This window comes from Veillonella parvula, from assembly GCF_002005185.1.
GTDB classification, from domain to species: Bacteria; Bacillota; Negativicutes; order Veillonellales; family Veillonellaceae; genus Veillonella; species Veillonella parvula_M.
The window spans coordinates 710001-825343 of sequence record NZ_CP019721.1 but is presented as its reverse complement, the minus strand read 5'-3'; the positions used below and the strand labels follow the sequence as shown (position 1 = coordinate 825343).

The window sequence follows — 115343 nt, the reverse complement described above, 5'->3', positions numbered from 1 at the left end:
CCCTCCATACGCTACATATATGGAGGGCCTCAGTAAAATACTATTCAAATTTATGACTTACGTCAATTATTACACTATGAAATTGTTACAGTATTAAATTGTTACATTATGCAATTGTCTATTCAGTTGTAGTGATTCAAACTGTATTAGATACAGCATGTGGTCATTACCTTATTCTTGGGTTTTATAAGCAGCGATAATTTCTTCCGCTTGCTTATGTGGAACCTCTTCATAGGTATAGAACTGACGGTTAAATACACCTTGTCCTTGTGTAATGGAGCGCAATGCAGTCACATAATCGGACATTTCAGCCAATGGTACTTGTGCTTTAACAACAGAAATACCTGTTCTTTCACTTTGTTCCATGCCTAACACACGACCTCGACGGCTATTCAAATCACCCATGATGTCGCCCATGAAAGCATCTGGCGCAAACACGTTGACTTCATAGATTGGTTCTAATAGGACTGGTTTCGCCTTAGGAATCACATCCTTGATAGCCTGTGACGTAGCTACTTTAAATGCTAACTCTGAGGAGTCTACGCTGTGGTAAGATCCATCCAAGAGTGTCACTTGCACGCCAATCATAGGATATCCTGCAATTAGGCCTTTATCTAGGGTTTCTTTGGCACCCTTTTCCACTGCTGGTATGTATTGTTTAGGTACAGCACCACCAAAAATTTTGTCTACGAATGCAAATTCGCTACCATCATATAATGGATCCACTTGAATCTTAACGTGACCATATTGACCATGACCGCCACTTTGTTTCTTATACTTAGACTCGGTTTCAGCAGAGCCTTTAATGGTTTCGCGGTATGGAATATATGGAGCCACAAGTTTAGCTTGTACGCCGTATTTACGGTCCATTTTATTGAGGATATGCTCAAGATGTACTTCACCCATACAATCAATTTGTAATTGGCGAGCTTCAGCATTTTTCACTACTACGCAAGTAGGATCTTCTTCTGCCACTTTAAGAACAGCACTAGCTAATTTTTCCTCCTCACCTTTTTTCACTGGCTCCATAGCCACAGTGTATAGAGGTTGAGGAAAACGGATAGCATCGTATGTCACTTTAAAGTCAGGAGCCGTTAATGTATCGCCGGTCTTAGCATTGGCCAATTTCGGTATCACTACGATATCGCCAGCTTTTGCAGCAGATACAGGGATTTGTTGCTTCCCGATAAGGGTAACCATCTTGCCCCATTTTTCTTCTACACCTTGGTTTACATCATAAAGGCGATCGCCTTCTTTCAGTTCACCAGAGAAGATACGTACAAAGCTTTGTTTGCCTGCGAATGGGTCTAACAATGTTTTAAATACGAATGCAGTTAATGGTTTATCTACATGTACAACACATTGTTCGCCGGTTTCCGCATCAGTTGCGGTCATCACTTTTTTAGTTGCATCCGGCATGTAACGGATCATACGATCCAATACTTGATCTAAGCCAATACGAGATGTGGCACTGCCACACATGATTGGGCACACACGGCCACTAATCATCCCTTCACGCAAGCCTTGGCGGATTTCCTCTAAGGATAATTCTTCGCCTTCTAAATATTTTTCCAACAACTCATCGCTACCTTCAGCCGCGGCTTCTACGGTCATTTCCCGAATTTCTTGAGCCTTTTCGATAAGGTGAGCTGGTACAGCGACCTCTGTTGGTTGGCCGTCCTTATAAGTAAACGCAGTCATTTTCGCTACGTCTACAACGCCTTCAAAATCGGCACCTTCACCGATAGGAATCTGCAATGGCATAATGCCTTTGCCAAATAATTCCCGCATTCTTTCAATAGTACCGAAGAAATCGGCACCATCCACATCCATTTTATTGATAAATGCCATGCGTGGCATTTGTAATTCCACTGCATAATCCCAAGCGCGAACTGTGTCAGTTTCTACACCAGATGTGGCGGATAGTACCATCAACATACCATCGCACGCACGCAAAGCGGCACGAACTTCGCCATGGAATTCATTATAGCCTGGAGTATCTACGAAGTTAACCTTATGGTCATGCCATTCACATGGAGCCATGCCCAATTGGATTGTTACGTTACGTTTAATTTCTTCAGGTTCAAAGTCCATAATATGTTTATTGTCTTGGCCTTTACCTACGAAATCAACCGCACCAGAGGTTAACAACAAGGATTCAACAAGAGCTGTTTTACCTGCACCATCGTGGGAAACAACAGCAACGTTTCTAATTTTATCACTACTGTACTCTTTCATCGGAATCGCCTCCTTAATGGCAAATTACGGCTTTTGCTAATACATTTCGACACTACAATAAAAAAATCCTCTTTTTCTGAGAAAAATTTCTTAGAAAAGGAGGATTATATACTAATACTAAATTAGCTACCTACCAAATAAGCAAATCCATCAATAAGTAATATAAAAATAACACCAATAATAAAGAGGATAATTGATGTAATAATCCCTATAAGAAATACTTCCCATCTTCCCTAAAGAAAATTTTAGTATTCCTATGTAGATCCTAAACTTAATTAAATTATTAATAAGACTTTATCGGTATATCCTATATATAGATGGGACTAGTGTCCTCACAAAGTTATAAAAAAGACGGTCTGTACTTGTGCCGCAACATCAGGAACGAGGAGCAAACAAGTATAGGCCGTCTTTTTTAATTAAGTTGTCGTTATGTAACGGGGCCCCATCTATATATAGGCAATACTAGTGGTAAATATATAATTCACTAAAAGATATAGGTAAATCATAGAATACTAAAATTTTCCCGTCCGTTTGCCGTAGTGTTTGGAGTCCCCATTTTGTTTCCAACCTACTGTATCACCGATGGACATTACGCGGCGCGTCAAGCAGTCTTTACATTGTTCTGCATTGTCGTCCACGCAAGGTTTATTATCATATAGCAAATATTTTGCACGGTGTTCAGGAATGGTGATGATAGGCATAAGGATATTTGCACCTGCGGCTAAGCCTTTTTCACGGCCTAGTTTATCTAGTGCTTGTAACGCCGTCGTAGCTGCAATGTTTACGTCTTTCAAGAATAAACGAGTTAAGGCAATCATCTTGAGGCCCAGTTGAACTCGACGCAATTTACCTGCTTCGTCATCGATGCCCATTGCCAATGCTTCTTGACCTAGTGGCGTATCATGATGCACCACATAAGGGCCCATACCGATCATGTCGATATCCATATCGCGATAGAACAAGATATCATTTACGAGATCATCTTCTGTTTGCCCAGGTAGACCAATCATAACACCTGTGCCAACTTGGAAGCCTACGCGACGCAAACGACGTAAGCATTCTACGCGCGTTTCGAAGGAGTGCAATTCATCACGAGGATGAATCTTATGGTATAAATCTGTATTGGTTGTTTCAATGCGTAATAAATAACGACTCGCACCGGCTTCACGCATGCGGCGGTACGCCTCTTCGCTTTGTTCCCCTACACACATCGTTATGCCAAGAGAACCATCACCAATGGCTTTAATATCGCGAATTAAATCCACAACATAGTCTACAAAGGCATCATCACAGCGTTCACCAGATTGGAGTGTAATGGAACCATATTCATGATCGTACGCCCACTGTGCCATCTTGATGATATCTTCACGATTCATATCAAAGCGTTCCGTCTTATCATTTTCACGACGGATACCGCAATAATTACAATTCTTAATGCATCGGTTTGAGAACTCGATTAGGCCGCGATAGTATGCTACAGGCTTTACGTATTTTGCCTTCACTTCGTAGGCCTTTTTATATATCAACTGCAACTGTTCTTCATCAGTTACAGACATGAGAAATCGCAATTCCTCCTCGGTCAGCCATTCATCGCCGACGAGGTCTTTTGCAAGAATGTCTTGCACTTGCAAACAATCACTTCCTTTCGTAACGAACCGTCATCGATTCGCTTGGTATGGTAATGGATTCAATGTCAGAGACACAAGTAAATCCATTAACTTCGCGCGGCAAGTCCCGCACATGTTTCACTTGTTGAGTTAGACATTCATGAGCCATCACACCGCGACTCATTTTGGAGGACGTACTCATCTGCTTAAACGTATCGCCCCGTAATTCCCAAAATTCAACGGTTACCACCTTTGGATGGTTCACCATTTTTGCATATTCTTTAGATGCTAGGTTTAGAATCCAATCTTCCTTGTGAAAGTATGCGTCCACCGCTTCACGCCATGTATCGTATAGATTAATGCCCACCTTATCGACCATATCGAGTCGATAGTCGCGCACCCCCATATTAGGTTCAACGATGCCATACAATGCAGACAGCACAACGAGATGGCTTTCACCAAAGGCCTTGGCTTCGTCAGATAAGTTCGACCAGTCCAAATATTTGAAAGCAATGCCATCGTAACTTTCACAGGCACGACCTACGGGATGAGCCTCAAAGGACTGATAAAAATCAAAAAGAGCCTGTGCCTTATCATCCTTAAGTTTTAATGCCTTTCCAAGAGCCGCTACATCAAGGGATTGTACATGTGTTACAATTTCTTTCGTGATGTTCGGCTGAAATTGACCGTCTCGGACTGCATGATGTACTGCCTCAGCGTTGCTAGCAACATCGGTAATCGTTTTTGTCTTACTAGGAGAGAGGACGATTTTCATGGGATAATTCCGCCTTAATAGATTCCTCTGTCAAATTGTCGATCAATTCAGGGTTCCACAACATGAGAGGCACCGCCACTACGTGGCTTGCTTTCAATTCTTTACATAATTTAATGCATTCTTTAAGGTAATTAGAATCTTCATCTACAAGGTCGCATACGATAACCACGTGACGACCTTTAAGATTTACACCTTCATAATCGATGCTTTCAGCAGATACTGTAAGCATGCCTGTTTCCAAGCGGCCTTCGCTCATATCGTTCAAACGAGACATCAACACATGCTCAAGCATAGTAGATACAGGTGTCACTACGCGGCCAATGCCGATAAGAGCCTCAGGTTGTGCATGAACGATAACTGTTTTCTTCCGTTTATCCGTTCTGAACTCAATAAGGGCTTTTTCTAAAGCACCAAAAAATACGAATAACTGCCAAGGATCAAAAGAGCCTGTTTGGAACATATCGATAACAGAACCATCCTCATCCATATTGAGGCGCGTCAATAACTCTTCAGCAATGTCGTTAACCACAACACTAAAATCAGATTGTATTGTCTCTTGTACGTTGATTTCCTTTGCCATTAGGGCCTCCTAATTTTCCATATATCACACTGCTGAGTGATACTCTCAACAGATATTATATTATTCTTAAAAATATTATTCTTAAAAATATTTTTCTTAATTATACTATCTTTAATTGTACCATATTTTATACCCCTCTTGGGTATTCAAAGATACGCGTTTCACATAATGGATACGTTAGCAACATGGCAAAAGGACCGCCATAGCGGTCCTTTGTATTCTAATCTTGTATTCTAATGTTGTACTCTAATCTTGTATTCTAATGTTGTATTCTAATTCTGTATTCTAATATTGATTTTATAATAAACCTTTTGGTAACCAACAAAGAATATTCTATTAACCTACAATCAATAAGTAGATATTCATAATTGTAACGATGATACCTATGCCCCATAAGAGAATATTTGTAAATTTACGGTTCGCGTATTCTCCCATGACCTTGCGGCTACTTGTCATGTAAAGTTGCAAGAAGATGGTGATTGGTAATTGCAAGCTCAAGAACATTTGAGAGAACAATAATGCTTGGAAGGAATCTGTAATAAACACGATCAATAATAATGCTGGAATATATGTTAGTGCCAAGCCTAATCGCGTATGGAAGTCTTTCATATCGTAAGACTCGCCAAACATTCCTGCAAAGATACTTGCCCCCGCCATACCTGCCGTAGCAGATGAGGCAAAACCTGCAAATAACAATGCTATCGCAAAAATAATACCCGCTGCGGGTCCAATGAGTGGTCGCAACAACTCCTCAGCCTGTTCAAGCTCTGTTACTTCAATTCCATGAGCAAAGAAGACAGCCGCCGCCAATATAATCATGGCGGAGTTAATCATCCACCCAATCCCCATAGATAACAAAGTATCGAGGAATTCATAGCGTAACTGCCGTTTCATTATCGCTGGATCTTGTGTATTAAACTGGCGACTTTGGATGATTTCAGAGTGCAAAAACAAGTTGTGAGGCATAATTACGGCCCCTAATATACTCAAAATAACGAGCATCGATGTATTAGGAATATTAGGATCCACCCAACCGATACCAGCCGCTGCCCAATCCACATTGACCATATTTACCTCAACAAGGTACGCCAATGCGATAAGGGATACAAAGCCAGCAATGATTCGCTCTAATTTACGATAGGAGTTCGTAATGAGCATGACCGTACAGATAAGAGCCGTCAAAATGCTGCCTATCAAGATAGGAATACCAAAGAGCATCTTCAAGGCGATAGCGGCGCCAATAAACTCAGCCAAGGCCGTCGCTGCCGCCGCAATTCCTGCCGTGCTAAGCACAAAGCGAGATGCATAACGCGGTAAAAACTCATAAGCACATTCCGACAAGCATTGCCCGCGTACAATGCCTAAATGCGCCACATTATGCTGTAATAAAATGAGCATAATCGTGGATAGTGTGACTACCCACAATAATTCGTAACCATAACTAGCACCAGCTGCCAAATTAGCGGCCCAGTTACCTGGATCGATAAATCCAACGGTTACGATTATACCAGGTCCTATATATTTAAAGACCTCACTTACCTGCTGCTTACCGTTTTGATGAACAGTAAACAACTGTTTCTTTAAAAAATCAATCATTATAACCCCTTACCAAGAGTTATAGAGTGAACGTCATCTCCGTCTGCATACGAGCATCTGTTTTGGACTTTTTATCCTTGGAGTCAGCGTAACGAATGCGCACTTCATTATTTACCTTAACGCGAGAATCATCAATTTTGAATTTCTTCATTTTTTCTTTGATTTGCTCATCTGTTAAAGCGCGTTCTTCCGGTTTTGCTACTTCATCACCAGCCTTATCAAGAGCCTCTTGTTGATCCTTGGATACTTGATACGTCTTACCAGATTTTTTAGCCTTTTCAGCACGCTTTTCATCTAGTTTTTGACGGCGCTCATCAGTAGCTTTTTTATCGCGAGCAATACGGTAATCCATTACATCACGCATATTTTCTTGGTAAATACGCAGTGCATACTCTCGATCATTATCGTTCATTTGCTCACGTTTTGTGACTACCTCATCGATAAGCGGCATAAGCTCATCCTTTGTGTAGCTAGCACCATCAAAAGTAAATCCGTGGGTATCTGTAATAGCACCATGTTTAATGAGTCTTTGTAACGCTGTATACGTCCAATCATTAGGCGTAATAACATCTGAGTTTATATGCTGTTGTCCTTTACTAGAACTACTAACAGTCTCTACATCAGCACTTACACCATCCACCATAGGACGTGCACTTGGGATGGCAATACTTTCAGCATGACTAAACCCAATAGACGCAACGAGGCATAATGTGCCAATGCCTAACGCTCGACGGATACGATTCATTTGACGTGTATGTTTTGTATTCATAAGAGTCTCCTTAAAATTACATTTTATACAATCTATTATATGAAACCCCTAGACATACGTCAACTCTATAACCTTACACACCTGTGTCATTCAATACTAATAAGGCCTTGGACTCACTCGAATCCTCACAAATTAGGCCTATATAAATAATATAATAAATTCACTATATTATACAAAAAGACCCCACATCGAGTGATGTGAGGTCTTTACATGGCGGAGGATTAGGGATTCGAACCCTAGCGACGGTAACCCGCCCTAACGATTTAGCAAACCGTCCTCTTCAGCCTCTTGAGTAATCCTCCATGCTTTACTGGGTAATCATATCATACCCAATAAGGCATTGTCAATCGTCTTATTTCAGCATAGATTCGATGAACCAGATCTGTTTTACATAGTATGCAACGTGATCTTCCATCATGCTTACGAGCAAGAAATCACCTTCTTCATCAGCTGCTGCACGAATTGCTACAGCTTGATCATTCATGTATTTAAAATCTTTAAGAAGGATATCAATTACCTTTGCTTGAGGAATGTCTTCTTGTCCCAATTCTTCGATTTTAGTCAATTTTGCGTATTCTGCAGAATTTACCAATGGAAATTGACCTTGCATTTTCACATGTTCTGCTACGGCATCAAAGTATTCAAAGGCTTCATCATAAATGGATTCCAAGTATTCATGAATAGATTTGAATTGCGGACCAGTTACATTGAAGTGTAGGTTATGTAATTTTACATTCCATACGGAAAGATCTGCTAAATATTGATTTACTTGTTGTACGTTTTTCATAATAATACTCCTTTTATCGTTTAATTCTCAATTACAGTTCATTCTAAAAGCAGAACAAACTCAGTTGGCTTATATGCCATCAATTCGTTTATTTAATTCATAATCAATATTGATTATGTTTATATTCTAACAATAATGATTTTCCATGTCAATATATGAACAAATATTTTCATATAAAATTTCGATGAAATGTATCAGTCTTGTACAAAACATAACTCACAATAACAATAAACCAAAGATCTTACAACAATAGAGCCTTTTATCAATCAAAAAACCTCTAACTACTAGTTACCTTATAGTTAGAGGTTCATATCAATCTATAGTATATATTCTTTTATAGTATTTATATTGGCCTATATTAAATATAGTATTCTATGTAATTATCAGGGATTTTCTTCTCCTCTGCTTGTGCAGCAGTTGCATTGCGACTAGGTTTACGAACATACATATTTTCTGGGTCTGTTTCAAAAATTACCATATCCTTAGGAATATCATGTTTAATAACGAGATTACAGCCAATCTTCGTGCGCGCCCCAATCGTAATGTCCCCAAGAATCTTTGTACCTGTACCGATAAGTACTTCATCTTCAATGGTCGGATGACGTTTAACCTTTTTAGAGGACATACCACCTAAAGTCACTTGATGGAACAAGGTTACATTATCCCCTACAATAGCCGTTTCACCAATAACAACGCCCATACCGTGGTCGATAAATAAACCACGACCGATTGTTGCACCTGGATGGATTTCGATACCCGTCACATGACGAGAATGTAGTGCTACACGGCGAGCCAAGGTCGGCCACCCCGTCTTATAAAGGCGATGGGCAAAAAAATGCCAGAACAGCGCCGTAATATGCGGATATGTCCATATAACCATCCACACACTTGTGGCAGCTGGGTCAGAATCCATTACGCGCTTAATATTATATTGAATTTTGCCCCATAATTCACGCAAACCTTGCATCATAGTGACTCCATCTCAAATTACTCTACTCTCATTCTACTCATATAATAGATATATATAGTATACAACATGTTTGGTCTATATTCCTATATATAAGGCATTTTATCGATATAAAACTATTAGTTCATCTATTCGAAATCGATTACTTCACGTATTCATTATTGCCGAAGTCCAAGAGGGATAAATATTTCTCTACTCCATCAGGTGCAATAACAACGATATTTGCCTTAGGTTCTTCCCGAGCAATGCGTTTTGCCACTACAATGGCCGCCCCTGCGGAAAGACCGATAGAGATACCGTTTTCACGCATAAAGGTTTGCACCTCACTAAAGGCTTCTTCATCGCTCACAGTTTGTACGCCGTCCATCAAGCTTTGGTCAAAGTTTTCAGGAATGAAACCAGCCCCAATGCCTTGAATTTTGTGAGGACCGCCCTTGCCTTCGGTGATGGCAGGAGATCCAGTTGGCTCTACAGCAATAGCCTTTACATCAGGATTATGTTCTTTCAATCGTCTTGTAACACCTGTGAAAGTACCACCCGTGCCGATACCCGCTACAAATACATCGACGTTCGGCACTTGTTCTACGATTTCAGCACCCGTTGTACGGTAATGCATATCTGGGTTTTCAGGGTTTACAAATTGGCCCAAGGTGAAAGCACTTGGATACTTCTCTAAAATTTCGTTTGCTCGTTCAAGAGCCCCCTTCATGCCAGTTTCTTTTGGAGTTAAGATGAGTTGTGCCCCGTAAGCCTTAATAAGTTCACGACGTTCTTTACTCATGCTTTCAGGCATGATAATCACTGTTTTAATATGTAGAATAGCGCCTACCATAGCAAGAGCAATCCCCGTATTTCCACTCGTCGCTTCTACGATAATACTATTTTCGTGAATGCGACCTTGCGCCTTTGCAGCCTGCAACATGCCGAGTACGGCACGGTCTTTTACAGATCCACCTACATTATATTTCTCAAGTTTTACATAGATATTAGTATTTGGTAATTGATATACCGGTGTTTTACCGATAAGTTCAGTTGTTTGGTTTGTTACTATGCTCATCTAATCCTCCATCTAGCGATAGATGATAAAAATCGCCCTTAGGAAAATCCCAAGGACGATATTATATTTCACCTTGTTATTCACTATACACGGGATATAACCGTTTATGTATTCTAATTAATACAACCATACTCTATCATCTGTATTAATCCATTGTCAAGAGAATGAGAATAGCTTTTAAAACCCCCAAAATACAGGAAATAACTAGGTTCATCTATTTACTTGTAAGAATGTCCACCACGATATCCCAAGTGATAGGCACCAATATGATGGCTAGAGCCAAAGCAATAAAAAGAACGGCTCCCACCAATACACTTAGACGAGGAACTAAGGATATGGCAACGCTCTTAGCCAAACCAGATAGTTTGCTAAAATCATGATGCAACGCTACATGGCCCCATAAGAAGCCTGCTACTACATAGGAAATTATATAAGGATCTAGCAGTAGATGCGTAGACAGCTCATTATTTTCATGCATAATGCAATTGATAACGGGTGAGACTAGTACATTCACTAGCATAGCTAAAACCTTGAACCACACAACGCAGACAATATATGTCCACATGCTCCTCTTGGTCATCCAGAGCATGTATAGGAGTCCTATTATACTTGCTCCCAGCGATCCTTTCTCACCTTCCATGTATCGCTCCATCCAAGATGGCTGATCCTTGCCTGACTCTACTTGGCTGTAGTAAAAGGATAGATTTCTTTCACCATGTGCTACATCGACAAGCCCCAAAACTTGGAATAACACAAGCAAAAACATGATAGCTACAATGACTTGGAAACTTTCACTAAAGAAAATATCCATAAAATCAACATCAAGATGACCTATGTTCATAAGGTTGCCGTATATATCGTAAAAGGCTAGATATACAGCATTTGTTAGGAACAGGTCCATAACAAATAGGAGCAACACAAAAATAATATAGCCATTCCATCGAGTCCATTTGCTTTGTGATTCTATATAGGTATTTGACCCTACCATAATCGACGCAGGGTGTATAGACAAGGTCACACCGATCATAAAAAACATTATAAACGATGTGACCATTGTTAAATATTCGTATGCCATATTAACGGTATGCTACACGCTCTGGCTGCATATCGTGGAAGTGAAGGCGCTCTTTTGCAGTCTTTTCCCACTCGGTACCTGGCTTGCCATAGTTTGCGTATGGATCGATAGATAAACCACCACGAGGCGTAAACTTGCCCCAAACCTCGATATATTTTGGTTCCATCAACTTTACGAGATCTTTCATGATGATGTTGATGCAGTCCTCGTGAAAGTCCCCGTGATTGCGGAAACTAAATAGATATAACTTCAAAGACTTGGACTCTACCATTTTCTTATCTGGAACATAAGAAATATAGATTGTCGCAAAATCTGGTTGACCTGTCATAGGGCACAAGCTAGTGAACTCAGGACAATTAAATTTAACAAAATAATCGTTATCAGGATGTTTGTTATCAAACGCCTCTAACACCTGTGGTGCATAATCAGTAGGGTAATCGGTCTTGTGACCTAACATCGTTACCCCTTGTAACTCTTTTTCAGATCTGCCGGATGCCATAAGGAACCTCTTTCTATATCTTCTATAACTCTATCATTAAATATATTGAATAATTCATGTAACACTTAATTATAGCATATAAGGAATTAACTAAAGCACTACATTCTCATGCAATTCATCAAAGGTAAAAGCATATTCTTCTACACGCACAAACTCTTCCCAATCACTAACCAATACTTAGAAGCTGCTATTAATTAATAATACTTAGAATAAAAGTCCATTATACTTAAGCCACAGATATAAAACTATTGCGATAAAAGGATATAGCAACATATATCGAGCTAATTTTTTACCATTATGATATTGTGGAGAAGATTTTTTTGTATTGTAATAATCATCCCTGATAAGTAAATTAAAATTACACCTAAAATCGTGCTACTCATAATTATCATAAAATCATCTATAAACCAAAATACATATCCTAATAGCCCAACATAAAAATAAGAAATGACAATAAATGTTTTAAATAGCTTTGGAAAACACATATTTAAAGACATCTCTTTATAGCCTCTATTATTTGTCCAAGCTAATATATAAATCTTTGTATATATACATAAAGTTATAATAAACCAACATAAAAATAACCCTTTATATCCCCACATGCTTATCTCTTTCTTCTTTTTCCTTCACCAATTTATATTTCTGATACTCAACAAAAAGACCATAGGTTATATTAACACCTACACTAGCAGTATACGATAAAGGCGCACCCGTCCCTAACGTTCCAGCTGTGACTCCATCACCACCTAGTAGAGCACTTAATGATTGAGCTACATCAGGTTTTTCTTTTGCAAATAATTTAGATAATTCTTGATAGACCATAACGTCCTATTGGGTTTAAATGATCATAATCTTAAAATCACTTCAAATATAATCATTTTTTTAAGAGCTTATATATAAAGTACCATCCCAACATAAATACTCCACTAATAATATAAGCACTACCATAGAAGTATATCCAAAACTCGTCACTTATAACCTCAGGATCCATAACAAGCATTAATGTAATGCCTACTAAGAAAAAAATCATTCCACCCCAAAAGATTAAATTAAATATTTTTAAAAACATTTTCACCTCAATACTATACTAACGCTTATCAAGCGCTTCTCATACTTTTTATATCTTCATTTTCTTAAATATCATTTGTCTGTATCCTTTTTCAAATCATATTTAATTCTATCATCTATATTCCTTACTAAGCTTCTTTTGAGAATCAACAGAATATTGCTTTATTTTCCCGCCAAAGGATCTGCTTTTCTTAAAAAGTAAAAAAATGAACAAAGATTTTTCATCATATAATTCATTAGCAAAAATATCGCTTATTGTATGCCCCTCTAAACAGAGAATTGTAAAAAAAACATCTAAATCCGACTCTTTAATAACGCATTCATCATTAATCCAATATTCCCAAACAACATTATTAATCCATATATGCTTATGTGCCAGTAGATATTTTCCACCATGAGAAAAATCATTATCTACTATTATATTAACACTATTAGTCGTAGGTTGAGATATAAAATTTATACCAGATATAGACATATACTTATATAAATTGTGTAAAATTAAAATTTATAATAAAATATTCATATACATTTGGTAACGTTAATACATTCAGAATGATATAACACCTTATGGAGGTCACTTATGAAATTAAAACAGCTTATTTTATCTAGCATTGCCGTTAGTGCATTAGCTTTCACATTTGGCACGGTACAACCTGCACAGGCGGCTATTGGCATGGAGAGTCCAGGTCCCGCTATGAATCTTGAAAAGCCAGCATCTGTTACGACTGCTCATCACATCAATGTAGATGGCAAGGTTGTTGAGCCTATTAATGGTCAGCAAAATGTAATCTATGTAGATGGTCAACCGCTCGTAGCATTGCGCCAAGTATCTGAAGCATTGGGCTATAAAGTAGCGTGGGACGAACCTACTAAAACAGCGTTGGTAGATATGAACATCGCTACATTAGCAATTCAACCAAATTCTGCAGAAGTTGTACGCCATGGCAAATTAAAGGTTATCAACCTTGATACATCTGAATCCTTCTTGCCAGCAGCACGTAAGGTAGCCGGCACTATCTTTGTAAAACCACAAGTGTTCAAATTATTATTGAACCAAGTAAATATTACAAAAGATGAAATCTTCATCGCCCCTCAACGTGCACAATTGGCATCTACTACAAATACAGAGGTATCTCACAAAAACGACCTCAGCACCTTCTTGCCGCCATCCCAAAAGGATGTAAAGAAAGTAGATCCAAAAGCGACTGAAAAACCGCTTATTAAAATCAAAAATTCGTTAGCTAAAGATACAACAACAGGCGATACAGAGTCTAATAAAAAATCCGAATACCAACGTCGAAATGGCTTAGATCGCTAATCCCTAGGCATACAACAAAAGGTCCCCAATGGACTGCTCCCCCATTAGATATAATCTTAGGGTGTACAGTCCACAAGGGACCTTTTTATTCTGTAAATGTAACTGAAATGATTATTTCAAAATCAATTATTTGCCAAAACCATAGCGGTTAAGTGCCGTATTACCATTACCATATATAGCCATGATTTTCGCCATGAAATAGTCAGCTACTGCTAGAGAGTATGCTGCAATATCATTGTAATCAGAGTATTTTGGTGCAACATTAGTCACAGTAATGTTTTCAATAGTAGTACTAGCTTTAGGAGTAGTCAATTTATTTGTAGTAGGTGCAGGATCTGTAACTGTTACAGTAGAGCCCATAGCTGGATTAACGTAACCTGTTGGAGTAGATACTGGTGGACGTTGGGAATCAGTATATTTATAGCCATAAGAAGCGTCCGCTTGTTGAGGTGCCAATGTAGCTACGCCAAACGCAAGAACAGTGGCTGCCAAAACGATAGATAATTGTTTAGATGCTTTCATAAAAACCTCCATAGTAAGTACTAAAAGAAATGCGTGATTATCAAAAAAACTGATAACGGAGATTTATTATAAACTTGTTATTTAAACTCACAATGAACTGTTGTAAACATCATTAAAATTTCATTTATCAATTAATTTTGACTCTTTCAATACTATCTTTTACGGAATCCATTTGACGTTTCAAATCTTTCATGGATCCTTTTACATCGTCAGGAACCTTGACATCTTTAAGACCTTTTGCCGATTCCGAGGCACGCTTACTATTTTCACTAGCTTGCTTCATGCCCTCTTTAATTCGGTCCATATTCTCATCCAGCTCATTTAATGAGTCTTCATCATAGAGAATAAAATTACTGCCCCCGTGGGACGTAATATTGAGTGGCCCCATCGTGAGCTGCCCATCATCAATACGCAACGCATTCGTGGAAATTGTAGTGACCCTCGTATTTACTTTCACATCACTAAAGGAGAGATGACGCCCCTTATTGTGAAAGTTCCCTGTAATGCTTTGAATAGGTATGAGCATATAGTGACCTTCACCAGACCAGAAATTACCCCACACCTCCATATCACGAGGCATGCCTTCGCTTTTAAAGTTCAAATTAGCAGATACAGGCACAAGAAACTCTGGTGTCTTAAGGGCTACACTGCTGTCTAAATCCTTTGCTACGCCAGTAATCGTATAGGCACGAGTGTCCAAATTATAAACACCTTTTGCCTCTAGCTTACCGTTGAACACATTGGCATTGACGTTAGAGAAGTTCAATATACCATCTTGGTATGTCACATCGCCTACCACATTATCAAAGGTCAATGCAGGAATTCGCAATATAGGCATCGTTACCCGACCTTTAGCAAAAGGTCTGTTAAAGTCACCCGTCACCTCTGTGAGCAAGGTCATGGCATCGTGGATATTCTCACCGAATCCAAGGGATGATGGATCTACGCCTTTCACATCAAACTGTAAATCCAGCTGAGGCATGCGATGTTTTAGCACATCTTTTAAGTCTACTCTACCTTTTAAAACAAGTCCATCACCAATAGCAGTGCCGCCAAATTTACCAGTCTCCATATCAATATGTATAGCACGATTACTATCTAGGACTATCCTAGCATTTACATCCTTCATCACATAGTGACGATTGCGATCAAAAATCTCAAGTTGGTTGTTTCGCAACTTAATTGTTAGATCTAAATGTTGGCCCTCCCAATTAAAGTTTCGCACCCGCTTACCTAACTCCTCTTGTCGCTCTTGAGTAGTCTTTCTAGGTACCTTAGGGCGTGGCGCTACCTCATTAAGAGGCTTCTTTACATCAGGCGATGGTGGAACAAAATCGATTCGGTTGTTTTCATCCAAATCGACGACGATGACCGCATCATCTAGCTCAATACCATTAATAGCGGAGGCTTTAAAGTTGTGCGTCACCACATCCCACATGTTAACTCGTATCTTACCGCTAGGAACTGTTACTAGTTTTCGCCCATCGGGATCTGTCCATACTAAATCAGTAAAGGATAGCGTTCCCCACGGCGTGGCAGATAAACTTTCTACAGTCACAGTACCGCGCATCATGGTCTGGCGGGCCATAACCTCATTAAAGATAACGCCCATCCCGCGACTAGCAATAGTGGCAAGCACAAAGAAAACGATGGCTCCTATGGCAAGAAAAGCAGCAATACCTTTAAGGCCTTTCTTATACAATTGTTTATATTTTGTCCAATAGGAACGTATATAATGTTTCATAGCCTTATTATATCATGTTGAGGATGTAAGTATTATTTTGATTGGTCTTGTTATATTACTACACTTAGATTGAAAAGGAGAGCCTATACCGTATAAGCGACTTAGCTCGCTTTGGAGCGAAGAAGGTATAGACAACGCTTTTTAATTTAAATGTCGAGTTAAAGTTGGGCCCCATCAACCTAATGCTAATAGCTTAAGAATTGACGCCCAAGTTAAGGAAATTACGCTTTTACGCCTTTGCCGTATTTTACAAGACTTTCAGCTTCAATTTCTTCTTGAGTGCGATAATCTTGAGGAATATTGGACAAGCGAATCCAGCTGCGTACTGCTTCTACCAATACGATAAGGATCATGAGGAACATGGCAGCACTGAATGCTACTAGAATCCATTTACCAGCTGGGATATAGCTATTAAATACGTTTTCAAAGTCTGCAGCAATCGCAACGATGGCCATTAAGATACACGGAATACCTGTAACCCATGCATAGCGTTTGCGGCCAAGTCGCATAATAACAGTAGTACTTACAGCCAATGTCATAGTACCTAATAATTGGTTAGATACGCCGAATAGAGGCCAGATAATACCGATGTTACCTTGTAGAACTAGGTAGCCCCACAAGATACAAATTAAAGCTGCACAACCATATACGCCAGGAGCCCAATGTTGGTCGTTGAATTTAGGATGGAAATGACCTAATAATTCTTGAAGCAAGTAACGACCTACGCGAGTACCAGCATCAATCAAAGTCATGATGAACAAGGCTTCGAACATGATACAGAAGTGATACCAGTAACCCATCAAGTGATCCATGTTAGGCAATCTGGAGAAGATATGAGCCATACCTACTGCAAGGGATACGGCGCCACCAGGACGGTGCATCAAGTCTTCCCCAACCATTGCGGACAATGCTGGCAATTCATGTACTTGAAGACCTAGTGCTTTAAAGGATTCTACTGTGGAGTTAATAGCGAAGTAATCGTCTGGATGCAATGCAGTGGCTGCAATCAACGCCATCATAGCGATGAAGCCTTCTGTTAACATCGCACCATAACCGATAGGTAAAATTTCTCGTTCATTAGTAAGCATTTTAGGTGTTGTACCTGTAGCAATAACAGTATGGAAGCCAGATAACGCACCACATGCGATAGTAATGAAGATGTAAGGGAATACGGAACCTTTCAATACAGGACCGCCGCCATAGATATAAGGAGTAATAGCCGGCATCTGAATTTCAGGCATTACGATGATAATACCAAGTGCCAATGCGCCGATTGTACCGATTTTAAGGTATGTAGACAAATAGTCACGAGGAGCAAGTAACAACCATACTGGTAATGCAGCTGCAAAGAAACCATACACAGCAAGCATAATTTCAATGGTTTGCAAGTCGTATGTGAACCAAGATGCATATTCGCTAGCCGCTATATTTGGACCATAGACGATAGCTGCGAAGATTAAGGCTACACCAATAATAGTCGCCTCTTGGATTTTACCAGGACGCAACCATTTCAAATAAATACCAATAAAAATAGCGATTGGAATGGTAGCAAATACGGAGAAGAATCCCCAAGGAGAGTTATGCAATGCGTTAGCTACTACTACGGCCATACCAGCGAGGGTAATGATCAATAGGAATAAGGTAGCAAGCATAGCACCGAAACCAGCTAGTTTACTGATTTCTTCGCGAGCAATATCCGCAATCGATTTACCATCATAACGAACAGAAGCAAACAAGATAACCATATCATGCACAGCACCGGCTAATACGGAGCCAATGAGAATCCATAAGGCACCAGGTAAATAGCCGAACTGGGCTGCGATAACAGGACCTACAAGTGGGCCTGCACCAGCAATTGCTGCAAAGTGATGACCAAAGGTTACCCATTTGTTGGTTGGCACGTAATCGTGACCATCATTGTGAACCATAGCTGGCGTTGGGCGATATTGATCCAATGTCAGTACCTTAGCCGCTATAAAAGCCCCATAAAAGCGGTACGCTAAAATTAGAATACACGCGGAGGCAATAACTAAGTAAATACCATTCATAACCATATAAACACCTCCAATAATCACGTGACATGGAGTATATGAATATTACTGATAAAACTTATGTATCCATGCCACAATGGCTTCCTAAAATGTTAGTACTTACAACATTATTGTATAACTAATCAACAAGGTGTCAATTATTAATTTCTCATTTTGAAAGTTAAGTATAACTATAAAGCATAACAAAAGGCATTCTCTACCTATCAGAAAATGCCTTTACTATTTTATTTTGATAAAAGTTATCTATTGCCTTACCACAATACCTATTTCATGAAGTACTTTTCTGATATCTTTTATAGTTATATTATTTCTTTGTCGCTCCATAAACTTCTGTAATCTTGCCAAATGTACGCAACAAATTTAGACCTACAACACCACTTTTTTCGGGATGAAATTGCATTCCATACACTCTGCCACGTTCTACAATGCCAGGTACATCGATACCATGATTTGCAGTAGATGTAATATATTCAGGATCTGTATCCACATAATAGGAATGAACGAAATATGTATATTGATCATCTACATTATTAAAAGTACTATGAGGCTGGTGTACTACATTTTTATTCCAACCCATATGAGGCACGCTAAGACCAAGGTTGCTAGGAATTTCTTTCACCATACCGGGAATAAGGCCTAAACCGGGAGTTGGGCCGTATTCTTCAGACTCTTCAAATAAAAGTTGCATTCCTAAACAAATACCTAATAAAGGAATTTCACGCTTTACTACCTCATGAATGACATCAACTAAACCATGCTCTTTTAGAACTGCCATCGCCGGCGCATATGCGCCTACACCTGGCAAGAGAACACCATCAGTGTTTAATATGGTCTCAGGCTCCGCAGTTAGCACTGCATCAAGGCCGATATAGGCTAAGGCTTTCTGGACATTGAAGGTATTCCCTGCATCATAATCTATAATGGCAATCATAATAAACTCCATTCTATAAAATGAAATCCGATATCATAAAACAAATCTTAATACTATCTGTGATATACCCTATGTGGATTAATGCATAAATTCTTTTAATATCTGGCGCATAACATCCCCATCTTGAGGCATTGGAATCGTAAGGCGTAACCATCCTTCTCGTTGACCTCGGCGCACTTGGTAACCTGATTTAAGCCAAGCATCTGCAAGACCTTCCGCATCAGGTGATGCAAAGAAGATAAAATTAGCTTTGCTCTTATAGTAGTGAATGCCTAACTCATCAAAGAGGCTTTCCCATTTTGCTCGTTCCTCTGCATTTTGAGATACCGTTCTCGCCAAGAATTCTTGATCATCGAAAGCGGCTTCTGCTGCCACTTGAGATAATGTATTCAGATTGTACGGTAAGCGAATGGTTTGCATATAATTGGCCAATTCTAAAGGAGTCATCATGTAGCCTACACGGTAGTTGGCAAGGCCATAGGCCTTCGAGAAGGTACGCATGATAGCCACATTAGGAAACTCATCCAAGAGCGCACGTGCCGTAGGAACTGCTACGGAAGTGACAAAATCGATATAAGCCTCGTCTACGATGACCAAGGTTTCCTTTGATACAGCTGCTACAAATTTGCGGATATCTTCAACAGATTCATAGGTGCCCGTTGGGTTATTAGGATTACAAATCCACACGAGGCGTGTCGTTTCATCTACAGCTTTCACGAGAGCAGAAAAATCATACTGCCCCGTTTCAAAATCAGCTGGCACCTCGCGAATCTCAGCACCTTCCACGAGGCCATTCAAGGCATATTCCGAAAAGGCTGGCACGCTTACTACGATGGAGTCACCAGCAGTAATCAATGTTTTATTGACCATGGCGATGACCTCATCTAGACCTACGCCGATGATGAGTTGCTCAGGTTGCACCTGCCAGTAACTCGCTAATTTCATACGCAAATCGGTAGCATTACCATCCGGATAATAGTTGGCATCATTATGTGTTACATAGCTAAGGATAGCCTCCCGTACCAATGGCGATGTGCCGTAAGGATTTTCATTCGCCGACAAGCGCACCAATCGCTCTACACCAAGTCGCTCTTTCACCACTTCAGCCGGCTCCTCAGGTATATAAGGTTTCAATGTGCGAATTATCTCTTTCATAGGCTATCCTTTCTAACTATTTTCTTAACGCATATAACTTATATAACACATAAAAAACACATATGAACTCCACCAAAGCTCGTATGTCAGAGCTCATAATAGAAAATTCATTATAAATTTGTAATTTCTGGGCGATCCGTAGTCTTGCTAACAACCCCTTCACGGCTCGCTAGCTCTGCTTCAATGGCTTCGTATGGAATATTTTTCTCCGCTAATAACACGAGCAAGTGATATAACACGTCTGCTGTTTCGTAAATCAGCTCTTGCGGATCTTCATTTTTTGCGGCGATTACTACCTCTGTAGTCTCTTCACCAACTTTTTTCAAGATTTTATCGAGCCCTTTGTCGAATAAATAATTCGTATAAGAACCTTCCTTTGGCTGTGCCTTGCGATTTTTAATAATTTCGTATAATTCGTTCAGTGTTTGCTGCGCCATGTTTAACTCCGTTCTACTTCATTAAAAAAACAGCTTGTGCGCCCTGTGTGACAGGCAGGACCTTTCGGCTTAACTTGTATGAGCAAGGTATCGCCATCACAATCTAGGGCCATGCTCACCACGTGCTGCACATTACCACTAGTGCTACCCTTATGCCATAACTCTTCACGAGATCGAGACCAAAACCACGTTTCCCTTGTTTCTAGTGTCTTGTGAAAGCTTTCTTCGTTCATCCACGCCACCATGAGGACATCCTTTGTCTCTGCATCCTGCACAACCGTCGGCAACAAGCCATTTCCTTTTTCAAAATCCGGTTTCATATTCTATCCTTTATTAAAAGTAATCACCAATCTGTTATCCTATATCAGCTTGTATCTCTATCTATTACTATTTCTATTTTCTGTTTATCTATGAACAAATGATTTAACTAACTCTGGACATATAAAATAGTAAAGAACTTACGAGAGATAATAATTTTTTAAATCTGTTTTAGCGTACTGTAATTCCGTGAGCTCGTAGTTCTTGTTTAAGTTCAGGAATTTTAACTTCCCCAAAGTGGAATATAGATGCCGCCAAAGCGCCGGTAACGCCGGTTTGCTCAAAAAGGTCTACAAAATCCTCAACCTTACCTGCCCCTCCAGATGCAATGATAGGTACATTTACGACGGACTCTAGAGCCTTATATAGTTCAATATCAAAGCCGGATTTTGTGCCATCTTTGTCCATACTTGTCACTAGCAACTCCCCTGCTCCACGAGCTACGGCCTCTTTAGCCCAGTCGAGAGCTTTCCACTCTGTACGCTTACGACCGCCATGAGTGTAAGCATACCATTCACCAGTTTCTTCATCGGTTTTCACATCAATAGCTACCACCATACATTGATTGCCAAATTTTTGAGCCCCTTCTGTGATGAGCTCAGGGTTAGCGAGAGCCCCGGAGTTCAAAGATACCTTGTCCGCACCAGCTTTCAATAAAGCCGTCATATCATCAACGCTTTTGATACCACCACCCACGGTGAGTGGCATAAATACTTGTGTGGAGATTTCTTGAACCACATCGCGCATAGTAGTCCGCGCATCAACGGTGGCCGTAATGTCTAAAAATACGAGCTCATCAGCTTGTTGTTGCTCATAGGAGGCCGCAATGTCTACGGGACTGCCTACGTCTATGAGATTTACAAAGTTAACCCCTTTTTTTACGCGCCCATCATCTACATCAAGACAAGGGATAATCCGTTTCGCTAACATAAAGCTCCTTTCCATCGAGTGTCACTCAATATATTCCATTGGTTGAGGTCAATAATTAATTTGAGAGCATCACAGTCATTTCTATTATTTCTGCTGATTGTACTCGGCGATTTCCTCTAGCGTAATCGTGCCCTCGTACAGAGCCTTACCCACGATGCTATCCATAACACCTTTTTGTTCAAGAGATTTAATATCTGCCAAATTACGAACACCCCCAGAGGCAACGATGCGTGCTGTAGGGAATTCTTTTTGCAAATTTCCAAGTAACTCTTCATTGGCGCCCTGCATCGTACCGTCTCGGTCTACATCGGTAACGATAAAATACTTTGCCCCACCTTCAACCATGGCACCGATTAAATCGGTCATCGGCACGTCGGATTGGTCAAGCCAGCCTTCAGCGGCGACCTTGCCATTTTTTCCATCTACACCGATAACGATGCGCTCCGCACCGTATTCAGCTATAGCCTGCTTTGTAAGTTCCGGATTTTTAAGCGCTACAGAGCCTAAGATAACGCGATTTACACCCAAGCCTAAATAGAGGTCAACGGCCGCTTTATCTCGGATGCCGCCTCCAATTTCAAGAATGCCGGTGAAAGCTGCACGCACTGCTTTTACAATATCTACATTTACAGGCTTGCCCGCCTTGGCACCATCTAAATCGACGAGGTGCAAGGCCCCCACCTTAGTTGCTTCATATTGTTTCGCTTGGTCTACGGGATCAGGATTGATGACCGTTTCCTGTGCGAAGTCACCTTTATAGAGGCGAACACTGCGCCCATCTTGTAAATCTATAGCTGGAAAAATCATAGGTTCTCCTTTATTAAATGACTGTATTAAATAACGCCCTTTGTAGAATTTACGCCTTGAATATCTGGGTTAATAGTAACTGCTTTGCGCAATGCACGGCCCGTAGCCTTAAACATGCTTTCAATAATGTGATGTGTATTGCGACCATATAAATTGCGCACATGTAAGTTCATAGCAGCGCTCATCGCAAGAGCTTGGAAGAAGTCCTCCACCAACTCTGTTTCAAAGTTGCCACCTAAAACGGGCGTACTCCATTCCCCTTGGAAAACGAGGTACGGACGACCACTTAAATCGATGACAACTTGCGTCAATGCTTCATCCATAGGAATCCAGGCGTCGCCGTAGCGCTCGATACCAGCCTTGTCGCCAAGGGCTTTCACCAAGGCCTGACCTAATGCAAGTCCAACGTCCTCAATCGTATGATGAGCGTCCACATATGTATCGCCCTTTGCCTGTACCACAAGTCCAAAACGGCCGTGCTTCGCCAATAGCGTCAACATATGGTCAAAGAAGCCTATTCCGGTCGAGATGGAGCTCGTTTGCGCCCCATCAAGGGTAATTTTTACTGTAATATCTGTTTCTTGAGTGGTGCGTTGCACCGTACCTGTGCGTATCATAGCGACCTCTATACTTCAAATCTATTTTTATAATCTATATTTCTAATCTATATTTTCACTGTATATTTTAAATATGTATATAAATATAGATGCCAAATCTATTTTCTAATATGTTTTATAAGCTATTTTTCAAATCGTACTTCGATGGCACGAGCATGTGCTTCGAGGCCTTCCGTACGAGCCAATGTAGTAATGTGTTTTGCCACTTCTTCTAAACGTTCTTTCGTAAATTGTGTGAAAGACGTGCGTTTCACGAAATCATATACGCCAAGTGGAGATGAGAATCTAGCTGTGCCACTAGTAGGCAATACGTGGTTTGTACCACCTAAATAATCGCCCAACGGCTCTGATGCATAGGCACCGAGGAATACGGAGCCTGCATTTTGCACGAGGCTCATATAATTCATTGGATCTGGCAATTGGATTTCCAAATGCTCTGGCGCCACTTCGTTCATTACCGTGAACATGTCTTCAATGCTGTTCATAATTGCAATATAACTGTTGTTTTCAATAGCTGGACGAGCGATACTTTCACGAGGTAACAGTTTAAGTTGACGTTCCACCTCATCAGATACGGCATTTGCTAAGCTTTCACTGGTAGTCACCATAATGGCGCGCGCACGAGGGTCATGTTCCGCTTGGGATAAGAGATCTGCTGCGAGATGCACTGGATTTGCGCTGTCATCGGCAATAACGCCAATTTCACTTGGTCCCGCAATCATGTCGATATCGACTTGGCCAAACACCTGGCGTTTTGCCGTTGCCACGTAAATATTGCCAGGACCTACGATTTTATCTACCTTTGGAATCGTTTCCGTACCATAAGCAAGGGCCGCCACACCTTGGGCACCGCCCACTTGATATACCGCATCAACGCCGGCAAGCTTTGCAGCACCTAATACGGCAGGATTAATACCATCCTTTTGAGGAGGCGTAACCATGACGATTTCTTTTACGCCTGCGATCTTTGCAGGCAAAGCAGTCATGATAATGGTCGAAGGGTACGCGGCTGTACCTCCAGGAACGTAGAGACCAACGCGAGCCAAGGGAATGACCTTTTGACCGCGGATGATGCCCGGTGTATCCATATCTACAAAACCTTGCTCGATTTCACGGCTGTGGAATTCTGTAATGTTTGCCTTTGCCTTTAATAATGCGGCTTTCAACTCATCAGATAAAGACTCATAGGCTACGTCGATTTCCTCTTGAGGCACCTTGAAATCTTCAATGGAAACACCGTCAAATTTTTCAGAATACGCTTTGAGCGCCGCATCACCGTTAGTGCGGACATCAGCAATGATATCGTACACGCGACGTTCAATCTCCATATCTGTGGTTTGCTGTGTGTAATTCCGTACAATGGCAAGCATCGTCTCTAATGATTCCTTATATATTTTCATCTGTCATCCTTCTTCCTATTTGAGCTATCCGTATTGCTAGTTAAATATATGATTCACTCTACATCTTATTTATTAATTTTTATTAATTGCTTCTGAAAGCTGATCTATGAACTTAAAAATGGTGTTTCGCTTTTGTTTTAATGCTAATGGATTTGCTACTAAGCGTGTAGATATGGGCTGTAGCCAATCGAAGATTTCTAGATTGTTTTCACGCAAAGTGGTACCCGTTTCCGTAATATCTACGATAGCATCTGCTAGTCCTACAAGTGGGGCTAGCTCAACGGAACCTTCAATTTTGATGATTTCCACGTCTTGAGCTCCAAAGTACTGTTTTGTAACAATTGGATATTTTGTACCAATTCGTTGACGGCGACCTTCTTTAGGATCATAACCCGCTAAGGATGCCAAGATAAATTGGCATTTACCCGTTTGTAAATCTAGCATTTCATAGCTTGTATCGTCTTGTTCATCGAGCACATCGCTACCGACGATGCCAAGATCAACAACACCATTTTTCAAATACGTCGTTACATCTGGCCCCTTTGCAAGGATGACCTCCATAGAATCACCTAAAGAGATAATGAGCTTGCGCGCCTTATTATGTAATGGCTCGCAGTCAATGCCACATGCTTCTAGGAGTGGAATAAAATCCTTTTCTACGCGCCCCTTCGTAAGAGCAATACGCAATGTATCGTTATCTTGAGCTTTGCTTTCACCCTGCAAGGTAACATCAGTCAAGACGTCGATATTAAAAGCCATCCCTACTGCCGGCATCGGCGTACCATCAAAGCTAGATAGCAAGCCATCATAGCGACCGCCACTGACGATGTATTGAGACACGCCGTCCACATAGCCTCTAAACGTAAGGCCTGTGTAATAGGATTGAAGCGGTTCCGTAGATACATCGATGCGAACCTGTTGCCCCGTTGCTTCCACTTGATTTGCCATATCTACGAGATTATCTAAAATGCGCTGCGCCGCTGCAGGCAAGATAATCTGATTTAGCTCATCCTTAATATCTTGAACCGTACCAAACAAGCGAGGCCATACAGTTAAGAATGGATATAGCGCACTATTTTTAAAGTCAGAAATCAACTCGTTATATCGTGGCAAGTATTTAGTGAATAACGCCTCTAAGAGCTCTGCTTTTTCATCATCGCTAAGTCCTAGAGCATCGGTAATAGCACGAGAAAAACGAGCATCCCCAATTTCGAGCAACAAATGATTACCCAACTGAGCTTCGTTCACCTCTTTAATAATCTTGAAGCACTCTTGCTCAGCCTCAAGCCCTTCGTAGCCTACCATCTCGATGCCACCTTGCGTCACTTGGTTAACATCACCACGGTGCTTTTTATTTTTCATAAACACATCGCCCAAATAGTAGAACGTGCGAGGCAATTCAATATTTGTTGTCGCCAAGAAACGACCGATAGGCATTGTCAAATCAGGACGAATTACGACGGGCACTTCAGAACTATCCATGAATTCGTACATATGTTGACCGCGCCCCATTGCATAGCCATTGAATACATCTTTGTACTCTACAAGAGGCGTAGAAATCTTTGTGTATTGACGATTTCGACAAAGACCGAGTACATATTGACTCACATCATCCTTACGCTCTGCTACGATCCCTATATCATCGCGGAAACCAGTAGGTAATTGCTGCTGTACCATCGTAAACATCCTTTCTATCAATTGATTCATATCATTTCTCGTGTTTTTGAAAACTATATACCTATATTAACCTTTTAAGTTATATGACGATTTAAGTCATCTAGCTATTCAGTTTACTATGAGAAAAAATTTACCTATATCGATACTTTTCTATTTTATCGCTTTACTTTACTAAAGTATGAAATCATAATATAACGGTTCTATAGAATTGTCAATAGAACCGTTAATATTTCATGTATTTACTACATATATTTATTTAATTACACCCATATGTAGAAGATCTACATCATTATAAATTAAATTTGTTATTTCAAACTTATCATTTAGAGTGAAAGAGCCTTTTAATTCATTATAAGAAAAGGCATATCCATTCATACTTTCACCACGAATAGAAATAGTAGACATAGGCTCAACGACTACATCAACAGGAACCGCATGACGACCGAGTTGATCTATGACAAACTTAGCTTGTTCATACTCGCAATTTAAGAGCTGGCCCACATTATATATACCTTGATTATATTTTTCTAGCCATATCTCATATTGGCCATTCTTCTTATGTCTACCATAAGAGTAAATGATTAATATAAGAAGGATAATACCAAGAACGAAATCCATAATTACCTTTCTATCAATTTAGCCCCAAACGTTTTCTATATCTGCCACGCTATGTGCATCAGACCCCAATACAAATGGCACACCAATGATAGCCGCCATGCCTTGAATGAAGCGGCTTGGGTACATTTCACGACAATCTGGTTTGAAGAAGCCGCTCATGTTGTAGTCTAGCTCGCGACCTTGGACGCGCATGATATGCAAAATATCGCTTACCACCTGCGCATTGCGACGATCTAAATGACGTTCAAAACCAAAGTGATGTTGGTATTTCTTGATTAAATCAAAGTGCCCAATACGTTTAGGTGTATATTCACCGAGGTCAGCACGCACGGCTTGTCGCACGGTGGAGTAATATTTGTAATATAACTCATATTGTTTTTCAATCCACGGCCCGAACCCTTTTTCAAATTCTTCAGGACTGTAGTCTAAGCAGTAAAAGGCATTATTAACGCCTTCCATAAAGTGAACGGATAAAATATTATCATCCGTCAACGGACCATAGCGATCCAAGAACTCTTGAATGTCTGATTCAAAGCCTGGAATATAATCGACTTCAAAACCGAGAGAAATATCGATATGTGTGCCATACGCACGTTGTAATTGACGACCCAACTCTAAGTAAGTATCAACTTCATTTAATTTCAAAGACGCTGTGTCATAGGCCTTTTTATCACCACCGTATTCTGCAGCAAAAGCTGTTGGCAATGGTGCATGTTCTGTGAGGCATACCTTTTCTATACGCAACTCGATGGTCTTTTCAATCATCATCGCAGTTCGGTCCCCACTACCATGTGGACACAATTCCGTATGTACATGACCGTCCACAAGACGGCTGCGATACTTACTGTATCCAACGAACTGCCTTTCGTCTTTCATATTCATTCAATCACCCCTATTCGCCCTACCCCTTGGCGAATCCTTATCTATAATCTGTACATTATTAGTATATCGTATTAATATCTATGTTTTCCTATACTAATTATTATACCAATAATGCGTATGTTTCGGTATCCTGATATTTACCATGTTTGAATCCAACTTGAGGCGTTAAACCACAATAGGTAAAGCCAAATCGCGCGTGTAACTTAGTGCTACCTTCATTGCCAGCCGTAATAACGGATACCACATTGTGCAATAACGGATCATTTTTTGCTATTTCTAAAATATGAGCCATCAGTTGTGTAGCAATCCCCCTACCGCGATAATCTTGATGGATATAGATAGATAATTCAACAGTACTTTTATAGGCCTCTTTAGGTCGATATGGTGAAAGCGATGCATAACCTGCTACAATTCCATCAATCGTACCTACCACAATAGGATGGTGCTCATCGCTATGAGACTCATACCACTCCTGCCACTCTGACAACGTGCGAGGCTCAAGATCAAGCGTGGCTACGCCGTTCACAACCTCATAGTTGTAAATATCTAAACAAGGGGCTATATCATTCCTTGTAATTGGTCGTATTACTAATTCACTCATAAGTATTCCTCAAAACTGTAGGTATCCTAAAAAATATTATTTCTATTTAACATAATATATAAAAATAGCCCACATACGCAAGAAAAAGGACGATCTATTCGTATAACATACCATTTCACTTTTCTCCATCTTTTGAGGTAAGAATTACATATTTTACATCTATATCCCCAATACAACAAAACTGAGTGGTAAAAACAACGTTTTTTACCACTCAGCATATACATTTTGAAGCATATATAAGTAAAAAGCTCTTATTTTACTTATATACTATCATCATATTTTTTATTATGACTATTAAAGCTAGTACATTTCTATAGGAGCAAAATTATACTCTTACTTGATTTATAAGAAAATTACACAATAACAAATAAAAGTACTGTAATAGCAATTAAAGCACTAATAACAGTATAGTCGATTCTTTTCAATCCTACGGATGCAGCAAAGCTGTGTGTAGGGCCACCAAAACCACGTAGTTCCAAGGATAACGCCATTGTTTCGGAGCGTCCCAAGGATTTTAATAGCAATGGTTGAATAACAGATGCATAGGATTTGATACGCTTAATGAAGTTGCCTTCTAGAGATAAGCCACGGCAAGCTTGCGCCTCTTGTACAGCATGGCTTTCAGCAATAAAGTCAGGCACGAAACGAAGAGCAGCAGTGAACATAAATGCATATTCGTAAGGAATTTTGCATTGTGTTACGAGCGCTGCCGTAAGGTCTTGCAATTTTGTAGTTGCCAATAGTCCAATGAACACAAGTGTCATAGCGAGCATACGTAAGCCAGATACAATGGCAGATGTTACATCGCCGCTGCCGAGGAATTGGATAAGACCAAGAAATACGGCAAAGCTAGTTAATGCCAACACTGCTTTGTGTTGTTTGAACAACAAACCCGCTACAAACAATACACCGAGTTCTACTACGACTAATACCAATAGAGATACCCAGTCGCGCAACAGGATGGCCCACACGGATACGGCGAGGGTCATCAAGATTTTTGTTAATGGTACTAAACGTTCCATATGTCCCTCCTATTTTCCGCTCAACTGAGCCACTAACTTAGATTTCAATTCATCCATAGATTTGCAATAGCCCAAGGATGGTACCGCTAGTGAAAGCTCTACACTTGGCGGCTTCGTAAGGCCTAAATCTTGCAATTCATCCGTAGACTTTTTAAATAATTCTTCTGGACTGCCATCAAAGGCTACGGTTTGGTTGCCCATGATGATAGCACGGCTACATTCGCTAGCCATGATTTCCATATCATGTGTAATGAGAAGAATCGTGATACCTTCCGCATTGAGCTGACGCAATAATGCTAATAGCTCTTTTGTTTCCTTACCATCTTGACCACTTGTTGGCTCATCAAGGATGAGGATTTTAGACTTCATAGCCAACGCGGAAGCAATGGCTACGCGTTGCTTTTCACCGCGGCGCAATGTCGGAGGGTATGCTTCACGCAAATGAGCAATACCTGTACGTTTCAATACTTCATCAACAATGCGTTTCACTTCGGATTTAGTACGACCCAAAGACTCAGGACCAAAGGCAACCTCAGTGGCTACAGTGGGTCTAAACATTTGACGATCTGGCTGTTGGAATACATAGCCGATAAATTGCCCCCGTTTAGACGGCGGCATGGGCGTAATATCCCTACCGTTATAATACATGCGACCTTCGCTAGCCTTCTCAAGGCCTACGAGCAAACGAGTTATGGTCGTTTTACCGCAACCATTACGACCACCGATGGCGATATATTCGCCGCCTTCAATGGTGAAAGTCACGTCTCGGAAAATATCTACGGATGGCACATAGCCAAAGCGGATGTTTTCAACCTTAAGCATGAGCGCCACCGTCCTTTCCTGGTACATCATCAACGCGTTGAACTGGTTGTCTATTTTCTACTATATTAGATTGATCAGCAAGATTATCTACTGTATTCCTTTGATTAGCTGGAGAGTTACTTTCACCATGCACCTCGGTTTGAATCGCATGAGCCATTTCAATTTGGTGCAAGCCCTTGATAGCAGACTCGATGCTGAGCCAAGGTTCATCACTGTGAAAGCCGGCTTGTTCCAATTCCATATAGGTTGTAAAAACGGATGGCAATGCATCGACATGAATATTGTGCTCGTACATGTAACGAAGCGTAGTCGGTACATCGTCATCACAGGCGATAGAACCATTTACCATGAGGGCCATGCGGTTAGCATACGGCAATACGGCATGCAAGTCATGGTCGATAACGACAACGGTGATACCGTGTTTTTGGTTCAAATCACCTACGAGGCGATATAACTCAGCGGTCCCATCTGGATCGAGAGAGCTTGTCGGTTCGTCAAGAACAAGTACGGTTGGATTCGTAGCCAATACAGAAGCAATAGCCAAACGTTGGCGTTGACCACCAGATAAACTTGTAATCTTGCGATCTTCTAAGCCTACGAGGCCAACTTGCTTAAACACCTCTTCAGAACGAGCTTTAATAGTTTCACGGTCATAACCGCGGTTTTCCATAGCAAAGGCCACTTCTTCACGAACAGTCATCGTTACGAGCTGTGTATCGTAGTCGGCTAGAACTACACCGATATGGTTCGCTAGTTCTGGGATTTCCATTTGCGTAGTCGCATGACCATCTACGAAGACCATGCCTTCTAGACGTCCACCATAGAATTTAGGTACCGCCCCTACCATCGCCATACAAAGGGTGCTTTTACCACAGCCTGCAGGGCCTGTAACAACGAGGAAATCACCTTCATTTACATCGAGATTGATATTTTCGAGGGATGGTGTAGTCGCCTTAGGATGATAGTAATTTACGTGCTCAATGGATATTTTAGCTTGGCGCTCAGGCAAAATAGTCAAGCGACTATGATCAGATGTCAATTGATCTGCATTTGGCAACATGCCACGTTTAGAGAATAAACGTTGTGCCGGAATATACAAGATTGGTGTAATGGCACCATTCAAGGCTCCTACAATGAGTACCAATGGCCACATGCCGTACATGTACACATTATTTGGCAAACCAAGCACTTGCCACAAAATGGTAACAAAGATACCGCCAGATACAACAGTTGCTAAGAAGCCAGACACGACAGGCGTTAAATCAAAACCACCAATTTTACGGAACTTCACAGACAACATAGCGCGCGTTACGAGAGCCGCCGTCAAAGCACCACCCGGCTCAGACAATAAGTTGCCATAAGGGAACGCTGACTTAGACGTCAATACATTGATGAGGGCCGCTACAAGGCCAATCCCCAAGGTTTGACTCAAACTAGGACGAGTCAATAAAATAGCTACGCAGTACGTAGCAATCGTCCAGTTCGGCGTTACCCCAGCCACACTAGGGCTCACCAAATGCAAAATTGTGCCCAATGCGAGCATCAATGTGCTAACAGTAACCCATCTAAACTGGCCACCCTGCACATGTGTGTACACAAGATCCTGAATCCGTTCCATAATAGCCTCATTTCTATAAAAATATATATGGATTTATTTTAACATTTATATGGGTATTGTGAAAGTTTAGAGCATAACAAAAAATAGCAGGGGATTAATCCTGCTATTTTTATAATATACTCTAAAGAAAATTTACGATTTATAACCATCAAGCTTATTATAAATAATAAACTCTCTAAGTATATTTTTAATTTTAATAATACATTTCCAATGAGGTTGATCTACAATTCCTAAATTTTGTTTAGCTCGCTCGATGTCTACAGTAGAAATCAACTCATTAAAGCGTCCATATTCATCAATGTTAGTTTCATTAACATGAGCATTTAACAATGCCCTCAACTTAGCTTCATCAACACCCAACAAATTAATACAATACTGTATCTTCGCGTTCCAATCGACATTCATATATTCATTGATATAATCAGTCAATGTCTTATTCTCGTCAACAACTAACCGCTTATGTTCTATATCAACCAAAATTTGTCTAGCAGCACGTTGTTCTTCTTGAGATAATTGAGCAAAGCTTTTATGAAGCATCATTCTTAATTGATCAATTAAAGTACTATCAAAGTCATCAATATTATATGCTCTTATATACTTCTCAAAATTTTTATTCATATAATCAGCATCAATCCGAATAGATTCTTGCTTATGAGCTTTGGCAGTTATATCAAAAGGAATCACTGGATTAGATTTACCATCAGGTGTACTAGAACTAAATAATTCTCCATATCGAACTGCTAATGTGTTATACGTTTCCTCATCTAAATTTAGTCCTAGTTTCTCATCAATATTCTTTTGCCACGTAAACATCTGTAGCCGAATAGCTTCCATTAAGATACGCAATTGATAGAATAAGCGTCCAAATTTATGTCTACTCGCTATATTATCCGGTAATTTTGAATAGTATTCTATGCCTTCTGATATAAATAAATCTGAAATATCCTCTACTATAACATTCATTTTGCGAATATTCTGATCTTTTTTATCTGCATATAACCCTTCAGGTACCGATCCAGAATATAACCTAAAAGCATCTTGAATATTACGAGACATAGTATGTATCTTACGATAATATCTAATGCTACCAAATGGTTTTTCTGGACCATATAAACGGTTTGTTCTAGAGAAAGCTTGTACTATTTCTTCATAAGCCATAATTTTATCAACATATAGCGTATTTACATATTTTGAGTCAAAACCTGTCAATAATTGTTTAACGACAATTACAACATCAATATATTTATCTGTATCAATTTCTACATCATTAGAACGATATTGCAGCTTATGCGCAAGTCTAGCACAAACATCACGCTTAAATGAAGCATAACTTGATACAGTAAATTTTTGATTGAAATATGTATTATAGTCCTCTAAGATTTCTTCCAATGCTTCATCTTTGATAACAGCGGTTGTAGGATCCATTTCACCATCTACAGTAGGGTCAAATAAGGCCACTACTTTTAAATTAGGTGCACTCCGTCTAAACAATCGATAGTAAGAAATCGCTTCAGATATACTATGGGTTGCTAAAATACCATGGAATAATCCTTTATAACTTTGTACCAACCATTTACCATGAATATCTGCAATTACAGCTCTACGATGGTCATCATTATCATAATGTCCATTTTCTATATAATCCTCAATACCTCTTGTATATCCATGTTCATAATCTCGAACCATAGGTACATCATTTATAAAATGGTAATAGGCTTCTCGTTTTTCAGGAGATTCCATAACATCACTAACGGTATTAGCGCCAACCTCACGTAATGCAACTGCATTACGTAAATCTTCATCACTATATGTTGGCACCGATGTAATATCAAACCCTAACACATTTTTATCTCGAATACCATCAGAAATACTATACCGATGCAATTCATCACCAAATAAATCGGCAGTCGCTAATGTTTTCTTTGCATTATCTTTAAAAATTGGCGTACCCGTAAAACCAAATAATAAAGCATGAGGGAATGTTTCCTTGATTGCTCTCAACATATCGCCAAAAGTATTGCGATGACATTCATCAAAAATAAAAACCAACCGTTTTCCTTTAACACGGTTCAACATATCATCGCGTGTATCATCTTTAGATAATTGATTCATCTTTTGAATAGAGGAAACAATAATCATATCCTTTGGTTCAATACTATCTAGTTTTTTCAGTAATACAGTACCACTTTCTGTACCTTCTACGGATGTAGCAGAGTCGGCAAACCCTTGATATGCCTGCAAAGACTGTGTTCCTAATTCAACACGGTCCACAAGAAATACGATTTTATCGGCATCTCCTACACTCGCAATAATCTGCGCCGTTTTAAACGATGTCATAGTTTTACCAGATCCTGTTGTATGCCAAATATATCCACCTAAAGGACTGCTATATCCCCAATCAGCTTTACTAACTATATCTGCAATACGACTTGCTGCATAATACTGATAGCTACGCATCACTTTGAGGACACCGTCAGAGCTATCTGGAATTGTATAAAACCCTAATAATTCATGCGCTAATGGAATTGCCAACAACGTTCCGGCAATTTGAGTCCAATCTCCTATAATTTCATTGTTTACATCAGCCCAATGAAATTGAAATTCTGACTTTAAAGGTTCTCCATTTCCAGGATTAGCAAAATATACCGTTTCTTCTGGTGTCATAGCCACAAAAATTTGTATTAAAGCAAATAATCCAGAGAACAAACCACGACGATTATATAAATCAATTTGATTAATTGCTAAATCAACCGGAATACCTGAACGTTTCAATTCAATATGAATAACAGGCATCCCATTAATTAGCAACATGACGTCTCCACGTCTATCTCTAGAAACATCATTAAGTCCTTTAAATTGTGGTTGACGTGCTATTTGATAAACACTTTGTCCAGAAGCAATTTCATTACGGTCAAAAATTTTAAGTGATACATTTTTCCCCAAATGCATCGCATCATCTTGATTATCACGTTTAATAGTAACTACTTTGCCATTTATCCAATCATTTATCATGGCGGGACTTTTCAACATCTTAATTTGCATTAAGATTTGATTCATCTCGCTATCAGTCAACGGATATTTATCTAGCTTGTCAGGAGAACAGTTATTTTTATAAATAATATCTGCCCAATTCTTTACAAGCGCCTCTTCTGTTGGATATTCAATACACTCTGCTTCCCAACCATGATTAGATAACTGCTGAATAAGGGCTAATTCAAAATCAGATTCTTTTGTAAAAATCATAATTCACCTAATCTATTAAATCTACACAAATAACTGTTGAAGTAAACCTTTTTTTATTGATATAAGGCGATCCAACTTACGCTGATGAAGCGTAATAAATTTATCGATAGCATTTAATAATGTCCCAATTTGTTTTTGCTCTGCTAAGGTAGGTACTAAAACTGTTTCTTTCAAAAAGTCTTTAGCAACTAAGTTTGTCATCATGGTAGTTTTTTTAGTGCATCTTGAAAGAATTTTTCCCATTATTGGTTCATAATTAATATAATATTTCCAAAAATAAATATCATATTTAGCAATTGGTCTAAATACTTCAAAAACATGGGATATAATCCCATCACCTATAGTGTTTTCCACAAATCTACCATAAGCAAAATCTTTACTCTTGTTTCCCTCAAAAGCAATCTCACCATATCGGAATATATTATAAGTTTTTAAATATTCTTCATTAGATACTTTTGCATCAGATTTATAATACATATTCGCTACAGAGATAATTTTATCAAGGGAATATGATAAATCATTCTTTTCAGAGATTTTCTCATATAAATCACTAAACTTACGCTGTTCCCAAGCACCAGTAAATTCCTTGAATCTAATTTCTGGAATCGTACATCCATTTTGAGGGAATAATTTTTGTAAAAGTGCACTCTTATTTAATTTCAGTTTCTCAAGCTTACACTGATGAAGGGTAATCATTTTAGTAATACTTTGAAATAAATTACCAATTTTTTCTTGTTCATCTAGATTTTTTGGATATTTAATCATTGTATCTTTCAAGGCAGATTTAGATATAGAACTAACTTTTATTCCTTGAACTAATGGCCTAATCTGTAGCCTATAAGAATTTGAATTAAAAAAATTACCTAAATAACCTTTACCAAATGGAATCAATGGCCTGCAGGGAATTGTGTGTAAACCACTTAGAATAAATGGCGCATTTACATTCTGTAACTCAATTGCTTTACCAACAGTATCATCTTCAGCTGTATCCGAAAAGATAACATCTCCATCTCGAAGTAATGATTTACTAAATTTAGATAAATCAAGATCAGGGTTAATATAAGGTATATCGTTATTAGATCCATCTAGTATCTCATTAAATTTAACAAGAATATCACCATAATGAATATTCTTTATATTAGGAATTTTATAATTTAACGAGTCTCTAGATAGAGTATTATTTTGTAGGTATTCAAATATTTCCCCTAACTTACACTGTTCCCAATCATCAGTAAAGCCTTTAAATCGTAACTTAGGAGTTTTTTTATTAGTATTCATCATTTTGCTCCTAACAATTCTAATAAGGCGGATATCCCCATATCGTCATTAGCTTCTAACTCACGCAATGATGTAATCAACTCTTGCTCTACAACTCTAATATCATTATCAATTGATTGTAGTGAAGTTCCATATTTATTGGATAAAGCACTTAAACATTGAACAAAATCATTGATGACCTTTTTTGAATACGCTTTTAGTTCATTTATTGCTGGCACAATCCAATGTTGATATAACAATTCATCTATTTGTTCATCAGTAAGATTCTCCATACAATATTTTGTAGCATCAGCTAACTCAGCTACAGCCTCTTTCTGACATTTTTTTAATTTTGTTTCTTCAGCATATAAATCTTTAACAGCCTTTAATAATGGGTATAATTCTGGTTCACCTTTATAAATCTTAACAGCGGCGTTCAATGGCGTTTTCACAAACCCAGTTCTATCATCATTCAGGAATTCCATATCTTGATAGTCCATTGGTACAGCTTCAGCAAGTTCAGCGATTCGCTCTTTAATCGCTTCAAGTTCATTCTCTATATGCGTTACATTTGAAAGTTCATTCTGCAAATATAATTCTTGTACTAATTCAAAAGGAACAATAGCCCCTTTCCACCCGTCTTGAACCTCTACTTGTTTATTATTTTTCTTTTTCATTACCATATTGGGCTCTACAGAAGCAACCAAGGCTTTACCATTATGTCCCATCTTATCGATATCTAATGTAATTTTAGACCAATTATCACTCATAATTTGATAGATATCATATGTGTCGATTAATGGTATATTAGAAAATTGTTCGAATAACTCGTTTGACAAGGTATGCCAAACAGTTTCATCCATTCCAACTTTAAAATTATCAATAACAGACTGCGAGACGTATTCTATATAATGATTAATCTTTAACCCCAAGGAGTCTGTAAATGCATTTACAGCAGGATAATCCTGTACAATCTTAGCAATATCCCCCTCTACCAATGAATAGTATCCATCTTGACCTTGTTTAAAGATTTCTTTATCAAGTCCTTCAAACACATTCCAATATAGGGATAATTTTTCTATCTCATTATATGGAATCCCCCCATGAACAATACCGTATATATCATATATTTCATCATTTTTAGATGTGTCCACATATCGAGGGATATTTAAATTGTAATCATTACCTATAATCTCATCACGAGATACAACTGTACAATATCCAGCAATCGTTTCTCTCTTACAATAAGCATCTATAATGCGACGAATATCTGATGCCTGCAACTTGTTATTCTTATTAGCTTTCACAAAATATTCTGAAGCATCAATAACTAGTACATCCTGATTTTCTCTCTTCTGACGCAATACCATAATGATTGTCGGGATGCTTGTACCAAAGAAAATATTAGCTGGCAAACCAATAATTGCATCAATATGATTATTATCAATAAGAGCCTTACGAATTTCTCCTTCACTATCCCCACGGAACAATACACCATGTGGCAATACGATTGTCATAATACCATTTGGTCTTAAATGATATAAATCATGAAGTAAAAAAGCATAGTCAGCTTTTGTAGCAGGTGCTAAACCAAATCGACTGTATCTAGGATCATTTTCTTTTCCTTTGGGATCCCAGTGTTGAGAATATGGAGGGTTTGATACAACAGCATCTAAGTATAACGGATTGTACGTTTGTTGAGGGTCTGCTTCATCAAAATAAGGCCAATCATCCTCTAATGTATCTGCGTTTCTAACCATGATGTTAGATGGTTGAATATTACGCATGATAAGGTTCATTCTCGTCAAATTATACGTTGCTTCTTTTAACTCTTGAGCATAGTATTTAATACTATTTTTATCTCTTCTATATTTTGCAATACTTTTACCAATATGAATCAATAAAGAGCCTGATCCACTTGTAGGGTCATAAATTGAAATTTCATTTCGGCCCTGTAAATGATGAGCTATAATTTCTGACATCAAAACAGAAACTTCATGAGGCGTATAGAATTCACCCGCTTTTTTACCTGCATTGGCAGCAAAATTCGAAATCAGATATTCATATACAAAGCCCAAGACATCATAATCTTGAGAGCCATCCATTGGTATTTCATCAATCAATAAGATTAATTGTTGAATAGCTTTGGATTGGGCCCCAGAGTTATCGCCTAACTTAGTTAAACCTAATTGCAATGTATCAAAGATACCTTTGTATATCCGGTTATATTGATCATTCAATAATCGTTCAAAAGAATTTAATGCATCTTGCACTCTACCTACATCAAGCTGATTACCATCCTGAATCCATGTAGAAAACAAATGTTTATATGGTATAAAATAGTACAAATCATCTCGAATAGCATCACGCAATTCTACATTTGATTCTACTAAAACAGATTTATATTCAGTTTTTACTATTTGATACTGTGTACGTAGTAACTCTTCCTCTTTTTGAGACAAAAACTTATAAAACATGAATCCTAATATATAATCTTTATACTCATTCGCCTCAATTTTAGAGCGCAATTTATTGGCTGATTCCCAAATTTTATTTGCTAATTGCTGTTTATCCATATGCCACCTCAAGTAATACAGTTGTTATGTGTATTATACCATTGCAAGCAAAAGCTCTATACCACTTTTATAGACTTCAATACAACAAAAAAGCACCCTGAGGGCGCCCATATAAAAAATAAAGCAACACCGAATTAACGATGCTGCCGCTTGAAACCAAAAGTGGTTTTTCTATGTACCTAAATATTACCTTATGTGGAACCATGTGTCAATAGCTCTAATAAGCACATCAAATGTAGCTTTTATATTATCATTCAACCTATAATCATTATCTCGGAAAAAGCGTTTCTTAAGTTCATCTAATTCTCCACATATATGTTTATGAACACCAGTACTAATACATATTCTTTGATGAGCATACATCGTAGTTAAGATTTGATAGGTAGAAATATGTCTCAAATGTCTACGTCTGCTTGATGGCGATTTTATAAATTTAGCACATTCACGTTGTAAATCAGCATTAATACGTTTATTATGTGTAGAATTTATATCGTTAATAATACAATTATTATGCGCACATGCATTCCGTAAACTTTTAACGGTATACATTAAATATAATCGTTCTGTAATCTCAGTCTTTTGCAATATATCTGCGCAATATTTATAGAAGTATAAATACTGTCCAAAGGAAATCATTTCTAGAAAGGCCCATACAGGGCAACGTTTATTTTGATCATCAATATATTTAGCATATAAATTACCACAATATAAGCTACCACTATTTTTCCATAAGTCATGCCGTAATTGTTCAAGATTAGATTCCTCTAGCTGATTCATATATTCCTCAACTACATCATAGGGATCAATATTATTCTGCTGTAAAATAGATAATAAATGAACTTTTGAAAAATGCTCAATCCCAATAGTCATCTCTAACATAATTCGTCTCAATCTATTATCAATACATGCTAAATCTATTAAATAGCTAAAGTCTAAATTTACATATTTTCCAGATTTTGTGGATTTTAAGAAGTTCTTCCTAAAGGCTCTAAGTCTAAAGTAGTTATTATTCTCTACTAAATATTGTTCTGATTCCGCTTCAGTAATATTATTAAAAGTAATACCTTTAGATATACTATGCTCTATCTGTTCTCTTGGTGTTAAAAACGGACCATCTGACATACAGTCGCTCCCTTCAAAATAACCAACCACACACAAAACAAAGGCAAAATTTATATATACAATTATACCACTTCTTAAATATATTCTACTCTATTGAAAGATCATCTTTCTTTTACATATAATATGGCTTAAACACCTACATTCTACTTAAGCAAAGTGACTTTTTGTATAACTTTTGTTGCCGCACCCGCATAGTGGATGGTTTTATAATTCGCGACTACGTCGCGAACCAGTCTAAAGGCAATAATAAATACCTCCTCTATCTTGGTATATAATTATTATAATCGCCATATATTATTTAGTATTTCACTATAATTATAATAAACTCATCATTTACCTTATCAGGGAGGTTCATAATGGCACAGGCATTAATCGTAATCGATATTCAAGAAGGCTTAGTTAAGGAAACCCCTTACAATGCGAAAAACTTTATCTCAAATACAAAAGCAATCATTCAACATTTTAGAGATCAAAATATAGAAGTCATTTTTATCAGGCATTCTGAAGATGAAGGCTTATTAGCAACGGGTAGTGATAATTGGCAAGTCTATCACGAATTAAAACCGCAAGAAAACGAAAAGATTTTCAATAAATATTACAATAGCATCTTCAAGGACACTGAATTAAAGGAATATTTAAACCGAAAAAATATTACCGATGTAACATTTGTAGGAATGCAGGTGGAATTTTGCATTGATACATCTGTGAAAGTAGGCTTTGAATATGGTTATAATATCACCATCATCGAGGATGCTATCTCAACATTTGACAATGAGTATCTACCAGCCGATACAATCCTATCCTTTTACAAAGAAAAGATTTGGCGGAATCGATTTGCACAGCTAAAAACAACAAATGAAATGTTAAGCATCAATTAAATTACGAAAATAATACAAAGATTTTTATAATTTTTTCTCACGTATTTGTCATATATGTATGTTAAAATTTCATTAAATATTTATGCCCGAACATAGGAGGTCTTTTTTATGTATAAGTATATTACGATTTTAGGAGCTGCGGGCCAAATAGCTCAAAAGTTGACTGCTACACTATTAACATATACAGATATGCACATTACATTATATGGTCGTCAGTTGAAAACACGTATACCTCCAGAGATTATCGACCATGAACGTGTTACAGTGATTGAAGGTTCGTTCCAAAATCCTGGTAAATTAGAACAAGCTGTAACAAATGCGGAGGTTGTATTTGTAGGTGCTATGGAGTCTGGCAGTGATATGGCGTCCATCGTGAAAGCATTGAGCCGCAAAAATATACGCCGTGTTATCGGTGTATCCATGGCTGGACTTTCTGGTGAATTCCCTGTAGCACTTGAAAAATGGACCTTCGACAACTTGCCGATTAGCTATGTTCAAGGTGAGCGCCAAGCACGCAACGTATTGCGCGAATCCAACTTAAATTACACCATCTTGCGCCTTACATGGCTCTACAATGATCCCGAAAAAACCGATTACGAACTCATCCCTGAAGGGGCTCAATTCAACGATGCCCAAGTTTCACGCGAAGCAGTGGTAAAAGCCATCTTTGATATCTTACACGCTGCGGATGAAACGCCTTTCCACCGCACAAGCATCGGTGTAGGTGAACCAGGTACACACTATGACAAACCAAGCTTTCACTAATATATAAATAAATATTTTGTAAAAAAGAGAAAATACTATATACCAATACAAGACTATCTTCAATACACTTGAAGATAGTCTTTTTATATATCATTTTATGATTAAAGTATCTAGTTAATCTCATTTGAATTAAATATCATATATATATATTTGTATACTGCAATTATATCGTTTAAATGATATAATTACAGTATAAGAATGATGAACAAATACTTTTAAAACTATAAGGAGATAACTATGGGAATATTACGCGAAACAATTCGTCCATCCTCTGATTTACGAAATAAGTATCCTGAAATTTCTAAAACCTTACAACTTAAAGATGAGGCTGCCATTATTACTGTAAATGGTCGTGGAGATACCGTAAGTCTCGGCTATAATACATATAATATGTTAAAGTCAAAAATAGAATTATTATCCTCTCTTGTAGAAGGACAAAACGATATCATTCAAGGTCGCACCACTACACTTGATGAAGCTTTCAACAGTATCGATAAAATGCTAGATCAAATGGGGTAACTCTATGAAATCCCAACCCTACACAATCATTCCTACTGAAAAGTTCAATAAAGAGCTACATCAACAAATACTTTATATAGCTATGCAGTTTTCAAAAGAAACAGCTATACAAGTAAAAGAAAATATTCAAAATTCAATTTCAAATCTTATGAACCATCCATATATGGGGACTACACCTAAAATTAGAGCACTTAATGACAGTGACTTTCGAATGTTGATTTTAGAAAAGCTTATTATTTTCTACACAGTTGTAGAGGAAACTAGAACTATTTATTTAATCTCTATACTTGATCAACGACAGGATTATGTAAATATACTAAACGGATTATAACATTTGAACTAAACTAGTGCTTCTTTAAAAATTAAATACCCTTCAAAGTGGTATATCCTAAATCTAATCGGTACATTTTTACTCATGTAACATAGATTTTGGGTATACCTTTTTTATTCCTACATTTTATAGATATTTATATAGATAAACTCACGTATTTACGCTATACTAATAAATGATTAATATACACTTATAGGTATGTGAAAGCAAATGCCTCTTAGATTATCAATTATATTTATATATGCAACCTATTGTATAAAACACCCTAAGTTTTATGTATAAAAATAAATGATAGTCATTTTTAGTCCCAGTTAGGGCAGAGGCTTATTAAGGAGTTATTATGAATCGCATTGTTGTTATTGGCAGTTGCAACATGGATATTGTAGTCCTCGCGGATAAACGCCCTACTGCAGGCGAAACAATTATGGGCAACGAATTGCACATCGCTCACGGTGGCAAGGGCGCAAACCAAGCGGTGGCTGCGGCTCGTCTAGGTGCAGAGGTCACGATGGTCGGCTGTATCGGTGAAGATGCATACGGCCAAATGATTTTAGATAATTTAAAAGAGAATTTCATCAATACAGATTACATCGTTACGGTACCGAACACTACAACCGGTACAGCACACATTACATTAGCTGAAGGCGATAATAGCATCATCGTGATTGCAGGCGCTAATGCTAAGGTAGACCAGTCCGTAGTAGATAACGCTTGGTCTGCTATCGAGCAAGCCGATCTTGTGATGGTGCAAAACGAGATTCCTATTCCAACTATTGAATACATCGTTCGTCGTTGTCACGAGGCTAATGTGAAAGTCCTCTTAAATCCTGCTCCAGCAGCCGACCTCGATTCGGAATGGTTAAAATTAGCAACCTATATTACGCCAAACGAACATGAGCTATCTGCTCTCTATCCTAACCAATCTACAGAGGAGACCTTACTAGCTAACGAAAACAAAATCATCGTTACCCTTGGTAGCAAGGGTGTAGGATATGCCGATAACGATGAAATTCACATTGTACCTGGCTTTAAGGTTGAACCCGTAGATACAACAGGTGCTGGCGATACATTTAACGGCGCCTTTGCAACGGCTATCGTTAATGGTAAAAGCTTAGCCGACGCTCTACACTACGGCAATGCAGCAGCTGCCCTCTCCATCCAACGCTTGGGGGCTCAAGGTGGTATGCCAACAAAGGACGAGGTCGCTGCATTCTTAGCAGAACACGTATAGATTGAACCGATCTTTCAATCCAAACTATACGTTCTTCAACCAATGAATGCAACTGTCCTCTATATAGCAGAGAGAGTTAATGACTGAGGCTTTATAGCCTCAGTCATCAGAATAGATAAGGAGTTATTTATGCAACGACACGGCATTTTAAATAGCCATATCGCTAAGGTTTTGGCAGATTTAGGTCACACAGATACAATTTGTATTTCTGATTGTGGCTTACCGGTACCTGAAGGGATTCAAAAAATCGACTTAGCCTTGGATTTTGGTGTACCTAGCTTTGAGCAGGTAGTATCCATCATCGCTAAGCATATGAAATCCGAAGCGATTCATGTGGCAACAGAAATTAAAGAAAACAATCCCAAGGCTTACGCCTTCTTAGAGTCTACCTTCCCATCCGAGCAATACGAATGGATTGAAACGAGCCACGAAGCTTTCAAAGAAGCCACAAAACAATGCAAGTGCATCATTCGAACTGGTGAAGCATCTCCGTATGCCAATATCATCTTGCGCGCCGATTGTATTTTCAGCGATCGTCCGTAGAATAATTGATTAGAGATACTTTCACCAGTCATATAGGAGTAGTTATGGAAATTGTTATGTCAGGCATTGCGAAGGCATTTGGTACAAACCAAGTTTTGCGCGATGTAAGTATTACCCTCAAGGAGGGCGAGGTTCACGCCTTGATGGGCGAAAACGGCGCCGGCAAATCTACGCTCATGAATATCCTCACCGGTATTCACAAGGCTGATGCTGGTACGATTACCATCGACGGCGTAGAGCGCACCTTCCCGAACCCGAGAGAGGCCGAGTTAAACGGTGTGGCCTTCATCCACCAAGAGCTCAACATTTGGCCAAACCTAACATTGTTAGAAAATCTATATTTAATGAGACCAAAGCGAAATAAATTTGGCATGCTCGATAAAAAGGCGATGCTCGCTGAAGCAGAAAATACATGCCGCGAACTAGGCATCGAATTGCCGCTCACGACTGAGGCAGGCCTTTGCTCCGTTGGTCACCAACAAATGACGGAAATCCTTCGTATCTTGATGTTAGATGCGAAGGTTGTCATCATGGACGAGCCGACAGCAGCCCTCACAGAGCGTGAAACGGCGACATTGTTCAACATGATGCGCAAAATGAAAGCACGCGGTGTTGCTATCGTATATATCTCTCACCGTATGGAAGAGGTATTTAGCGAATGTGACACCATAACGGTTATGCGTGATGGTCACACTATCATCACTAAACCAACCGCTGAGATTTCTGTAGACGAAGTGGTACGCCACATGGTAGGCCGTTCTATCGACGAGTTCTACCCTGCTCGCACCACAACACCAGGCGAAGTGGTTATGAGTGTGGATAACCTCAAACCAGAAGGTTTTGACAACGACATTTCCTTCTCCTTGCGCAAAGGCGAAATCCTCGGCGTAGCAGGCCTTATGGGCGCTGGCCGTACAGAAATCATGCGCGCTATCTTTGGCGTAGATAAACACAATGGCGGTACCGTAACGGTTAACGGCTCCGTTCTCAACTGTAAAAAACCGGAAGATGCCATCAAAGCTGGCATTGCTTTCATCACAGAAAATAGAAAGAGCGAAGGCTTGATCCTCGATTTCTCCATCGGTTCTAACATTACATTGCCGAACCTTGGCGAAATTTGCCCCTCTCATGTACTAGATAAGGGCAAACTTACGTCTTTTGCTGACGAATTGTCTAAAAAACTAGGCGTTAAAACACAATCTATTCACGAACCTGCATCGTCCCTATCCGGTGGTAACCAACAAAAGGTGGTTATCGCGAAATGGGTCGGTAAAAAACCATCCATTATCATCATGGATGAACCGACACGGGGTATCGATATTGGGGCGAAACGTGATATTTATGATTTAATGAACGAATTAACGAATGACGGTGTGTCCATTATCATGGTGTCCTCTGAGTTGCCGGAAGTGCTGGGCATGAGTGACCGCGTTATGGTCATTCATGAAGGTCGCGTAGCAGGTATCTTGGACCGCAGCGATGCAACACCAGAATCGATTATGACATTAGCCACAGGAGGACAATAATGGACAGCAAAGCTCTACAATATATTAAAAAATTAGGCCCCCTCATCGGCCTCATCCTATTATTTGTAATTATCTCTGTCATGAACGACAGTTTCCTTGAATTCTCTAACTTGCGTAACTTATTGCGCCAAGTATCCATCAATGCGATCATCGCCTTTGGTATGACCTTCGTCATCTTAACAGGTGGTATCGACTTATCCGTTGGTTCCATCCTCGCCCTCTCCAGTGCAGTGATGGCCAACCTCATCGTAACTGGTACTGACCCTGTATTGGCTATCGTCTTAGCCGCAGGTGCAGGCCTCGTATTGGGCGGTATTAACGGTCTCGTTATCACCTATGGTCGCGTAGCTCCATTTATCGCTACCTTGGCGACCATGACCATCTACCGTGGTGCGACGTTAGTATTCACAGACGGCAATCCAATCTCTGGCCTTACTCAAGACCCTTTATTCCACGGCTTTGGCCAAGGAGACATCGCAGGCCTTCCAGTTCCAGCTATCACAATGTTCCTAGCTTTCATCATCCTCTGGTTCGTATTGAGCCGCACCTCCTTGGGTCGTAAAACATACGCCGTAGGTGGCAGTGAAAAGGTTAGTTACATTGCTGGTATCAAGATTGACCGCGTTAAAATCTTCGTGTATGCCTTAACGGGTATGCTCTGTGGTATCGCTGGTGCAATCATCACTTCTCGTCTTAACTCTGCACAACCTACAGCAGGTGCAGGCTACGAACTGGACGCTATCGCAGCCGTAGTTCTTGGCGGTACAAGTCTTGCTGGTGGTCGTGGTCATATCGTTGGCACATTAATTGGTGCCCTCATTATCGGTACCCTCAACAACGGGTTAAATATTCTCGACGTTTCCAGTTTCTATCAACAAGTTGTAAAAGGTATTGTCATTTTATTGGCGGTTCTTGCAGACCGCAAGAAAGCCTAGGAGGTTCCTATGAAAAAACTATTGTTACTGTTGGCGATGGCTATCATGGTTATCGGTCTTGTAGCAGGCTGTGGTAAAAGCGCTGATAACGGCGGCGACAAAAAATCCGGCACAATCGGCTTCTCTGTTTCCACATTGAACAACCCATTCTTCGTAACTATGAAGGAAGGCGTTGAGGCTCAAGCTAAAGCGCTTGGTCTTAAAGTTAAAATCGTTGATGCACAAAATGACCCAGCAAAACAAGCAAACGATATTTCCGACTTGCTTGAAAGCGGCGTTTCCGTATTGATCATCAACCCTGTAGACTCTGCAGCTATCTCTACTTCCGTAGAAGCAGCAAATGCTAAAAACATTCCTGTAATCACTGTTGACCGCTCTGCTGACAAAGGCAAAGTAGTAGCTCACATCGCTTCCGATAACGTAAAAGGCGGTGAAATGGCAGCTCAACTTATCGCTGAAAAAGTAGGCAAAGCTGCAAAAGTAGCTGAAATCGAAGGTATTCCTGGTGCTTCCGCAACTCGCGAACGTGGCCAAGGTTTCCACAACGTAGCTGACAAAGACTTAACAGTAGTAGCAAAACAAAGTGCTGACTTCGACCGTACAAAAGGTTTGAACGTAGCAACAAACATTCTGCAAGCTAACCCTGATGTACAAGCTATCTTCGCTCATAACGACGAAATGGCATTAGGCGCTATCCAAGCAGCTAAATCCGCAGGCAAAACAATCTTCATCGTAGGCTTTGACGGCACTGCTGATGCAGACAAAGCTGTTAAAGACGGCACATTGGCTGCAACAATTGCTCAACAACCAGACCAAATGGGTAAAATCGCTATCGATACAGCTCAAAAAGTTATCAAAGGCGAAGCTGTAGAAGCTAAAATCCCTGTAGATCTTAAAGTTGTTACAAAATAATTGTAAATAGAAACTGGGTACAGAAAAGAGTCACATCCTGATGATGCGACTCTTTTTATTTCGGCTCTCGTTCCAAAAATTCTTTAAAAAATCCAATAAACTTTGGCAAATATGTTTGATCTAAACTTTCAATTGTCATATTACATTTGTAATTGTAAGTAGTACAGATAGTAACATCTATCGTCAAAGCACCCTTTTGATCTAACGAGAATGTAAGCGTATCTCCTTCTCCAGTTAATACATAGGCAAAGGTTTCTGTCCCTTTGCAATTCTCATACAAATTTACTAATTCTTGATAGCCTTTACGAATCCCAGACCAATCGCTAGGATCAATATAGCCAGAACAGATATTATAGCCTCGTTTAATATATACGCCAAACACACCAAATTCAGATAACTCTACATCCATATCAAAAGCTATTGTTAAATTTGGTTCATTTACGATTTCATACATACTATTCACACTCCACAGACAAGAACAATTTCATTTATTATAACGTAACTATATGTAAAAATAAAATAGCGACTAGTTGATTATCTTAACTAGTCGCTATTTGTATGGTAGGACTTTAAAATTAGAGTTCTTATTACAGTGTTTTCTTAAAGAATATGGTCGTATGTACCTTTCCAGGTAGTTGTGTTCGTTTATATTCTTTAAAGCCAAAGCCTTCATACATTTTGGCAAGCCATGGATGTTCTGCGGCTGTACCAAGGGTTACGGCTGGTGTTTTATATACGTTGCGCAATAGGTCTTCTGCTTCGGCGAGGACTTCACGAGCATAGCCCTTCCCTTTATGTTCAGGGGCCGTTACAAAGTGTGCAATGTGCGGATATACGTCTGGCGTAGCCTTTGGAATCCAAGGCATGCGGAATGAAATAGAGCATACCAAGGAACCATCTACGTAGAGACCAAATACAGGATACTTTAAGATCCACGCGCGAGACTCTTCTTGGCTAAAGTTGATGGCATCAAAGGATATAGGATAGTTCTTATTCTCTGCATAGCCTGCAATCAACACCTCATGGTATTCAGCCGCATCATCTACGGTTAATTGTCTAAATTCTTTCATCATATACCTCGTCTAAAGCGACCTAACTCTAAAGATATTAGGTCGCCATTAATGTCCATATTATTAGGATAGCACGTATTGTTATTATTCCTCTATATTATTTATTACGCTGAATTATGCATAACACTATATTACAATGCTGCGCTATCGAGAGGTTGTTCGCTATCGAGTGTAAGGTAACGGCTCAAGAATTTGCGTGTTCGTTCTTCTTTTGGATGTTCAAGAACAACCTTAGGGTCCCCTTGTTCTACGATGACGCCGCCTTCCATGAATACGACTTGGTCTGCCACTTCTTTAGCAAAACCAATTTCGTGAGTTACGATAATCATCGTTACCTTTAACTCTTTTGCAATCTTACGGATAACAGCCAATACTTCGCCTACGAGTTCTGGGTCGAGAGCAGATGTAGGTTCGTCAAAGAGGATGACCTCTGGGTCCATCGCAAGGGCACGAGCGATGCCAATACGTTGTTGTTGGCCCCCAGATAATTGTACCGGATAGTAATCATCATAGCCTTCCATGCCTACTTCCATGAGGAAGCGTTGCGCAATTTCACGAGCTTGAGATTTTTTCATCTTTTTAACCGTTACAAGGCCTTCCATAATATTTTCAATTACTGTCTTATTAGAGAACAAATTATAGGCCTGGAATACCATGGATGTGTTACGGCGTATGTTTAGAATTTCTTTGTTAGACGCTTTATGTAAGTCTACGGAAATATCATTTAATTGCATCGTCCCTGCATCGGCTTTTTCAAGGAAGTTCAATGTTCTAAGGAACGTTGTCTTACCGCTGCCAGATGGGCCAAGGATAACCGTTACAGACCCTGTCGGTACATGTAAGTCGATGCCCTTTAAAATTTCACGGTTCCCGAAGGATTTGTGAACTTGTTTAATATCTATCATAATGCATTACCTCGTTTATACTTACTTGCATAGACTTCTAAACGATGGAAGATAAATTCAAAGATAATCCCCATCACCCAGAATAGACCGGCCACCACGATGTAGGCCTCAAAATATTGTGAATTTTCCTCTGTATATAACTTTGCAGCGCCAAATAGTTCAATAACTGTGATGACAAATACGATACTCGTACTCTTCATGGTGTTAAGGAACTGATTTGTAAATAGTGGCAACGCAAAGACTGTAGCCTGTGGCAATACGATACGACAGAATGCTTGGAACCAAGTCATACCGATGGCCTGAGCCGCTTCCATTTGCCCTTTCGGTACCGATTGTAAGGCAGCCCGGAAGATTTCACTCAAATAGGCTCCTGTGTGCAAGGTTAAACCTACAACGGCTACAAAGGTAGCTGGCACCTTTTCAAAGGGCACATGCACCCCTGTTTGATCCTCTAATGCGAGGAATAGAATTGGTAAACCATAGTACACGAGGTATAAGAGAACCATGTTCGGAATACTACGGCACAATAATACATATAGGTAGCTGAGCTGACTGAGCACAGGCACTTTATTTTGTTGTAGCACGCAACTTAATAATCCTAGGATTGTACCCAAACCAACGCTGAGGAAGGTAATCATAAGGGTGACTTTCACATAAGGAATGACAGCAAAGAAGGTGCCATAAATATAGGTTGAATCAATAATATGTCCCATAAGCCCCTACTCCTCACTGATCAAAATGCGTTGCGTTTCCTTGCCCGCAACGGTAAAACGTTTTTCAAGCAATCGGCCCAAGAGGGACACGATGATAATTAAAATGCCATAAATGATAGCTGCATCGACAAATAATTCAAGATAGCGCTGGCTATTGCCACCCATGAGGTCCGCCTTACGCATCATATCCACAACGCCAACGTTAAAAATGAGCGCCGTCCCTTTCAACATGCCGATAACGAGGTTCGTCAATGGTGGAATGCTCATGGTGAAAGCCTGCGGCAAGATGATGCGCACATAGCTTTGGAACTCGGTCATACCAAGACTTTTAGCGGCTTCTTTCTCACCAGGAGAGACCGCATCGATACTGGAGCGCATGATTTCAGCGCTGTAAGCTGCAATATGTAAGGTAAACACAGCGTACACAAATACGAGGCCTGGCACATTTTTCATATTAAGCCCCATATGGGACATAATTTCTGGCACCCCAAAGTATATAAGGAAGAGCTGTACCAAGAATGGTGTGCCCCGCATAAAGGAGATAAATACGATAAATAATTGGTTTAATACTGGAACCTTCTTGAGGCGAATGATGGCTATAATAGAGCCTAAAATAACACCTAAGATGGCAGAAATAACGGTGATAAGCACCGTTACGTGCACATAATTCAAGAGCTGTGGAAACGCTTGGATCATGTAGGACACATCAAAATACTTGCCCACAGTAACACCTCGCTTCTAGACATAATAGAATAAGGCCGCCAAGGCGGCCTATCCGTTATTTTTGTGTTGGATCGAATGTGTAATCCCCACCAAGATATTGTTCAGAAAGTTTTTTCAACGTACCATCAGCACGCATTTCTTTCATAGTTTTATCAATTTTTTCGTTTACTTGTTTCATGTCATCTGTACGTTTAGACAAGAAATAAGTTGGTACTACTGCCAATACATCGCCTACGGCTTTGAGTGGCAAGCCACGGTCTTTAATAGCAGAGTTAATTACGTATTCGTACTCACCTGCTGCATCAGCACGGCCTGTAGCAACGAGGTTTAATGTTTCTGCACCTGCTTTATCTGTATAGATAACTTCGATTTGAGGATTTGCTGTTTCGTTGAATTGTTTTACTAACTCGTTGAACTCAGAGGATGTAGTAACGGCGATTTTCTTGCCTTTCAAATCATCTAGTTTAGAGATATCGTTGCGGTCATTTTTAACTACTAATTTACGTGTAGAGTAGTTGTTAACCTCATTTGTGTAGTAGTATTTTGCTTCACGAGTTGGGTTACGGCGCATTTGGTTCGCGATCATATCCACTTGGCCTGCATCCATTGCTACGAAGGCAGCATCAACGGCCATTGGCTTGAAGTTGAAATGAAGGTCTGGATTACGACGTTCAATTTCTTTCAACAATTCTACGTCAAAACCTGTAAGGTTGCCGTTATCATCTGTGTAGGAATACGGGCGAACCGTACCGCGTGTAGCTACGTTAATTACTTTCGCATCAGGATTTACCTTTGCGTCCTTAGATGTATCATCGCCGCAACCAGCCACCACAAGCACGCCTAGTGCCAAAGCGCCAATAGCAAATAATTTCGTCAATTTCTTTGTATTAAACATGTAAAACTCCTTCTCCTCGCAATGTTTTCAGGAATGACTCTACCTCATTTGTATGGGTGAAAGCCTCAATCATTCTATCTATTTGGTCCGCCTTTAATATAAGGCCTAATTTAATGCGTATATCCTCCATAGTAAGAGGATTCTTCGGCGATCCTTTAGGATTATTCACCGTTTCTGTGAAAGTATCTCCATTTTTCAATGTAATGGTTACTTTCGTAATCCGCTCTGTTTGGGATACCTTCGGTAAGTCATAGACACGCTCAATTCGTGACATATAGTCTCGTACCTTTTGGTCTATGATATCCGTCTTGAATAACTCGTCCTGTACCGCCCCATACGCGAGGACTTGGTACACAACGTACTCTATGGAAAACTGCCCTTCTCGACCTGTTGTTGGCGATGTATAGCGCAATGCCGCATCAGCACCAGGTGGAAAATGAACAGTGACTCTGTCTATATCATTCCAAAGGAATAAATCGGTGGCAGCACATAGATTGATTTTCTCTTCTTTCTCTGTATCTGCTAACACAGACCGTGAGTCGGATATAGCACTTAGTCTACGTTTATCTTGTTCATCTACATCTGGTGAATCCTTGCAGTGCTTAGACACAGACAATGAAGAAATATATATTCTATGTGCTACGATTTCTGCTGCTTCAGCTCCACAAATGGCTGCCGAGCAATAAGGGTGGACTTTCATCCACAGACCAGGATCAATGAGTTGTCCTGGTGCTAGCCAACGGCCAGCGATGTCATTTGATGTAACGGTAATATTACCGATAGTTTTAAACCAACCCCGTTCAGGGTCAAACGGTTTTGTGCTTGTTTTAAGTGATGTATGTTGTAACAGTTCGTAAGCCCATACGCCATTGCGTGCTGCCAGTCCCGCATGGAGCGGCTTACCATCTGTACCACTTTGAAAGAACATGCCCGCCGATTGTGTGGCAGCCAAAGACAGGAGCTGAGCCAAACTTTCACCATGAAGACCTCACAAAGCGCCTATAGCGGCCGCCGCCCCAATGACACCAACGGTCCCTGTAGAATGCCATCCTTGGGTTCGATGGGCAGGATTGATGAGGGAACCAATAATCCCCTCTAACTCGGCCCCGATGATATAGGCACGAAGGAAATCATGCCATGTATCATGCGGCTCGAGCACTGCCAACAAAGCAGAATATAAAACAGTACTGAAATGACCTGCCAAATTTGCCTGGGCATCATCAAAATCAAGATAATGCGAAGCAAAACCATAATACAAAGCCTTATCCGCCTTAGATACATTCTCTATTGCTAAGCCAGTATTGCCCTCTGATATAACCTTGCCATTCAAAACAGTGGAGTTCATATGACGGCCAACATCCGAGCCTATAGATGACTTAGCTCCTATGAACCGAGCCAAGTCTCGAACGGCTTGTTCGTTCTCTGCTGGTGCTAAGGATGCTAGATAATCTAGAAAGGCAATACGAGCCACTGACAGTAGGTCCTCACGGTTCGCCACATCCGTTTGTTCTATGTAGTTCACAATCGTCTGTGTTACGGAATCCATGGAGCCTTCCTTTCAGTTATCTATAATTAAATATATTGATCGATTCGTCAGTAATATATCAGATTTCATAGTAAAAGATTTACTAAATACAGCTCATCCAACATATGAATTTACTATCTATTTTATTTACCAAATTTTTCAGCACGGTCATTTGGTTCTAACCAAATGGAGTCGTCTGGACCTTTGGGAACAAGGCGTGGTAGATCTTCAAATGGCGTATGGTCTACATAGTAGAAGCGTTTGCGCATGGAGTCGAAGTCTGTTGTGCCACCGAAGGCTGGATTAGAATACAAATCCTTCGCGTAGTTCCAAAGATTTGGATAGTCTACGAGGCGTTTTTTATTCACCAAGTATTTTTGGTAGAACACGAGGTCAAAGCGCGCTAATGTTGGGAAAATACGGATATCTGGATCGGTAATAGTATCACCCATCAAGTAACGTTGCTTGCTAAGGCGTTCTTCAAGCCAATCTAAGCGAGCAAAGATACGATCATAGTAGTATTCGTAATCTTTTTGGTTTGTTACGAGAGCTGCCAAGTTTACAGCCAAGTTGAAGTCAGCGTAGATGATTACATTCAATGCATCTATGTCGGCACGCAATTCCTCAGGATAAATATCTGGCGCATCAGGGGACACAAAATCTTTAAAACCTAATGCTAATTCTGTAGTCAACGCATGGTAGTCATTATTTACAACAGCACCAGTTGTAACATCTACGATAGCCGGTACTGTGGAGCGTGCATCGTAGTTAGGGTCGCCTTTGCGGTACGCTTCACCTAAGGAGTGAATGCCCAATACAGGGTCCTTCTCATCCTTATCAAGGGTAAAGAACCAGTCTGCAATTACACCTGCAGGACGCAATGGATCAACCGTACCTTTTGAAATCACTTTATCTAGTCCGAGCAAATCGATGGCAATAGCAATACGGTGAGCCCAAGGGCAATGCTTAGACCATACAAGGCGGTAACGGTCCTTTTCTACAGGTAGAAACCCTGGTTCACTGCCAAAAGGTGTTGTGAATTGAGGCTCTTCACTATCAGAATATTTTTGACGACGGTTAAAATTCGATGCATCTTTACCTTCATACTCCTTCTGCTCCCCTTGAGAACGAGGGTTACTAGATTGAAACTCAGAAAAATCGATAGGACAAGGATTCATAGCGCGTTGAAACTCAACTTCTTTTCGAGCCGCCGCAATGGTAGGATCCTTGATTTTACTTATATCTACGTGTTCACTCATTCTATACTCCTTATAAAGGTCATCCCCATTAGCTTTATTCCACTTTTCATGGTGAAAGCTTCTGTGATATTCCTCAATTATTCCTACTAACTTAATATGAATATAAGCCTATATTATATTATTTAAAAACCTATGTCAATAGTGGGTATTTAAAATTTATAATATCTATTACAAACAAAAATCTCGAGTTATATCGTTTCTAGATATAACTCGAGCTTTATTTAAATTATGTGTATTAAACAAACACTAGTATTGGTAATATTTTTATTCGTGAGGTGTTGTATAGTTAATATCTTGTGCCTTGTAACTTTCACCATGAGCTAATACATGAACGATGGTTTCCAATGTGGCACGTACAGTTTCAACAGCCATGCTTGGTTGATTTGGTTTATCCACCACTTGGGATGGCAAGTATGGGATGTGCATAAAGCCCGCCTGAATATTGCCCTTTTGCGCGGCATAGTGACATACACCATACATCAAGTGATTGCATACAAAGGTTCCCGCTGTATTGGAGACCTTAGCAGGAATACCGTTTTGATGTAACGCATTGACGATATTTTTTATGGGCAATGTCGCAAAATAGGCACTAGGGCCATCGGCTACAACAGGCTCATCTTCCGGTTGATTGCCCCCATTATCTGGGATGCGAAAATCGTCGCAGTTAATAGCAACGCGTTCCACTGTAATATCAGGACGACCACCTGCTTGACCTACACACAGGATAAAATCTGGTTGGCACTGTTCAGCTGCTGCTTTTACAGTATCAACAGATTTATAACGAATGGTAGGAACCATTTGTGTCACTACCTTGTAATCACCATCGGTATAACCATCCATTGTTTTGACCGCTTCCCAAGCCGGATTAATAGGTTCACCGCCAAATGGATCAAAACCGGTAATCAAAATTGTTTTCATCACACTACCTCATAACGATATCTTATGGTTCATTAGAATAATCAAACATGATACATAATCTTAGAAGGATATATCATACAGTCTCATAAGAATATCGTGCTTTCACAGAAAAGGGTTAAATAAAGTAATACATTAATAGAATATTCAATACGAGCATGATCAATGCAATTGGAAGTTGTGCTTTAATAACGCCGTATTGGTCGCGCATTTCAAGGAGCGCTACCGGTACGATGTTAAAGTTGGCCGCCATAGGTGTCATCAAAGTACCGCAATAGCCAGCAAGCATTGCTATAGCACCAACAGCCGCAGGGTTCGCACCATGAGCTACAACGAGCATTGGGATACCGATGGCACTTGTAATCATCGCAAATGCAGCAAAGGCGTTACCCATGATCATTGTGAAGATAACCATACCAATGCAGTAAGCCACAACAACGAGGAATACATTATCTGCTGGTACTACACTTGCGACTGCACTGGAGATAAGTTTACCAACGCCAGCCAAATTAAATAGATACCCAAGAGCCGCTAATAACTGGGACAAAATAGCAGTCCAACTGATAGCATCGATAAGACGACGACCTTCATGGAAACCTTGGTTAAGTTCGCCCTTTGTAATAAAAAGAGCAGCACACATAGCGATGATTGCGGCAATACCTAGACCAACAAGAGCGCCTAACTTAGTAAAGAAACCAATGAAGAATGTAATAATACCAACAAGTAATGCTGGTACAAAGATAACATTGCCAATACGAACAGCTTCGCCTTTTTTGAATTCGATAGGAGATTCAAAGTAATGGCCTTTGCCGAGTTGTTTTACTAATACGATAGCTGCCATAGCAATGACAAGCCAGCCATTAATTTCCTTGGAGAGATAAGAACCAAAGATAAAGGATACGCTATATAAGAGCCAAAATAAGCCTGTACCAATACGATATTTATGTTCTTTATCTAGAAATGATTGAATAGCAAAGATAAATAGAATAATCCCTACGAGAAGATATACGTAATCTAAGGGCTGCATTTTATAGAATATTTCTAACATATTATTCAGCCTCCTTCTTCAATTCTTCTGGTGTAACAAGAATATTTAACTCATTAGGTACTAATTTACCAGCTTTCATATCCGCTTCGTCACGAGCTACAGAGGCTTGAATTGTTTTATCAAAGATAATAAAGCGAATAAAGTTAACGATATAGGCACAAACAGCCGTTGGCAATCCGTACAATACCATATCTGTTAATTCTACAGAATAACCTAATTGTTCCATAACGCCTTTGATGAGTAATAACCCACCAGCAGCAAGGAATAAGTTTTGACCGAAGAAGTTACCTATATTATCTGCAGAAGCAGCCACACCACGTACCTTATCAAGCGTACGTTGAGATACTGGACGGCCTTGAGCTACCGCAGCTTCACTCATAGGAGCAATCAATGGACGAACCATAGCAACCATACCGGACATGTTAATGCCAAAGGCTACAGTTACTTGACGCACAAATAAGTAAATCATAAAGATACGACCTGCCGTAGCAGCGTTGATCTTGCCAATCAAAATTTCTGCCCGTTCACGTAAGCCGTGACGTTCCATAAGACCGATAACAGGTAAAATCAAAATAAATAATGACATATAACGATTTTTAACAAAGGCCTCTCCAATAGCACCAACGATATCGTTAATACTGAGACCACCTGCCAGGCCCGTTACAAAGCCTGCGGCTACGACAACTAACAAGGCATTAAAGCGCAGCATCAGACCGATGACCATCACTAAAATACCAGACAAAATCAACATATGGACACATCCTTTCTACAAATCATCCATAACACATATAACCATAAAGATACGTTATATGTATATATTATATACTGAATAGTCATAATCTTACACAAAAAAATACCTTGTATCTAAATTTAGTGAATGTCCCTGATCTGCGATCAGAGCATAAAACACTCAAATAGAGTACAAGGTAATTTACGTAATTAATATAACGCTTTCTTAATTAATTTAATTCTTTCTTGAATAATATAGTTGTATGCTGTTTTCCTCTAAAATGAACCTTATCATACGCCGTAAACCCAAAGGATTCATACATTTTAGGCAACCACGGATGCTCCTTAGCCGTTCCTAATGTAACAATATGTGTTTTAAACTGTTCTTTTAAAAGCTCCTCTGCATAGCCCAAGACTTCCCGTGCATATCCTTTACCTTTGAAAGCTGGTGCCGTTACAAAATGAGCAATATGCGGATATTTATCCGGCGTTGAGTATTTCACCCAAGGCATACAAAACGTAATAGAACTAACTAATTGCCCATCAATATACAAGCCGTATACAGGATAATTTTCAATCCACTCCTTAGACTCCTCTTCCGTAAAATCAATAGCGTCGAAGCTAATGGGATAGTCTTTTATAGCTGCGTAACCATCGATTAATACCTTATGATATTCTGCTGTGTCTGCAACTGTTAATTGTCTAAATTCTTTCATGGTCTTTCCCTCATATCTATATTTTTATTCACAAACTACGAATATTAATTCACTTTGTGAAAGTAATTATACACCTATATGTATTTATTTGCAATATATTTACATAAATATTATATGAAATCATAATATCTATAAAGGAAATCTTATATGCAATAATGTAATATATAGACCAACCCTCAACCATACTAAGTATCAAATAAATAAAAGGTCCAAATTCTCAACCGAAAGAGTATTTGTATAAAAATAAGCAGAATACAATTTAAATTTCAGTCAATGATTTCATTCCGTCTAACCATAATTGACGAATTCCTATAAAATAAGCACAATACCACAAAAAAATTTAGACAAAAAAACAGGATGTATCAAAAGATACATCCTGTTTTGAGTTTTTACAAACTCTAGAAAAGTTAATTCTATTGATTATTGTATATACGGGAACCGTATACGTCACGTTCATTTTTAGGTTCGTTATTAACGCGAACACGTTCAGTTTTATGACGATCGTTATCATCACCAGAAATACGGTCAACACGGAAGTGGTTAAGACGGATATTTTGTAATTCAGGACCGAATTCATTCAATGCACGTTTCATGTTTTCGTCAATAGGAGCACCATTTTGAAGTGCACGATACAACATTGTAGCGAATTCGTAACGAGTCATCTTAACATCGCCTTTGAATGTGCCATCAGGGTAGCCAACAAGGATACCATTACCAGCCAATTGGCTAATATATTGGTAAGCCCAGTGGTTGCGAGGAACGTCTGGGAATTCAGCAGTTTTGCTTGGATCAATTGCATGTGGAGTCAAGATTTGTAACAAGTTGTTATATTTGTTTTCCATATCTTGAAGACGTGCGTTCAATTCAGCAATTTCACGCCCCATAGCTACGCGGGAACGGGATTCAGGGGAACGTTTACCAAGACGAATAGATACACCCGCGTTCAATTGAGTTTCGCCAGTACCTACAGTACCACCAACAGAGAACATTGTATCTTCGTTAGGGCGGTAGAATGCACCCAACGCAGCGGAGTTAGCATTATGGTAGTGACCATAGCCAGCAGCAATTGTCCATTTATCATCTGGGTTGAAATCCAATGGGTGCAATGCAGCCAATGCAGCGGAACCTGCACCTACTTTGTTAACGCGTCTTTCAACAGTGCCAACACGATTAGTCAAGTTCTTAATATTGTTATTAATTTGACCAGGTGTGGAATTGTTGATTTGTGTTTGTAAATCATTAGCTACGGAATATAATTGGCTACCGTTTACAGCATCTGTAGATGTAGCGGAGATTTCCCCAGCCGCAACATTTTTAATTTGACGTTCAGCACCAGCTTTACCTACGGACACGGAACCATTAGCTGCAGAGCCTACGCCAGCAAAGCCACCGAAGGTATGACCAGCGATGGTTGCACTACTTTGTGCTGTAGCTTCGCTTGTAGTGGAACCTGTACCTAAAGCGATAGAGTTTAAGTGTGTTGCATTTGCATGATCACCAATTGCAAGAGCATGGTCAGCTGCAGCATTTGCATCAGAACCAAACGCATTAGAACGCACGTTAGTTGCCTGTGCACCAGCGCCAAATGCTTGAGCATGATCACCAGATGCAAGGGCTGAGGAACCCATAGCAACAGAATGATTATTGGTTGCTTGTGCGCTAGAACCAATCGCATTAGATTTATAGCCAGATGCTAACGCTTCATAGCCAATAGCTTGTGAGCGAACTTCGGAAGCCTTTGCACGTGTACCAATAGCAGTAGACCATGTACGTTGTGCTTCAGCAGAATGACCAATAGCAATAGATTCATTCATCAACGCTTTGGAAGAATTACCCATTGCTAATGCAGAGGTGCCTGCTGCAGTGTTATTAACACCAATAGCGACAGAATTACTTTTCCAGTCACCAGTTTTCTTTGTAGCATCATCTGGCTCATTTTCGTAATCACGATCACGGAAGTTTGCATCAGATTCTTTTACAGTATTACCGCTACCATACGCAACTGCATTATTAGCACCTGTAACAACATTAGTGTTGTCCATTACAACAGAAGCAGCGTCTGCCGGATTAACATTCGCACCAACAGCAGTGACAGCAGCCAATACAGCAAACGCTAATTTTTTGGAATGTTTCATTTCTCTCATCTTACACCCTCACTAAATTAAAAAATCATCCAAATTACAATACAATTTTTCATTCTCTCTATGTTCCGTCTCTCACCTCGGTCTGAACAGGTGAATATTCTAAATTAGCATAAAGAAATACCCCTATATCAGTTTAAGAAAAATTTATATTGTCGATTACCCGCATAGCATATCAAAGTTTTACGATATACACAACCCTTTTTTCTAACACAAATTAAATTAACAAGTTTTTATACCTATCAGAATCTGCTTTATTCCTAGCTTTATAGTGAAATAAATTTTACTCATTATTTTCCCTTATGAGTTAAATTTTTCGCAACTTTGTAAACTTTTCTCATGTAACAAACTGTATAACTTATAAATAAATAACCACCTTATAAGTACGAAAAATATACCTTTTACCCTTATTACACCTCATTCACACTTAATTCATGAATTATATGTGAATTAAGCTATTTTGTATATTTAATCAAAAGCTTTTCATTTTATTATAATTTTATATTTCTATAGTAGCAGTATCTATCAATGCAAATCAATGCTCAAAAAGACAATAACGAGAATGTTATGAGAATAAACATGACAAATATGATTTATATTGACCAATATTTTATGTATATGATCAAAGAAAGAAAGCCCCTACTCTTCATGAAGATAGGGGCTTTATAACAAGAATCTTTCTTTATTATATGTAATTATACTAATAATGCACTTACAAGTGCTTCTGCTTTATTAAAGTCGGATTCTTCGGGGTTCCAGTTACATTTGATTTCAGGCTCTACTACAGAGAATCCGTATTTAGTCAACTCTCCACGGAGTACCTTTGTAGATTCACCAGACCAGCCATAGGTACCAAATACAGCAGCCTTTTTATTTTTGAATTTCAACTCACGCAAGAAATCAAGCCAACCAGCTACGGAAGATAATACGCTATTACCTACTGTTGGGGACCCTACAGCAATAGCTTTAGACTTAAAGACTTCTGTCATGATGTCATTTTTATTGGTTTTACTAATATTGAAAATCTTAACACGTGTATCAGGGGATTGTTTCGCAATTTCTTCAGCAATCTTATGTGCCAACTTCTTGGTGCCGTCCCACATAGTGTCGTATACAATTGTGATTTGATCCTCTTGGTACGCTTGCGACCATTCATAGTATTTTTCTACAATTTGCATTGGATTTTCACGCCAAATCGCGCCATGACTAGTCGCTATGATATCGATTGGCAAGTTAAGCTTTTGAATTTCTTCAACTTTAGCTTTTACCAATGGAGAAAACGGATTTAAGATATTAGCGTAATACTTCATTGCCTCTTCCCATAGACGGCATTGATCGGCCTTATCTGCCCATAATTCCTCTACAGCGAAATGTTGACCAAATGCATCGTTGGAGAACAAGATATTATCCCCTGTCATGTACGTCGCCATGGAATCAGGCCAGTGGAGCATGCGCATTTCCACAAACACCAAGGATTTACCGTTCCCAATATCTACAGAGTCCCCTGTTTTAACAGTTTTAAAATTCCATTCAGGGTGATGATATTGTCCAACCAAGGACTTAACAGCATTTTCTGTACAATAAATAGGCGTATTAGGGATTTTTTCCATCAATGCAGGCAAGGAACCGCTGTGATCCACTTCGCCGTGGTTACATACGATGAAATCAATCGTATTCAAATCAATTTCAGATTCCAAATTATCAATGAACTCAGAGGAATGAGGTTTCCATACAGTATCGATGAGGACCGTCTTCTCCTCTTCAATCAAATAGGCATTTTGGCTAGATCCATTATTAATGGTGTAATCAGAGCCGTGAAATTCTTGCAATTCCCAGTCGATTTTACCAACCCATGATACGTTGTTTTTAATGTGCTTTCTCATAATAACCTCCATGTTCTGTGAAAGTAAATATACTCACCTCATATCTTTTAATGAGTCTATAAAGGCCCACAGATGAGAGAAGCAACTTTCACCGGTATTCCCCAATATATGGCCCCATGTTGTATCAATGAATACAACATAAATCGGTCATTAGTTATGGTTTTATTATAATCATATCGCATAATTAAGTCTGTATCTGTAGGTACAGATTTGAGAATTATTATAAAAACCACTCATAGGTAATCACATGCCGTACATTAGTACACATCGATTTCCCATGAGTGGTTACGAGTATATGTAATTATATGATTATTTATTACCCGATTTAGATAGTCCAGGGATAGCTTTATAGATATATAATGCAATATATCCATCAACCAAGCTATGAACGATGGTACCGCCACCTACAAGAACAAATACAACGTAGATGAGATCAATGTTTGGCATCGTAGTGGTAGTATAGAACAATAGGCATGCTAGTACCTCACCAATAGCGTGAACGATAGCACAAGCAAGGTTAAACGCAACAAAGGATAGAGCCCCTGTTAATACGCCTGGATGATGTTTAATATAGTAAGCCCCCATCAAGGCAAAGATGATATGAGATGCAGCACGCATAACGATAACAAGTGGGAACCCTGCTACAAAGAAGCCGAGCGTAGAACCTATCACGACACAAGCTGCCATCTTTCTAGATAAGAACATAGCTAAGAATATAGGAACATGACTCGCCAATGTATACGATGCCGGTGGAATCACAACTTTCAAAGGCATCACGATAGGAATCATGATGGCTAGTGCCATCAATAAAGCAGTAATGGTTAAATTTCGATACATCGAAGAATTCATAAAGGCCTCCTTAAAGAATATTTTGCCATACATCTACCAATATAGCACTCTAATATATGAAGAACAACTACGTATACCGCTAGTGTCCTACAAAAAAAGAGAGGGCCTTACAACCTTCTCTTTTTTAATTGGACAAATATATTATAATACCTATATCTTAACGCTTATAATACGATTTTAAAAATGACGTAACTCACGTTAATACCTTTCAGGAATCTTAATTCATTACTTTTATAAACGTTCAATTACGGCTTGCGCCATTTCTGTTGTACCTACTCGTTTCAACCCTTCGCGGTAGATATCGCCAGTGCGGTAACCATCAACGAGCACTTGTTCTACAGCACTTTCAATAGCGTCAGCCACTTGAGGTAAATCAAGGGAATGACGACACATCATCGCAGCGGACAAGATTGTGCCCAATGGATTCGCCAAATTTTGGCCCATGATGTCTGGTGCGGAACCGTGGATTGGCTCATACAATGCTGTGCCTGTACCCATGGATGCAGATGGTAAAAGCCCGATAGAACCAGAGATAACCGCGCCTTCGTCGGACAAGATATCGCCGAACAAGTTTGTCGTAACGATAACGTCAAATTGTGCAGGATTTACAACGAGTTGCATCGCTGTGTTATCTACATAGAAGTAATCTGTTGCGATGTCTGGATTAGCAGCCGCCTTCTCTCGGGCGATTTTACGCCACAAACGAGAAGACGCCAATACGTTTGCTTTATCTACGGATACGACCTTTTTGTTACGTTTGCGAGCTGTTTCCATGGCGATGTCCATGATGCGCTCTACTTCGTAACGGCTGTATGTTTCTTTATCCCAAGCGAACTCGTTAGCACCTTCGCCTTGTGCCTCTTCACGTTCACCAAAGTAAATACCACCAGTCAACTCACGAACGATGACAAAATCTACATCTTGTACGAGCTCCTTTTTAAGCGGAGAATACTCTTGTAAAGATGGATAAATTTTCACAGGACGCAAGTTACAGAACAAACCAAGCTCCTTGCGAAGGCCTAGGATTGCCTTTTCAGGACGGATAGACGGATCTACATTATCCCATTTAGGACCACCTACAGCGCCAAGCAACACAGCATCAGCCGCTTTACAAGCCTCAATAGTATCCTCAGTCAAAGGCACACCATACGCATCAATAGACGCACCGCCCGCTTTCTTATCAATCCAATTAACCTTTACATTGGCTTTCTCAAAAGCCACATCACACACAGCCTTCGCTGCTGCAATAATCTCAGTACCGATACCATCACCAGGAATCAATACAATATTCTTTTCGCTCATCTTACCTCTCCATATAGTAAATGCTCATAAATGAACCACAAACTCATCAGCCTTTATTGCACTATTCAGGTCTATATAGCCTGTGCCGAGCCTTCACACTTCCGAGAGCCGAATGCTCGTCGAAAACGACTTTGGCCCTGCGGAGGCCGCAGGCCGAAGTCAGACCTGGCCAGTGGAGGCTTGAGACGAGTGTTCGGCTCGCCCCTATTTGCGGTTTTTCGCAAAGTTCACAAGACCGCCTGCCGCCGCAAGGTCTTGAATGAATTGTGGCAATTCAGTGCCTTGGTATTGTTCGTTTTTCGTCAAGTTGTACACGATACCTTTAGACAAGTCTACGCCTATAGCATCGCCTGCATCGATACGATCAACTTGTTCACCGATTTCCACAACTGGTAAACCGATGTTGATAGCATTACGGAAGAAGATACGTGCAAAGGAGTGTGCTATGATAACAGGCACGCCTTTGGCTTTAATAACGCCCGGTGCATGTTCACGAGAAGAACCACAACCAAAGTTTTTACCAGCTACCATGATTTCGCCGGCTTTCACATTAGGAGCAAATGTTGTATCAATATCTTCCATCGCATGTTCAGCCAATTCGTTCCAATCGGCAATCGCCAAGTAACGAGCCGGAATAATTACGTCTGTATCTACATCGTCGCCGTAGCGCCAGATTTTCTTGCTTTCAAAATCCATATTAAACCTCCTCAGGACCTGCAATGCGGCCTAATACAGCACTTGCTGCCGCCACGTAAGGGCTTGCCAAATATACCTCAGAATCAACGTGACCCATACGACCACGGAAGTTACGGTTTGTAGTGGAAACGGTACGTTCCCCTTCAGCCATGATACCCATGTAACCACCTAGGCATGGTCCACATGTTGGCGTGGACACAGCACAGTCAGCTTGAATGAAGATGTCCAATAAACCATCTTTCATAGCTTGATCGTATACATCTTGGGAACCAGGAATTACGATACAACGAACGAATGGAGCCACCTTGCGACCTTTGAAGATTTCCGCAGCTGCTACCAAGTCTTCGTAACGGCCATTTGTACAGGAACCGATGATAACTTGGTCGATTTTAATATCCTTGTCGATTTCGTTAATGTAATGCGTGTTGGATGGCAAATGAGGGAATGCTACAACTGGTTGCAATTTGGACAAGTCGATTGTAATCGTTTGAGCATATACCGCATCAGCATCTGGAGTGATTGGCTCAACAGGGCGATTTACGCGACCTTTGATGTATTCTTCAGTAATTGCATCGTAAGGGAATACGCCACATTTACCGCCCGCTTCGATAGCCATATTACAAATTGTAAGACGGTCAGCCATAGTCATATGCTGTACGCCTTCGCCGGCGAATTCAAGAGCCATGTAACGAGCGCCGTCTACACCGATTTGACCAATCAAGTCAAGAATTACATCTTTCCCCGTTACCCATTTGTTAGGTTTGCCAATAAGCTCAACCTTGATTGTTTCAGGCACTTTAAACCAAGTTTTACCTTCTGCCATAGCAACGCCCGCATCAGTGGAGCCTACGCCTGTGGAGAATGCATTTACCGCACCATATGTACAAGTGTGGGAGTCAGCACCGATCATCATTTCGCCAGGGCCGATAAGACCTTTTTCTGGCAAAATAACGTGCTCGATACCCATTCTACCGACTTCAAAGTAGTTTGTAATGCCATGTTCGCGCACGAAGTCGCGCATTACTTTCGCTTGTGTAGCGGATTGAATATCTTTATTTGGTGTAAAATGATCCGGCACTAAGTAGATTTTATGACGATCAAATACAGGTTTGCCAATCTTCAAAAACTCTTTACGAGCCGGTGGGAATGTGATGTCGTTCATCAATACCGCATCCAACTGACATTCGATGATTTGTCCCGGTTTAACGACATCAAGACCCGCGTGGCGAGCCATATTCTTTTCAGTAATGGTCATACCCATATTATTCTTCCTCCTGTTGTTCTAGCTCCATAGCTAGGAATACTGAGTTTACTGCATTAATATATGCATTTACACTTGATTTAACGATATCTGTGCTGATACCACGACCATGGTACAAGCGACCGTTATATTCTACCTTGAGGGTTGCTTCCCCAAGGGCATCTTTACCGGCTGTGATAGCACGGATTTGGTAGTCTTTTAAGCTGATTGGCAAGCCAACAACACGTTCAACCGCTTTAAGGGATGCGTCTACTGGACCATCACCAACGGCAGCATCCGCTCTTTCACCATCTGGAGTCATGAGACGAACGTCAGCGTATGCGTAGCCTTTTTCACCCAATTTGTAATATTGAGCCACGAGCTCGAACGCTTTTTTGTGGTGAAGATTATCTACAACAAGGGCTACGATATCATCATCGTATACTTGTTTTTTGCGGTCTGCTAACTCTTTAAACTTAGCGAAAAGATCGTTGATTTTTTCCTCAGCAAAAGATTGGAACCCAAGTTTTGCCAAGTGATCCGCAAAGGCATGACGACCGGAGTGTTTGCCCAATACGAGGTCTGTTTTTTCAGCCCCTACGGACTCAGGAGTCATGATTTCATACGTTTCAGGATTGCTCATCATGCCATGTTGATGAATACCAGACTCATGAGCAAAGGCGTTAGAACCCACGATTGGTTTATTTGGAGGAACTACAACCCCTGTTAAACGGCTCACAAGTTTAGATGCTTTCGTAAATTGTTTTGTATCGATGTTCACTTGAAGGTCATCAAAATAATCATGGCGTGTTTTAAGAGCCATTACCACTTCTTCAATCGCTACGTTACCAGCCCGTTCACCCAGACCATTAATTGTGCCTTCTACTTGGCGTGCACCTGCTTTAATAGCGGCTAACGTATTCGCATTGGCAAGGCCTAAGTCGTCATGGCAGTGAACAGAGATAATTGCATTTTCAATTCCTGATGTATGTTCTTTAATGTAGCGGATTTTATCACCGAACTCATTAGGGTTCATATAACCTACTGTATCTGGTACGTTAATAATTGTAGCGCCACCAGCAATTGCAACACCAAATACTTGGCATGCGAAATCTAAATCAGCGCGTGCCGCGTCTTCACCAGAGAACTCGATTTCATCAACCTTACCTTTTGCATATGCCAACACGGATTTAACCTTATCCAATACCTCTTGGCGAGTCATTTTTAATTTATATTCCATATGAAGTTCGGAAATAGCAATGAATACATGTAAACGGCTACGTTCCGCATCTTTCAACGCATCAATCGCTTTTTGTACGTCCTTTTCATTAGCACGAGCCAACGCACAAATTGTTGCACCTTTGACTTCGCGTGCAATCGTTTGTACCGCTTCAAAATCTCCAGGGGATGCCGCCGGGAAACCGGCCTCAATAACGTCAATGCCGAGACGTACTAGGCCTTTCGCAATTTCAATTTTTTCAGGAGTTTGTAAAGATACACCTGGTGTTTGTTCCCCATCACGAAGGGTTGTATCAAAGAAATATACGCGATTCTGTTCCATAATAGCCACCTTTTCTATCCTCATAAAACATAACACTTTATTATATCTATCCATAGTGAAAGTTTGTAAAATCGCCAATGTCGACACCATATATAATCTGTGACTTACTAGACTTTCACAAATAAAAAAGCCCCTCAGAACAACTGTCGTTGCTCAAAGGGGCGTTATATTCATAACACGGTACCACCCTAATTGGGACTCGTTTCGGGTATAACGGAACCACCGTCAATGACTACTGCTGTATTCGCCATCAAAGCTCACGGGAGAGTGTCAGCGTACAACCTCTATTGCCTCGCACCAGCCGGCAACTCTCTGAAAGCAGGATTTGTAAACCTTTATACCCGTTCATCGCTTGATTTAAGATATAAAAGTATTATACGGCATTCTATAGAACTGTGTCAACAGGATGGACATGTGAGTTTTGTGAAAGCACAGTTTTATCGTTACAATTTGACATTCCCCATGATTTCACGCATACTGAAAATAGGCAGTACCAATGATTGGAGGAATTATTATGAGTGGTTCAAGCAAATTCTTCTTTATTGTATCGGGTATTGTAAGCATTATCCTGGGGATATTCTTACTATTAAACCCCGTTATTAATCTCATGGCTTTTGCCTGGCTTTTTTCTATTATCTTTTTCGTCAATGCGGTCAGCTCCATTATAAATTATTTTATGTTACCGGCTGAATTACGTAGCGGCTGGTATCTCATCAGCGGCATTATCAATGCTCTATTCGGTATCTTTCTCGTATGCGGCGGATTTGCATTCCTACCGTTAGTATTCCCGATCACAATCGGCATCTGGATGGTATTTGAAGCCATCTTTATTTTCATTAAATCAAGAAAGTCCGACAGCATGGTATCACTCATGGGACGTAATGCAAAATGGCTTGCACTAATTCTTTTACTATTAGGCCTATTACTTATATTCGAGCCGATCGCTTTTGGTGAAGCATTTATCTATTGCATCGCTTTCGGCTTCTTATTTGACGGGATTTATTCCATCGGTGAGGCTTTTAAAAAATAGAATATAACTAAATAATTACACTATAAGATTGACCATGTACTGCCAAATAGCTGTCATAAATTACGATGTCTATTTCGTATTTGTGGCAGCTATTTTATTTGTTTTGGCTAGCCGTCATGCTAAATGTATTCGCCTACTACATTTGCAAGTGGTTAGACGCTTTTCTAGCTCTTTTATTTAGCAACTAGCCCAAAACGCTCTAACATTAGCGTAATAATGTAAAAAATCCCTCGGAGTTACAGCTCCGAGGGATTTTGTAGTTAATTGCACAACTATCAATTGTCTATCTATAATATACTACACTTAAAATAGTTTTCAATATCTACACTCTTAATCATTTCTCTAGCCCGCTCAACAGAAACTAGCTCATTAAATAAAAACACATGATTCTGTCCCTCATATTCCCAAGATGCCAAATACACAGCATCATCCACCATTCGATAGGTTACCGTCATCCCATTTACAACATCTGTTTTTTGAGGTAAGTAATCCTTATAATCGCCTGCGATATTACCTGATAGAGTCGATACACGATACTTAATATACTTTGGCATATCATCTACACGGTCAAAGTAATTCCCTTTTAAAAGCTCATGATAGGCATACACGATTTGTAGTACATCATGATCTACAATAGATACATGTACAGGGCGGAGTCCCTCTACTCCACTTGGCAACTGCGGTTTAAAGTTCAAATGTTGCTTAGCCTCATATGCAGTATCAAATACCTCTAGAGATTGACCTTTACGAGTGCTTTTATAATCGCTATCAGTTATAGTACAACTACCTAGACCGTCAGGGCATGGAAACTCATTTCTGTCACCATAGGGCTGGTCATAAATAGAATTACCATTAAGACGAAACCGCATCAAATCATCTGCGGAGGCAACATTGATGGAACCTATGAAAGCTAATGTAACAAGTACACTTAAAAATTTTATCATCGTACTATCCTTTGTACTCTAAAAAGGTATATTTAGACTAAAATAAAGTCTTTAATCCACAAACTTATTAAAATCAGCTAAAATTTGGGCTACATCTTTTCCTAATATTACAAATAGAGACATAGTATAAATCTTATCATACCAAGATTCAATCTCTTGATTAGATAATCCCGTAAGCATTTGATCCTCATTATTATGACGAATATTGAATTTATTGTACATATAAAACAACTTCTCTAAAGCTTGAATTTTATCATTATTTGCTTTTAATAAATCCTTTAATTCACTAGATTTATTAAGTGGTTTTCTCCAGGGCTCCAATAAATCTGCAATTTTCTTAAGAAGCTCTTTCTTTCTTTCAATATTACCTTTATTAGAAAAGTGATTATATTCCAAAATACTTAAAGCTTCTTTTATATCAGCAAATTCTGTTACAGCCTGTGCAGCCTCATTAGCAAATACATTATTTTCTACAATAATTTGTCTATCGTCAATAACAATAAACTTATATCCCAAAGAGGAAATAACCCTTTCAATCTGAGTTTTAATTATATTCTTTTGACTTTCTATCTCTTGATTATCTAAGTTATCTAACATAGAGATTAAATCTACATACATTTCAGCATATAAAAAATATTTATCAAACTCTGAAATATCAAAACATTCTAAATAAATAGTACTGAGTAATTCTTGAAGCGATAAAAAGTGTTCTCTTCGCTTATAATATTTGGCAAAATTTTCTGCAACCAAATCATGCAAAGAATACGACTTCCTTCGATGGAAGCAACACTCTTGTATAAATAAATTATTTAACTTTTGCAACTCAAAATTAACATCAACTTTCGAGTTTTTTAACAAGTCAAAAAAGGTTCTTCTCATATATACCATGTCTCCCCTTACAATACTAATTTTCAGCTTCCTTATCCGCTACTAGTTGCGTAGTTTCTGGTTGTTTCAAATCAAACATCCCATGCATCATCTTATCCGGCAAGCCATAATTCATGACATTATTTTCTACTCGACTATAAATAGCACTCCCAAGAGCATCACGAATGTCCTCAAATAGTTTTTTATCTTTTAACAACATCTTAAAGAACTCTTCATTATCTTTAAATCGCTTAACAGCAATACCCATAAACTCTTGGTCAAATAATATTTTAAAGGTTTTAAATCCGTTGTTATTAATATAGTCACGCCACTTAGGATCTTTTGCAATATCTTGTTCTATTTGCAATATCACTTTATCCATTTCAGTAAATTCAGTGCCATAACGTTTATTAAAGTCCTCAATAATCTCGTTAATCGTTGTAATCAAGCTATTTTTACGACCTACTTTTCCGGTAATAGGTTGCAATCCAGTTTCTTCTGGAGCCAAGTCAATCGACCCATGTGAGCCTTTTTCCAAACGATAGTATTCGAGCATTATCTTATCATCTAAATCGACATGGTCCTGATGTTCTTTTGGCAGTTGAATAGCAAGGAACTTAGCATAGATACTGAAGGTATGAAGATCTTTATCAAACAATCTACACACCTGTGTGATAAAGGAATATAAACGATTAAAATGTTGTAGAGTCCCTTTAAAAATATCTCGATCAGCCTCCTCTAACGATTCAAAGCGTTTGATAGCTGGCATAATATACGATTGAAGCTTCCCTAAATCTCCCATCGTTTGATTTTGGCTTTGATAGAATAATTCTCCAAATTGTTCTATATCATGTACATCATAAACATTGAACTTATCTAAAGTTGACTTAACATCATATAACGTATTAGGATCGGTTTCTTTATCTAACTTAGTTTCTTGATAGAATGGTGCGAAGGAGCTCAAAATATCATCTTCACTATTAACAAAGTCTAATACAAATGTATCTTGTTTGCCTTTCATAGTTCTATTAAGGCGAGATAGTGTCTGAACAGCTTTTACCCCTGAAAGCTTTTTATCCACAAACATGGTATGCAACAAAGGCTCATCAAAACCAGTCTGATATTTCTCTGCAACGATAAGCATGCCATATTCATCGTTATGGAATGTGCCTGGTAAGGCTTTTTCCTTAATGTGATTGCCTTCTTTATCTATATTCAAAGACTCTTCCGTATAGGTTCTCCCATTATCATCAATCTCACCAGAAAAGGCTACCAACACTTCCAAATCTGGACGTTCCATTTGCTCTATCTGACGACGAAACTCTTGAACATAGCGAACTGCATGTAGTCTTGATGGTGTAACAACCATGGCCTTTGCACGACCACCAATCTTATGTCTAGTTACATCCATAAAATGGCGTAACATAACCGCTGTTTTTTGTGTAATATTATGTGGATGCAAGGTTTGGAATTTACGAATAGCTTTCATTCCAGCCGCTGAATCCAATTCAATATCAACATCAACAAGACTAGCTATTTTATAGTACGTATTGTAGGTCATGTAATTCTTTAAGACATCAAGAATGAAACCTTCATCTATAGCTTGTTGCATAGAGTAAATATGGAACGGATGATATTCACCCATTTCATCACGAGTACCAAATAGTTGTAAAGTCTTCGCTTTAGGCGTTGCAGTAAACGCAAAGAAAGACAAATTATCATGCTGCCCTTGTGCGACTAACTCCTTAACAAGTTTATCCTCTTCATCTAAGGCATTTTCCTCATCTTCATAAGCCCACTCAGCATATTCTTGAAGAGCTTTCTCTGTATTTGCAAGAGCTTGTTTTAATTTACGAGCTGCAGATCCAGTTTGAGAAGAATGTGCTTCATCTACAATGACAGCAAAATTACAACTTTGTGCTTTCACCTCTTCATAAATAACAGGGAATTTTTGTAATGTAGTAATGATAATAGGCGTACCACTTTCAATAGCCTCTTTTAACTGTTTAGATGTTTTATCCACACGTTGTATAACCCCTGGAGTGTGGTCAAATTGAGAGACCGTATTCTGTAATTGACTATCTAAAACCTTTCGGTCTGTAACAATAATGGTAGACCAAAAAATCTTCTTATCATCCTTATCATGCAACCCAGACAAGCGATGTGCCAACCAAGCAATAGAATTAGACTTACCAGAGCCAGCAGAGTGTTGAATCAAGTAATTGTGCCCTGCACCATTCTCTTTTACATGTTCTAACAATTTTGTTACTACATCTAATTGGTGAAAGCGCGGGAAAATCAATATTTCATCAGTTATATTACCAGCGCTATCTTTCACAACAGATAAATGCATATATTTTTGTAAAATTTCTAACAATCTATCTCGTTGAAGAACAGATTCCCATAAATAGGAAGTATCGTACGTATCAGAATTAGGATTGCCAGCACTTCCGACATTACCAGCACCATTAGAACCTTGATTAAATGGAAGAAAATACGTGCTACTGCCATTTAATTTTGTTGTCATATGCACTTGTGTTAAATCTACTGCAAAATGAACTAACACACGGCTATTAAACTTAAAGATTTGATCTTTGTTAGATCTATCAAACTTATATTGAGAAATCGCATTTGTTGCATTCTGTCCTGTAAACTGGCATTTCAATTCCATACTAACAACAGGGATACCGTTTAAGAACAAGACAATATCTACACTGTTGTTATTTAATACAGAATAATGTAACTGCCGAGTGCAATGGAATATATTGGATTCATATTGTACTCGTGCAGTTTCATTCATGGAAGTCTCTGGTTTCCAATACACAACTCGGAAGGTAATGCCTCTATCCTTAAAGCCATGACGCAAAACAGCTAACAAGCCATCATGCTCTACAGAATCATTAAAGCGCTTTAAGAATTGCTGCTCACAAGAGTCTCCATATAACTTCGTATACCGTTCCCATTTCTTTGGTTGGCTTTGTTTTATAAAAGACAACAGTGTTTCAGTATCAAGAGCCAATTCACGATTAAATACCTTAGGATTGCCTTTTACATATCCGCCTGCAGTACATAAAAATGATGCAATATCATCTTCAAATCGCTTTTCTTTTACGTCAAATTCAGACATGAGGCACCTCCTTTTTACCAGTTACTACTTCATAAATTAAGGACTTCTTGTATTCAATAAGTTTATCAATGAGAGAATGTTTTTTTTGTATAACAGTGTCCATATTAGAACATTTATTATCAAGATATTTAACAATATTTTTTTGCGACTCTAGCGGAGGAATCAAAACCTTTATATTTCCCAGAACCTTCATACCTATATTTTGCTGTGTACCATATGACCAACCTTGCTCTACCTGTACTCTAAATATATTAGAAAGTAATTGATAGTATAAAAAGTCTTGTTCCACAGTACTCGAATCACCACGAACTAAGGCCAAAGGCGACCAAATATCAAACACTTGATCAGTAGTAACAATCCCTATATTTCCAGTTGTAGCACCTGATTTTACGATAAATATATCGCCTTTTCTAGGAGACACTTTTTTTTGAAATCTTTCATGATCTTTCAAAGAAATATATCCACGTTTATAATCAAGATTAATAATTCCACCTTTAACAGACTCAGCCGAAACAAATGGAATCCCTTCATCATATAGAGTAGGGGTCTCATGAGGTCCATCTGTAATTGGAGTTAATAATACTTTTTTTAAACTATGAATATTACAGTTTATAGGAATATTGCCCAACCATTTAAATCCACTATATTCCATATTTGTAGTAGAGTCTAATCCTTTTGTAATAGTTTCAGTAATAATAGACTGTTTATATTCCTGTAGCTTTTCAATAACAGCTTGTTCTGTAAGAATAATATTATCAATCTGAGTGCATTTAATATCGAGATAATCTGCTATATGATGCTGAACACTTAATGGTGGTAATAATGTTTTTATAATAGCCATTTCATTATTCATAATTTTATAGCCATTTGTATCTATACGTCTCTCATTATATGCAATATGCTCAAGTGCATATTTTTGATATCGTAGATCAACTAAATCTCCTATAGGATTTAAAGTACCACATACATTAGTACAGTTATAATAGCCATCACGCAAAAATATTGAACCAGCATTGGCACCATCAGTAGTCCAAGTTAATTGCGGATAATCATAATCATATGTATCAATATATCCTAAACATCCATTATCTTTTGTCTGTGAAGAATATACAGGATAGCCCGTCTCATCCAATTCAGTTTGTGCAATAACACGACCTCTCCCTATAGTGAACAATCGTTTAACACTAACTAACTCCCAATCTGCAGGCATATTGCCAATCCATGGTACACCACTATCTTTCATTTCTCGCATTATTTAAACACCTCTACTAGAGCGCCATCCAAATCATTTTCCAAAGCCTTAATCTCAGCCATAATTTCATCAGTTGAACGTGGCGCTACATATTTGTAAAAATGACGTGTAAAGGGAATTTCATAACCAATCTTATTCTTCTTTGTATCAATCCATGCATCTGGAGCAAAAGGTAATACCTCACGTTTGAAATATGTTTCTATATCCTCTTTAAGCGGTACGATTTCAGTATCGCGACGTTTGGTGTCAGCTTTTGGCTTACCTTTTACTAATACAGGCTTGCCATCTTCATCAAGTACTGGTCGTTCAACCGTAATTTTTGTATACCCAAAGTCTTCATTATCAAAAATTTTACTGATTTCCGTTTCTCTGAACTCACCATAAATCTTAGTAATCTCCTGAATAGCGTTTTCAGGAATATCATTCCGTTTATTACCTAATGACTTACGTCGTTTTTCATATAAATCATTAGCATTAATGAGTTGCACCTTACCTTCTCGAGGTGTACCAGCTTTCTTATTTGAAAGCACCCAGATATAGGTTGCAATTCCAGTGTTGTAGAAAATATCATTTGGCAAAGCAATGATAGCTTCCAATAAATCATTTTCCAGAATATATCGTCTAATTTCTGATGGGCCACTACCCGCATCACCTGTAAATAATGGTGACCCATTATGAATAATCGCAATGCGAGCACCTTGAGGGTTCATCTTTTTAATAGCATTTTCTAAAAATAGCATTTGTCCATCAGCTGTTGATGGCAAACCAGGGCCAAATCGGCCATCAAAGCCTAATTTAGCTTCGTTTTTAACAATGGCTTCTTCATTTTTCCATTCTCGGCCAAATGGCGGATTAGAAATAATATAGTCAAAGGTTTCACCTGAAAATTGATCATCAGATAGTGTATTGCCACTTTTAATACGTTCCGCATCATTGCCTTTAATGAGCATATCTGCCTTACAAATTGCAAAGGTCTGATCATTCAATTCTTGGCCAAATGAAATCAGTTTAGATGTGCTATTCAAGTTCGCAAGATATTCTTCTGCTACTGAAAGCATCCCACCAGTACCACAAGCACAATCATAAATGGTACGAGCCACATTTTGTCCACTTAGCATCGCATTATCGTCATGGAAGAGAATATTAACCATTAAACGGATCACCTCACGAGGGGTATAATGCTGACCAGCATCTTCATTGTGAGCTTCTGAAAATCGCCGGATAATCTCTTCAAATACGTAACCCATTTCAAGATTACTGATATGATTCGGATGCAAATTAGCCTTATCAGTAGTAAATTCTTTTATTACCATATACAAAATATGCTTATCGGCCATTGTTGTAATATGATTATCAAATTTGAACTTTCTAATGATATCTTGCACATTATCAGAAAAACCATTGATATAATCTCTGAAATTACTTTCAATATTATCAGGGTCATCAAGCAAGGTCTTAAACGTATACTTACTGATGTTATAAAATTTATGACCAGCTACTTCGTACAATAAACCATCTAATAAATCCAAATTCTGATCTTTTAATTTATTATATGTATCAAGTACCGCAGGTTTTGTATCAGCTAAAATACAGTCAAAACGTCTTAGAACTGTAAGGGGTAAAATTACCTCTCCATATTCGTGTGGTTTATACACACCTGTTAATTTATCTGCAATTGCCCAAATGAGGGACGCTTTTTCATTCACACGACTACTTAAACTCATGGTACCTCCGTACATATATATAACAGCATAAAAAACTACTAACGTTTATTCAGAACTTCTTAAAATGACCACTAATCATATAAAAATAAGAATAGTTTACTTAATATTTAAATTTTACCATTAAAGTTCGTAAAAATACCACCAGACCAGCCCTTTTCCTAGAAAAGCACATATGTTTGTAGTATAATACAAATAAGATATCAGCACTTTAATTAGGGATTACAACATACATTGACAACAGATTGCAATATTTGTTATAGTAACTATACAAAGAGTTAGTAATGAACCTGAGGGAACATTACGGAGGCGAAGCAATCTGCGGATTACTTCGCCTCTTTTTTTATTGGGGGATGAACTTTATGGCAAAACCATTCCAAACTCATAATCAGCAACTAAAAATGCTCCGTAAGCGTAACATTCTTATTACTAATGGCAGTAAAGCAAAGGCCATATTAATTAGAGAAAACTACTACCAATTAATTAATGGTTACAAACATATATTTTTAGATACAGTCGAAAGCAAGAAACGACAAGATGATTACTATAAAAATGGAACTACTTTTGAACAAATATATGCCCTATATGAATTCGATAGAAACTTAAGGAATATTCTCATGAAGTATATTCTTATGACAGAAAACTCTATAAAATCCAAAATTGCCTATCAATTCTCCTCAGAACATCCAAAAGAAGCATTCAGCTATTTTAATATCAATAATTATAGAGATACTAACCACCAGCAAACGACTTCACTAATTGCAACGCTATCATCGGTAACTAAGCAAAACACTGACTCCAACACTAAGTCAGGACCATTTTACCACTACTTTAATGAACATAAAGAACTTCCCCTATGGGTACTGATAACTAAGCTTACTCTGGGGCAAACATGTAACCTTTTTTATAATCTAAAAGAGCCCACCCAAATCGAAATTTTAAAATCAGTACTCTATGAATTCAAAAACAACTGCAATGTAGCAGCAACTAAAATCACTCTTCAAAATTATTTAAAAGATTTTATGAGTGCAATAAACTGTATAAAAGCATTTCGCAATGTTTGTGCACATGAAGATCGACTCTATGACTACTATGCTAAAAATAAGGATGGCAAACCCATTCAAACTAGCTTCTTTTATATAAGTATCACGACACCAGCATTCCAAGGTGGAGTTTTTGATATCATCTTACTACTCCGCTTATTCCTTTCAAAAAAAGACTATAAACAATTGCTACGTCGTATATTTGATGAACTAAACAGACTAGAAAATGAATTACCTTCGAATCTTTATTCTGAAGTTACTCGTAAAATGAAACTACCTAAAGATTGGACATCCGAGTTAAACAAATTCATTTAATATGACAGAGCCTTATCACCATATATATTAGATGAATCCCCTCGTTCAAATTATTTTATAAAAGTATAATTAATTTTTCAGCTATTCAAAGCAAGAGGACTGATATTTAAAACAGCAGTCTTCATTTATTCATAAATTATATCAAAATTTTTCACCTGGATTTATCACAAATCTATCACATTTGATAGTATCTATCCTAAATTATTCTACTGTTCAAAATTATTGTAGGTGCTATAATGAACTCATCAAAAGGAACAGGTGCTCATATAATACTAAACGCACTATTCCAAAGCTATAGTTAGTAGTTTATAAAAGGAGATCATCATGACACATACACAATTAACACAACTCGTACAAGCTTTAATAGATGCACCTACAAGCAACCCTACATTAAAAGAATTCGCTCAATCTTGGATCAATGCAGAAGGCAAACCTGAGCAAGAAGAACTTACAAAACAACTCGTATCCGTTGCAGAGCAAAACATTGCTCTTATCGACGAAACAATTGGCTTTGCCGGCTCTGAACTCGCTACACAAATCCTTGGCGCAGAAGGTGCTGCTAATCTATTGCAACACGCTAAAGACATTAAAGCAAAAGGCGCTGAATTCTGTGACTGTCCTGGATGCGTGGCATGTAAACACGTTATCGATTTGAAAGCGGAAATTGAATAATAATATATTACCTAGTGAGAGGTCATCAACACACTGTTGATGGCCTTTTTATATACAAAAACGGCCCCTCATGGAGGAGCCGATTTAATTAACAATATATTTGTGAAAGCTTTACTTTCACAGTCTACTCAGACGTTTCTTGCATCCGTTGAAGCATTTTAAAGCTCACGGCGATATTAACGAAAATAATCAACAGTGTTAGGAACGAATAGGCTAACAGCATGTAGTTCGCCGACACCGCATCATATATCTGATATGTGCAATATCCGGCTGTGATAATGCCACTGAGGACACCCGGTATATATTGTCGCAGGAATATGCTTTGAAATACATGCCCGATTACATGGTATACATAGGCTATGATTATGGTGAGATAAAAATCGAAGCTTTCAAAATATATACTTAATCCCAGTATAATCAACAAGAGTATGAATTCCTGATAGATGATTGCATTGATTCTGAAAGATGTAAACGCCCCCGATAAAAGTCGTCGTTGCAATTGCGGATTCCGATCCATAAAGCGAGGAAACAAAAGTATTTCCTCAAGTTCGTGCAGCATGAAAATGCTGGGGAACAATAAGAAAAAACTATGCAGATCCATAAGGCGCCTCCTTGATAAATCCGATTAAGTTTATTATGACGCTCTATAATTATCCCTTTTTCACTTGCACGCGCAACACGGTTTTCAATTTTGCAGGCTCCACCTTTCGCGCATCGGACAAATAGATTTCCCGATGCCACTCATTATTAGCACGTTCCAAATTATGAGCAGTACAGAACTCATCTACTTTCATAAATGATTCCGGTTCGTCATCGTAAGGCCCGACATGCAATATCTGCACACAATCTCCATCCTCTATCGATTCAAGGCGCACGTCCTTAAATCGAGGCAACGATTTTTTCTTGGACACATTAACAATGGCCGCCTCTAACACGTCAGGCGTCACAAAATCCGGTTGTCTGATCATCATCCGATATTGCAAATTATTCTTATCAAACTGCTCCGTATGCTCAATCTGCTTCCAGAGAGCCTCCAACGGATACACGGTGTAATCAAAGTACCCATCCGGCGTCACGCCCTTTTTCGGCAACATCTTTATCCCGTAGGACAACGAATATAACGCCTCGATATCATCGGCAAAGGCCGCATGATTTGGATTTCCCACGCCGTCCAAAACGAGAAACTTCATGCTCGACACCGTAACCTGCACCGCCTGCTGCTTTGGACAATACAAATCCTTTTCGTGCTTGCGCCATTCATGCTTTACTGCTGTCATAATTAACCCCTCTTTCTGAAAGAAATATATGATTTCTTTTATCGTAAGGGAGGATTATGAAAGATAATTAAAAGCCCCTATGCCAAAGCATAGGGGCTCTTTTCACACACTCGCTTTCACAAGTGCTTGTGTATATGGATGTACCGCTTCTTTGAGTCGTTTTGATTCGATGGTTTCCACGATTTGTCCGTCTTTCATGACGATAATTCGGTCTGTTACGGCTTGTAATAGTCCGATGTCATGGCTAACAAATATATAGCCGAAGGGTTGTTCCGTATGAAGTTTTTGTAGGAGGTCTAGCACTAATTTTTGGTTCACCGCATCAAGGGCTGATGTAGGTTCATCAAAGAGTACCAGTTTTGGGTTCATCAGCATAATTCGTGCTAATACAACGCGTTGCAATTGACCGCCGCTGACTTCATGAGGGTATTTATTAACCGTATTCTCAGGCAAATCTACTCGTTGCATCCATTTACGAATATCGTCCTTTGCTGCCGCCACATCCATAAGACCATAATTGATATACGGCTCTAAAAGAAATGCTTCTATGTTCATCCTCGGTGGAATCATCGCCAAGGGATTTTGGAACATCATCTGCATAGAGCGATATATTTCTGTATGATTTTGAATGGAATGGATTTCCTCACCAAAGAGTCGCAAGGTGCCAGATGTAGGTTTTTCTAACATAGCAATCAGCCTAAGCAGCGTACTTTTACCGGAACCACTACCACCTGCAATGCCTACTCGTTCATTGGAAGCCACGGAAAAGGATACGTTATCAACGGCGCGGACCGTATGATTGTGGTTCGTATATTGTTTACAGATTTTCTCGAGTTGAATCATACTACACCACTTTCATTACGGAATCTAACAAGATGCGAGTATACTCATCCTTTGGATGGGCCATGACCTCTTCGGTGGATCCCACTTCAACGAGTTGCCCCTTATTCATAACCCCAATGCTATTGGCAATACGAGCAGCCGCCTTAATATTATGGGTTACAATAATCACCGTTGCCCCAAGAGCCTGAGTAACCTCCTTCATGAGATCTAACACAGAGGCTTGCACCAGCATATCTAAGGCACTAGTCGGTTCGTCAGCAAATATGATACTCGGCTTCAAGATGAGGCTTAAGGCTATTGCTAACCGTTGTTGCATGCCACCGCTCAACTGAAACGGATAGGACTGCAAGATACGTTCTCCGTCGGTTAAGTGAACGAGATTAAGCATATCTATAACGCGGCTTACATCATAACTTTCACCATGAGCACGGAATAAATCTTTGAAGTGATTTTCTACGGTTCGATTTGGATTTAGATAGGCGCTGGGATTTTGAAAGATCATGGAAATCTTCGTACCCCGCAATTGTCGCCAATCACCATCACTCAATGTAGAAACATCGGTGCCGTTTAGCAAAATTTGGCCGCTAACGTTAGCTTGTTTCAACATGCCAAAGGCGGCACGAACTAACGTAGATTTACCAGAGCCACTTTCACCAACGATGGCAAAGACCTCACCATTGGGCACGGAGAAGGATACATCGCGCACCGCTTGCTCCGCACCGTATGAAATTGTAACCTTATCAAATACGATACAATCAGATTTATTCAATAGTAGAATCCTTTGTTAATAAGTAGTAATCGATTGGATGTACTGGTACATTTTTAACTTTTGTAGTAGATACAACTGTTGCACTTGGATACAACAAATAGATATCTGCTACGTCATCAACTAAGATTTGTTGCGCTTGTTTTGCAATATTAGAGCGTTCGTTTTGATCAAATGTTACTGACAATTGGTCGATTAACGCATCTACTTGAGGGTTAGAGTAGCCACCAACGTTTGCTTTCGCACCAGTTTTGTAGAATAAGCTGAGGAACCAGTAAGGATCGTTTGTAGACATAGTCACTACATTGCGTTCTACTAAATCGAAACCATCTGTACCAAGTGTATCTACTTCATCAGGGCTTTGTAATTTCTTAAGAGTTACAGCAATACCTGCTTTTTTCAATTCTTGTTGAATTTCTTCGTATAAGCTTGTATCTTTACCCCAAATAGCAATAGTAATCGCTAATTCCTTGCCATCTTTTGCATACATGCCGTTTGCATTCTTAGCGTAACCAGCTTGAGTCAAGATTTGGTCAGCTTTTGCTACATCTGTCATCGGTTTATTAGCGATCGCATCATAACCTAAATTGGCAGATGGAGGGAATGGTGCAGCCCCTGGTGTGGAGCCGTTACCAATAATTTTTGCCATGGAGTCATAGTTAATAATATGAGCAATAGCGGAACGCACAGCTTTATCATGTAATGGAGATGCTTCTGTGTGGTTTGCTTTCAACATAAACACACGAACGCCAGCAACGTCTTGAATATTGAAACCGTCTTTGAACAAGCTGCGGTTAGCAGAGTCCACTTTTTGAATTACGTCTACGTCTTTAGATTGCAACGCCATAGCGCGTTTATTATTGTCTTCGATGTCTTTTACTGTTACAGTATCAAGACCTGGTTTGCCACCCCAGTAATCTGCGAAGGCTGCGAGTTCGATTGTTTCACCTTTTGTGAAAGCAGTGATTTTATAAGGACCTGTGAGAACTGGTTTAGATGCTACGTCTTTAAGATCTGCAGTGTCCATGATAACGAACGCTGGTTCAGTTAAGCTAGATAACAAGGAACCATTAGGTTCTGTAGTTTTAATAATCAAGTTTTGACCATCTACTGTGATGGACTCGATTTTAACAGCTTTCGCGGAACGAGCACTTTGTTTCATTGTGTACTCGATAGACTCTTTAACCTTTTGTGGAGTCATAGGCGTACCATTATGGAATTTTACATTTTCACGGATGTGGAATTTCCAAGTTGTAGGGTCCACATTTTCCCAAGAATCTGCCAATTGAGGGGCAAATTTCATGTCTGGCGTAACAACAGCCAAGGTTTCACCAGCACCGATACGAGTCAAGGTCCACGCATCCCACTCGTGAGTTGGATCTAATGTTTCACCAAACCAATACAAACCAACATTCATATGCTTCCCTTGTTTGCCGTCTTTAGCCGTATCGCTACCGCAACCAACCAAGAGAGCTACCATGCACAGCATAGTTAGACACGCTAGTAACCAACGTTTCATAATATCTCCTTTAAAATACATTGCCTCGTCGAGGCTTTCACTATAAAAAAATCTATACACAGTACGGTTAACGAGATACATCGAGGGCATCGCGCAACGCATCACCAATATAGTTAAATAAAACAACAGTAATAAAAATAGCGAGCCCTGGGTAAATTAGCAGCCACGGCGCCGTTTGTAGAAAATCTCGGGAGCTCAACAAGATAGCGCCCCACTCCGGATCCGGCGGTTGCACACCGATACCTATGAGCGAGAAACTGGCTACCAAAATGATGACATCCCCAAGATGTTGAATAATAACGATCACCAACGGTGGCAATACATTCGGCAGAATATAGCGCCACAGAATTCGTAGATTTGAAGCACCTGACATACGAGCAAAGGTAATATACTCCGCGTGGCGTTCAATCTGTACGAGGCCTCTAGTGATACGGGCATATTCCGCCCATTTCGTAATGCACAAGGAAATGATTACATTCGTTATGCTAGGTCCCATAATACCGATGAAAGCAATGGCAATCACCATGTTCGGGAACCCTAGTACCAAATCAATCAAGCGAGATAACCAACGGTCAATGCTAGGTGTAGAGAATCCTGCCAATCCGCCAATAACGATACCAATAGCACCACTAATACCGATAATGGTAAAAGCAATGCCTAACGAAGCTTTACCGCCATAGAGAATCCGAGACCAAACATCTCGCCCTAACTGGTCAGTACCTAATAAATGAGTACTGCTTATGTCTTGTAAGCGGTCTGCAACACTAGTCGTCTCCGGATCGAATGGTGCTATATAAGGAGCACATAGGAAAAATACAATCCATAGAGCTGCTAATACAAACATAGCATATAAAGTGTAAGGCTTTCGTCTATTCATAGGAGCCTCCTTTTATAGCGGCTCTTCGTTTTGGATTTAGCCAAATGCTCAATACATCGATGATAATATTAATCACGATGAACACCATAGTAATCCAAATAATATAGCCTTGCATCAATACATAATCACGAGCTGTAATCCCTTGCACCATCATGTACCCAATGCCCTTAATGGCGAATACCATTTCAATAACGGCAGACCCACCTAGCATAGCGCCCATAGTTACCCCCATCATAGGCAACAACATAAGTCCCACATGAGGGAATATGTAACGGGTGTAGACCATCCATTCTGGCAATCCTAATGCTCGCGCCCCCTGTACAAAGGGCTGTCGCGACACTTCTAAAATAGCATTGCGCAATCGACGAATGTAGAGACCACATATCCATAAAGCAAGGGTTACCGCGGGCAATACATAGGCAGAAAAGCCATTGGTATTCATTACCGACACTAGCTGTAATTTAACACCGAATAAGTACAGTAATAATAAACCGACCCAGAATCCAGGGATTGCTAATGCTAGGAATGTAACGAGACGAACCCCATGATCAATCCATGAGTCTTGATACTTTGCAGATAACATACCGAGTGGTATGGTCACCACTATCCCCATAACAAGAGCTAAGGATACTAACCCCAAGGTATTAGGCAAGGCGCCACCAAGAATGGTCGCTACTGGTAAAGCATACAGAATGGACTCACCAAAGTCCCCTTGTACAATTTGACCTAACCAACGTAAGTATTGCCGCCACCAAGGATCATTGAGCCCTAACTGCTCTCGTATCTGTGCAACCACAACTGGATCTGGTGTAGCCCCTACAAGATTAAACTTCATCGACACGGGGTCGATAGGAGATAATTTTATCAATACAAATGTACCGATAGTAACCACCAATAAAATACCTACAATACTCGCTAAACGCTGTAGTATTAATCGATACAACACATCACCTGCCCTCTTTAATAAAAATAATCCTATTTTATTATATCAAGACATTGTATATATGTATATGTACTTAAGAACGATTATCATTATGAAAGTTTTGCATAGCAACAAAAACGGCCCCTCATATGAGGAGCCGTTCCATATAAAACCCTTACAGTGTCCATGCGAGTGCTTCACCACAGCTCGCATGCCTATTCCACTAGACCTGGGCTTTTATATATTATTTTGTATGTAAATTTGGTGCAACTGTATTAGCAACGATGGCTTTAGCCATGTCACGAGTTACAGGCCGTTCGAAGTACATCCCATGGGTTTGTCCGTCTTTGGTCCAACCTATGAGATATACCATTTTATTGCCACCTTTAAAAATAACCTTTGTGCCGTTTACTTTTTCATTAGCTGTTACACGAAAATCGCTATAATCGCCGCTAATATCTTCTTTTATTTCATTAGATACGCGATACACGATGCGTTTGCCTGCAGCTTGATTACGAGTAGCATCTTCACCAGCTTGATAAACATAAACCACTTGCAATACATCCTTATCAATAGTACTTATAGATTCAATGTTGTAACCTACAGGCAATATCTTAGGCATTTGAGGTGTAATATTCATATATTTAGCCGCTTCATCTACAGTAGAAAACTCATGAAACGGGCTTGGCATACCAACCATTGGCGCTTCATGTTCAGCTACCACAGATTTAGGTTGATCTGGTTTTACATCAACAGTACCTTGAGCACCCGCAACAGTATAAGAGCCTACACAAGCACAAGCAACAGCCATCAATACAAATTTCTTCAACATGATTATAATCTCCGCTCTTTTACATATACATCTGTACAAACACAACACATGTATTAAGAATATTATAATTTATAAATATATTTTACAAAATATTCTTTATCAAAACTTATTTTATAATTATACCCTAAATGATAGGGAATTTCAAGTAGTTATTTTTAATATAAAATCCTGAGTTCTATATTAGCTACTATACAAACATATATTCAAAATAGATGCTAAGACGCTCATCAGGAGTATCTATGTTTATATATAATCCATCCCTATCTACTATTTGGCAGCAGCTAGGTAATTAAATTTTGGCCCGCTGAGCTTAAACTCAAAGCTAGTTAAATCCACCTCGCCAACACATGCATCGCTATCATAAAGGGTGAGCAAAAAATCTGCGGTCTGTTCACTGCTATGATACTTTTCAAATGAAGCATCGTAATCAAATCCGCTTTTACCTGAAGCTACATCGCAGAACTCGCTTTTAGTAGCAGCAGGCGCTAAGATTTTAGCCTGCATTTTAGCATCCACATCCTGTGCAAGTTCATGATACAAGCCCTCTGTGAAAGCACTTACAAAAAATTTTGTGCCACAATATGGTACTACTCCGGGCGCTAAAAAATATCCACCCACGGAGGAAACATTTATCAACTGTGTTTGTTTACATTTATAATCTCGCACGAATAAACTGGAAAGTATCGCAAGTGCAGTTACATTTAAATCTATCATTTTTACCATTTTTTGAATATCATGATTGCCCATGAATCCAAAATCACCAAAGCCTGCATTATTAATAAGTGCCTTTAACTCATAGCTTTTAAGGTCATCCCAAAGCGCTAAAACGTTTTCGCTACGCGAGAGATCACAAGGTTTTACAATAACGTCTGAATCAGGCGAAATGTTAGCAATCTCGCCTTTCAAATTTTCTAATAATTCTGCTCTACGTGCAATAACGATCAAATTTTCTCCACGGCGTGCAAAAGCTTTTGCCGTAGCTGCTCCTATGCCTGAACTTGCTCCTGTAATAACGATATATTTTTTCATTTTTTTGCCTTTCCTTTATAAATAAGATGATTCGGCTTTATTGCACTTGCTTTGCCTCCTTAGTTAACATACGAGACCTTTACTCAGCTTTCACATTAAATCATAGGAAATCTTATTTCTTATGCACCATAAACCCAGCTGCTTGTTGGTTAGCCATGATTGTAACATCAGAAATTTGCAAGCGTTTAGGTTGGTTTGTTACGTATAATACAACATCCGCCACATCCTCAGGTTGGATCGCATCGATGCCTACATAGACAGCTTTAGCTCTTTCCGCATCACCGTGAAAGCGAACTTCACTAAATGGAGTCTCTACGATGCCCGGTTGAATGGTTGTGACCTTAATATCCGTTGCAATCGTATCCATACGAATACCATCGCTCAACATCTTAACAGCCGCCTTTGTAGCACAGTAAACAGCGCCACCTGGATATGCGTAAATACCAGCAGTAGAGCCCATATTCACAATGTGACCTGCATTTTTATCAATCATATAAGGTAGTACGGCTTTTGTTACATATAAAAGACCTTTCACATTCGTATCGATCATAGTCACCGCATCATCGACAGTGCTATCTTGGAATGGATCTAAACCTTGTGCAAGACCTGCGTTATTTACGAGGACATCAACGCCACCAAAAGCCTCAATTACTGCTGGGACCTTGCTTTCAACATCCTCACGACTACGCACATCAAGAACCAAAGTCTCAACGCGCACGCCGTATTCCTTAGACAAACGACCCTGTACCTCAGCTAACACCTCAGCGCGACGTCCAGAAATCAAAACATTATCACCATACTTTGCATACGCCTCAGCAATACAAAGACCAATACCAGACGTTGCACCAGTAACAAAAACATTACGAGCCATAAAAACCTCCTTATCAATCCGAACTATATCTATATTCTAATTATACCACTTTAATATGTAATGGACTCTAGGGCGATACGCGTACCACACGCTCCTACTCCCCAAAATGACATATTGACGCATTTTAAGGTAAAACGCATAGAAATGAAAAAGGATTACCGTTCTGGAAGCGACTTAGGTCACTATGGAGTCTTTCGGAACGGTAATCCTTTGTAATCAGTTATATAGTTTTATTTCAAATGCGCCAACATATCATTTAACACTTCCATGCAATCCCCCACTATCCCATAGTTAGCGTGTTGGAAGATTTCTGCATTTGGATCGTTATTGATAGCTACAATTGTGTCAGCACCAGAGATACCGCTCACGTGTTGAATAGCACCAGAGATACCGAATGCCAAATATAGTTTAGGGCTTACAGTTTTACCTGTTTGGCCTACTTGGTATGGCAATTCAATCCAGCCCTTTTCAACGAGAGGACGTGTAGCACCTACAACACCGCCGATAGCATCGGCAAGTTCGTAAAGCTTATCAAAGTTTTCTTTAGACCCCATGCCACGACCACCGGCCACAATGATATCCGCTTCTTGAATGTTGTACCCAGCTTTGCTGAACGGAATGAAGTCAAGACGCTTCATGCGAATGTCTTCAGGTTTAAGGTCAAATGGTTCAATTTGAATGCGGCCCCAGCTATCTGCAATGCGTTCAGGCTTTTTAAATACATTAGGACGGACAGAACCCATTTGTGGACGATGATTTGGGGAAATAATTTCAGCTAAAATATTTCCCCCCAAGGCAGGGCGTGTCCATTCTACAAGACCTTCTTCAGTATCTACGGTCAAAATGGTACAGTCAGCTACGACGCCGTTTTTCATGCGACCAGACATACGAGGTGCTAGGTCACGACCATTATTTGTTGCACCAATCAAAAGAATATTAGGCTTATGATCTTCAAAGAAGTCCGTCAAAACCTTTGTATAGCCGTCTGTTGTATAGTATTTCAAAAGAGGGCTTTCAAAAACGTGAACAATATCGGCACCATGTGCCACAAGTTCCTCCGCCTCGGATTGAACATTCTCACCAAGCAGCATAACTTGAACGAGTTGGCCCAATTCCTTGGCAATACAACGGGCTTGACCGATAAGTTCGTACGTAACTGGATGCACTACGTCATCGATGGTATCCGCTACGACAAAGACGTCTCTATATTCATCAAAATTTGTCACTCCCATTATCGATCACCTCCTTTGGAACCTTCTTCACCTTTAACAGCTGCTAAAACCTTAAACTCACTGGAGGATACACTTTCAACAGAGGCAGCCCGCTGCACAGGATCTTTTACATCTACGCCCTCATCGTTGTTATCTACAGGCTCATCCACAGGTTCTTCGCTCGGTACTAATAGATGAGAAAACTTTTCTGGCTTGATATTATAGGCCAATTCAAGAATTTTCTTAGCGCCTTCGTCCACGGATGAAAGCATTTCTACCTTGCCCCGAAGCGGTGGTTGGTATACCTTGCGCACACGTGTAGGTGAGCCATTGAGGCCAATACGACTTTCATCAATATGCGGCATATCTCGCAATGTAATATGCGTAATCGTGTATCGTTTAGCATAAATCGAGCTCCAAAGACCGGGTTGGCGAGGTTCATTGAGTTCAGCCGTAGCCGTTACCAATAGAGGTAATGGAACTTCCACAATTTCATAACCATTTTCATGTTCTCGTTTTACAATCGCCTTTTGGGCTACTTGATCTACGGATAATTCACAAGCATAGGTAGCTTGCGCCATGCCCAATTCCTCAGCAATTTGAGGCCCTACCTGAGCCGTATCACCATCGATAGCCTGCTTGCCGCAGAAAATGATTTGGAATTCACGATTCATGGTGCGTTGAATATGACGAATAGCAGAGGCAATTGTATAGCTTGTCGCCAATGTATCTGCACCGCCAAAAGCACGGTCTGTAATGAGCACCGCATCATCCGCACCGAGGGATAAACACTCGCGCAGTGCCGCCTCGGCTTGTGGAGGACCCATAGTGACAACGGTTACACGACTACCTTCATATTGGTCTTTTACCGCAAGAGCTGCCTCTAACGCATGCATATCATAAGGGTTTACAATACTAGGCAGACCTGTGCGGATGAGATTATTCGTTTCCGGATCCAGTTTAATCTCAGATGTATCTGGAACCTGTTTGATACATACTAATAACTCCATACACTCACCCCTGTCTAAATTCTACGCCCTTAGCATTACGCGGATATTTCCAAGTTTTTACGATGGTTTCGCCACAGAGAACACGGCAGGTACCGCATTCAAGGCAACCAGCGAAATCAAAGGCTAAATCGCCATTCTCTTGTAATGTATATAAACCAGCAGGACAGCCATTTACGAGTTTCATTTTCTCTTCCAGACCAAAGCCAGCGCCATCCACAATGATATGAGGAGACGTTTCATCTACATAGTATTTATTGGCGCCCAAGCGCTCTTCTAATTTCATAGGGAACGCACCCCTTTCCAAGCATCACGAATCAAGGTAACTAAACCTACATCACTTACACTACTCATCAATTTTTTCATCATTGGTACTGCCCCATCACCGTTTACAGTGAATACATCGCGCATCACATGATTCACAAGAGCTGGATACTCTTTGAATATACGAGGGTTGGATGCGAGGAAGGCAGGCATATTTTTATAAAGTTTCATGTCCTTATATAGCCAAGAATTCTTGATTTGACGTTCATACAATTTAGCAACGCGCTCCATGTTCTCATCGCGCAAGGCTACGTTAACCGCATCCGCTGCACACATACCAGATTCGATGGCGAGGTCCATCCCACGAATGGTATACCCCAAGTTCATACACATGCGCGCTGCATCACCGACGATAACATACCCATTACCACCCAACTTAGGCAGCGCTTTAAATCCGCCTTCTGGCACGAGATGCGCACTATGTTCCTTCAATTGACCATTTTTTAATAGTGGTGCGATTCTTGGATGGTTTATGAAAGCTAACAGCATATCATCTACCGATTTAGTAGCTTTACCGATATCTTCAAGGCCTACAACCATACCTACGGAAAGGCTGTCTTTATTCGTATAAATAAAGCCCCCACCCAATAGACCATCGGTCATATCGCCCAAAGTAAGCCACGCCATCCCCTCATCGCCAGATAGCATGAGGCGATTTTCAAGATCTTCTTTTTTGAGTTTATATACTTCTTTCACCCCTACAGCCATTGTTCTTGGATCTGTAGGACCTGTAAGACCAGCCTGTTCCAATAATAATGTGTTAGAACCTTCTGCGATGATAACTAGTTTTGCATATACTTCGTCATCGTGACAGCGAACCCCTATTACGCGGCGACGTTTTCCTTCACCTTCGGTAATAAGCTCTGTTACCTGTACATTAGATACGAGAAGAGCTCCTTTTTTCTCTGCCTCTTCTGCTAGCCATTTATCAAATTTAGCACGCAATACTACGTAGGATTCTTCATTAGGTTCACCATCTTCGTAACTGTACTCGATAGTGGTCATTTCATTGCCCGTACCAATAGAAATGCGCTCTTTTGTTACCTTTCGTTCCAACGGCGCACGGTCTCTAAAGTCCGGTACAAGACGCTCCAAAGAATGTGTATAGATGCGTCCACCCATCATATTTTTAGCACCTGGTGCGGTCCCACGTTCGATAAGTAAAACTTTTACCCTCTGCTCCGCTAAGCGTAATGCTGCCGCAGAACCCGCTGGCCCTGCGCCAACAACGATAACATCAAATGTTTCATTGCGATCAATTGCCATATACTCAGCTCCTTTAAATGAAAGCTTAGACTTACATAAGTTCATATAGTATATATATTTCTCTATTTAGAACCAAAATACCTTTAAAAATTATCACAGAAAGATGAATATATTCTATATTTTTCAGAAATATATTATAAAAGTCTATACATGTTGTATATATACTCATTATATATTAATACTAATGTATACTTTCCCTTCTAGATGAGTGCAATAAAATTCATCAATTCGTGAAATTTATAAGTAAGCCTAGCTTTCACGGTGAAAGTAGCGTATGATAAAGGTAGCAAAAACCCTATACGGAGCAAGACGCGTATAATACGACCGCATAATGCAAGTCCACGGTCAAGGTTGGGAACTCGTTATTTTTTAATTAAGAGGAGGCCCTATGGACCCGTTAAAAATCTTGAAAGCATTATCAAATCCGCATCGGTTAGATATTATATTGTGGCTAAAACACCCGGAAAAAGAATTCGGTGTACAAGTACACTCTAACACTCTTATCGATTTCCCTCATAGTGTGAGCGTTAAGAGTATCCAAAAGCGCTGCGGTGTATCGCAATCTTCTATTTCTACATTTATGAGCATCTTAGAGAATGCTGAACTTGTAGAATCGCGTAAAATCGACCAATATACCTATTTTCGTCGCAACGAAGAGGTTATTCACGAATTTGGCGAATGGTACAACAAAGAAGTATCCATACAGTCTGACGAAATTGACAAATTATTAGAAACGGTTATCTTAGAAGACACTTCATATCCAGCAACTGAGGAAAGCTCCATACCTAGCGAGCAACTGGCAGTCGAAATACGTACTAAGGGACCGCATCATGATGAAGAAAGTAAATAAAAGCCCTTCCCTACTTACCATATCTAGGGAAAAACGAAAAGAGCTATAATTTTGAATATTATAGCTCTTTTTTATGTAATACTATACCATACATAGTATCTTTATAACTCATAATGATAACTTACAATGCAAAAAGAGTGCCTCCCTTTGGGAATGGCACTCTTTACGTTTATACATTTCGTTGTGCTTCATAAGCTCTGAATAGTTTAGATAATAACTCAGGAGCCAAGCGCAATAGTTCTGGATTTTCACAGAACGACACGCGCAATTGTGTTTTACCAGGGTTATTATCACCATTTTTACCGCTATAGAAACCATTGAGCGGCGCCATGAGGAGTGTATATTCCTTACCATCATCAAGGCTCACTGCACCGTGTTCGGCGCACCAGGACGCGAACTCTACACCGTCAAAGCCAGGTTTTGCCACCTTTCTCACGTCGATTACAAAGTAAATAGATGCTTCAGGGCGAGACACGATAAAATCCGGTTCTACCTCTTTAAACCCTTTATGGAGCTCAAAGATCATTTGACGATAGTAGTCGCGTTGTTGCTCATACCAGTTGTGCAACTGCGCATAGGACTCATGCTTCAAAGCGCCAAAGATATATTGGCCCAAGGTGTTAGCGCTAAGGTTTGCCGTATATTCCGCAACAGATTTTTCATAGCATAATTTATTATCCGTAATGATAGCTCCAATGCGAAGGCCACACGCATTCCAAACCTTACTAGCTGTTTCAAGGCTAATACGGCGGCCTTCGATGCCAGGCACATCTTTATCGGTTAAAGCCCAAATACTAGATGTTTCTTTCCCCTTTTCATAAGCCAATTCGCGGTACGCTTCGTCAGAGATAATCCACAAATTATGTTTAACGCACAATTTTGTATATTCAATGAGCGTTTCTTTGCTAAACAATTGACCAGTCGGATTGTCATAAGGAATGATGAGCAACGCACCAGGTTTTGTGTCGATAATGCGCTTCTCTACAGTCTCTACGGACGGCAATTCAAACTCACCATTTTCATTGAGCTCCCGTTCTACTGTTACAGTTTTACGGCCTATGCGAAGACCTACTGCATCATAGTTTGTATAAGAAGGGTTGAACATCAAGAGAGGGCGTTCCTCTTCGCCGGCACCACCACATACGCCAAGCATGATAATTTCCATCGCCATGGATGCACCGTCTGTCACGAGTACATCAAGACCTGTCGTATCAAAACCTTGACTGCGTAAAATGTGTAGAAATGCTTCACGGCATTCATCAGTGCCCGTAGTTGGTACGTATGGCACAATGCCATTGTGGAACGGACTATTGACACCACCCAAATCAAACAACCTACGCTGCATGGCGGGATGCATAGGACGCATTACATTGCCAATAGAACCATTCACCAAGATAGGTGGGTTCTTACGTTCCAAGAATTTAATTTGTCCTAGGCGAATGCCAGACGGCTTGCGAGCCATCATATACGGCGATAATTCTGGTTGTTTCATTTCGATCCAACTCCTCTAAAAATCAACCTTCTCCATGGGAAGGTTTTGATAACTGTGAAAGTAACAAAACACTTACTATACAAGCAAATATACAAGTACATCACAAAACAAAAACTATGAATACCTATAGATAGATACATAATATTATAGAGCTTTTACTATAGAAAATCTATAGTTTTATAACATATACTTATTTACCTATACCTAATTTATCGGTTATTGAAAATAACTCTCATGGTGCTTAGTGCGGTCTCAATATATCATCAAAAATTATAATAAAAATGAAAGAGCCTAACGAGAGGCCCTTTCACCATGATATAGATTACATTTTGAAGCTATACAAATAACTATGATGTAATTGTCAATTATTAGTATAGCTTTATAATCGAACTATTGCAGTAGTTACATCTATTAGCCATTGCAGTAGTTATACCCATTAGATAGTCACTTCTACACCGAGACGGAAGTTGCGACCTTGACCTGTCCACCAGTCACCAGGGTTGCCCCAACGAACGTTAGATTGTTCTGCATAGTATGTATCAAAGATATTGTTGATACGACCAAATATAGTAACATTTTCGCGTACACGATAGTTAGCGCTAATATCCGCCAACCAGTATGTTTTACGTGGGAATACATTATCTGCAGGGCCAGGACGATTAATGATACCGCGGATATCTAAATGAGCATCCCATTTAGCATCGTTGTAATCAAGACCTGCGTTAACAGCATGTTTTGGTACATACCCATCGCGATTTGCTTTACGAGTTGGTGTCGCATCGATATGAGTATAAGTATAGCCAAGGCGTGCGGACAAGTGATTAGTCAATTGCTTACGCACATCCGCATTGATGCCACGAGCTTTTTCAGTGTCAAAATTGCGATATTGGCCTGTGAAGTTTGCTGGATCTGTCATAACCCAACCGATTTTATCCTTTGTACTACGGCTGAAGAAACTAAGATTACTATTCCATGTTTTACCGAATTTGTGGTGTACACCTAAATCAAATTCATGACCTGTTTCTGGTTTCAAATTGCGGTTGCCATTGAAGCCATCAAATAATTGGTATGGTGTAGGGGCTAAGAAGTACTCTTTATACGCAGCATACACATTTGTCTTCTCATTTATATCATAGCCAAGGCTGATGGATGGAGATGTATGGGTGCCGAAGGAGGAATGATGGTCAACGCGGATACCAGGCGTTACAGTCCACTTAGGAGCAAATTTCCATTCATCTTGAATGAAGTATGATGTGTTCGTAAGCTTCACCCCGCCCATATTAAGCACCTTATCTTGTCTCCAGTCAAAGCCGCCTACTACAGTATGGTCTTTTGCTTTATACGTAACTTGATCACCAATACCACGAGTCTTCACATCCGTTAAGTACCCATCATATGTTGTTTTATAATGATTGTTCATCAAGTATAATTGATGGCTCCAGCGATTGCTGATTTTGTTGTTCCAAATCGCGCGTAAGGAGTCATTCGCTTCATTACCATAACGAATATGGTTGAGGGCACCCAAATGGTCGGAGTACATTACATCGCCACGATATGTGTCGTAAGCTATTTTTACATCGTTCTTATCATTAATTGTATTGCCCACCATGAAAGATGCACTATGGCTGTTGCCATGTTGAGGAACACGCACGCCATGACCATCTTTGTAGGAGCCAATGATATCTTTTTGTACGCCTACACGCCAGTACCAATTGTTTTGGCTACCTTCATTGGTAATTGCGTATTGCTCTAAATCATTGCTGCCACCCATCACGCGAAGCTTAGTTTGTACACCTTGCTCAGGTTTTGCAGTAATTACGTTTACTACACCACCGATGGCGCCGGAACCATACAATGTAGAGCCTGCACCACGTTGAACTTCAATGCGATCAATGCTAGACATATCTTTCAAAATAGTCATCGGCGGATTCACACCAGCCGCCCCCATATTGATGCCGTCTACCAAATACAATACTTGGTCAGACCCATTGATGCGGAATGCATTGGAGTTCGTGTAACCTACGCCACCACCATACGTATTAATATCTACGCCCGGTACGATGTTCAAGGCTTCGTTCATATTCGTAGCATGGCGCTCACGAATATCGTCGCCTGTTACTACACCTACACTAGCTGGCACTTCTGAAAGCTGTTGTTCACTACGAGTTGCCGTAACAACAATGGTATGCGCTTCCTTTGCATCACTAGCGTCAACAGCTAATACACTAGGAGCACTCAATGTGCTACCAAATACGAGAGCTAACCCTACGTACATAGATAATCGTTGCATTCTTGATACTTTCATAAAAACCTCCACACATACATTTACATACTATATATATTTTGTGCCATAGAAACCATTGCACGAGTCATAAATTGAGAATAACTCATGACCTGCGAGGAATCTACGAGGAACACACGACGATTGGCGATGGCCTTAACCCCTTGCAAAGCAGGGTCAGAATAGAGTTGTTCTGCCGTTGCTGGCGTAGTGCCATCCGAGGTATAAGCTACCGATGGGATGATGATAATGTCTGGATTCGCTTTAATTAAATCCTCTCGCGTCCCATTATCAAAAGGCCCCAAGCCTAATTGGGCGGCCGCATTGGTAACCTTCAGATATTTAGTCATATCATCAAAGGTTGACCCTTTGCCACCGGTTAAACCAAATTGCGTATAAAATGCTACTACAGGGCGTTCACCGGTATGTTTATTTGCTAACTCTTCGACAGTTTTCAAATCTGCATCCATGCTAGCAATCATCTTTTCATCCGAAGCGTGTAAGAGTCCTGCAATTTCATGGATAACTGCTTTTGCTTCTTCTACCGTAGTCGGAGTCTTATAGACGTAAACGGGAATCTGCATATTCCGCATTTCCCCAATTGCATCTGGAGATATCCAGTTTGGAACTAATACTAAATCAGGTTGTACTGAAAGCATGGATTCAGCAGTTGCTTTCACATGCGTCCCCACCTTGGCAGACTCGTCAGGCACATTGTTAGGCACAGTGCCAACGGCTGCCACTCGGCTCGGATCAACCAAGGATAACACTATATCCTCTGTACTCGCAGCAATAGGGACGATGCGCTTCGGCTCACTAGGCACCGTAACAGTTACACCAGTGCCATCCGTAACCTGATGTGTCGTGCCCGTAGTCCCCGTCTGCGTAGGGCCACAACCGACCACTAGAAGTACCATCATTACTATGGTACATATAATAGATATTCTGTGCTTCATACTAACGACCTTCTATAACCCCTTCCATGGAAATAAATAATGATTGCAAATCTTGTAACATCTCTGGAGATGCGTCCCAATAACCACGCTGAGAAGCCTCTAACAAGATTTCTGTAATGCGCTGCAAAGCCCAAGGATTTACATTCCGCATCCATTCTTGCACTGTTTTATCTAAGGCATACTTGTTAGCATATCCTTCGTAAACCCAGTCTGGTACGACATCGCTAGTGACGTCCCAACCAAAGCTATGAGATACTACATTTGACATGTCCGATGCCCCTTTGTAGCCATGTTTCATCATGGCTTGAATAAACTTAGGATTCTGCGTTTCCCCTTGTACGACGCGGCGAATTTCATCACCTAAGGACCTCATCACAACGCGGCTGCGGTCTGAACTATCTCCCACATAGGCTCGAGGTGCACTGCCCTTTGCTGTCCGCACCGCTGCAATGAGACCACCGTGATAGCTATAATAATCGTCGGCACTCATAATATGCGTTTCCCGATTATCTTCGTTCTTAATGGTTACATCCATCGTGGTTAATCGACGCTGGAACAGCCTCATGTCCTGAGGAATGTCCTTGTGCAGATGAAAGCTACTCCACTTGCTGTAAACTTGAGCAATATCTTGTAAAGACTCCCAGTTTTTGCCTTCAATCAAGGCACCTACACCCGTGCCATAAGCTTGGGGCGGATCGCCAAAGATGCGGAGTCTAGCCTTTTTAGTCGCCAATAGAGGTTCCTCACCTTGCTCAACGAGCCAGTCCACATCATCGTGAATATGCTTTTTCACGTAGTTATCTTCCAAGGACTCATCTAATTCTGCCACCATTTCAACGGCTTTGTCGAGCCAGCCGATAGCAGTAGGCATCATATCTCGAATGAGGCCACTGATGCGGCCCATTACATCGATGCGAGGGCGCTGCAATTCCTCTAAAGGAATCACTTCTAAACCTGACACGCGACCGCCCGATTGCCATTTAGGTCGAACTCCTAACAAGTAAAGGAACTCACCCAAGCACTGACCATGACTTCTAGAATTGCTCGTAGCCCATAGGATGATGCCAATCGTCTCAGGATACCGTTGTTCATTCAAAATATAATCAGCGATAACTTGATCTGCTAACTCTATGCCTAATTGATAAGCTATCTTCGTCGGTAAAGCTCTTTCATCTAAACCATAGAAGTTACGCCCCGTAGGCAGTACGTCGACTTGTCCACTCGAGGGGGCTCCACCAGGACCGGGCTCTACATATCTGCCCTGTAAGGCATTTGAAATAGAGGTTAGCTCGTTCTTGGTGTCACCTAATTTTGGAATATACTCTCGAACGATCGCATTCGCCAAAGGTTCTAACCGTTCGGGCACTGTATAATCTGGTATATTGATCACATGCCTTACAAAGCTACGCAATTCATTCCAAATTCGATCTATGGTAACACTATATCGTATACCATCTGAATGAATTTCGCCAGCATGTTCCGCCATATAAGACCAATCATAACCTAATTCTTCTGCGATGGTGGCAAGGCCTGACGCGATTTCACCTTGAGGAGTGCTTACAATAGCAGTAATAAACTCTTCTAATGCTTCCCCTTCAGGACCTTGCCCCAAGATGTGCAAACCATTGCGCATCTGCATATGTTTCAAGTCGCTCAGCTTTTCGTGGACCTCTGTAATTATATCGTCCACCGTCATGGTAGAACCTCGTTCTTTATCGATGAGATGGCACTCCATGGCCTTTTCTCGAATCACTTCACCTAGAGTAGAGACACTTTCAGGATGTTCCCGCTCAAAATGACTATGTTCATCGAGTAAGGCCTCTAATTCTTCGAACTCATCATAGAGGCCCGCTGTCGTCATCGGCGGCGACAAGTGACCCACTAAGCAAGCCGAACTACGCCGCTTGGCTTGTATGCCTTCCCCAATAATGGTTGTCCAATACGGGTAAATATTTGGCAAACTGGAAATGCCGATTTCCGGATAACAACTAGCGCTGAGTCCAGCCCCCTTACCGGGCAGCCATTCTAGAGAGCCATGGGTACCAACATGGATAAATGCATCAGCTTCAAAGACATCGCGCACCCAGTGATAAAACGCTAAGTATTGATGTGGTGGAGGCAAGCAAGGATCGTGATAAATGGCCGATACATTCTCCCCAAATCCACGGGGTGGCTGTACCGTAATCCACAGATTGCCATTGGAGAAACCTGGGATAATCACGTCATCATCGTAGACGAATACATCCCCTGGGGCTTCGCCCCAAGATTTAATCATCGCCACCTGCGTATCTTCCGGCAGCGTAGCAAAATATGCTTTGTAATCATCGCTACTTAACCGACCTTCTGCAGAGGCTAGTAGTTCATCGGTGAGCATGGAGCGGTCATTCGTCATATGAGACGTTACCACATCCATCAAGTCTGCACTTGTTTCTGGCACCGTGTCGATGGTATAACCTTCCGCCTTCATATCTCGCAATAACCGTAGCACCGACTCAGGTGTATCAAGACCTGCGGCAGAGCCAATGTTGGAGTTCTTAGGCGGATAGTTATGTAATATAACGGCCACTTTTCGCTCCGATACAGGGATATGGCGCAATGTAGACCATTTAATAGCTCGTTGTACAATAGCAGCGATGCGTTCTTTCACAGGCAAGTACACATAGTGTCCACGCTCATCATAGGTTTGGCATGCCACAACACCGCCTTGAATAACCCCATCTAGCTCAGGCTGAGATATAGATAAATTCACGTCTAAAGGCGTTACACCTTGTGGATTCTCGATCCAAGATTTCTCATCCATGTATATGGTATAGCCCTGAACGATAGGAACGCCCTGTAATTTTAACTCCTCCAAGGTTTGAGCCCCTAAGGACTGGAAGGAGAATTTACAAGTATTTATGAGCACATCAAAGGGGAATATATCCTTTCCAAAAAGATGGTTCATGGACAACTTCATATTCGGAATGCCTACGCGCGGATTCGAGCCATACTGACCATAAAAGATAATCGGATTGTACTGATGCTTATAAATCTCTTCAAATAAGGCCTGTTGATACTCAATATCCCCCATAATCCATTCGTCACGGTAAAAGTAGACCGCTATAGATGGCCAATCTCGATGCCCTTCGGCATCCATAAACTCATCATAAGTTTCGTAGATATTGCCTTCTCGACCCATAATGGCTTGCCAAGGAATAGGATCTGGCTCTTCCCATTCAGAGGTAGGTTTTGTACTGAAAGCACCATTGATTAAGCGTACATAATTCATGACCCCACTGGTTCGGCGGTAGCTTTCAAGAAGGACCCGTTTATCCTCATCCAAATTGCGATATAAAATATCTGTTTTCTTAGGTTCTACTACATCAATCCAGTATTTAGGATGATGTGCATATAACCAGCGTTCCAGACGTTCTAAGAAGGGCGAGTCTAAACCAACCCCCATATTCGTTACCAGAACTACATCGGCAGCGCGTAAGCGACTTTCAAAGTCAGCATCCCATTGAGGAGGCTTTTTCATATTGCAAAGGTCCACCTCGCCCTGTAAGAGTTCCGGGTAAGTAGCAACAGCTTTTTCTATATATTGGATTTGTTTTCCTAAATTAGAAATATACAGGAGTCGACTCATGATCTACCTCCGCGATACGCGCAAAATACTATCTGACGTAATAGAGTCCATCGCATAATAACTGCCATTCATTAATTTACACAATTCCTTAGCTAAGCCGAGCTTGATAAAGCCCGTTTCCGTATCGATAACGATATAGTCTACTGGCAAGGTCCCTAAAATACGAGCCCATTGTTTCGCCTCTCCTACAGGGTCCTCAGAAGCACCCGAAGTAGCACGACCATCGGTAATACAAATCATTTGAATCCGCTCCGCCGAATGTCTGCGAAGCAATCTATCACACATAGTATAGGCGACTCGTAAACCTTGGGCTAAGGGCGTCTTGCCCCCCGTTGGCAATGTAGCTAACAGTCGTTCTGCTCGCTCTACACTACGGGTGAAAGGCAATAATACCTCTGCGGAGTCCTTGCGAAATACAATGAGTCCCACCGAATCACGGTGAACATAAGAATCACGCAAGAGGCTCAAAATCGCACCTTTTGTCGCCTCCATGCGATGGCGAGCTGCCATAGAGCCACTAGCATCCACTACGAAAAGCTGATACGCACCAATCCTCTTTTCCCGAGCCTTTCGGCGGTAATCTTGAGGTTTTACTACAATAGATAGCCCTTTTAAATCATGACGCTCTGCTTGTGGGTCCATTTGACATAAGCATTCCGATGTAACAGATTGCTCCACTACATTTAATGGGGTATCTACCTGTAATTGTTTTACCCTTTCAACGGCCCGCAATCGTTGATACGGTGCGGCTGCACGCAATGTGTCAATTAAAGCCAAATCCTCTAAAGCCTGTTCATCTTGATACGCTCGAATCATGCGCCCCCTAGTATCCTTTGTTCTAGTCATAAGGCGCCGACCAGAACCTTTACGATACTGACGGTCTACCGTTTTAGAAGATTGCAATTTCCATTGAAAGAACTGGTTAGCTATACGGGCAACAGTATCGGGCAAACATAAAGAAGATATTCCATTAGATGTGTCACTATAAGTATTCATTGAATCAGAAGTTCCCCACTCATTCGCTGTAGACTCTAATGTTTCTGGATGATTGGATGTCCTTGATTTACCATCATCAAAATCCATATCACGTGAGCCGTCATGACCATCGATATTTGAATTATCCAACCCATTAGAGTTTAACTCGTCAGAATGGGATTCATCACGCTTGGAATCTCTAAAATCAGAGTTATTAGAGTCGTCTACATCCGAATCATCCGTTGCTGATTCGGTATTCTCCTGCAACTGGTTTTGGTCACTTGCACTATTAGATGCCTCTCCTTGTGAAGTCTGAGACTCAGGTGTATCATTGCGTTTCATGCGATGAGGCAGTACATAGAGAGCGGCTCGTTCCGCATGAGATGGCTTACAGTAAGAACTACCATCAAGAACTGCCAGTGATTTCATCACTTGTAATAATACATACTCTGCTCCATGACCTACGGTTCGAGCTTGCAATGCATAGGATATAGCCAGTGAAAGCATAGCATCAAGAACAACTATAGATTGAACTTGTTTAGAATCTATTAGGCTCAATAAATCCTCAGATGAAGGCTCAATTTCATCTCGCCTTCGTTGTAACACCTTCACCTTAGATTGTAATGTAGGTACATCCATAGATACATGCACATCTACGAGTTCCCACTCCACATCATCTAAGGTTCTATCCTCATGGTTTATGGTCAGTATCAGTAGTATTTGACGACGTTTCGCTTCTACCAATAGTGCATGACGGACTTCAGGCGACAGAACGTGAGCATCATCGACAACCCAGCATCGATTACTCGTATCACCTAATAAGCCAGATGCCATAACCATCTTACCCTGTGCAAGGGATGCTTCAAAATCGATGGACTCTTGTAGTTGTGAAGTATCTATATAAACAGGTATCAAACGATATGGAATTTGCCATTTCTCGAGGCACTGACGAAGTACATAGCTTTTACCAACACCGGTACCTCCAGAAATAACAATGGTATGAATCTGGTCGTTTACAAGGCCTATTTTGAGGGCCTCTTGTACAGATGTTTCCATAACTAGCCCTCAAGCACTGCCGATACCACTGTATCAATGCGCTCCTCATCGTAACCTTGTTCTTCAAATGGCAAGCGACGTAGGCGATGTTTTAACGCTAATCGTGCCGCCACCTTGAGGTCTTCCGCTGTAATTTGGTTGCGACTGTGAAAGGCTGCATGAGCACGAGCCGTATGCATCATCGTAATGTCTGAGCGATGTCCATCAACGCCGACACCTATGCTGATACTCGCTATTTGCAACAACACATCATCAGATGGGATGATGCCTGGCAATACTTCACGAGCTTGTAATAAACGTTCGTGCAGGCTACGTTCTGATTCCTTGTAAGACGCTACAAAGCTTTCAGCATTGTCGCCAAAGGCGAGGCGACGCTTGATTACCTCCATACGTTGTGCTGGGTCCTGTTCTCCATAGACCATAACAGATAGTCCGAAACGGTCTAGCAGTTGAGGTCTGAGGTCGCCTTCTTCAGGATTCATCGTTCCTACGAGGATAAAACGAGATGGATAAGAATGGCTCACCCCTTCCCGCTCTACCGTATTCACCCCCATAGCCGCCACGTCTAGCAAAATATCTACAATGTGGTCATCTAATAGATTAACCTCATCTACGTAAAGAATATTTTGATGGGCTGCGTGTAAAATACCCGGTTCAAAGGCTTTTACACCCTCTTGCAATGCCTTTTCCAAATTTATGGATCCTACAACGCGATCTTCTGTAGCATTGATAGGTAGCTCAACAACAGACATCGCTGATGCGCCTGTTTCCATAGGAGGTAACAGATTCGCTAACGCACGTACAGCCGTAGACTTAGCAGTGCCTTTTTCGCCTTCAATTAAGACACCGCCGATTGATGGGTTTATGGCATTGAGCAACAAGGCCAATTTCATTTCATCTTGACCAACAATAGCAGTAAATGGATATAGCATACACCTAACCTCACTCAGATTCGCAATACAAAATAATCACCATACATAATAAATCAATAACCCCTAGGAAAACGCTAAGTATCGTAATCCATTCTAACTATTTCAGATTTGGATCAATAGACATTTCTGAAGTAACTTTGGTTTGTTTGAAGTCATCAATCTTTGTAGTTCCTTTTGGGAATACAAAGATACGTTGTTGTTTAAAGTACGGATCGTCATAGACCGCAGCCGATAAACGGAACGCATTTCGTAAATTTTCTGCCGTCAATACATCTCGAGGTGCACCTACATCAACGATGTGACCATCACTCACCAAAACGAGTTTGGTGCAATATTTGGCAGCTAACTCTAAGTCATGAACGACGATTAAAATCGTTTTGCCTTCGTCACATAATCGGCGGCCTTCATGGAAAATATCGTCAGCATACACTAAATCGAGCGCAGCCGTCGGCTCATCTAGTAATAAGACCTCTGTTTGTTGAGCTAATGCCTTTGCTAAGAATACCCGTTGTCGCTCACCGCCACTCAGGTTTTGTACGGAGCGATTACGCAGATGATAAACACCGACCTCTTTCATAGCCTGTTCAACGATAACCTTATCTTCTGGTCCCTCTTGTTGCCACCATTTAAGATACGGATAACGAGCGGTCATCACAATATCGATGGCTTCATAATCGAAGGAAACATTTACAGACTGTTGCATATACGCCACATGATGAGCGATTTCTTTATCGCTCAAAGAAGAGATGCTTTTACCATCCCACAAAACATCTCCACCAGATGTAGGATAAAGGCCACGCAATGCTTTTAACAACGTCGTTTTACCGGAGCCATTAGGCCCGATAATGCCTACGAACTCGCCTCGGTCAATAGCAAAGGATGCCTCTTTTACAATGGTTGTGTCTCCTAATGTGACAGATAGAGATTGAACATCTAGTTTCATTAGGCCCCTCCTTTACGACGCAAGCGATGAAGTAAATATAGAAAATATGGTGCCCCTAATAGAGCCGTCATGATACCTACTCGAATCTCAACTGGCTGAGCAATAATGCGACCTAATGTATCACAGAATACGAGGAATAATGCGCCTCCAACGGCCGCCATAGGCAATAGTATTCGATGATCTGGCCCTACTAAGATACGCACAATATGTGGTACCACAAGACCTACAAAGCCAATGGAACCACTGACGCACACTGCAGTAGCAGTAACGACAGATGCCAAAAACAGGAATAGCATGCGATACACCATAACAGGCAAACCCAAGGCACGCGCCTCTGTATCGCCGAGAACGAGTACATTCAGGTGACGACCGAGCATCATTAATATAACGCTACCCGTCATGATAGGCCCCACCGCTAGTAGAACGTGGTCCCAGCGACGAAAATCAAGTCCACCCACCATCCAAAATAGGAATTCACGCAAGCGGTATTCATTAATCATCGTCAAGATACCCGATGTGAAAGCACCGAGCAGCATACTAACAGCAACCCCTGCTAGCAATAATGTAGTCGTGTCGAGCTTATTATTACGCCACGTTAAGAGAATCGTAATCCCAACGGATACAAAGGCCCCTACGAAGGCAAAGGCAGGCATGTAAAACATGCCAAGAGATGTTACACCAAGGGCGATGGCGATAACCGCACCGAGAGATGCCCCTGCGGATACGCCCATAATACCTGGATCAGCCAACGGATTCGAGAATACCCCTTGCATAACGGCACCAGCCAGTGCCAAAGCGCCTCCTACAAGAAGTCCGATGATAAGGCGTGGCATGCGGATAAACCACAGTACAGCCTCTTGTTCAGCCGTAATAGGCTCCGTAAAACTCACAGGTATGCCCATGCCATTTAAAATACTTTGCACACCCCCGCCGATAGGAATCATAATGGTCCCTACATGGAGCGCCAATAAGCTCACGATACATAGCAACACCCCAATCAGAGTGATCGCCATGATGCGTTGTGTCTGTTTAGTCATGAGAATTCCTTTCTAATTGAGGATACACAGTATACATAATGGCTAGCATCGCTTCCCCAATATGCTGATTCATAGTATATAAGTACGCTGCCGGTAAAGGTTTAACACGATTTTCCTTGATAGCCGGCAGATTTTGAAAGGCCGGATTTTTTAAATATCTATCCGCCAAATTCTTATCCATTCCCTTATAGGATGGAATAAAAATATAGTCTGGATTCATGGCTAATACTCGCTCCTCCCCAAAGGGTATGTGCGGCGGTAAGCCAATCCGATTCGGTGCATTATAGATGCTCATATAGTGACACATATCATCAAAAAGGCTTCCTGTGCCCGTGTATCCGTCCATAGATGATACAAAGAGAACCGTCTTGCGCTGCTCAAGTGGAATAGATTCCGCTAGGTGCTTTATTTCATCTATTTCACGGTGAATCTTCCGATTGTAAAAGCTACCCTTTTCATCTTCCCCGATAATATGAGCAATCTCCATCACATTCTGAATCACTCCGTCCACCGTAGAAGGGGTCGGTACCACAACAGTGGCTATACCCATGTGCCGTAAACCATAGATAACATCAGCCGATATATAATCTGGCGCTATAACGAGATCCGGTTTCAAGGCTATAATTTTCTCCAAAGGATACGAGCTCAACACAGGCTTTACCATCCTTGCGCGCTTTGCCTCTAAGGAATATTCCTCATAGGTAGACAATTTATTAATGCCTACCAAGCGTTCTGGTTCTATAAGTCCTAATAAAATTGTGTCGAACGCAGAGGATAGCGATAAAATCCGCTTTGGATGCTCTGGAACAGCAACTTGAACGCCATCGTGACTTTCAACATAACGAGTATATGGCGTTACACCATCCTCAGATTGAGGTCCACAACCTGTTAAACATACACAAAGGAGTATCATCAAACATATGAAAAATCCAATTTTCTTATTCATGATGATACTCCTTGTATAGTTCTAATTAGCGATTACATAAAGACTAGAATTTTTGAGTATAGCTGAGTTGGTAATTAAATGGTTCATCCCAGTATTCCCAGTCACCGTTGGAAATAACATTATGACGGTTTAACAAGTTACGTGCATCTAACCGCAAGGATGAGTTTTCATTGAACTGATAGCCTACGTATGCATTCCAAGCTATAAGATTTGGGTTTGTACCGCCATCGCGGTTCTTCATCCGTTTTGTAACAAAGTTGATGCTAGTACCTGCAGTCCAGGTTGAGCTATTGTAATGGATACCCCCTGTAAATTGCAATTTAGGGTTAGCTTGTTTCCAATAGGTCTTATCGATTTCTCGTTGTTTTGGATTAGAATACGATGCACCCACAGTCATTTTTAAGTGATCTGTTAATTTACGACCATATTGGGCTTCGATACCGACATTTCTATAGCGACCACCATTTACGCGAATCGTGTTTTTACCATTGCTATCCGGTTTCCAAGAGAAGAAGTTCTTAAAGTCCATATAAAAGGCCGCTATTTTCCAGCTATCTTTGTTGGTAATATGTTTGTAGCCTAATTCATAATTCCAACCTTCTTCAGGTTTCAAATTGCGTCCACTAACAGAGGCATAGCCTTTATTAATTTTCTTGAAAGTATCGCTTAAGTTCGGCATTCTAAAGGCTTTACCAACATTTATATACATGGATGATTCCTTGTTAATACGATGTTGTAATTGGAACTGAGGAATTAATACGCGTTGATTTTTCACAGGGTCTTTAATATCCGAATAACGCAAGCCTAAAATACTAGTCCATTTAGGATTAATCTGATAAGAGTATGTACCATAAACGGCATAACTATTGCGATGTGGATTTCCATAGTACGGACCAGATGTGGTGCGATATGTTTCTCGTTTACCAAGTACACCCGCAATAAAATAGTCCTTACCACCGCGGAAATCCCATTCATGTTGCACATCAAAACCATATTGTCGAGCAATATAGTTATTATCACTCAACGTATATGCCTTTTTGCTATGTACGCGACTTTTACCATACAAATCTCTATCATTGTAGAAGATTGTACCTGTAGTATTGCCATCTTTATAAACTAAAGACGCATTGTTTTTAGTATCTTTATAAGCATATGTTGTAGAGTGAAACTTTTGCTTAATAGGATTCGTTTCTGTACTCAACTGTCCAAAAGAAGAATTACCTTCAAAGCGGCTAAAGTTCAAAGTCAACTTATCATTTAATTTACCGCTCATAAATACACCTAAAGAATTCCCTTTGTTACGAGCTGTATAATATTCATAGCCTCTAGCATAACCACCGATATCGGAGCGGATAGGGGTTTCTGGATCTTGAGCGCCAAAGAAGTTACGTTCCACACCTATTAAGAAGCGAGGCGTCCCATAGTTAATTTTATAAGTTTGGCGGCCCATATTACCAAAACCTATCGTAGCAGAGCCCCCTTCTTTACTTGGAGTCTTAGTAATTACATTGATAACACCACTCATAGCATCAGCGCCATATAAAGCAGACGCTGCACCTTTTAATACTTCAATGCGTTCAATAGAGCTAGTCGGAATAGAGCTAAGTCCGCCCTTGCCATTGAGGTTCATCGGTACCCCATTCATGAGAATCAAAGAGCCCCGTTCAAGACCACGGATATTCACACGGCTATCCATAGCCCCATATTCAAGACCAGATGCACCATAGGAAAAAGACGTAATGCCGGGCACCATATTAACCGCATCAAATGCATTTTTGGCACCACTATTAGCTAAGTCCTTTTGAGTAATAACATCCATCGCAGCCGGCGTATCTAAATCTAAAAGAGCCATGCGATTTGCTGTTACATTAATAGTATGGATTTCAGATGCTCCATTAGATTCACTCGATGCAGCTGTAGTGGGAGTCTTATCAGCACTTACCTCTGCTGCATATCCATTCACAGACAATCCTATCAATGCTAAACCTACAAGTATAGATATACGATGCTTAATTTGTTGTCTCATACCAAATGCCTCACTTAACACATATATACATTCACACAATTATATAAACTACATATTTGTATTATTACACATTTATTTGGACCGCACAAAACCCATACCCCTACCACTACTGCATTCTCGGGGGATTGTATCACTAATACATATTAAAATTTTTGTGTATAACTTAATTCATAATTGAATGGTGCATCCCAATATTCATAATCTCCATTGGATACCACATTATGACGATTCAAAAGATTGCGTGCATCGAGGCGTAATGTAGCATCTTTATTAAAGTGATACCCAACGTAAGCATTCCAAAGAGCAATGTTAGGGTTCAAGCCACCATCGCGATTGCGCAAGCGTTTGGTTACAAAGTTCAAAGATGTGCCTGCATCCCAAGTAGAGCTTTTATAATGAATACCGGTTGTAAACTGTAACTTAGGAGCCGCTTGTTTCCAATAGGTTTCATTCATTTCCTTTTGTTTTGGATTAGAATAAGAACCACTTACACTCATTTTGAGTCGATCTGACAAATGTCTACTATACTCAGCTTCAATCCCAACATTGTGGAATTGACCACCATTTACGCGAACGGTTGGACGACCATTTACATCAGGTTGCCATTGGAAGAAGTTCTTGAAGTCCATATAGAACACGTCCACCTTCCAGCTATCCTTCTTATTAAGGCGTTTATAACCTAATTCATAGTTCCAACCCTCTTCAGGCTTAAGATTTTTACCACTTACTGCTGTGTATTGGCGGTTCACGCTACGGAATGTATCACTCAAGCTAGGCATCGTGTAAGCTTTCCCTATATTTAAGTACATGGAGGAATCTTTATTGATGGTGTGCAACAATTGGAACTGAGGCGTTAACACATGTTGGTCCTTAATAGGATCACTAATAGCTGTATAGCGCAAGCCCAAAATGGCAGTCCATTTTGGATTGATTTCACGAGAATAGCTACTGTACACGGCATAGGTATTACGATGAGGACGTGTATACATAGGGGCCTGTGTGGCGCGATAGGTTTCTTGCTTACCTGTAACCCCGGCAATCAAATAATCCTTACCGCCTCTAAAGTCCCATTCATGTTGTACATCTATACCATATTGACGAGCTACATAACTGGTTTCGGTCGGCTTAAACTGTTTAGCACTATGAACACGGCTTTCACCACGCATAGTACGGTCATTATAAAACAATGTTCCCGTCGTATTATCATCCTTATAGATCAAGGATGCATTGTTGCGGTCATCCTTGTAATGATAGGTCGTAGAATGACGAGCCTGTCTCATAGGATTTGTTTCTGTACTAATCAGACCAAAGGATGAACGGCTTTCATCGCGATTATAATTTAATGTTATTTTATCTGAAAGCTTACCACTCATGAACACGCCTAAGGAATTACCCTTGTTGCGCGTAGTGTAGTAATCATAACCCTTGCGACCCGTATAGTCATACCTCACAGGTGTAGATGGATCTTGAGTTCCCCAGTATTTTCTATCGATACCAACGAGGAAACGATCAGTACCATAAGAAAGATCAAATCGCTTAGCCCCTCGATTGCCCACGGCTACTGTAGCAGAACCGACCTCTTTTGACGGCGTCTTTGTAATGATATTTATAACGCCACCCAAAGCTTCTGCGCCATATAAGGTGGATGCTGCCCCCTTCACGACTTCGATGCGCTCAATCGCACTAGTAGGTATAGAGCCAATTCCACTCTTACCATTCAAGTTCATAGGTACACCGTTTACAAGAACAAGTGCACCGCGATCGAGACCACGAATATTCGTACGGCTATCCATGCCACCAAAATCTGCACCAGACGCACTAAAGGAATTAATGGTTACACCCGGTACATTGGCGACCGCATCAAAGGCAGTCTTAGCGCCGCTATTTTGTATATCCTCTTGGGTAATAACAGAAGTCGATACCGGTGTATCTAAATCTAATAACGCTGTACGATTAGCTGTTATATTAATAATATTTGCCGCCTCTTGACTTTGATTAGTTGTTACATCTACAGTATAACCATTAGTAGTCACACTAAATAAACCTATCATTGTGGCCGCATATACATATTTATTCATTCCATTTATCATCCTATATCTTCTATTAAAAACTATTTAAAATCTATTAATTTATAGCTTAAATACTACAACAACGGGCAATTTAGTGTAGGGGATACGAGTATCCTCATATCCCCTACATAATATATATTCCATATTAAAGTTGCTTTTTATTCATTTTATTCCAACTAAATCTAGCTATTCAAATCACTACTCAAAGCTATATCTTATATAAAAAACATCTGATTTGGGTTCGCCAGTTGTATTTATAGCACCGCCTGACCTAGCTGCAAGTGCAAGTGCATCATTATCTAGAAGACTAGAGCCACTGCTTTCTTCAATTTTAGCACTTACATAATTACCTTCACCATCAAAATAAACTCTAATAGTAACTACTCCGGTAATACCTCGTCGAACAGCTTGTGGCGGCATTACTTTATTAGCATCTAAGCTAGCTCGGTATTCAGAAACATCAAAGTAACCCGTACCTTCCGTATTACTAGTACCAGGATTTCCCACTTCTGAGCCTAGCCCATCATTAGCTTTACCACCATTGCCAACGTTACCACCACCAGGGCCTGGTACATTGCCACTGCCTGGATTGCCAACAGGATTATCAGTATTACCATTCAAATTGACTGATGCCGTCTCATTACCACCTAAGTAAGGATTCAGATTTTTTAAGCCTTCTGTGGGCTTTCCCGATAAATCAGGCAATACACTACCTGCTTTACCGCCTCCTGCGACTGGTTTGTCGTCAGGTTGAATCTTTAATTTCTCAGGATCTTTCTTCTCTTGAGGAGGTTCTTGCTGCCCCATATCGAGATTGATAACCAAGTCTTTTTTGGGTGTTTCTGGAGGTTTTATATGACCAAACCAATCACCTACAACACCCCAATATACAAGATTTAATGCCAATGCAGCTACGAAAGGAATTCCATATCGTTTATCTACCATAGAATCACTTCCGTTCTGTAGCTACGCTAACAAACCGAGCACCACTAATTTTAAGATTATCTAAAATATTGATAACGTCCTTATACGCAATATCCTCAGAGGCACGCACAATAAATGCCTGTTGAGGTTCTTTTGCAACAATACCTTGAATTTCATTACCTAATTGATCAGGGACAATCTCACGTTCATTCAAATACATCTTATGTGTAGCTGTTAATGAAATTGTGATAGGCTCAATCGTCTTAGCAGAAGAAGATGAAGCCTTCGGCAAGTTAAGAGGAATTTGTTCCTCTGTATTCATGTACAACGTACTCATCATGAAAAATACGAGCAAGAAGAAAACGATATCAATCATAGGTATAATCATGATGGTAGGTTCTTTTTGTATGCCTACTGAACTACGTTTCATCGTTGACTCCTAATATATAAATCCATAATAGAACCTAATTTTTGCTCTAACTTTGCGATATCTGAATTTACTTTATCTGTGCACCAACTATGGATGGCTAATGCTACGATAGCTACTGAAAGCCCTGTTGCAGTGGCAACCAGCGCTTCGGATACGCCGCCTGTAATAACAGTAGGAGCACCAATATCGCCACCAACGGCTGCGAAGGAGCGGATCATGCCAACAACAGTACCCAAAAGGCCAAGTAATGGAGCCATTGTTACCATCATGCTAAGCCAGTTAAGACCACGTTTTAAACGTTCATCCATGTACCCTACCACATCATGTAAACGATTCTCTAAACCTTCCGCACTATATACAGACTCCACGATAGGAGACACGAATCTACTCAATGCATCATCACTATTTTTTATAGAATTCTCTAGAGTAGACCAATTATTACTATTACGACCGGCATCAATGCTATCGGACAACTGCTGTAACTCATGATTGATGTTTCTGTACGTACGAATACGTTCAAATAAAATAGTACATGCTGCTAACATGAATAGTACAAGTGGATACATAACGAAACCACCTGCATTAAATAGGTGAATTGTATACTCCATCATAGCCTCCATATAATGTATAAAATTACGTGTTATTTAACAAAAAAATGGTCATCTATATTATTAGATTAACCACCAACATTGACATTATCCTATAAAGCATGTATAAGTACAATAACCCTATACCCCCTACCGTTATGATATTTCTATAGGATTCCATTCTAACCACATATTTCATCCACCTTAAATATACATCTATCCACTATATATAGACAATATTAAGTTCTCGCATAAAAGCTTCATAATTATTATAAAAAATATAATAATTATATCTATTAAAACTATGCTCAATAAGATAATCTATCATATTTTATAGTCGAAAATCATTATAATTCACGTTCCACCATCAAAAATCTTTTTGTATTTTTATGAGCTTATTATTACTCCATGAATATAATTTATTCACACATGAATAATACTTATACTCCAGACTATCCATATCTTTACGGTCTATTTATTACGCCTATAGCGCTCAATATATCTTATAAACTTATTAACTTATACTCAAACTATAAATATTACAATCTATATAAAAAGAGGACTAAGCCTTCATGGGCTCAGTCCTCTGATTATTCTCATTATAATAGCATAAATCCTTAAAGCAAATTATATGCCATGTATAGCTCTTATTTATTTTTTAGCTTTATCAGTTTTTACCTTTTTATTTTCCTTTACCTTTTTAGGTTTTTCTTGTTTAACCTTTACTGGTTTTTTCGCATTAACAGCAGCACCTGCAGGTTTTACAAATGCATTATTAAGATTTGTTGCCACTTGTAATGCTACGTCCGCATTTGGCGTAGAAACAATGGATTGACCAGCTACCGTTACAGTGTCACCACTATACGATGCAGAACCCAGTGTTACTTGATTGTTATGATACAACCGAGCTAATTTACCAGCCATGTAATAAGCACGCTCTTCTCCGGTGTAACGGCCACTACCTGCTGGAGTATAAATATTATCGCCGTTTACATACACAGTACCATTCGATACATTTACATGGTTCCCAGAATAGGCGTACATGCGAGAAATATTATTATTCACCCGATCGGATAACTTTGGATGATTGTTAGGTGCTACCACCTGTGAAAGCCCTTCACGATAGTGTTCCCCCACTTTGTTGCGCAGTACTGCCATAGAACCAGCTGCACCACCTACATTATATGGAGATTCACTTAAAATCTTAAAGCCCAACTCATCAGCGGCTTTTTCTTGACTCATCGTAAACACTTGATTAGATAAGTAGTTGCCTGCCACATTAGATAAAATAGCCGCACCTTCACTACCACCAGCGGCAATGCCAACCGCTGTAGAAAGACCGATTTGCTTCTTAGCACCATTAATAATATCTTTATGCTCACCATGAGAGATTTCATGAGCCATTACATAGGCCAATTGATCATCATCCAGTGTATCTAGAGCACCCTTGTTAATGGACATAACACGGCCAAGTGTGGCAAACGCATTAAACTCCTCATCAGGATTTGCATATACAACGTAAGAACGCTTTACACTAGGTGTAGCCTCTAATGTCTTCATGATTCGATTTACACGCTCTTGGGCTGCACTATCGTTTAAGTAACCAGTTTTCTCTTTTGTGCGCGCCAAACTCTCCTGTTGCCCCTCTGCAGAATTATCCATTTTATTTAATGCAGTAGATACGTAAGCCATAGCAATAGCACCACCAGCTAAGGATTGTACCGCAGCAGACGCAGCACTAACAGAAACCGTTTGCATCATAGTAGGTGCCATTGTCACTGCCATAGCAATAGATAAAGTAGCCGCTGTAAGTTTCTTATTCATTCTCTCAACCTCTCAAAATGATAAATATATCACTCATAATTTACATACTATCTATATAATATAAGTTTAGTGTAAATATAAAATGAATAATGGAACAATCATTCATCTATCATAAGATGTTGCAAACTGTTATAGTTAATTCAAGCATTGCTGACTATTGATCTGTCGTTACTGGTTTA

The 115343-nt window shown here is 39.9% G+C and carries 102 protein-coding genes, 1 tRNA gene, 1 pseudogene and 1 other annotated feature (1 of these 105 only partly in view); of the genes and pseudogenes, 14 read left to right on the top strand and 90 right to left on the bottom strand.

Features of this window, described 5'->3' with window-relative positions:
* Positions 1-171: 171 nt before the first annotated feature.
* From fusA to B1A77_RS03570, 14 genes are all read right to left on the bottom strand, one after another.
* Positions 172-2238: an elongation factor G gene (gene fusA / locus B1A77_RS03645; protein ID WP_077707967.1), complete on the bottom strand. Its 2067-nt coding sequence runs from the start codon at positions 2236-2238 to the stop codon at positions 172-174.
* A 512-nt stretch (positions 2239-2750) separates the two neighbouring features.
* On the bottom strand, positions 2751-3869 hold the full coding sequence (hydE, locus tag B1A77_RS03640; protein WP_004697827.1) for a [FeFe] hydrogenase H-cluster radical SAM maturase HydE: 1119 nt from the start codon (positions 3867-3869) through the stop codon (positions 2751-2753).
* A 4-nt stretch (positions 3870-3873) separates the two neighbouring features.
* Positions 3874-4620 (bottom strand): YaaA family protein, encoded by a 747-nt coding sequence (locus B1A77_RS03635; RefSeq protein ID WP_077707966.1) that lies wholly within the window; start codon positions 4618-4620, stop codon positions 3874-3876.
* Positions 4598-5200, bottom strand: coding sequence for a hypothetical protein (locus B1A77_RS03630; RefSeq protein ID WP_004694153.1), 603 nt, complete (start codon positions 5198-5200; stop codon positions 4598-4600). The genes B1A77_RS03635 and B1A77_RS03630 overlap by 23 nt, the downstream gene beginning before the upstream one ends.
* Positions 5201-5536: 336 nt before the next feature.
* Positions 5537-6796: an Nramp family divalent metal transporter gene (locus tag B1A77_RS03625; RefSeq protein ID WP_077707965.1), complete on the bottom strand. Its 1260-nt coding sequence runs from the start codon at positions 6794-6796 to the stop codon at positions 5537-5539.
* Positions 6797-6815: 19 nt separating this feature from the next.
* Positions 6816-7565 (bottom strand): hypothetical protein, encoded by a 750-nt coding sequence (locus B1A77_RS03620; protein WP_077707964.1) that lies wholly within the window; start codon positions 7563-7565, stop codon positions 6816-6818.
* Positions 7566-7776: 211 nt separating this feature from the next.
* Positions 7777-7867: transfer RNA gene (locus tag B1A77_RS03615), tRNA-Ser, on the bottom strand.
* Between the two features lie 50 nt (positions 7868-7917).
* Complete coding sequence (locus B1A77_RS03610; protein WP_004697769.1) at positions 7918-8352, bottom strand: Dps family protein; 435 nt, start codon at positions 8350-8352, stop codon at positions 7918-7920.
* Positions 8353-8710: 358 nt separating this feature from the next.
* On the bottom strand, positions 8711-9322 hold the full coding sequence (gene epsC, locus B1A77_RS03605) for a serine O-acetyltransferase EpsC (protein ID WP_077707963.1): 612 nt from the start codon (positions 9320-9322) through the stop codon (positions 8711-8713).
* Positions 9323-9461: 139 nt separating this feature from the next.
* Positions 9462-10376: a cysteine synthase A gene (cysK, locus tag B1A77_RS03600; RefSeq protein WP_077707962.1), complete on the bottom strand. Its 915-nt coding sequence runs from the start codon at positions 10374-10376 to the stop codon at positions 9462-9464.
* A gap of 214 nt (positions 10377-10590) precedes the next feature.
* Positions 10591-11217, bottom strand: a complete 627-nt coding sequence (locus B1A77_RS03595) for a hypothetical protein (RefSeq protein ID WP_237301819.1) — start codon at positions 11215-11217, stop codon at positions 10591-10593.
* A 235-nt stretch (positions 11218-11452) separates the two neighbouring features.
* Positions 11453-11950: a preQ(1) synthase gene (gene queF / locus B1A77_RS03590; protein WP_077707960.1), complete on the bottom strand. Its 498-nt coding sequence runs from the start codon at positions 11948-11950 to the stop codon at positions 11453-11455.
* 588 nt (positions 11951-12538) lie between these two features.
* On the bottom strand, positions 12539-12772 hold the full coding sequence (locus B1A77_RS03580) for a hypothetical protein (RefSeq protein WP_009352006.1): 234 nt from the start codon (positions 12770-12772) through the stop codon (positions 12539-12541).
* Positions 12773-13130: 358 nt separating this feature from the next.
* Complete coding sequence (locus B1A77_RS03570) at positions 13131-13493, bottom strand: hypothetical protein (RefSeq protein WP_077707958.1); 363 nt, start codon at positions 13491-13493, stop codon at positions 13131-13133.
* Positions 13494-13598: 105 nt separating this feature from the next.
* Here B1A77_RS03570 and B1A77_RS03565 point away from each other — a divergent pair, with 105 nt between their 5' ends.
* Positions 13599-14336 carry a copper amine oxidase N-terminal domain-containing protein gene (locus B1A77_RS03565; protein WP_077707957.1) on the top strand — a complete coding sequence of 246 codons (738 nt, stop codon included), beginning with the start codon at positions 13599-13601 and terminating at the stop codon, positions 14334-14336.
* Positions 14337-14462: 126 nt separating this feature from the next.
* On the opposite strand, the gene B1A77_RS03560 is transcribed toward B1A77_RS03565, so the two are convergent.
* From B1A77_RS03560 to B1A77_RS03455, 22 genes are all read right to left on the bottom strand, one after another.
* On the bottom strand, positions 14463-14858 hold the full coding sequence (locus B1A77_RS03560; RefSeq protein WP_077707956.1) for a hypothetical protein: 396 nt from the start codon (positions 14856-14858) through the stop codon (positions 14463-14465).
* Positions 14859-14985: 127 nt separating this feature from the next.
* Positions 14986-16602, bottom strand: a complete 1617-nt coding sequence (locus B1A77_RS03555; RefSeq protein ID WP_077707955.1) for an AsmA family protein — start codon at positions 16600-16602, stop codon at positions 14986-14988.
* 221 nt (positions 16603-16823) lie between these two features.
* Positions 16824-18656, bottom strand: a complete 1833-nt coding sequence (locus B1A77_RS03550; protein WP_077707954.1) for a carbon starvation CstA family protein — start codon at positions 18654-18656, stop codon at positions 16824-16826.
* Positions 18657-18957: 301 nt separating this feature from the next.
* Positions 18958-19584 carry an imidazole glycerol phosphate synthase subunit HisH gene (hisH, locus tag B1A77_RS03545; protein WP_077707953.1) on the bottom strand — a complete coding sequence of 209 codons (627 nt, stop codon included), beginning with the start codon at positions 19582-19584 and terminating at the stop codon, positions 18958-18960.
* Between the two features lie 78 nt (positions 19585-19662).
* Positions 19663-20739 (bottom strand): histidinol-phosphate transaminase, encoded by a 1077-nt coding sequence (gene hisC / locus B1A77_RS03540; RefSeq protein WP_077707952.1) that lies wholly within the window; start codon positions 20737-20739, stop codon positions 19663-19665.
* Positions 20740-20849: 110 nt separating this feature from the next.
* Complete coding sequence (gene hisE / locus B1A77_RS03535; protein ID WP_077707951.1) at positions 20850-21176, bottom strand: phosphoribosyl-ATP diphosphatase; 327 nt, start codon at positions 21174-21176, stop codon at positions 20850-20852.
* A gap of 2 nt (positions 21177-21178) precedes the next feature.
* Positions 21179-21496, bottom strand: coding sequence for a phosphoribosyl-AMP cyclohydrolase (hisI, locus tag B1A77_RS03530; protein ID WP_077707950.1), 318 nt, complete (start codon positions 21494-21496; stop codon positions 21179-21181).
* 169 nt (positions 21497-21665) lie between these two features.
* Positions 21666-22424, bottom strand: coding sequence for an imidazole glycerol phosphate synthase subunit HisF (gene hisF, locus B1A77_RS03525; protein WP_077707949.1), 759 nt, complete (start codon positions 22422-22424; stop codon positions 21666-21668).
* A gap of 84 nt (positions 22425-22508) precedes the next feature.
* Positions 22509-23231, bottom strand: a complete 723-nt coding sequence (gene hisA / locus B1A77_RS03520; protein WP_077707948.1) for a 1-(5-phosphoribosyl)-5-[(5-phosphoribosylamino)methylideneamino]imidazole-4-carboxamide isomerase — start codon at positions 23229-23231, stop codon at positions 22509-22511.
* 26 nt (positions 23232-23257) lie between these two features.
* Entirely contained in the window at positions 23258-23848 is a 591-nt protein-coding gene (gene hisB / locus B1A77_RS03515; protein WP_077707947.1) for an imidazoleglycerol-phosphate dehydratase HisB, read from the bottom strand.
* 122 nt (positions 23849-23970) lie between these two features.
* Positions 23971-25248 carry a histidinol dehydrogenase gene (gene hisD, locus B1A77_RS03510; RefSeq protein WP_077707946.1) on the bottom strand — a complete coding sequence of 426 codons (1278 nt, stop codon included), beginning with the start codon at positions 25246-25248 and terminating at the stop codon, positions 23971-23973.
* Between the two features lie 72 nt (positions 25249-25320).
* Positions 25321-26925: an ATP phosphoribosyltransferase gene (hisG, locus tag B1A77_RS03505; RefSeq protein WP_077707945.1), complete on the bottom strand. Its 1605-nt coding sequence runs from the start codon at positions 26923-26925 to the stop codon at positions 25321-25323.
* 252 nt (positions 26926-27177) lie between these two features.
* Complete coding sequence (locus B1A77_RS03500; RefSeq protein ID WP_012863725.1) at positions 27178-27543, bottom strand: hypothetical protein; 366 nt, start codon at positions 27541-27543, stop codon at positions 27178-27180.
* Positions 27544-27561: 18 nt separating this feature from the next.
* Positions 27562-28425 (bottom strand): histidinol-phosphatase HisJ, encoded by an 864-nt coding sequence (gene hisJ / locus B1A77_RS03495; protein WP_077707944.1) that lies wholly within the window; start codon positions 28423-28425, stop codon positions 27562-27564.
* 100 nt (positions 28426-28525) lie between these two features.
* Positions 28526-29026 carry a GNAT family N-acetyltransferase gene (locus tag B1A77_RS03490; RefSeq protein WP_012863723.1) on the bottom strand — a complete coding sequence of 167 codons (501 nt, stop codon included), beginning with the start codon at positions 29024-29026 and terminating at the stop codon, positions 28526-28528.
* Positions 29027-29379: 353 nt separating this feature from the next.
* Positions 29380-30048, bottom strand: coding sequence for an energy-coupling factor transporter transmembrane component T family protein (locus B1A77_RS03485; protein ID WP_077707943.1), 669 nt, complete (start codon positions 30046-30048; stop codon positions 29380-29382).
* 9 nt (positions 30049-30057) lie between these two features.
* Positions 30058-30870, bottom strand: coding sequence for an energy-coupling factor ABC transporter ATP-binding protein (locus B1A77_RS03480; protein WP_024061562.1), 813 nt, complete (start codon positions 30868-30870; stop codon positions 30058-30060).
* Positions 30863-32488 carry a tryptophan transporter gene (locus B1A77_RS03475; protein ID WP_077707942.1) on the bottom strand — a complete coding sequence of 542 codons (1626 nt, stop codon included), beginning with the start codon at positions 32486-32488 and terminating at the stop codon, positions 30863-30865. Before B1A77_RS03475 ends, B1A77_RS03480 begins: the two co-directional genes overlap by 8 nt.
* 132 nt (positions 32489-32620) lie before the next feature.
* Positions 32621-35731: a type I restriction endonuclease subunit R gene (locus B1A77_RS03470; protein WP_077707941.1), complete on the bottom strand. Its 3111-nt coding sequence runs from the start codon at positions 35729-35731 to the stop codon at positions 32621-32623.
* A gap of 21 nt (positions 35732-35752) precedes the next feature.
* Positions 35753-37012, bottom strand: coding sequence for a restriction endonuclease subunit S (locus tag B1A77_RS03465; protein WP_149026230.1), 1260 nt, complete (start codon positions 37010-37012; stop codon positions 35753-35755).
* The gene (locus B1A77_RS03460; RefSeq protein WP_077707939.1) at positions 37009-39564 is read right to left on the bottom strand and encodes a type I restriction-modification system subunit M; all 2556 of its coding nucleotides are present in this window, start codon (positions 39562-39564) and stop codon (positions 37009-37011) included. The genes B1A77_RS03465 and B1A77_RS03460 overlap by 4 nt, the downstream gene beginning before the upstream one ends.
* A gap of 186 nt (positions 39565-39750) precedes the next feature.
* Positions 39751-40686 (bottom strand): Abi family protein, encoded by a 936-nt coding sequence (locus tag B1A77_RS03455; RefSeq protein ID WP_077707938.1) that lies wholly within the window; start codon positions 40684-40686, stop codon positions 39751-39753.
* A gap of 356 nt (positions 40687-41042) precedes the next feature.
* Between B1A77_RS03455 and B1A77_RS03450 the strand changes: the two genes are divergently transcribed.
* The 9 genes from B1A77_RS03450 to rbsB all read left to right on the top strand — a co-directional run bounded on the left by B1A77_RS03450 (position 41043) and on the right by rbsB (position 48326).
* The gene (locus B1A77_RS03450; RefSeq protein ID WP_077707937.1) at positions 41043-41564 is read left to right on the top strand and encodes a cysteine hydrolase family protein; all 522 of its coding nucleotides are present in this window, start codon (positions 41043-41045) and stop codon (positions 41562-41564) included.
* A gap of 108 nt (positions 41565-41672) precedes the next feature.
* A complete protein-coding gene (locus B1A77_RS03445; protein WP_004694229.1) occupies positions 41673-42329 on the top strand; it encodes an NAD(P)H-binding protein in 657 nt (218 codons plus the stop codon).
* Positions 42330-42566: 237 nt separating this feature from the next.
* Positions 42567-42848, top strand: a complete 282-nt coding sequence (locus B1A77_RS03440; RefSeq protein WP_004694230.1) for a type II toxin-antitoxin system Phd/YefM family antitoxin — start codon at positions 42567-42569, stop codon at positions 42846-42848.
* Positions 42849-42852: 4 nt separating this feature from the next.
* The gene (locus tag B1A77_RS03435) at positions 42853-43179 is read left to right on the top strand and encodes a type II toxin-antitoxin system RelE/ParE family toxin (protein ID WP_004697718.1); all 327 of its coding nucleotides are present in this window, start codon (positions 42853-42855) and stop codon (positions 43177-43179) included.
* A 340-nt stretch (positions 43180-43519) separates the two neighbouring features.
* Complete coding sequence (gene rbsK / locus B1A77_RS03430) at positions 43520-44410, top strand: ribokinase (protein ID WP_077707936.1); 891 nt, start codon at positions 43520-43522, stop codon at positions 44408-44410.
* 129 nt (positions 44411-44539) lie between these two features.
* On the top strand, positions 44540-44953 hold the full coding sequence (gene rbsD, locus B1A77_RS03425; protein WP_077707935.1) for a D-ribose pyranase: 414 nt from the start codon (positions 44540-44542) through the stop codon (positions 44951-44953).
* A gap of 44 nt (positions 44954-44997) precedes the next feature.
* Entirely contained in the window at positions 44998-46479 is a 1482-nt protein-coding gene (locus tag B1A77_RS03420; RefSeq protein WP_077707934.1) for a sugar ABC transporter ATP-binding protein, read from the top strand.
* Positions 46479-47414, top strand: a complete 936-nt coding sequence (locus B1A77_RS03415; RefSeq protein WP_077707933.1) for an ABC transporter permease — start codon at positions 46479-46481, stop codon at positions 47412-47414. The genes B1A77_RS03420 and B1A77_RS03415 overlap by 1 nt, the downstream gene beginning before the upstream one ends.
* Positions 47415-47423: 9 nt before the next feature.
* On the top strand, positions 47424-48326 hold the full coding sequence (gene rbsB / locus B1A77_RS03410) for a ribose ABC transporter substrate-binding protein RbsB (protein WP_004694244.1): 903 nt from the start codon (positions 47424-47426) through the stop codon (positions 48324-48326).
* 55 nt (positions 48327-48381) lie between these two features.
* On the opposite strand, the gene B1A77_RS03405 is transcribed toward rbsB, so the two are convergent.
* The 19 genes and pseudogenes from B1A77_RS03405 to B1A77_RS03315 all read right to left on the bottom strand — a co-directional run bounded on the left by B1A77_RS03405 (position 48382) and on the right by B1A77_RS03315 (position 68496).
* Positions 48382-48780 carry a hypothetical protein gene (locus tag B1A77_RS03405; RefSeq protein WP_077707932.1) on the bottom strand — a complete coding sequence of 133 codons (399 nt, stop codon included), beginning with the start codon at positions 48778-48780 and terminating at the stop codon, positions 48382-48384.
* 133 nt (positions 48781-48913) lie between these two features.
* Entirely contained in the window at positions 48914-49396 is a 483-nt protein-coding gene (locus B1A77_RS03400) for a GNAT family N-acetyltransferase (RefSeq protein ID WP_077707931.1), read from the bottom strand.
* Positions 49397-49527: 131 nt separating this feature from the next.
* Positions 49528-50301, bottom strand: a complete 774-nt coding sequence (locus B1A77_RS03395; RefSeq protein ID WP_077707930.1) for an amino acid ABC transporter ATP-binding protein — start codon at positions 50299-50301, stop codon at positions 49528-49530.
* Positions 50298-51014 (bottom strand): amino acid ABC transporter permease, encoded by a 717-nt coding sequence (locus B1A77_RS03390; protein ID WP_077707929.1) that lies wholly within the window; start codon positions 51012-51014, stop codon positions 50298-50300. Before B1A77_RS03390 ends, B1A77_RS03395 begins: the two co-directional genes overlap by 4 nt.
* 6 nt (positions 51015-51020) lie before the next feature.
* Positions 51021-51737 carry an amino acid ABC transporter permease gene (locus tag B1A77_RS03385; protein WP_004694255.1) on the bottom strand — a complete coding sequence of 239 codons (717 nt, stop codon included), beginning with the start codon at positions 51735-51737 and terminating at the stop codon, positions 51021-51023.
* Positions 51738-51792: 55 nt separating this feature from the next.
* The gene (locus tag B1A77_RS03380) at positions 51793-52632 is read right to left on the bottom strand and encodes a transporter substrate-binding domain-containing protein (RefSeq protein ID WP_021147573.1); all 840 of its coding nucleotides are present in this window, start codon (positions 52630-52632) and stop codon (positions 51793-51795) included.
* A pseudogene (locus B1A77_RS03375) lies at positions 52625-54178 on the bottom strand (MmgE/PrpD family protein). The gene B1A77_RS03380 and the pseudogene B1A77_RS03375 overlap by 8 nt, the downstream one beginning before the upstream one ends.
* Before the next feature lie 122 nt (positions 54179-54300).
* Complete coding sequence (locus B1A77_RS03370; RefSeq protein WP_077707928.1) at positions 54301-55416, bottom strand: glutathione S-transferase C-terminal domain-containing protein; 1116 nt, start codon at positions 55414-55416, stop codon at positions 54301-54303.
* A 264-nt stretch (positions 55417-55680) separates the two neighbouring features.
* Positions 55681-56334: a pyroglutamyl-peptidase I gene (gene pcp / locus B1A77_RS03365; RefSeq protein ID WP_077707927.1), complete on the bottom strand. Its 654-nt coding sequence runs from the start codon at positions 56332-56334 to the stop codon at positions 55681-55683.
* A 115-nt stretch (positions 56335-56449) separates the two neighbouring features.
* Positions 56450-57379, bottom strand: a complete 930-nt coding sequence (locus B1A77_RS03360) for a DUF979 domain-containing protein (RefSeq protein WP_004697680.1) — start codon at positions 57377-57379, stop codon at positions 56450-56452.
* Position 57380: 1 nt separating this feature from the next.
* A complete protein-coding gene (locus B1A77_RS03355; RefSeq protein WP_004694268.1) occupies positions 57381-58130 on the bottom strand; it encodes a DUF969 domain-containing protein in 750 nt (249 codons plus the stop codon).
* 208 nt (positions 58131-58338) lie between these two features.
* On the bottom strand, positions 58339-58824 hold the full coding sequence (locus B1A77_RS03350) for a GNAT family N-acetyltransferase (protein WP_004694271.1): 486 nt from the start codon (positions 58822-58824) through the stop codon (positions 58339-58341).
* A 413-nt stretch (positions 58825-59237) separates the two neighbouring features.
* A complete protein-coding gene (locus tag B1A77_RS03345; RefSeq protein WP_077707926.1) occupies positions 59238-60968 on the bottom strand; it encodes an S-layer homology domain-containing protein in 1731 nt (576 codons plus the stop codon).
* A 692-nt stretch (positions 60969-61660) separates the two neighbouring features.
* A complete protein-coding gene (locus B1A77_RS03340) occupies positions 61661-62848 on the bottom strand; it encodes an oxygen-binding di-iron domain-containing protein (protein WP_077707925.1) in 1188 nt (395 codons plus the stop codon).
* A 309-nt stretch (positions 62849-63157) separates the two neighbouring features.
* Positions 63158-63697, bottom strand: coding sequence for a hypothetical protein (locus tag B1A77_RS03335; RefSeq protein ID WP_012863703.1), 540 nt, complete (start codon positions 63695-63697; stop codon positions 63158-63160).
* Between the two features lie 231 nt (positions 63698-63928).
* Positions 63929-64999: a 3-isopropylmalate dehydrogenase gene (gene leuB, locus B1A77_RS03330; protein ID WP_077707924.1), complete on the bottom strand. Its 1071-nt coding sequence runs from the start codon at positions 64997-64999 to the stop codon at positions 63929-63931.
* A 204-nt stretch (positions 65000-65203) separates the two neighbouring features.
* Positions 65204-65695 (bottom strand): 3-isopropylmalate dehydratase small subunit, encoded by a 492-nt coding sequence (locus B1A77_RS03325; RefSeq protein ID WP_004697811.1) that lies wholly within the window; start codon positions 65693-65695, stop codon positions 65204-65206.
* Position 65696: 1 nt separating this feature from the next.
* Positions 65697-66956 (bottom strand): 3-isopropylmalate dehydratase large subunit, encoded by a 1260-nt coding sequence (gene leuC, locus B1A77_RS03320; protein ID WP_004697873.1) that lies wholly within the window; start codon positions 66954-66956, stop codon positions 65697-65699.
* Position 66957: 1 nt separating this feature from the next.
* The gene (locus tag B1A77_RS03315) at positions 66958-68496 is read right to left on the bottom strand and encodes a 2-isopropylmalate synthase (RefSeq protein WP_077708644.1); all 1539 of its coding nucleotides are present in this window, start codon (positions 68494-68496) and stop codon (positions 66958-66960) included.
* A 154-nt stretch (positions 68497-68650) separates the two neighbouring features.
* Positions 68651-68854 (bottom strand) — a binding site (T-box leader).
* A gap of 156 nt (positions 68855-69010) precedes the next feature.
* On the opposite strand from B1A77_RS03315, the gene B1A77_RS03310 reads away from it, so the two are divergent.
* Complete coding sequence (locus tag B1A77_RS03310) at positions 69011-69526, top strand: DUF308 domain-containing protein (protein ID WP_077707923.1); 516 nt, start codon at positions 69011-69013, stop codon at positions 69524-69526.
* 287 nt (positions 69527-69813) lie between these two features.
* Here the strand turns inward: B1A77_RS03310 and B1A77_RS03305 are convergent, their stop codons facing one another.
* The 5 genes from B1A77_RS03305 to B1A77_RS03285 are packed head-to-tail and all read right to left on the bottom strand — an operon-like array spanning position 69814 to position 77440.
* Positions 69814-70470 carry a hypothetical protein gene (locus B1A77_RS03305; protein ID WP_077707922.1) on the bottom strand — a complete coding sequence of 219 codons (657 nt, stop codon included), beginning with the start codon at positions 70468-70470 and terminating at the stop codon, positions 69814-69816.
* Positions 70471-70521: 51 nt separating this feature from the next.
* Positions 70522-71349 (bottom strand): hypothetical protein, encoded by an 828-nt coding sequence (locus B1A77_RS03300; protein ID WP_077707921.1) that lies wholly within the window; start codon positions 71347-71349, stop codon positions 70522-70524.
* Positions 71350-71374: 25 nt separating this feature from the next.
* Positions 71375-74464 (bottom strand): type I restriction endonuclease subunit R, encoded by a 3090-nt coding sequence (locus tag B1A77_RS03295; RefSeq protein WP_077707920.1) that lies wholly within the window; start codon positions 74462-74464, stop codon positions 71375-71377.
* Entirely contained in the window at positions 74457-75716 is a 1260-nt protein-coding gene (locus B1A77_RS03290) for a restriction endonuclease subunit S (protein WP_077707919.1), read from the bottom strand. The genes B1A77_RS03295 and B1A77_RS03290 overlap by 8 nt, the downstream gene beginning before the upstream one ends.
* The gene (locus tag B1A77_RS03285; protein ID WP_077707918.1) at positions 75716-77440 is read right to left on the bottom strand and encodes a type I restriction-modification system subunit M; all 1725 of its coding nucleotides are present in this window, start codon (positions 77438-77440) and stop codon (positions 75716-75718) included. The genes B1A77_RS03290 and B1A77_RS03285 overlap by 1 nt, the downstream gene beginning before the upstream one ends.
* Before the next feature lie 359 nt (positions 77441-77799).
* Here B1A77_RS03285 and B1A77_RS03280 point away from each other — a divergent pair, with 359 nt between their 5' ends.
* Positions 77800-78795 (top strand): Abi family protein, encoded by a 996-nt coding sequence (locus B1A77_RS03280; RefSeq protein ID WP_187658830.1) that lies wholly within the window; start codon positions 77800-77802, stop codon positions 78793-78795.
* A gap of 324 nt (positions 78796-79119) precedes the next feature.
* Entirely contained in the window at positions 79120-79467 is a 348-nt protein-coding gene (locus B1A77_RS03275) for a hypothetical protein (RefSeq protein WP_077707916.1), read from the top strand.
* 124 nt (positions 79468-79591) lie between these two features.
* Here B1A77_RS03275 and B1A77_RS03270 read toward each other — a convergent pair whose 3' ends face one another.
* From B1A77_RS03270 to B1A77_RS03205, 14 genes are all read right to left on the bottom strand, one after another.
* Positions 79592-79984 carry an HXXEE domain-containing protein gene (locus B1A77_RS03270; protein ID WP_237301831.1) on the bottom strand — a complete coding sequence of 131 codons (393 nt, stop codon included), beginning with the start codon at positions 79982-79984 and terminating at the stop codon, positions 79592-79594.
* A 133-nt stretch (positions 79985-80117) separates the two neighbouring features.
* Positions 80118-80744, bottom strand: coding sequence for a GyrI-like domain-containing protein (locus tag B1A77_RS03265; RefSeq protein WP_077707914.1), 627 nt, complete (start codon positions 80742-80744; stop codon positions 80118-80120).
* Between the two features lie 102 nt (positions 80745-80846).
* Positions 80847-81587: an ABC transporter ATP-binding protein gene (locus tag B1A77_RS03260; RefSeq protein WP_077707913.1), complete on the bottom strand. Its 741-nt coding sequence runs from the start codon at positions 81585-81587 to the stop codon at positions 80847-80849.
* A gap of 1 nt (position 81588) precedes the next feature.
* Positions 81589-82356 carry an ABC transporter ATP-binding protein gene (locus B1A77_RS03255; protein ID WP_077707912.1) on the bottom strand — a complete coding sequence of 256 codons (768 nt, stop codon included), beginning with the start codon at positions 82354-82356 and terminating at the stop codon, positions 81589-81591.
* A complete protein-coding gene (locus B1A77_RS03250; RefSeq protein WP_077707911.1) occupies positions 82349-83872 on the bottom strand; it encodes an ABC transporter substrate-binding protein in 1524 nt (507 codons plus the stop codon). Before B1A77_RS03250 ends, B1A77_RS03255 begins: the two co-directional genes overlap by 8 nt.
* A gap of 67 nt (positions 83873-83939) precedes the next feature.
* Positions 83940-84749: an ABC transporter permease gene (locus B1A77_RS03245; protein WP_077707910.1), complete on the bottom strand. Its 810-nt coding sequence runs from the start codon at positions 84747-84749 to the stop codon at positions 83940-83942.
* Positions 84742-85692, bottom strand: coding sequence for an ABC transporter permease (locus B1A77_RS03240; RefSeq protein ID WP_077708643.1), 951 nt, complete (start codon positions 85690-85692; stop codon positions 84742-84744). The genes B1A77_RS03245 and B1A77_RS03240 overlap by 8 nt, the downstream gene beginning before the upstream one ends.
* A gap of 223 nt (positions 85693-85915) precedes the next feature.
* Positions 85916-86503: a hypothetical protein gene (locus tag B1A77_RS03235; RefSeq protein ID WP_077707909.1), complete on the bottom strand. Its 588-nt coding sequence runs from the start codon at positions 86501-86503 to the stop codon at positions 85916-85918.
* A 267-nt stretch (positions 86504-86770) separates the two neighbouring features.
* Positions 86771-87532 (bottom strand): SDR family NAD(P)-dependent oxidoreductase, encoded by a 762-nt coding sequence (locus tag B1A77_RS03230; protein WP_004694325.1) that lies wholly within the window; start codon positions 87530-87532, stop codon positions 86771-86773.
* A 112-nt stretch (positions 87533-87644) separates the two neighbouring features.
* A complete protein-coding gene (locus B1A77_RS03225) occupies positions 87645-88403 on the bottom strand; it encodes an SDR family NAD(P)-dependent oxidoreductase (protein ID WP_077707908.1) in 759 nt (252 codons plus the stop codon).
* A 230-nt stretch (positions 88404-88633) separates the two neighbouring features.
* Positions 88634-89635, bottom strand: coding sequence for an electron transfer flavoprotein subunit alpha/FixB family protein (locus tag B1A77_RS03220; RefSeq protein ID WP_077707907.1), 1002 nt, complete (start codon positions 89633-89635; stop codon positions 88634-88636).
* A complete protein-coding gene (locus B1A77_RS03215) occupies positions 89635-90624 on the bottom strand; it encodes an electron transfer flavoprotein subunit beta/FixA family protein (RefSeq protein ID WP_077707906.1) in 990 nt (329 codons plus the stop codon). The genes B1A77_RS03220 and B1A77_RS03215 overlap by 1 nt, the downstream gene beginning before the upstream one ends.
* 4 nt (positions 90625-90628) lie before the next feature.
* Positions 90629-90907: a ferredoxin family protein gene (locus B1A77_RS03210; RefSeq protein ID WP_008715118.1), complete on the bottom strand. Its 279-nt coding sequence runs from the start codon at positions 90905-90907 to the stop codon at positions 90629-90631.
* Positions 90904-92211: an FAD-dependent oxidoreductase gene (locus B1A77_RS03205; RefSeq protein ID WP_077707905.1), complete on the bottom strand. Its 1308-nt coding sequence runs from the start codon at positions 92209-92211 to the stop codon at positions 90904-90906. Before B1A77_RS03205 ends, B1A77_RS03210 begins: the two co-directional genes overlap by 4 nt.
* Before the next feature lie 388 nt (positions 92212-92599).
* Between B1A77_RS03205 and B1A77_RS03200 the strand changes: the two genes are divergently transcribed.
* Entirely contained in the window at positions 92600-93061 is a 462-nt protein-coding gene (locus B1A77_RS03200; protein ID WP_077707904.1) for an ArsR/SmtB family transcription factor, read from the top strand.
* 169 nt (positions 93062-93230) lie between these two features.
* Here B1A77_RS03200 and B1A77_RS03195 read toward each other — a convergent pair whose 3' ends face one another.
* From B1A77_RS03195 to B1A77_RS03120, 16 genes are all read right to left on the bottom strand, one after another.
* Positions 93231-94553 (bottom strand): pyridoxal phosphate-dependent aminotransferase, encoded by a 1323-nt coding sequence (locus B1A77_RS03195; RefSeq protein WP_008603324.1) that lies wholly within the window; start codon positions 94551-94553, stop codon positions 93231-93233.
* A gap of 436 nt (positions 94554-94989) precedes the next feature.
* Positions 94990-96858: a TonB-dependent receptor plug domain-containing protein gene (locus B1A77_RS03190; RefSeq protein WP_077707903.1), complete on the bottom strand. Its 1869-nt coding sequence runs from the start codon at positions 96856-96858 to the stop codon at positions 94990-94992.
* A 20-nt stretch (positions 96859-96878) separates the two neighbouring features.
* Positions 96879-97790: an ABC transporter substrate-binding protein gene (locus tag B1A77_RS03185; RefSeq protein WP_077707902.1), complete on the bottom strand. Its 912-nt coding sequence runs from the start codon at positions 97788-97790 to the stop codon at positions 96879-96881.
* A 1-nt stretch (position 97791) separates the two neighbouring features.
* Positions 97792-101415 carry a cobaltochelatase subunit CobN gene (cobN, locus tag B1A77_RS03180; protein ID WP_077707901.1) on the bottom strand — a complete coding sequence of 1208 codons (3624 nt, stop codon included), beginning with the start codon at positions 101413-101415 and terminating at the stop codon, positions 97792-97794.
* Positions 101416-101418: 3 nt separating this feature from the next.
* Entirely contained in the window at positions 101419-103446 is a 2028-nt protein-coding gene (locus B1A77_RS03175) for a VWA domain-containing protein (protein WP_077707900.1), read from the bottom strand.
* Between the two features lie 2 nt (positions 103447-103448).
* Positions 103449-104378, bottom strand: coding sequence for a magnesium chelatase ATPase subunit I (locus B1A77_RS03170; protein WP_077707899.1), 930 nt, complete (start codon positions 104376-104378; stop codon positions 103449-103451).
* Positions 104379-104475: 97 nt separating this feature from the next.
* Positions 104476-105321 (bottom strand): ABC transporter ATP-binding protein, encoded by an 846-nt coding sequence (locus B1A77_RS03165; protein ID WP_077707898.1) that lies wholly within the window; start codon positions 105319-105321, stop codon positions 104476-104478.
* Complete coding sequence (locus tag B1A77_RS03160; protein ID WP_077707897.1) at positions 105321-106358, bottom strand: FecCD family ABC transporter permease; 1038 nt, start codon at positions 106356-106358, stop codon at positions 105321-105323. Before B1A77_RS03160 ends, B1A77_RS03165 begins: the two co-directional genes overlap by 1 nt.
* The gene (locus B1A77_RS03155) at positions 106351-107304 is read right to left on the bottom strand and encodes an ABC transporter substrate-binding protein (RefSeq protein ID WP_077707896.1); all 954 of its coding nucleotides are present in this window, start codon (positions 107302-107304) and stop codon (positions 106351-106353) included. Before B1A77_RS03155 ends, B1A77_RS03160 begins: the two co-directional genes overlap by 8 nt.
* Before the next feature lie 43 nt (positions 107305-107347).
* Complete coding sequence (locus B1A77_RS03150) at positions 107348-109330, bottom strand: TonB-dependent receptor plug domain-containing protein (protein ID WP_077707895.1); 1983 nt, start codon at positions 109328-109330, stop codon at positions 107348-107350.
* 143 nt (positions 109331-109473) lie between these two features.
* Entirely contained in the window at positions 109474-111420 is a 1947-nt protein-coding gene (locus tag B1A77_RS03145; RefSeq protein ID WP_077707894.1) for a TonB-dependent receptor plug domain-containing protein, read from the bottom strand.
* Between the two features lie 177 nt (positions 111421-111597).
* Complete coding sequence (locus B1A77_RS03140) at positions 111598-112344, bottom strand: energy transducer TonB (protein WP_004697771.1); 747 nt, start codon at positions 112342-112344, stop codon at positions 111598-111600.
* A 4-nt stretch (positions 112345-112348) separates the two neighbouring features.
* A complete protein-coding gene (locus tag B1A77_RS03135) occupies positions 112349-112753 on the bottom strand; it encodes an ExbD/TolR family protein (protein ID WP_004694375.1) in 405 nt (134 codons plus the stop codon).
* A complete protein-coding gene (locus B1A77_RS03130; RefSeq protein ID WP_004694376.1) occupies positions 112750-113361 on the bottom strand; it encodes a MotA/TolQ/ExbB proton channel family protein in 612 nt (203 codons plus the stop codon). The genes B1A77_RS03135 and B1A77_RS03130 overlap by 4 nt, the downstream gene beginning before the upstream one ends.
* A 630-nt stretch (positions 113362-113991) precedes the next feature.
* Positions 113992-115164: a M48 family metallopeptidase gene (locus B1A77_RS03125; protein ID WP_077707893.1), complete on the bottom strand. Its 1173-nt coding sequence runs from the start codon at positions 115162-115164 to the stop codon at positions 113992-113994.
* Positions 115165-115318: 154 nt separating this feature from the next.
* A protein-coding gene (locus B1A77_RS03120) for a CGGC domain-containing protein (protein ID WP_004697943.1) crosses the window boundary here: on the bottom strand, positions 115319-115343 show its 3' portion. Its footprint extends 347 nt past the window's final position; the window shows 25 of its 372 coding nt (coding positions 348-372); its start codon lies off the right edge, out of view; its stop codon occupies positions 115319-115321.

Excerpts from the sequence above, each read along its gene's own strand:
- fusA (WP_077707967.1), bottom strand. The coding sequence starts at position 2,238 with ATGAAAGAGTACAGTAGTGATAAAATTAGAAACGTTGCTGTTGTTTCC.
- B1A77_RS03635 (WP_077707966.1), bottom strand. The coding sequence starts at position 4,620 with ATGAAAATCGTCCTCTCTCCTAGTAAGACAAAAACGATTACCGATGTT.
- B1A77_RS03630 (WP_004694153.1), bottom strand. The coding sequence starts at position 5,200 with ATGGCAAAGGAAATCAACGTACAAGAGACAATACAATCTGATTTTAGT.
- B1A77_RS03625 (WP_077707965.1), bottom strand. The coding sequence starts at position 6,796 with ATGATTGATTTTTTAAAGAAACAGTTGTTTACTGTTCATCAAAACGGT.
- B1A77_RS03620 (WP_077707964.1), bottom strand. The coding sequence starts at position 7,565 with ATGAATACAAAACATACACGTCAAATGAATCGTATCCGTCGAGCGTTA.
- B1A77_RS03610 (WP_004697769.1), bottom strand. The coding sequence starts at position 8,352 with ATGAAAAACGTACAACAAGTAAATCAATATTTAGCAGATCTTTCCGTA.
- epsC (WP_077707963.1), bottom strand. The coding sequence starts at position 9,322 with ATGATGCAAGGTTTGCGTGAATTATGGGGCAAAATTCAATATAATATT.
- cysK (WP_077707962.1), bottom strand. The coding sequence starts at position 10,376 with ATGAGCATAGTAACAAACCAAACAACTGAACTTATCGGTAAAACACCG.
- B1A77_RS03595 (WP_237301819.1), bottom strand. The coding sequence starts at position 11,217 with ATGAACATAGGTCATCTTGATGTTGATTTTATGGATATTTTCTTTAGT.
- queF (WP_077707960.1), bottom strand. The coding sequence starts at position 11,950 with ATGGCATCCGGCAGATCTGAAAAAGAGTTACAAGGGGTAACGATGTTA.
- B1A77_RS03580 (WP_009352006.1), bottom strand. The coding sequence starts at position 12,772 with ATGGTCTATCAAGAATTATCTAAATTATTTGCAAAAGAAAAACCTGAT.
- B1A77_RS03570 (WP_077707958.1), bottom strand. The coding sequence starts at position 13,493 with ATGTCTATATCTGGTATAAATTTTATATCTCAACCTACGACTAATAGT.
- B1A77_RS03565 (WP_077707957.1), top strand. The coding sequence starts at position 13,599 with ATGAAATTAAAACAGCTTATTTTATCTAGCATTGCCGTTAGTGCATTA.
- B1A77_RS03560 (WP_077707956.1), bottom strand. The coding sequence starts at position 14,858 with ATGAAAGCATCTAAACAATTATCTATCGTTTTGGCAGCCACTGTTCTT.
- B1A77_RS03555 (WP_077707955.1), bottom strand. The coding sequence starts at position 16,602 with ATGAAACATTATATACGTTCCTATTGGACAAAATATAAACAATTGTAT.
- B1A77_RS03550 (WP_077707954.1), bottom strand. The coding sequence starts at position 18,656 with ATGGTTATGAATGGTATTTACTTAGTTATTGCCTCCGCGTGTATTCTA.
- hisH (WP_077707953.1), bottom strand. The coding sequence starts at position 19,584 with ATGATTGCCATTATAGATTATGATGCAGGGAATACCTTCAATGTCCAG.
- hisC (WP_077707952.1), bottom strand. The coding sequence starts at position 20,739 with ATGAAAGAGATAATTCGCACATTGAAACCTTATATACCTGAGGAGCCG.
- hisE (WP_077707951.1), bottom strand. The coding sequence starts at position 21,176 with ATGGCGCAGCAAACACTGAACGAATTATACGAAATTATTAAAAATCGC.
- hisI (WP_077707950.1), bottom strand. The coding sequence starts at position 21,496 with ATGAAACCGGATTTTGAAAAAGGAAATGGCTTGTTGCCGACGGTTGTG.
- hisF (WP_077707949.1), bottom strand. The coding sequence starts at position 22,424 with ATGTTAGCGAAACGGATTATCCCTTGTCTTGATGTAGATGATGGGCGC.
- hisA (WP_077707948.1), bottom strand. The coding sequence starts at position 23,231 with ATGATTTTTCCAGCTATAGATTTACAAGATGGGCGCAGTGTTCGCCTC.
- hisB (WP_077707947.1), bottom strand. The coding sequence starts at position 23,848 with ATGATACGCACAGGTACGGTGCAACGCACCACTCAAGAAACAGATATT.
- hisD (WP_077707946.1), bottom strand. The coding sequence starts at position 25,248 with ATGAAAATATATAAGGAATCATTAGAGACGATGCTTGCCATTGTACGG.
- hisG (WP_077707945.1), bottom strand. The coding sequence starts at position 26,925 with ATGGTACAGCAGCAATTACCTACTGGTTTCCGCGATGATATAGGGATC.
- B1A77_RS03500 (WP_012863725.1), bottom strand. The coding sequence starts at position 27,543 with ATGGATTTCGTTCTTGGTATTATCCTTCTTATATTAATCATTTACTCT.
- hisJ (WP_077707944.1), bottom strand. The coding sequence starts at position 28,425 with ATGAATATGAAAGACGAAAGGCAGTTCGTTGGATACAGTAAGTATCGC.
- B1A77_RS03490 (WP_012863723.1), bottom strand. The coding sequence starts at position 29,026 with ATGAGTGAATTAGTAATACGACCAATTACAAGGAATGATATAGCCCCT.
- B1A77_RS03485 (WP_077707943.1), bottom strand. The coding sequence starts at position 30,048 with ATGGAACGTTTAGTACCATTAACAAAAATCTTGATGACCCTCGCCGTA.
- B1A77_RS03480 (WP_024061562.1), bottom strand. The coding sequence starts at position 30,870 with ATGCTTAAGGTTGAAAACATCCGCTTTGGCTATGTGCCATCCGTAGAT.
- B1A77_RS03475 (WP_077707942.1), bottom strand. The coding sequence starts at position 32,488 with ATGGAACGGATTCAGGATCTTGTGTACACACATGTGCAGGGTGGCCAG.
- B1A77_RS03470 (WP_077707941.1), bottom strand. The coding sequence starts at position 35,731 with ATGATTTTTACAAAAGAATCTGATTTTGAATTAGCCCTTATTCAGCAG.
- B1A77_RS03465 (WP_149026230.1), bottom strand. The coding sequence starts at position 37,012 with ATGATGAATACTAATAAAAAAACTCCTAAGTTACGATTTAAAGGCTTT.
- B1A77_RS03460 (WP_077707939.1), bottom strand. The coding sequence starts at position 39,564 with ATGGATAAACAGCAATTAGCAAATAAAATTTGGGAATCAGCCAATAAA.
- B1A77_RS03455 (WP_077707938.1), bottom strand. The coding sequence starts at position 40,686 with ATGTCAGATGGTCCGTTTTTAACACCAAGAGAACAGATAGAGCATAGT.
- B1A77_RS03450 (WP_077707937.1), top strand. The coding sequence starts at position 41,043 with ATGGCACAGGCATTAATCGTAATCGATATTCAAGAAGGCTTAGTTAAG.
- B1A77_RS03445 (WP_004694229.1), top strand. The coding sequence starts at position 41,673 with ATGTATAAGTATATTACGATTTTAGGAGCTGCGGGCCAAATAGCTCAA.
- B1A77_RS03440 (WP_004694230.1), top strand. The coding sequence starts at position 42,567 with ATGGGAATATTACGCGAAACAATTCGTCCATCCTCTGATTTACGAAAT.
- B1A77_RS03435 (WP_004697718.1), top strand. The coding sequence starts at position 42,853 with ATGAAATCCCAACCCTACACAATCATTCCTACTGAAAAGTTCAATAAA.
- rbsK (WP_077707936.1), top strand. The coding sequence starts at position 43,520 with ATGAATCGCATTGTTGTTATTGGCAGTTGCAACATGGATATTGTAGTC.
- rbsD (WP_077707935.1), top strand. The coding sequence starts at position 44,540 with ATGCAACGACACGGCATTTTAAATAGCCATATCGCTAAGGTTTTGGCA.
- B1A77_RS03420 (WP_077707934.1), top strand. The coding sequence starts at position 44,998 with ATGGAAATTGTTATGTCAGGCATTGCGAAGGCATTTGGTACAAACCAA.
- B1A77_RS03415 (WP_077707933.1), top strand. The coding sequence starts at position 46,479 with ATGGACAGCAAAGCTCTACAATATATTAAAAAATTAGGCCCCCTCATC.
- rbsB (WP_004694244.1), top strand. The coding sequence starts at position 47,424 with ATGAAAAAACTATTGTTACTGTTGGCGATGGCTATCATGGTTATCGGT.
- B1A77_RS03405 (WP_077707932.1), bottom strand. The coding sequence starts at position 48,780 with ATGTATGAAATCGTAAATGAACCAAATTTAACAATAGCTTTTGATATG.
- B1A77_RS03400 (WP_077707931.1), bottom strand. The coding sequence starts at position 49,396 with ATGAAAGAATTTAGACAATTAACCGTAGATGATGCGGCTGAATACCAT.
- B1A77_RS03395 (WP_077707930.1), bottom strand. The coding sequence starts at position 50,301 with ATGATAGATATTAAACAAGTTCACAAATCCTTCGGGAACCGTGAAATT.
- B1A77_RS03390 (WP_077707929.1), bottom strand. The coding sequence starts at position 51,014 with ATGGGACATATTATTGATTCAACCTATATTTATGGCACCTTCTTTGCT.
- B1A77_RS03380 (WP_021147573.1), bottom strand. The coding sequence starts at position 52,632 with ATGTTTAATACAAAGAAATTGACGAAATTATTTGCTATTGGCGCTTTG.
- B1A77_RS03370 (WP_077707928.1), bottom strand. The coding sequence starts at position 55,416 with ATGAGTGAACACGTAGATATAAGTAAAATCAAGGATCCTACCATTGCG.
- pcp (WP_077707927.1), bottom strand. The coding sequence starts at position 56,334 with ATGAAAACAATTTTGATTACCGGTTTTGATCCATTTGGCGGTGAACCT.
- B1A77_RS03360 (WP_004697680.1), bottom strand. The coding sequence starts at position 57,379 with ATGTTAGAAATATTCTATAAAATGCAGCCCTTAGATTACGTATATCTT.
- B1A77_RS03355 (WP_004694268.1), bottom strand. The coding sequence starts at position 58,130 with ATGTTGATTTTGTCTGGTATTTTAGTGATGGTCATCGGTCTGATGCTG.
- B1A77_RS03350 (WP_004694271.1), bottom strand. The coding sequence starts at position 58,824 with ATGAAAGAATTTAGACAATTAACAGTTGCAGACACAGCAGAATATCAT.
- B1A77_RS03345 (WP_077707926.1), bottom strand. The coding sequence starts at position 60,968 with ATGAGAGAAATGAAACATTCCAAAAAATTAGCGTTTGCTGTATTGGCT.
- B1A77_RS03340 (WP_077707925.1), bottom strand. The coding sequence starts at position 62,848 with ATGAGAAAGCACATTAAAAACAACGTATCATGGGTTGGTAAAATCGAC.
- B1A77_RS03335 (WP_012863703.1), bottom strand. The coding sequence starts at position 63,697 with ATGAATTCTTCGATGTATCGAAATTTAACCATTACTGCTTTATTGATG.
- leuB (WP_077707924.1), bottom strand. The coding sequence starts at position 64,999 with ATGAGCGAAAAGAATATTGTATTGATTCCTGGTGATGGTATCGGTACT.
- B1A77_RS03325 (WP_004697811.1), bottom strand. The coding sequence starts at position 65,695 with ATGGATTTTGAAAGCAAGAAAATCTGGCGCTACGGCGACGATGTAGAT.
- leuC (WP_004697873.1), bottom strand. The coding sequence starts at position 66,956 with ATGGGTATGACCATTACTGAAAAGAATATGGCTCGCCACGCGGGTCTT.
- B1A77_RS03315 (WP_077708644.1), bottom strand. The coding sequence starts at position 68,496 with ATGGAACAGAATCGCGTATATTTCTTTGATACAACCCTTCGTGATGGG.
- B1A77_RS03310 (WP_077707923.1), top strand. The coding sequence starts at position 69,011 with ATGAGTGGTTCAAGCAAATTCTTCTTTATTGTATCGGGTATTGTAAGC.
- B1A77_RS03305 (WP_077707922.1), bottom strand. The coding sequence starts at position 70,470 with ATGATAAAATTTTTAAGTGTACTTGTTACATTAGCTTTCATAGGTTCC.
- B1A77_RS03300 (WP_077707921.1), bottom strand. The coding sequence starts at position 71,349 with ATGAGAAGAACCTTTTTTGACTTGTTAAAAAACTCGAAAGTTGATGTT.
- B1A77_RS03295 (WP_077707920.1), bottom strand. The coding sequence starts at position 74,464 with ATGTCTGAATTTGACGTAAAAGAAAAGCGATTTGAAGATGATATTGCA.
- B1A77_RS03290 (WP_077707919.1), bottom strand. The coding sequence starts at position 75,716 with ATGCGAGAAATGAAAGATAGTGGTGTACCATGGATTGGCAATATGCCT.
- B1A77_RS03285 (WP_077707918.1), bottom strand. The coding sequence starts at position 77,440 with ATGAGTTTAAGTAGTCGTGTGAATGAAAAAGCGTCCCTCATTTGGGCA.
- B1A77_RS03280 (WP_187658830.1), top strand. The coding sequence starts at position 77,800 with ATGGCAAAACCATTCCAAACTCATAATCAGCAACTAAAAATGCTCCGT.
- B1A77_RS03275 (WP_077707916.1), top strand. The coding sequence starts at position 79,120 with ATGACACATACACAATTAACACAACTCGTACAAGCTTTAATAGATGCA.
- B1A77_RS03270 (WP_237301831.1), bottom strand. The coding sequence starts at position 79,984 with ATGGATCGGAATCCGCAATTGCAACGACGACTTTTATCGGGGGCGTTT.
- B1A77_RS03265 (WP_077707914.1), bottom strand. The coding sequence starts at position 80,744 with ATGACAGCAGTAAAGCATGAATGGCGCAAGCACGAAAAGGATTTGTAT.
- B1A77_RS03260 (WP_077707913.1), bottom strand. The coding sequence starts at position 81,587 with ATGATTCAACTCGAGAAAATCTGTAAACAATATACGAACCACAATCAT.
- B1A77_RS03250 (WP_077707911.1), bottom strand. The coding sequence starts at position 83,872 with ATGAAACGTTGGTTACTAGCGTGTCTAACTATGCTGTGCATGGTAGCT.
- B1A77_RS03245 (WP_077707910.1), bottom strand. The coding sequence starts at position 84,749 with ATGAATAGACGAAAGCCTTACACTTTATATGCTATGTTTGTATTAGCA.
- B1A77_RS03235 (WP_077707909.1), bottom strand. The coding sequence starts at position 86,503 with ATGTTGAAGAAATTTGTATTGATGGCTGTTGCTTGTGCTTGTGTAGGC.
- B1A77_RS03230 (WP_004694325.1), bottom strand. The coding sequence starts at position 87,532 with ATGAAAAAATATATCGTTATTACAGGAGCAAGTTCAGGCATAGGAGCA.
- B1A77_RS03225 (WP_077707908.1), bottom strand. The coding sequence starts at position 88,403 with ATGGCTCGTAATGTTTTTGTTACTGGTGCAACGTCTGGTATTGGTCTT.
- B1A77_RS03220 (WP_077707907.1), bottom strand. The coding sequence starts at position 89,635 with ATGGGAGTGACAAATTTTGATGAATATAGAGACGTCTTTGTCGTAGCG.
- B1A77_RS03215 (WP_077707906.1), bottom strand. The coding sequence starts at position 90,624 with ATGGAGTTATTAGTATGTATCAAACAGGTTCCAGATACATCTGAGATT.
- B1A77_RS03210 (WP_008715118.1), bottom strand. The coding sequence starts at position 90,907 with ATGAAATTAGAAGAGCGCTTGGGCGCCAATAAATACTATGTAGATGAA.
- B1A77_RS03205 (WP_077707905.1), bottom strand. The coding sequence starts at position 92,211 with ATGGCAATTGATCGCAATGAAACATTTGATGTTATCGTTGTTGGCGCA.
- B1A77_RS03200 (WP_077707904.1), top strand. The coding sequence starts at position 92,600 with ATGGACCCGTTAAAAATCTTGAAAGCATTATCAAATCCGCATCGGTTA.
- B1A77_RS03195 (WP_008603324.1), bottom strand. The coding sequence starts at position 94,553 with ATGAAACAACCAGAATTATCGCCGTATATGATGGCTCGCAAGCCGTCT.
- B1A77_RS03190 (WP_077707903.1), bottom strand. The coding sequence starts at position 96,858 with ATGAAAGTATCAAGAATGCAACGATTATCTATGTACGTAGGGTTAGCT.
- B1A77_RS03185 (WP_077707902.1), bottom strand. The coding sequence starts at position 97,790 with ATGAAGCACAGAATATCTATTATATGTACCATAGTAATGATGGTACTT.
- cobN (WP_077707901.1), bottom strand. The coding sequence starts at position 101,415 with ATGAGTCGACTCCTGTATATTTCTAATTTAGGAAAACAAATCCAATAT.
- B1A77_RS03175 (WP_077707900.1), bottom strand. The coding sequence starts at position 103,446 with ATGGAAACATCTGTACAAGAGGCCCTCAAAATAGGCCTTGTAAACGAC.
- B1A77_RS03170 (WP_077707899.1), bottom strand. The coding sequence starts at position 104,378 with ATGCTATATCCATTTACTGCTATTGTTGGTCAAGATGAAATGAAATTG.
- B1A77_RS03165 (WP_077707898.1), bottom strand. The coding sequence starts at position 105,321 with ATGAAACTAGATGTTCAATCTCTATCTGTCACATTAGGAGACACAACC.
- B1A77_RS03160 (WP_077707897.1), bottom strand. The coding sequence starts at position 106,358 with ATGACTAAACAGACACAACGCATCATGGCGATCACTCTGATTGGGGTG.
- B1A77_RS03155 (WP_077707896.1), bottom strand. The coding sequence starts at position 107,304 with ATGAATAAGAAAATTGGATTTTTCATATGTTTGATGATACTCCTTTGT.
- B1A77_RS03150 (WP_077707895.1), bottom strand. The coding sequence starts at position 109,330 with ATGAGACAACAAATTAAGCATCGTATATCTATACTTGTAGGTTTAGCA.
- B1A77_RS03145 (WP_077707894.1), bottom strand. The coding sequence starts at position 111,420 with ATGATAAATGGAATGAATAAATATGTATATGCGGCCACAATGATAGGT.
- B1A77_RS03140 (WP_004697771.1), bottom strand. The coding sequence starts at position 112,344 with ATGGTAGATAAACGATATGGAATTCCTTTCGTAGCTGCATTGGCATTA.
- B1A77_RS03135 (WP_004694375.1), bottom strand. The coding sequence starts at position 112,753 with ATGAAACGTAGTTCAGTAGGCATACAAAAAGAACCTACCATCATGATT.
- B1A77_RS03130 (WP_004694376.1), bottom strand. The coding sequence starts at position 113,361 with ATGGAGTATACAATTCACCTATTTAATGCAGGTGGTTTCGTTATGTAT.
- B1A77_RS03125 (WP_077707893.1), bottom strand. The coding sequence starts at position 115,164 with ATGAATAAGAAACTTACAGCGGCTACTTTATCTATTGCTATGGCAGTG.